The organism is Longimicrobium sp. (assembly GCA_036389135.1).
In the GTDB taxonomy this organism is placed as follows: Bacteria; Gemmatimonadota; Gemmatimonadetes; order Longimicrobiales; family Longimicrobiaceae; genus Longimicrobium.
This window is the reverse complement of record DASVQP010000129.1, coordinates 1-115,343: the sequence shown is the minus strand read 5'-3', so window position 1 is coordinate 115,343 and position 115,343 is coordinate 1. Positions and strand designations below refer to the sequence as shown.

The window sequence follows — 115,343 nt, the reverse complement described above, 5'->3', positions numbered from 1 at the left end:
CTCACTCTTGACGGCGAAGTGCGCCACGCCGCTCCTGGCCGCGTGCGTGGCGGCGCCGCCCAGCTCCTCCATCGTCACGTCCTCGTGCGTCACCGTCTTCACCACGTTGGGCCCGGTTACGAACATGTAGCTCGACCCCTGCACCATGTAGATGAAGTCCGTGATGGCGGGCGAGTACACCGCCCCGCCCGCGCACGGCCCCAGGATCGCCGAGATCTGCGGGACGACGCCGGACGCCAGCGTGTTGCGGAGGAAGATGTCGGCATACCCCCCCAGCGACACGACGCCCTCCTGGATGCGCGCGCCGCCCGAGTCGTTGAGCCCCACCACCGGCGCGCCGTTCTTGAGCGCCAGGTCCATGATCTTGACGATCTTCTCCGCGTGCGCCTCGCTGAGCGACCCGCCGAACACCGTGAAGTCCTGCGAGAAGACGTAGACTAGGCGCCCGTGGATGGTGCCGTAGCCGGTCACCACGCCGTCGCCCAGGTACTTCTCGTTCTCGAGCCCGAAGTCGGTGGCGCGGTGGACGACGAAGCGGTCCAGCTCCACGAACGAGCCCTCGTCCAGGAGCACGTCCAGCCGCTCGCGCGCGGTGAGCTTGCCGCGCTCGTGCTGCGCCTGGATGCGCTTGGCGCCGCCGCCCATCTCCGCCTGCCGGCGGAGCTCTTCCAGCTTTTCAAGCTTTTCCCGCATCGACATCGCGCGCCGCCCGTGGTGTGCGTGTGAAGTATCCCCGCAATTCGGCGGGCAATCTACCACGCCGGTGCCGGGCTCGCACGGGTCTCCGCGGCAGCGCCCAACACAGAAGGCATGGAGGCACAGGGAAGAACTCGTCCCTGTGCCTCCGTGTCTCTGGGTGAGCCCGCTGTTGTCTGCGGCTAGCGACCCGGCCTGAAGGTGATCGGGAGCTCGATGCTGACGCGCACCGGCACGCCGTTCACCTGGGCGGGGTTGAAGCGCATGGCCCGCGCGACGTTGATCGCGGGGGCGATGAACGGCGCGTCACTGCTCCGCACGACCACGATGGACGAGGTGCGGCCGTCGCTCCCGACGATCATCCGGAGCTGGACGAGGCCCTCGACGCCCGCGTCGCGCAGCACGCCTCCGTAGTTCTGCTCCAGCGCCCGCGCAACGGCGGTGTTGTTGGCCAGCCTCGGCTTCACCGTCACCTCGTCGATGTCGTACACGCGGGCGGTGTCGGCCGGAGCCCCCGAGGTAGCAGCAGCCGGGCTGGGCGGCGTGCCCCCGCCGCCGGACGCGCACGCGGGGAGCAGCAGGACGCAGCAGACGACCACCAGGGGCGCGGCACCGGTCTTCATCATTTCACGGGTTGGAAGGCGCAGGCGCGGCGGCGCATTCGGCTTTGCGAGGCGGAACGTCGTAGGACAACGGAAGCTCCACGAGGACCGGTGCGCTCCTCTCCCTGATCTGCCCGGGCGAGAAGCGCATCGCGCGCAGAACCGTGAGCGCCGCCTCGTCGATCGCGGGATTCCCGGTGGGTGCCACGACCATCGCGCGCGAGGTGGTGCCGTTTGGTTTGACGACGAAGCGGAGAGTCACCGACCCGCGGCCGCCCTCCGGGCCCACCGCCTTCCCGAAAGCTTCCTCCGCGACCCGAGTGGCCTGGGGGCCGTTTCTGATCATCGGACGGACCTCTATCGCGGAGATGTCGAAAGTGCCCTCGGTGACCGGCGGGGGAGGCGCGACCGGGGGCGGGGCGGTCTCCTGGGCAGCGGCGCGCCCGGCGGAGAGGAGAAGCGCGGCGAGCAGGGAGTAGCGGAGAGGCTGCATGAGGCTTCGGGGCGGGGGGAAGGTGGATGCTGCGACGCGGAATCTGCGCACTGCCGGCGCAGTGGGCAAGACAGCATGAGGGTGCGGAGCCGAAGCCCCGCACCCTCCGCGAAGAACCGACAGTGACCCGTCAGGCCCGTTACCAGCCACTGGGGGTGCACTGAGCCGACTGCCACGCTGTCCTGCCCGCGCCGCCGCTGTCCAGCACGGTCACGTACACGTCGACATACGAGTACATGTTGCCCGAATACGGACACTGAATCATCGTGTATTCGCCGAACGACGACCCAGTCAACCAGGTGTATTCGTAACCGCCGCCCGTGCCCCCGGAAGCGTAGGCGTAGCAGTCGAGGTAACCCTGGAAGGCGGAATCGTAGCACTGGATCTGAACGTTGGGCGGCCCCGTCGACGGAAACGGCGGCGGCGGGGAGTAGCCGGAGAGCGTGGAGTTCACCAGGCGGTTGTTGGGTGCTCCCGAGCCGGCGCCCATCACCACGTTCACGGCCCCCGAGTTCAGGATCGCGGACGACACCGTGGAAGGTGCGGCGGTGGGGTTGCCCTGCAGGTACAGGGCGGCCACGCCCGCTACGTGCGGCGAAGCCATCGAGGTGCCGTTCAGGGTCGCCGTCGCAGAGCTGCCGGTGTGCCACGCCGACAGGATGCCGGAGCCCGGTGCGTACAGGTCCACGCAATGCCCGAAGTTGGAGAAGGAAGACCGCTCGTCCCCCGATGCCGAAGAGGCGACGGTCAGCGCCCCCGGAGCCCGCGCGGGCGAGTAGTAGCAGGCGTCGCCGGCATCGTTCCCCGCCGCGACGGCGTACGTCACCCCCGCGTTGATGGAGTTGGCGAGCGCGGCGTCGAGCGCGGTGTTGCCGCCCCCGCCCAGCGACATGTTCGCCACCGCCGGCTTCACGTGGTACTGGGTGACCCAGTCCACGCCCGCGATGACGCCGCTCCACGTTCCGGACCCGGCGCAGTCCAGCACGCGCACGGCGATCAGGCTGGCGCTCTTCGCCACGCCGTAGGTGCTGCCCGCGGCAGTGCCGGCCACGTGGGTGCCGTGGCCGTTGCAGTCCGCCGCGGTGCCGCCGAACGCGTCGTAACCGGCGGACGCGCGGCCCCCGAACTGGGTGTGGTCGAAGCGGATCCCGGTGTCCAGCACGTAGATGCGCACGCCGGCACCGGTGGCCGTGTAGTTGTAATTGCCGTCCACCGTCTGGTCGATCCGGTCCAGCCCCCACGGCGCGCCGTACTGCGTGGTGCTCGCCTTCACGATCCCGTCCTCTTCCACGAACCGGACTTGCGGGTTGCGGCGCAGCGCCTCGACGGCGGCGGGCCGCAGGGTGGCCGCGAAACCGCGCAGCGCGTGGGTGTACGTGTGGTGCAGCGTGCCGCCGTGCGCCGCCACCAGCCGTGCGGCAAGCCCGCGCGCGTCCGGCGTCTCGTCCCGGAAAACGACGATGTACCGGTCGCGGACCGCACCCCCGTGCGCGGCAGCCAACAGGGGCGCCGTACGGGAATCCGCCCGCATTCCGTCCGGCTCCGGCCCCAGTGGTGCGTCGGAGCATGCGGACGCTCCGGCGGCGGCGATCAGGGCGGCAAACACTCCGAATGCTCTCGCTCTCACGATGGTCTCTCCTCTGGCGGTTGAGAAGGAACGTCGCGCACGGTGGCGCAAACAGAGCATATTTATACCAGCCACGAAATACAAGTAGCAACAATGTCCACTTTCTTGTCTCTTTCTTTCACTCCGTGTCTCTGCGTGAAACGCTGTTCCGCGCCGCGGGGGTAGCCCTGGGCGTGGCCCCATCTGCGGAGTGGCGGCGGGCACGGGCGCGATGAATCGCGCCCCTACGGATTTCCGCGAAACGGGCGTATGTCTCCCCCTCACCCGCCCTGCGCCCCCGCAGGCGGGGGAGGGGGCCGGGGGGAGGGGGCCTGACGGCACGAAGGGGTGCGGAGCCGAAGCCCCGCACCCCCTCTTGCGTCCAGCAAAGAACCGAAAGCTTACTCGGTGTCTTCCGCGTCCGTCGCCACCGGCTCGACGGCGACGTCGCCGCCGGCGTCGCTGGTGGTCTCCTCGGCGCCCTCGGTGCTCTCCGCGGTCTCGTCGCGGACCGGGAGGACCGGCTGCCCGCCCTCGAACTTCGGAACGCGCGTGGTCTCCAGGACGATGCGGCGGTTCGGCGCGTCTACCTCGGTGACGCGCATCTCCAGCTCGTCGCCCTCGGTGAAGACGTCGGCCGGGTTCTGCAGCCCGGTGACGCCCAGCTGCGACACGGGCACGAAGCCCTCGATGTCGTCGCCCAGGTCCACCGCCACGCCCTTGTCCTGCAGGCGCGACACGGTGCCGTTGATCTCCTGGCCGGCGTAGAAGCGCTGCGCCAGCTCGTCCCACGGATCCTCGATGGTCTGCTTGAGGCCAAGCGAGATGCGCTTGTTCTCGGCGTCCACACCCAGGATCACCACGTCCACGTCGTCGCCCTTCTTGACGACTTCGGACGGGTGCTGGATCCGCTTGGTCCAGCTCATGTCGGAGATGTGCACCAGGCCGTCGATGCCGGGCTCGATCTCCACGAAGGCGCCGAACGAGGTGAGGTTGCGGACCTTGCCGCTGAGGCGCGTGCCCACCGGGTACTTCACCGGCAGCGCGTGCCACGGATCTTCCTCGATCTGCTTCATGCCCAGGGAGATCTTCTCGCCCTCGACGTCCACCTTCAGGATCACGGCCTCGATCTCGTCACCCAGCGACACGATCTTCGACGGGTGGCGGACGTTGCGCGTCCAGCTCATCTCGCTGATGTGCACCAGGCCCTCGACGCCCTTCTCCAGCTCCACGAAGGCGCCGTAGTTGGTGATCGAGACCACGCGGCCGCGCACGCGGGCGCCGACCGGGTACTTCTTGTCGACGTCCTTCCAGGGGTACGCCTGGAGCTGCTTGAGGCCGAGCGAAAGGCGCTCGCGCTCCCAGTCGATGTCGAGCACCTTGACTTCGAGCTCGGCGCCGATCGACACCACCTCGGTCGGATGGCCGACGCGGCCCCACGACATGTCGGTGATGTGCAGCAGGCCGTCCATGCCGCCCAGGTCGATGAAGGCACCGAAATCGGTGATGTTCTTCACCACGCCCATGCGCACCTGGCCCACCTCGAGCTCCTTCTTGAGCCGGTCGCGCTTGATCTCGCGGTCGGCCTCGAGGAGCACGCGGCGCGACACCACGATGTTGCGGCGGCGCTTGTTCAGCTTGATGATCCGGAAGTCGTACGTCTCGCCGATCAGGTCCTCGATGTTCGGCACGCGGCGGAGCGCGATCTGCGAGCCCGGCAGGAACGCGTCCACGCCCATCAGGTCGACGGTGACGCCGCCCTTGATCTTGCGCGTGAGCATGCCGGCGACCGCCTCGTTGTTCTCGTAGGCGACGCGGATCTGCTCCCACACGCGGAGGAAATCGGCCTTCTTCTTGGAAAGCACGACGACGCCGTCTTCGTCTTCCAGGTTCTCCAGGAAGACTTCGACCTCGTCGCCGATCTGGAGCGAGTCGGGGTCCTTGAACTCGTCGCGGCCCACCGCGCCCTCGCTCTTGAAGCCGAGGTCCAGGATGACGGCCTTGTCGGTCACGCGAAGGACGCGCGCCTTGACGATCTCACCCTCTTCGATGTTGGTGAGGGTGTCGCCGTACATCTCCAGCATCGCCTCGTACTCCTCGTCGGAGTACTCCTCTTCGTCGTAGAGGTCGGCGCGGATGTTGAGCGAGCGGGCACGGTCCGCGACCTGCTGGACCGTAAGGGTGCTGAAGCCTTTCACGAAGTTGCCGACGGCGGTGGCGAGGCCGCCGCTGTTCTCGTCTTCGTCCGGCTGGTACTGCTCGGGCTGGATCTGCTCGGCCATGTGTGGCTGGGTCCCTTCCGGCCGGCCCCTATAAACGCGCGGGGCGGCGGAGTGTTGGGGGTGATGGAGGATCGGGGCGGAAAATTCCCCGGAAAACAGGAAAAGATACGGTTTTCCGCCCCTTCGGTCAACCCCCGGCCCTCTCCCTGGCCAGCTTCACCACCGCCTCCACCTGCTCCTCGAAGCTGAGCGCGGTGGTGTCGATCCTCACCGCGTCCGCCGCCTCCGCCAGCGGCGCCACCGCGCGGCCGGAATCGATCTCGTCACGGCCCAGCAGGCGTGCCGCTTCCTCGCGGACCGTTTCGTCCGAGAAATCTGTGCTTCCCTGCTCTCGAAGGCGTCGCCGCGCACGCTCCTCTGGGTCGGCCACCAGGTACGCCTTGAGCTCGGCGTTGGGGAAGACGACGGTGCCGATGTCGCGCCCGTCCGCCACCAGCCCGCCTCGCGCCCCCGCCTCGCGCAGCGCGTCCATCAGCCACTCGCGCACAGCGGGGACCGCGGCCATGCGCGACACGTGCGCGTTGACCTCGGGGGTGCGGATCGCCTCGGACACGTTCCAGCCGCCGACGGTCAGGGTGTAGCTGCGCCCCTCCGGCGCGCCGTGCACGTCCAGCGCGTCGAGCTGCTCCGGCGTGAGCGCCGTCCACTCGTCAGCGGGGATGTTGGCGCGCAGGGCGGCCCAGGTGAGGGCGCGGTAGAAGGCGCCCGAATCCAGGTGCCGATAGCCCAGCCGCTCGGCGACGGCACGCGCGGTGGAGCTCTTGCCAGAGCCCGCGGGGCCGTCCAGCGCGATGATGATCCCGTCCGGGCGGTTGAGCTTCGGCTGCGTCACTGGGTTCCTCCCGCGAGCTCTTGCAGGCGCTCGAAGAAGCCGGGGAAGCTGACCGCGGCGCACTCCCGGTCGTCGATGTCCACCTCGTTCCCGGGCAGCACGCCGAGCACGCCGAACGCCATCGCGATCCTGTGGTCGCCGTACGTCTTGATCCTTCCGACGAGCGGCTTGTCGGAACCGCGCACCACCAGCCCGTCGTCCAGCTCCTCCGCTTCGGCGCCGAGCGCGCGCAGGTTGCCGGCAATGGCGGCGATGCGGTCCGTCTCCTTCACCCGCAGCTCGCCGGCGCCCGTGATGCGCGTCTCCCCCTCCGCGCGCGCGGCGAGGACGGCCAGGATGGGGATCTCGTCCACCGCCGCCGGCACCTCGTCGCCGCCGACGGAGGTGCCGCGTAGCGTGGACGGGCGCACCACGAGGTCCGCGACGAGCTCGCCGCCCTCCGTGCGCTCGTTGGTGCGCTCGATCTGCGCGCCCATGCGCTCGGCGATGGTGAGAAAGCCGGTGCGCGTGGGGTTCACGCCCACGCCCCGGATCACCAGCTCCCCCTCGTCCGCCATCAGCGCCAGCGCGGCCAGGAAGGCCGCGGAGGATGGGTCGCCCGGCACGCGCAGATCGAGCGCACCGAGCGGCCTCCGGTGCGCGGGCACGGCGACACGCCATCCGCCCTCCACCGGCGATGCCTGCACGTGCACGCCGAGCGCCGCGAGCATGCGCTCCGTGTGGTCGCGCGAAAGGTGGGGCTCGGTAACGCTTACGGGGACGCCCGCGGTGAGGCCGGCCAGCAGGATCGCGCTCTTGACCTGCGCGCTCGCGGTGGGCGATGCGTAGTCCATCGAGCGCAACGGCCCGCCCACGATCTCGATGGGTAGCCGGTCGGGCGCGCCGGCCTCGTTGAAGTGCGCACCCATCCGCTGCAGCGGCGCCGTCACGCGCCGCATCGGCCGTCCGCGCAGCGACTCGTCGCCCGTCAGCGTCGCCGCAAAGGGGCGTGAGGCGAGGATGCCCATCATCAGCCGCGCCGTCGTCCCACTGTTGCCGCAGTCCAGCTCCACCGTCGGCCGCCGCCACTCGCCCACGCCGTGCCCCGTCACGCGGATCTCCGAGCCGTCCTCGGGGATGTCGGGGATGGCGCAGCCCAGCGCGCGCAGCACGGACGCCGTGCTGCGGCAGTCCTCGCCCGGCAGAAGGCCGGAGAGGCGGCTCTCGCCGTGCGCCAGCGCCGCGAACATCAGCGCGCGGTGGGTGATGGACTTGTCGCCGGGGACGTGCGTGTCTCCGTGAATCTGCAGCTTCATAAAGGCGTTCCGGGTGGCCGTTGGAGCTGCAAGGTACCCGGCCGTGCGCGGGTGCCGCAACGGCGTCAGGCGAGCCGCACGGTGCCGGAGCGGACGGTGCGCAGCACGCCTGCGTCCGAGCGGACGAGTAGGGCGCCGGCGGGGCTGATCCCCAGCGCGATGCCGGTGACGGGTGTGGCGCCGGTGACGACCACTGCCCTGCCCTCCAGCGCGTCGCGGGCGCGCAGGGCTCCCAGCAGCGCGCCGCCGAGCTGCGCGGGTGGGTTGCCGGCCAGGCGCAGGATGGCGCGCACGACCGAGCCCGCCACCTCCGCGCGCGGCGGCGCCCAGCCGGCGCTGATGCGGAGCGAGGTGGCTGAATGCCGCAACTCCGGCGGGAAGTCGTCGCCGGAATGGCCGCAGTTGATGCCGATCCCCGCGACCACCGCGCCGGGACGGTCCGCCTCCCACGCGCCCTCACACAGGATGCCGGCGAGCTTGCGGCCGGCCAGGTGGACGTCGTTGGGCCACTTCACCTGCGCGCTCGCCGGACGCACGAACTCGTCGATCGCCTCGGCCGCGGCGAGGCCCACCAGGATGGGGAGGAGCCCCGGCGCGGGGAGAGCGGCGGGGCGCAGCACGACCGTCATCCAGATCCCCAGCCCCGGCGGCGACGCCCACTCCTTCCCGCCCCGCCCGCGACCCGCGAGTTGCTCTTCCGCGACGACCACCGTACCCGCCGGGGCGCCGCCGTCTGCCAGCGCGCGCGCCTCATCGTTGGTGGAGCCAACCGTCTGGAAGAGGTGCACGGCCGGGACGCCCCAGCGGGCGGCCAGCTCCGCCGCGGTGGCGCCCTCCCACCGCTCCGCGCGCTCGTTCACCCGTCCAGCGCGCGAAGCTGGAGCGAAAGATCCAGCGCGGGCGCGGAGTGCGTAAGCGCGCCGACCGAGATGAAGTCCACGCCCGTCTCCGCCGCGGCGCGGATGGTGTCCAGCGTGATCCCGCCGGACGCCTCCGTCTCCGGGCGCGGGTCGGCCGCGCGAACGAGCTCCACGGCCTGGCGCATGAGTTCGGGCGGCATGTTGTCGAACATGATGCGGTCCGCGCCGGTCGCGAGCGCCTCGCGCACCTCGTCCAGGTTCGTCGTCTCCACCTCGACGGCGAGGCCGCGGTCGTTGCGGGCGCGCACCGCATTTACCGCCGCCGTGATCCCGCCCGCCGCCGCGATGTGGTTGTCCTTGATCATCACCATGTCGTGCAGCCCGTGGCGATGGTTGGCGCCGCCGCCCGCGAGCACGGCGGCCTTCTCCAGCGCGCGCATCCCCGGCGTCGTCTTGCGCGTGTCGATCACCCGCGCACCCGTGCCCGCCACCGTCTCCACGTATCGCCGCGTGACCGTGGCTACACCCGAGAGGCGCTGCATGAAGTTGAGCGCCGTCCGCTCCGCCGTCAGGATGGAGCGCGCGGAGCCGGTGACGCGCATCGCCAGATCGCCCGGCTGCAGCGCGGTGCCGTCGAACGCGGCGACCTCCACCTCCAGCGACGGGTCGACGCGGCGGAAGACCTCGGCCGCCACCTCGGAGCCCGCGACCACGCCGGGCGCCTTGGCGACGATGCGGGCCTCGGCGCGGCGCCCCTCCGGCACCGTCCACAGCGTGGTGAAGTCGCCCGGCCCGACGTCTTCGTCGAGGGCGGCCTGGATCAGCGAGAGCGCTTCGGCGGAGAGTGGCATCGTGATGCTGTGTGGGTATTTACGCGCTGGCGGCGTGCGCCACCGGCTCGGCGTGCGCCCCGCGCCCCAGGATGCGCTCGTAATACCGCTCGTACTCGGGGATGATCACGTCCACGCCGAAGCGCTCCACGGCGCAGCGGCGCGCCTCCGCGCTCATCTTCCTCCACCGCTTCCCATCCGCCAGGATCGACGCGCCCGCCTCCGCCATCTCCTCCACCGCGCCGACCGGGGCGACGAAGCCGGTGACTCCGTCCTCGATCAGGTCCGGCAGGCCGCCGGCGTTGGAGGCAATGACGGGAACGCCGCTCGCCATCGCCTCCAGCGCCACCAGCCCGAACGACTCGCTGCTGGATGGGAGGAGGAGGAGGTCGGCGCAGGCCAGGAGCTCCGCCACGGAATCCTGCTTCCCCAGAAAGAGCACGCGGTCGGTGACGCCCTGCCGCGCCGCCTCGTCGGCGGCTTCGGGCCGGTCGGGGCCGTCGCCGATCAGCACCAGGCGCGAAGGGACCTCCTTCGCCATGCGCGAAAAGATCCGGACCACGTCGCGCACGCGCTTGACCGGCCGAAAGTTGGAGACGTGCACCACCATCTTCTCGCCATCGCGCAGGAACGACTGCTTGTGGCAGGGGAGCTTGCCGCGGTCGTACAGCTTGGGATCCACGAAGTTGGGCACGACCTCGATCCGCTCCTCCGGCACCGCGAACGCGTCCACCGTCTCGCGCTTCAGGTAGTCGGAGACGGCGGTGATCCCGTCGGAGCGCAGGATGGAGAAGCGGGTGATCTCGCCGAACGAGCGTTCCTGACCCACCAGCGTGATGTCGGTGCCGTGCAGTGTGGTGACGATGCGGAGCGGGTGGTTGGGCCCCAGCATCTCCTTGGCGATCCACGCGGAGGTGGCGTGGGGGATGGCGTAGTGCACGTGCAGCAGGTCGAGGCCGTGGCTAAGCGTGACCTCGTGCATCATCGCCGCCAGCGACAGCGAGTAGTTGTTGTGCTCGAAGAGCGGGTAGCGGCTCATCTCCACTTCGTGGAAGAAGACCCGCTCCATGAAGTGCGGGAGCCGAAAGGGTTGCGCGTACGAGATGAAGTGGATCTCGTGCCCGCGCCGCGCCAGCTCAATCCCCAGCTCCGTGGCGATGGCCCCGGACCCGCCATAGGTCGGATAGCAGGTGATGCCGATTTTCATAAAAGCAGTGCCAAGTGCCAAGTGCTAAGTGCCAAGTGCACGGCGCACACTGATGATGGTTCCGGATCCGTGGTAGGGGCGCGATTCATCGCGCCCACCCTTTCCCTGCCTCGACCGCCGCCGCCCGCACCGAATCCGCAGGGGCGCGATTCATCGCGCCCGTGCCCGGACCGCCGCCCCTCGCGCGCACCGATCCCGTAGGGGCCGACCTGCGTGTCTGCCCACCCCCGCCCTCCACAAGAACGCCGTAGGGGCGGCCCCGCGTGGCCGCCCGTGCCCTCCCCCGCACCGCCGCCCGCGCTCTACGTCGAACCCGTCCGCTCGCGCCACGCGGCGACAATGGCGTCAGCCAATTCCTCACGCGGCCGCGTCGCATCCAGCCACAGCGCCCCCGGCGGCAACTGCGTGCGGTACCAGGTGAGCTGGCGGCGCGTGTAGTCGCGCGTGTTCTTGCGGGCCAGCTCCAGCGCATCCTCCAGCGACCGCTCACCCCGCAGGTACGGCATCAGCTCCGCGTATCCGTGCGCGTTCAGCCCCGGCGCCGCCTCGCCGTAGCGGGCGACCAGCGAGCGCACCTCCTCCACCAGTCCCGCCTCCGCCATCTCCGTCATGCGCCGGTTGATCCCCTGGTAGAGCAAATCGCGCGGCACCTCCAGCACGACGGGGAGCACCTCCATCGGGGGCGCCTCCGGGGGCGAGTTGCGCTGCCACCAGGTGAGCGAGCGGCCGGTGAGCAGCGCCACCTCCAGCGCCCGCATCAGCCGCTGCCGGCCGCCGCTGCGGCTCAGCCTCCCCGCCGCCTCGGGATCGTGCGGCCACAGCCAGCGGAGGAGCTGCGCGTCCTCCATCCGCTCCATCATCCGGGTTACCCGCGCGCGGGCCACCGGGTCCAGCACCGGCTCGCCGAAGATGGGGTGCGTGAGTGCGCGCAAAAAGAACCCGGTGCCCCCCACCAGCATCGGCACGCGGCCGCGCGCGCGGATCTCGGCTACCTTCTCACGCGCGTACCGTGCCCAGCGCCCCGCCCCGAACCGCTCTGAGGGCTCCACCAGGTCGATCCCCCAGTGCGGGATCTCGCCGCGCTCCTCCGGCGTCGGCTTGGCGGTGCCGATGTCCATCCCCCGGAAGACAGAGCGCGAGTCCATCGAGACGATCTCGCCATCCAGCCGCCGCGCGACCTCGATGGAGAGCGCCGTCTTACCCGAGCCGGTGGGCCCGGTGATGGCCAGCGCCTCCGTCACCCGCTCCTCCCGAACCTCCGGTGCAGCTCCGTCAGCGAGAGCTGGACCACCGTGGGGCGCCCGTGGATGTCGTGGTACGGAAGCTCGGTGGCGAAGAGGCGGTCGAAGAGCTCGCTCATCTCCCGCTGCGACAGCTTCTGGCCGGCCTTGATGGCGCCCTTGCACGCCATCGACAGCGCGATGCGCTGGTGCTGCGTGCGGGCGGAGTCCACCAGCGGCGACCCCTCGGTCAGCTCCGCCACCATCTCGCGCAGGCAGCGCTCCGCGTCGAAGTACGGGTGCGGCGTGGGGACGGAGTGGACGATCACCGAGCGCCCGCCGAACGGCTCCACCTGGAAGCCGGCGCCCTCCAGCAGCCCGGTGATCTGCTCCACGAGCGCGTACTCCGCCGGGGAGAGGCGCAGAGTGAGCGGAAAGAGGAGGCGCTGGCTGGAGAGCTGCCGCGTCCCGAAGCCGCCCACGATCTCCTCGTACAGCACCCGCTCGTGCGCCGAATGCTGGTCCACCAGCACGAGCCCCGTGCGCGTCTCCGCGATGATGTAGGTGTTGTGCACCTGCCACATCACCGGCGCGGAGCCCAGCATCTCTCCCAGCGTCTCCGGCTGCGCGGGCGAGGAGGACGGCTGCGCGGAGCCCGTGACGAAGAGCGTCATCTGCGGCTCCGCCACAGGCTCCGGCGCCGGCTCGCGCACCGACACTACGCCCGCCTGCGCCGCCGGCTCGTACACCGTCTGCGGATCGGGGGCCGCACGCACCCCGATGCTGGGCGTGCTGTCCAGCCCGGCGAGCGCGGCGCGGATCCCTTCCTCCATGATGCGCTCCACGGCCGGACGGTCGCGGAAGCGGACCTCGGCCTTGGCGGGGTGCACGTTGACGTCCACCTCCCCGTCCGGCACCTCGAAGAAGAGGAAGAGCGAGGGATAGACGCCGTGCGGGATCGTCGTGCGGTACGCCCGGTCCGCCGCGCGGATCAGCGCGCGATCGCCGAAGGAGCGGCCGTTGACGAAGAGGTAGGTGCGGCGGTTGGCGGGGCGCGCGTCGTCCGGCCGCTGGATCAGCCCGGTGAGCGTGAGCCCCCCGCCGCGATGCGCCACCGAGATCATCTCGTCCGCCGAATCCGCGCCCCAGATCGCCGCGGCGCGCTCCGCCACGCTGGACGCGATGGGGAGGTTGAGCGGGTCGCGCCCGCCCATGTCGAGCGTGTACGCCACCGCGGGCGTGGCCAGCGCGAGCGTCGTCACCACCTCGCCGACGGCGCGGTTCTCGGCGGCGCTGGAGCGGAGGAACTTGGAGCGGGCGGGGACGTTGAAGAACAGGCTCCGCACCGACACCGTGGTCCCCGTGCGGCGCGCGCACTCCTCCACGGCCGCGAGCTGCCCGGCCGTGACCACCACGCGCGTCCCGTCGCCATCGCGCTCCGCCGTCTCCAGCACCACCCGCGACACCGACGCGATCGACGGAAGCGCCTCCCCCCGGAAGCCGAGGGTGCGGATGGCGGCCAGGTCCGCCTCCGTCCTCACCTTGCTGGTGGCGTGGCGGTCGACGGCGAGGAGGGCGTCCTCGCGTCCCATCCCCCACCCGTCGTCCGCCACGCGGATCTCCGTCTTCCCCCCGTTGCGGATCACCACGTCGATGCGCGACGCGCCGGCATCCAGCGCGTTCTCCATCAACTCCTTGACGACGGACGCGGGCCGCTCCACCACCTCCCCGGCGGCGATCTGGTTCGCGAGCTTCTCGGGAAGGATGTGGATCCGGCGCGGCATTCGGGCTTCCTTCGGGGTGAATTCGGGTGGGGAAAGTACGGGCGGGGGTGGCGGGGGACAAGGTGGGTGGGGGCTCAGGCCCGGGCGAGTGAACTCGCGGCAACAACAGCACAAAGTCCGCCTTCGCGGACTCGGGGGTGGGATTCGCGCGGATGGCTGGACGTCGGCGCCGACAGGAGGCCGGCACCAGGAGCGAATGAATTGAATTACCACGCGAAATCCGGCTTCGCGGATTGATTGCGGCCCACGAGACCGCTTCAGCGGTCTTCCCGTGGTTCCAGCCGGGGGCTTCAGCCCCCGGCGCCTCACCCGATGCCGTGGTCCCAGCCCCCCACCCCAAACAACGCCCGCGCATTCGCCGTCGTCCGCGCCGCGAACTCCTCCGGGTCCTCGCCGCGCAGGCCGGCGGCGGCGCGGGCGGTGTGGGCGACGAAGGCGGGCTCGTTCGTCTTGCCGCGATGGGGGACGGGGGCCAGGTAGGGCGCGTCCGTCTCCACCAGGATGCGGTCGGCGGGAACGCGGCGCAGCAGGTCGGCGGCGGCGAAGTTCCTGAACGTCACCATCCCGCTGAACGACGCGTACCAGCCGAGCGCCAGCGCATCCTCCAGCAGCTCCGCGCCGCTGGAAAAGGAGTGCAGCACCCCGCGCGTCCCGGCCCCGCCCTCGCGCAGCAACGCGCGCAGGTCCTCGTCCGCCTCGCGCGCGTGGACGATCACGGGGAGCCCCGTCTCGCGCCCCAGCTCCAGGTGGCGCAGAAAGGAGGCGCGCTGCACTTCGCGCGGGGCGAATTCGTAGTGATAGTCCAGCCCCGCCTCGCCGATGGCGACCACGCGCGGGTGGTCCAGCAGTGCGCGCACGGCGGCGAACGCCTCGTCGCTCGCGGTGGAGGCGGCGTGCGGATGGATGCCGGCCGTGGCGTACACCCCGGGGAAGCGCTCCGCCAGCTCCACCACCACGCGCGCATCCGCCACGCCCGTGGCGATGGCGACGACGGTGTCCACCCCCGCCGCCCGCGCGCGCTCCACGATCGCGTCCACGTCGGGAAGGAGGCGCTCGTCGGCCAGGTGGGCATGCGTGTCGATCAACATCCTCGTCCGCCGTGAAAGGAAAGCGGGCCGCCGCGGATGATCCGCGGCGGCCCGCCAGGGTGCTTCGTCCAACCCCGCGTCAGACCCGCGCCGCCGCTTCCCGGCTTCGCGATGGAGCCGCCTGCTCGCGCTTGGGAGCGCGGTGCGGCCACTTGGCCTCGATGGCGTTCAGCAGCGGCGACGCCACGAAGATCGAGGAGAAGGTACCGATGAAGATACCCAGCAGCAGCACCAGCGCGAAGTCGCGGATTACCGGGCCGCCGAAGATCAGCAGCGCCAGCAGCGTCCCCATCGTGCTTCCGCCGGTGAGCACCGTGCGCGGCAGCGTCTCGTTGATCGACCGGTTGAGGATCTCCGTGAAGCTCGCCCCGTGGCGTGGCTTGGTGAGGTTCTCACGGATGCGGTCGAACACCACGATCGTGTCGTTCAGCGAGTAGCCGACGATGGTGAGCAGCGCCGCCACCGTGCCGAGGTTCACCTCGGTGCGCAGCATGGCGATGATGCCCAGCGTGATGATCAGGTCGTGCCCCGTGGCGCCGATGGCCGCCAGGCCGAAGCGCCACTCGAAGCGGAACCAGAGGTACGCCAGCGTCGCCACCATCGAGAGGACGATCGCCAGCAGCGCGCTCCACTGCAGCTCGTCGCCCACCTTGGGGCCCACGGCCTCCACGCGCGTCACCTTGACGGCGTTGCCAAAGGCCGGGTTGAGCGCCGCAAGCACGCGCTTCTGCGACGTCTCCTGCGCCGTCTCGCGAAAGGTGGGCATGCGGATCACGTACTCGTTGCCGGTGCCGAAGCGGGTAATCTCCCACTCGGTGTGCCCGGCCGCGCGCGACGCGCCGCGGATCTGCTCCACCGTCACGGGGCGCTGGAACTGCACCTGCACCAGCGTGCCGCCCGTGAAGTCCACGCCGTAGTTCTGCCACGTGCCGTAGCGGCCCACGTTCAATCCCATCGCCACGAAGCCGGCCAGGAAGAGGATCGCCGTCAGGATGTAGGCGCGCCGCCGCCACTGCATGAACGGGTAGTTCGCGTTCTGGAAAACTCGCATGTCAGTATCCTCCGGGCCGGGTCAGATGGAGAGGGACTGCGCGGCCGGCCGGCGCTGCAGATACGCGAGGAAGAACGTCCGCGTCACGAAGATCGCGGTGAACATGGAGGCGATGATGCCCAGCGCCAGCGTAACCGCGAAGCCGCGGACCGGGCCGGTGCCCACGTAGTACAGGATCGCCGCGGTGATCAGCGTCGTCAGGTTGGAGTCCACGATGGCCGACAGCGCGTGGCGGAAGCCCTCGCTCACCGCGGCCTTGACGTTGCGTCCCGCGTCCAGCTCTTCGCGGATGCGCTCGTACACCAGCACGTTGGCGTCCACCGCCATGCCGATCGACAGGATCAGGCCGGCGATCCCGGGGAAGGTCAGCACGGCGTCCAGCGCGGCGAGCGAGCCCAGCACGAAGAGCACGTACACCGCCAGCGCGGCCACGGCCAGCATCCCCGAGAACTTGTAGAAGAGGATCATCAGCCCGACCACGATCAGCACGCCCACGAGCCCGGCCGTCTTGCCGTTCTGGATCGAGTCGGCGCCCAGGGACGGCCCGATGCTGCGCTCCTCCACCACCTTGAGCGGCGCGGGAAGGGCGCCGGCCCGCAGCACCAGCGCGAGCGCCGAGGCGTCCTCCAGCTTGGAGGTGCCCATCTCGATCTGCCCGCGCGAGCCGATCTGGCCGCGGATGGCGGGCGCCGTGTAGACGCGGTTGTCCAGCACGATCGCCATCTGCTCGTTGATGTGCTCGCCGGTCGCCTTCTCGAAGCGGCGGCCCGCGGCTCGGCTCAGCTCGAACGCCACCACCGGCCGGCCGAACTGGTCGCTCTGCGCCTGCGCGTCTTCCAGGTGCTCGCCCGTCATGATGGGCCGGTTCTCCACGAACCAGAGGGTGCGCAGCTCCGGGCTCTCCTCCGTCTCCGGGATGCTCCACAGGAGCTCGCTGCCGCGCGGAAGGAGGCGCTGCACCTCGGGGTGCGCCAGCCAGCGCGCGACCTCGGCCTCGTCCGTCTTGCGGATCTGCAGCGAGCCGTACGGCCCGGGAGCCAGCTTGGAGCTCAGCAGCGCCGCGTTGGCGCCGGTGGCCGCCGTGCTCGTGGGCGTCGTGGTGTTCGCCGCCACGGCCGTGCTGTCGCCGGCGCTGTCACGCCCCGCGCTGTCACGTCCCGCGCTGTCGCGGCCCGCGCTGTCGGCCTTCGGAGCCGTCTGCAGGATGCCGCCTACCGGGTTCGCCGGGGATGCGGAGGCCGCTCCCTTGCCCGCCGCCGGAAAGGCGCGCGCGATCGCCTGGTCGATGCGGGGCAGCCCGGGCTGCAGCTCCGTCAGCGGACGCACGATCTGGAACTCCAGGAAGGCCGTCTTCTGCAGCACTTCCTTGGCGCTGTTCCCTTCCTTGAGGCCGGCCAGCTCCACGATGATCCGGTCCTTCCCCGACTTCTGCACCAGCGGCTCGGCCACGCCCATCTCGTCCACGCGCATGCGCACTACGGTCAGGGCGCGCTCGATGGCGTCGTCGCGCTGCGCCTGGGTCAGCTTCTGCCCCGTCTGGTCGAGCTCCAGGGCGTAGTGGCTCCCACCCTGGAGGTCCAGCCCCAGCGTGACCATCTGCCGGGCGGGCTTGCCGTCGGCTCCGTCCCGCATGTAGTTGCGGTAAAGGGCGAACGAGCTCGCCAGGATGGCGAAGAGGATGAGCGCCACGCGGGCTCTTAGCGTCTGAAACATCGGAGAGTACGGACTCCCGGAGGGGGTTGGAGGAAACGTCGATGATCGTGGAAGCGATTGTCGCGCGAGAAGTTGCAAAACTAACCCCCGCCGCGCTCCCGCGTCAACCTGCGACGGCGGACCGCGGCGGTGGGCCGGATGCACCCAACGCGTTGCCAGGGGCACGATTACCCCTTTCGGGGCATCGGTACACGCACCGCCGCGTAAGGGTCCCGCCGGGACGGTCTACCCGCGGCGGCCCGTGTTGATGACGTTGATCTTGCGCACGCGCACCGGCGGGCACCCGTGCGACACCGCGTTGGACTGCGACGGCTGCCCCTTGCCGTCGTTGAAGGAGCCGCCCACGAAGTAGCTGCTCCGCCCCCCGATTCCGTCCACCGCGTTCCAGAACTCGGGGGTCCTCATCTGGTACGCCACGTCCTTGAGCATCCCGCCGACCTTGCCGTTTCTGATCTCGTGGAAGGTCTGCCCGCCGAACTGCGCGTTGTAGCGCTGCTGGTCGATGGAGTACGAGCCGCGCCCCTCGATCAGGATGCCGTCCTGCACGTCGCCCACCAGCTCGTCCAGCGTGACGTCGCGCTCCGGGTTGGGCATCAGGTTGACGTTGGGCATGCGCTGGAACTGCACGTCGCTCCAGCTCTGCGCGTACGAGTTGCCGTGGCTGCGCACCGGCTTCCCCTGCTGGCGGTACCAGTCCGCCAGCAGCGGCGCCTGCTCGCGCGTCGTCTGCAGGTCGTTGAGGATGCCGTTCTTGACGATCAGGTACTCGTCCGGCCGCACGCCCTCGTCGTCGTACCCCACCGTGGCCAGCGACCCGGGGGCGCTGCGCTCCGCCTGGATGTTGAAGTTGGCCGGCCCGTAGCGGAACTTCCCCAGGAAGTCCTGGATGGGACTGATGAACGACGTTCCCGCGAAGTTGGCCTCGTACCCCATGATGCGGTCCAGCTCGGTGGGGTGCGCGATCGACTCGTGGATCGTCAGGAAGAGGTGCGAGGGAAGGAGCACCAGGTCGAAGCGCCCCGGCTCCACCGGCTTCGCGGTGAGCTTCTTCACCGCGTCCTCCGCCCAGCGCGGCGCGTTCTCCGCCAGCCGCGATGCGCGCACGTGCTCGTATCCCAGCCCCATCGGCTGCACGTCGGTGGACATGCGCGTCTGGAAGTCGCTCCCGTCCGCCGACACCGCCGTGACGTTCATCTGCGGATACGACCGGTAGATCGTCTGCGTGATGTACGAGCCGTCGGTGTTGGCGTACGTCTTCTCCTCGCGCAGGAAGAACATCGACGAGGTGACGAAGCGGGCACCCTGCACCCGGAGCGCGGCCTCGTTGGCGCCCAGCAGCACCGCCACCTTTTCCTCGATGGGGATGTCGAACGGGTCGGTCTGGATCGGCGAGCGCCACGTCGCGTCGCGGTGCACCTCCGCGGGGGCGAGCTCCACGGGGCGGCGCAGGGTGGCCGCGCTGGCCCGCGCCTGCGACGCCGCCGACCGCGCCACACGCTCCACCTCCTCCAGCGTCAGGTCGCGCGACGCGGCGAACCCCCACGCCCCGTTGACCAGCGCCCGCACGCCGAACCCGAACGTCTCCCCGTCGTCGAACCCGGTGATGCGCCGCTCGCGCGTGGCGATGGACTGGCTGCGGTTGCGCGTGATGCGCACGTCCGCGTAGCTGGCGCCGGCCCCGCGCGCCGCATCCAGCGCCCGGCCGGTGAGCGCCTTGTAGTCCGGGTCGTCGTGCAGCTGCCCCGCGGCGCGGAGCTGCGACGGCGCGAGCGCCAGCGCGGCGCCCCCTGCGCTACGGAGGATGAACTCTCTGCGTTTCATGCGCGGAGCGTGGGTGCGGGGATCGTCTCTGGGATGCCCCGGATGATATCCCCGTCGTCGCCGGGGAGCAACGGGGGTGGGTAGAACGTGTGGGAGGTGGATGGTTGCAAGCGGAATGACTGAAACGCGTTGTGGCGCGGTGGGTAGAAACAGGGTTAGGGCTCCGCCGACACCCTCACCCCCCCGGCCCCCCTCTCCCAAACTGCTGGGAGAGGGGGGAGATCGCCGCCATCTGCGCGGTGTCTCCGTATTGGGAAACGCATCGATCCGGTAGGGGCGCGATTCATCGCGCCCGCCCTCGCCCCCACCTCGACCCCCGCCATTCGCACCGTCCCTGGTAGGGGCAGACCTGCGTGTCTGCCCGCCGCCTGCCCCACCTCGCCCCCCGCCGCCGCCACGAATCCCGTAGGGGCCGCCCCATGTGGCTGCCCGTGCCCGCCCCCGCGACGCACCCCGCCATCCCACCCATGCACGCATACGCCCCTCTCCCAGCAGTGTGGGAGAGGGGCAGCGAGGAACGAGCGGGGAGAGGGCGCCTACTCCTCCCGCCCCTGCTTCGGCGCGCCGATGGCGACGGTGAGCACCGTGCCCGCCGCCGCGATGCCGAAGCCGCCCCACACGATCTGCATGGCGTCGGCGTGGGGCATGTGGGTGTGGAAGGCGAAGACGACCAGGGCGCCCCCCGCGAGCTGCCAGAGGAGGCACACCGCCAGCACCACCAGCCAGCGCCGCAGGTCGCCGCGGCGCGCTTCGGACTCGGCGGACTGGCGCTCCTCGATCATCTTCTGGTACAGGTCGTCGCGAATCGGCATGGGTCGGCGCGGTGAGGGTTGGCGCGGGAAGATAACGCCATGGCGGCGGCGGGCGGGTTATGGATCGATGAGCATCACCCGCGGCTTGCAGGAAGCCGTGCATTCGCGCATAGTTGAAGCCTGCACGTGGCGCACCCTCCACCGCCGCCCTCCCTCGCGGCACCCTCCGGACGACGACCGATGGCCATACGCGAAGGACGCTGGGACTGCACCTCGTGCGGCGCCGTGGGCAACCCCGGCCGCCAGGTGAACTGTCCCGGCTGCGCGCTTCCCCGCCCCGACGGCACCCGCTTCTACCTTCCCGAAGACGCGCCCGAAGTCACCGACGCCGCCCAGCTCGCCCTGGCCCAGGCAGGCGCGGACTGGGTGTGCGAGCACTGCGGCGCCAGCGCGCACGCCACCGAGGCGGACTGCCCCGGCTGCGGGGCGCCGCGTGGCAGCAGCGACGCGCAGGACGTCCACGACTACGACATGGACGAGATCCCGCGCGACGGCAAGGAGCGGCGCACCGCCCCGCTGGCCGCCGCTGCGATCCCTCCGAAGCGCCGCTCGCCGTGGATGGGACGCGGCGTGCTGGCGGCCATCGCGGCGATGGTGTGGTGGATCTTCAGCCCGCAGGAAGTCACGGCCGTCGTGGACGCCAAGACGTGGGACCGCACTCTGGAAGTGCAGGCGTACCGCACCGTGCGCGAATCGGACTGGTCCGTGCCCTCGGGCGGGCGCCCGGTGCGCAGCTACCGCGCGATCCGCGATTACCGCCAGGTGCTGGACCACTACGAGACCAAGGAGCGGCAGGTCTCCGAACGAGTGCAGACCGGCACGCGCACCTACACCTGCGGCTCGCGCGACCTGGGGAACGGCCACTTCGAGGACCGCACCTGCACCGAGCCCGAGTACGAGACGCGCTACCGCACCGAGAAGTACCAGGACCCCGTGTACCGCAAGGAGCCGGTCTACGCCACCAAGCACGACTACGACATCGAGCGCTGGGTGCGCGACACCGTCCTCGCCGCCCGCGGCGAAGCAGACGAGCCCAGCGAGCCCGCCAATCCCGCGTGGCCCGTCACCCGCCTGCGCGAGCGCCAGCGCGAGGGCGCCCGCACCGAAAAGTACATCCTTCGCTTCCGCGAAGAAGACGGCGACACCTACGAAACTCCCGTCACCCTCGACCGCTTCCAGCAGCTCCGCGTGGGCGCTCCGGTGCGCATCAAGGTGAGCCGCGCCGGCGCGGTGGAGCTGCTGGGGATGGATAGTACGCGGGCGCGGTAGGCCCTCACCCCCGGCTCGTTACACTCGCCTGCCCCCTCTCCCGATAACGGGAGAGGGGGCTGAAGACGCCCACGCCCGCAAATCCAGGTAGGGGCGCGATTTATCGCGCCCACCGCCTGCCCCCGCCTCGACCCCCGCGCAACGCACACAACCCCCTAGGGGCAGCCTCACGTGGCTGCCCGTGCCGCCACGAGCCGCCCGCACGGATGCACGCAAACGCCCCTCCCCCAGGTAGTTATTGGGGGAGGGGCCGCGAGGTGACGAGCGGGGGTGGGGGCCCGCGATGCCGGCCCCTCACGCCCTCAGCGCCTCCACCGCGTGCGGCAACGCCAGCCGCGCCCACTCCTCGTAGGCGGCGCCAGAGGGGTGAAGGCCGTCGTCCACCAGCATGCGCGCGCCGGCGGCGCGGGAGGCGGGGGTCACGTCCACCCAGCGGGCGCCTGCGTGGGCGGCTTCGTCGCGCGCGATGGCGTTGAAGGCGTCGATCTCGCGGGCGATGGCGGCGCGGTCGCGGCCGGCGGCAAAGGGGGTGACGCCCCAGTCCGGGATCGAGAGCACCAGGACGCGGCGCGCCTCGTTTCCCGCGAAGCCGATCGCGCGCGCCAGCAGGAAGCGGAAGTGCTCGCGGTACTCCTCCACGGAGCGGCTGCGGTACTGGTTGTTGACGCCAACCAGCAGCGTGACCAGCGAGTACGCGCCCGCCGGGGCCGCCGCGTCGATGGCGGCGTCCAGCTCGTCCGTCGTCCAGCCGGTGCGGGCGATGATCTCGGGCGGGTCCAAGCGGATGCCCTGCTCCGCCAGCATCGCCGCCAGGCGCACCGGCCAGCGCTCGGCCTCCGCGACGCCCTCGCCGATGGTGTACGAGTCGCCCAGCGCCAGGAACCTCAGGGTGCCCTCATCTTGATCACCTTGGCCGCGGGAAGCGAAGTCCGGCCCAGCCAGCTCGTCCACCCCAGGCGCGGCTCGGCGCCGCGCTTGAGAGTGGAGCTGGGGACTTCGCCCGCGTCCAGCACGAGGCGGGCCGTGAAGTCCAGATCCGCGCCCGCGTAGAAGCGCGTCAACTCGCGCAGGGGGCGGTGCGCGTGGCCGTCCGGCAGGAAGGCGCGGTACTGCGCCAGCGTCAGCGGGCCTACGTGGAGCTGGAAGGCGGCGGACTGGTCCCAGAAGCGCGTGCCGAGCATCGCGTCGCTTCCCAGGCGATTGTTGCGGCCGCCGGGGCCGATGCGCGTGTGCTGATCGGGTTCCACGGGGAGCCAGCGCCCCTCGAACTGCCGCCCGCGGATGCGCACGCCGAAGTGGCTGGAGAGCATCCCCTCCAGCCCCGCCATGGAGCGTGGGTGCTGCGCCAGGAGCCCGGCGTGCGCTAGGACCCCCGCATCCGGCACCCCCTCCGGCTCCATGCGGCGGCGCAGGCTGGGCGCGCCGAGCCCGGCCAGCGGAAAGAGCGCGCGGGCCACCTCCGTCCCCTCGGGCGGGCTGAGGGAGAGGGCGATGCGGTTCTTTTTGCGGACGCCGTACGCCAGGCGCAGCAGGCGGTCGTTGAAGAGGTCCAGGAAGTCGCGGAGCGCGGGGTTGCTGCGCGAAGAGCGCTCCAGCACCAGCTCCGTGAACGGGTGCGGAAGCGGACCCATCACCCCCGCCAAACCCATGAAGTGCACGGACATGCGCGGCGGGGCACCCTCCACCGGGTTCCCGTCCTCGTCCGTGGCCTCGGTGATGGAGGCGATGTCGGTGGTGGGGAATGCGAGCCCCACGTGCGACGAGAAGCGCACCGCCCGCCGCGCGCCGGGACGCTGCCGGTCGCGGAGCCCTTCCAGCAGGCGGACGGCCTGCCAGAACTCCCAGCCGCCCGCCTCTCCGCGATCGAAGAGGAGGTCGGCTACAGGACGCTCTGCTCGCCCGTCAGCGGCGGCCATGTCTTCCACTCCTCGCCCGCCTCGGGTCCGCGCGCGATGGTCTGGGTGAACGAGTTGATGGGCGCGTACAGCCCCAGGAAGTGGCGCAGCACGGAGGCCAGCAGAAAGGCGCGCGTGCCGGCGAAGCAGGTCTCGTCGAAGGTGAGGGTGATCTCGGTGCCACGGCACATCCCCCGCCACTCGCCGTGCCCGGCGCGGCGCACCACGCGGCGGCAGTCGATGGCCGTGACGCCCGAGGCCTGCTGCTCCGAGCCGGGGCTGCCGTAGGCGCCGTTGTACAGCCGCAGCGTCTCCTGCAGCGAGCGCAGCCCCGCGGGCCCCTCCAGCGACAGGTGATTGAGCGAGAGCTGCGATACGAGGCGCCACAGCGTGGCGCCGGCCATGGGCGGGTCGCGCTGCGGCGTGGGGGTGTGCAGCACGGTGACGGCGTGCAGCGGCGCCGACTCCTCGATCTGCAGGAAGTGCCCCGGCGGAAGCTGCACCGCCAGGTGGCGGTTGGTGCACAGCGTGTGCGCCCACACCGTGCGCTCGGCCGGGAGGGCGGGGTTGAAGTCCAGGTCCACGAAGGAGAGCAGCACCTCCGTTCCCCCCACGCTGCGGATGGGGCTGGGGACGCGCCGCGAGTGCCAGTACGCGCGCGCCGGGCTGCCGTGCGAAAAGGAGTAGAGCGGCTGGTACTTCCCCGCCTCGTGCTTGGGATCGCTGGAGGACGACACTTTGAGGATGGTGTGCACCTCCGTGGTCGCCATGCGGCGCACGTCCGGCACCAGGCGGTACTCCGAGCGCCGCTCGTCCAGGCGGATCGGCTCGGTGAGGCGGTCGAAGAGGTTGATGATGGGGGTGCACCCGAGCTGGAACGACTCCGCGGTTACGCGCAGCCAATCCGGTGCCTGGCGGCGCAGCGGCACGATCAGCTCCCACTCCGCGCCCGGCGGCACCGCCCCGGCCAGGTTCGCGAACTCGGCGAAGAGAAACTTGCGCGGGTTGGCGAAGTACTCCTGCAGCAGGCGGTAGCCGGGGTGCGCGTGCTCGGGGGCGTACAGCATCGCCTCGTCGCGCCGGAAGCCGACGGGGCGCAGCGAATCGGCGGGGAGCGGGATCAGCGGTCCCTCCTCGCCCTCGCGCACGTACACGCCGCCCGCGTGGGCAAAGAGGAGCTCGTACAGCGCCGCGGCGCCGCGCAGCTCGTCGCCAAGGTAGAAGCGCAGGGTGTCCGGCCGCGCCGGGGGATCGCCCCAGCCGCGCATGCGGATGCGCAGGATGGTCTGGGTGCCGCGCGGCGCCGCCACCCGGTCGGCGGATTCGATGCCGGCGTACTTCACCTCGAGCGGCCAGAGCGTGACCGGGTAGCAGGTGCGGAAGCGGCAGAGGAGGCCGTCCGGCGTGTGCGCCACCAGCGGCGTCCCGCGGCGGATGCGGTGCCCCGTGGTCAGCTTCCCCTGCCCCTCCGCCACCCTGAAGCGCGCCACCGTGGTGGACGGAATGGGTGCCGTGTAGTGCGGGTAGAGCACCCCCAGCAGCGCCGCCGCCGCATCGGGGAACTCGTCGTCCAGCTGCTGCTGGATGCGCGCGGTGAGGTACGCGAACGACTCGATCAGCCGCTCCACGTGCGGGTCGGGCGACTCGTCGCCGCCCAGCTCCAGGCGCCGCGCCACGCGGGGGTGGGTGCGCGCGAACTCCGCCCCCGCCTCGCGCAGGTCGGTGAGCTCGGCCTGGTAGTAGCTGAGGAGGTCGCTCTCGCCGCGCCCCCTCACCGCGCGCCTCCACCGTACGATCCGGTCATCTCCAGCTCCACGAAGCTCACCTCCTCCACCACGTCGCCCACCACCATCTGGGCGTGGATGCTCACGCGCAGCCCGCGCTCGCTCCCGGCGTCGTCCACGGTGGCGCGGGCGTTCCGCAGGCGCGGCTCGTACGCGGCCACCGCGCGCTCCACCTCGGTGGCGAGCTCGCCGCGGGCTACGGCGTCGCGGGTGTACAGGTGGCTGAAGTCGGCGAGGCCGTACTCCAGCACGGTGCGGGGGCGGGCCGCGGCCACCTCCGCGGGGACGGGGCACCGCGTGTTCAGCAGGCGCTGCAGCTCGCGCCGCACGGACAGGTGAAGCCCCTCGCGGTCCAGCACGCGCACGGGCTCCTCCCCCTCGGCCGCTTCTTCCTGTGGCAGGAAGAAGCGGTCGAAGAGGAGGGCACGCGCGCCGCGGGTGTGACCCGGCTCGCGCAAGCTACAGGACCTTGTTCGCGCCCACGTCCCAGCTTCCGGAGACGGTGCCGGCGGCGCCGCTCTCTTCCTTTTGGGCCGTGTAGTCCCACTTGATGGAGGCGTAGTTGAGCGACACGCTCTCCACCGGCTTGTCGCCCCCGCCGCCGCCCACCGACACGGAGGAGATGACGACCCCCTCCATGGTGTAGATGATGAGCGGGATCACCGCGCCCGCGTCGTTGCGGCCGATGGTGATGGTGACGGTCTTGAGGTTGGTGGCCTCGCAGCACTTCTGGTTGAGGAGCGGGCTGGCCTTGTCCAGGTACTTCGTCACGTGGAAGTCCTGGTGGATGGGCCGCCCGGAGGTGCGCTCCGTGTTGCTCACGTCACCGGTCACCTGCTGCGACACGCCGTGGCTGTACGACATCAGCTCGATCTGCTCCGCGAAGCCGTTGAGCTGGCTGGTGCCGGGTACGCCTGCGATCTTCATCATGATTACGTCGGGCATGGGTCCTCGTGTTGGTTGGGTTTGGGGGGAGGACGGAAGTGCTGAGTCCTAAGTGCCAAGTGCCAAGTGCCAAGTGCCTAGTGCCTAGTGCCTAGTGCCTAGTGCCTAGTGCCTAGTGCCTAGTGCCTAGTGCCTAGTTAGGGGTGCCCCCGGTGTCATCCAGAGGGAGCCCCGCCCAGACCAGCGCCCGAGATCGGTGCCGAGCCCCTGCGGCGACCAAAGGATCTAGCCGGCGAGGCAAGAGGGCCGCATCGCCCCGCCGTCCCCTCGGAACGCGCAGTAGATCCTTTGCTCCGCGCCACACTGCGGAGCCGGGGAAGGGCCGGAGGGGCGCGTCGCGCAGGATCACAGAAAACGGGTGCAACCCGCTCGCTGCCCCTCTGCGCCTCCCCTGCACTGCCGTTACTGAGCACCTGGCACCAGGCGCTTGGCACTTCCGTTACGCCGCCGGCTGCGGAAGCTCCGCCACCAGCCGGATCGACGCCGTAAGCTCTTCCAGCTGGAAGTGCGGGCGCAGGAAGACGGTGGCGTTGTAGCAGCCCGGCTTGCCGCCGATCTCCGTGACGTCCACGCGGGCTTCGCGCAGGGGGAACCGCGCCTTGGCCGACTGCGGAGCGTCGTCGTTCAGCAGCACGTACTGCGCGATCCAGCCGTTCAGGTACTTCTCGATCTCGCCGCGCGTCTGGAAGCTCCCCACCTTGTCGCGCATCATCACCTTGAGGTAGTGCGCGAAGCGGGAGGCGGCCAGCACGTACGGAAGCGAGGCCGAGAGGCGCGCGTTGGCCGTGGCGCTGTCGGTGAGGTACTCCACCGGCTGCTGCGTGGTGGCGCCGCCGAAGAAGGCCGCGTACGACTCGCCCTTGCAGTGCACCAGCGAGATGAAGCCCAGGTCGCTCAGCTCCTTCTCGCGCCGGTCCGTGATCGACACCTCGGTGGGGCAGATCATCGCCGAGTCGCCCGAGAGCGTGTCGAAGGTGTGCACCGGGAGGCCGGCCACCCGGCCCCCGCCTTCCACACCGCGGATCGCCGCCGTCCACTTGTACTTGGCGAAGGCGTCGGTGATGCGCGCCGCCAGCGCCCACGCCGCGTTCCCCCACAGGAAGCTGTTCGGCTCCTCCACGCGGGGACGCTGCTTGTCCTTCTTCTTCTCCTTGTCGCTGCGGTACTCGGCTTCCTGCGCGTGGATGTCGTTGGTGTACACGTTCTCGGTGTACTCGAAGCCCTCCACCGGGTTGTTGACCGGGTGGTACGGCCGGCGCAGCAGGAAGCGCGGCAGCACCAGCGCCACGTAGCGCGAGTCCTCGCTCTTACGGAACTCGCGCCACTCCGCCATCTCGGTGGTGTCGAGCGCCTTGCGCAGGTCGCGCGGAATGCCCAGCTCCGTAAAGGAGTCCAGGTCGAAGAGCGCCGGCGACGCGGCGGCCAGGAACGGCGCGTGTGCCGCGCCCGCCACCGACGCGATGCGGCCGAGCATCGCCACGTCCGGCGCCTTGCGGCCGAAGTCGTACGCACCCACCAGCACCGAGTACGGGTGCCCGCCAAAGGTGCCGTACTCCGCCTCGTACAGCTTCTTGAAGAGCTGGCTCTGGTCGACGTCCACCGCCTTCTCCAGGTCCTTGGCCAGCTCGTCCTTGGTGACGTTGAGGACGCGCAGCTTCAGCATCGTCCCCGTCTCGCTGTTCTGCACCAGGTACGCGAGGCCGCGCCAGGTGGACTCCAGCTCCTGGAACTTGGGGTTGTGGAGGATCGCGTCCAGCTTGCGCGAGATCTCCTCGTCGATCTGGCGGATGCGCTCCTGGATGAGGGCGGCGGTGTGCTTGTCGCCGTCCGCCTTGATCTTTTCGCTCTGCACCTCGCCGGTGAACTTGGAGAGCAGCCGCTCGGCCGACTCGGTGTTCTGCTTGTCGCGCACCAGCTTGCCTTCGCTGATGATCTGGTCGAGGATCGATGTGGTGCCGGCAGCGGCGGTCGCGCCGCCCGCCGTCTTGGTCTCGGGCATGGGATGTCTCGTGGGGAAAAGGGTGGGTGGAGCGGGCTCAGGCCGCGGGCGGCTCGGGCGCGGGGGCGGGGGCGCGCTTGGCGAGCTCTTCGCTCAGCGCCTTCACGTCGTCCGCGCTCGCCAGCAGCTTCTGGAGCCGCTCGTCCAGCGCGTCGTTGCCGTCCAGCTTCGCCAGCAGGTCGTTCAGGTCGGTGCGCAGCTGGAAGAGCTCCTTGAGCCCGTCCACCTTGGTCACCAGGCTCGCCGGGCTGAAGTCGTCGATCCCGGTGAGCGGCGGGATGTTGGCCACCACGCTCCCCTCGGCGTCCTTCAGCTCCAGCCCCGGAGCGACCTGCTTCATCACCGAGTCCAGGTTGCCGCTGTCGATCTCCACGAACTTGCGGTCCTTGAGCTTGGTGGCTTGCGGGTTCCCCGAAAGGTCGGCCAGGATCCCCACGACGAGCGGAAGCTCCTTCTTCTCCGATGCGCCGCCCGTCTCCACGTCGTAGGTGATCTGCACGCGCGGGGGGCGGTTGCGGTCCAGCCAGTGCTGGGTGCTCTCTTTTCCTGCCATGGTGGTGCTCCTGGGGTGTGGCGTTGGGCACACCCCGCTCGGGGTGGGCGGTGTGGCCGGGCGGGTGCGCCCGGCGGTGGGACTATCCCTACTTCCCCTGCGGCTCGTGCATGCCGAGCAGCAGGCGCAGCGTCTTCAGGTCGTAGCCGTCGCGCGCGAACTCCAGCAGCAGGTCGCCCAGCGACATCCCGCCCCACGCCACGGCGCGGTTCACCAGGAACGGGGTGGGCGAGTGGGGCTCGGTGCGAATCAGGTAGTCGGCGGCTTCGCGGAGCTGCCGGTACGCCTCGTCGCGGCTGGCGATGCTGCGGCGCACGCGGGGCGTGCCGTCGCTGATCTCGATGTCCATCGTGGGCTCCGGGGTCTGCGGCTCGGGGCGGGGCGCGCCCTCGTCTTCTTCGGTGGCCGGCTTGTCGGCCAGCACCTGCTGCGTCCAGTCGCGCATGGCGGCCGTGGTGTCGGCCAGCCGCGCCAGCGTGGGGGCGTCGCGCCCCTGGCGTGCCTCCAGCGTGGCGCGCAGGCGGGCGCACGCCTCGGCCACGCGGTCCAGCTCCAGCACCAGCGCCTCGTAAAAGGGACGCGGGGTGAGGGTGACGCTGGCCGAGACGCGCGAGCGGGTGGGCCTGGACGCCTCCTGCGGATCGGGCGCGTTCGTCCCCTTCCCCTCCGGGCGCGGGGCCTCCTCGCGGCGCAGCGAATCCCGCCAGTCGTTCCACGAGTACGGCTGCGCATCGGAAGCCTGCGGGGCGCTGATGTGCACCGAGGCCAGCGTCCACGAGACGCGCTCGTTGATCCAGTGGAAGACCCCGTCGCGCACCTCCGGGTCGTCCTCTTCCAGCGCGGGGTGGAGGTGCTCCCACAGGTCCTCGCACAGGGCGTGGAGGACGCGCAGCCCCTCCGCCGCGCCGGCCGCGCCGTGCAGGTGGATCCAGGCTTCCATCAGCCAGGCCGCCACCATCAGGTCCTTGGAGCGCGTCTCCAGGATCTGGCGGGCCAGCTGCTCGGCCAGCCGCCAGTCGGCCCGCTTCAGCTCCGTCTGCCAGGCGCCGCGGGGCGTGGTGGCGTCGTCCGCGCGCCGCGCCTCGCGCAGCTGGGCGAAGAGGGGCTCGTTGCGGATGGGGACGCCCCCCGGCGTCTCGCCCGGTATGGGCGTGGCCAGGCGGACGACGTCCGTCACGAATGTCCCCTGCGTGTCGCGGCTCACGGGTAGAGCACCGTTTCGGGGGCGCCGCGGCCCAGCGCGGGCGCGGCGGTGGGGAAGTCGGGTAGCACCATCTCGGCGCCGCCGGCGGGGCTGCGCAGGCGGACGCGCACGAAGACGCGCGCCGCCGGGCCGCGCACCGAGTCGCCCGCCAGCGTGGGGACGTTGAGGGCGACGGTGTGGCGCACGCGGGAGGGGGGCACCCCCAGCTCGCCCGGCGTGGCGGCGAACTGGCGCAGCATGCGGAGCATCCCCCACTCCCCCGCCCAGGTGACGGAGAGGAGCTGGTCGCGGACGCGCGCGTTCGCGGGGAGCCCCGCGGGCGACGGGCGCACCGGCGACCCCTCGGCCCAGCGCAGGCCCAGCCGCACCGCGTCGCCCGGGCTCCACTCGGCGGCGACGCCCGCGGAGTCGCGCAGCGAGAGGCGGGTGTCGCCGATCTCCATCGTCCAGTCCGCCACCTGGTCGCCGCCGGCCTCGCGTGCACGGTGGGCGCGCAGCTCCGCCACCACGCGGAAGGCGGCGCTCCCGGTGGTGTCCGAGCCCAGCATCGGCTCCAGGAAGTGGCGCACCTCGTCCAGCTGGGCAAAGAACTCCGCCTGCGCGGTGCCGGGCCCGGCCACCCCGCCCGCGCCGCGCAGGATCCCCTGCCGCACGGTGGGCATCCGCTCGTAGAGGCGGAAGAAGGCGCGCACCTGCTCGGGGTCCGCGTCGTTGGCGGGATCGCCGGCGGCGGAGGCGGCGAAGGGGAAGCGGCCGGCGAGGGTGGTGTTGAAGGCGCGCCGCAGCTCCTCGTAGCCGCCGGTGGTGGCGCCCGCCGTGATCTGCCGGCAGCGGGCGAAGAGGGACGCGCGCAGCGCCTCGCGCCGCTGCGCGAAGAAGTCGCCGGTGCCGCGACGCGTCCCCATGGTGGCGATGCAGTTCCCCAGCTCCACCGCGTCCATCCCGGTGCGGATGAAGCTTTCCAGCGCCGCCAGCGTGTTCCCCGGCTTCTTGGTGTCGTAGCCGTCCAGCGTCTCCACGATCCCCCGCCAGCGCGCCACCGTGGCGGGAAGGGGGCGCCCCGCCAGGTAGTTCTTCATCCCCGGTGTCTCCAGGCCGGCCAGGATGGGGGCGGCGTACGTCACGGCCAGGGCGCGAATGCGGGCGCGCTCGGCGGCCAGGTACTCCTCCAGCGCGTCCATGTCCTCCACGCCGAAGGCCGCGGGGGCCACGGGCCTGGCGCCGCGCCAGGTGGAGAAGTCGGGGTCGCGCGGGGTGTAGGCGCCGCTCGAGTTCAGCAGCCCGTCCACCTCGTTCAGCAGCTCCACGGCGTCGCGCAGCCCCAGCTCGCTCACCTCGTGGTGCACGGCCTGCAGCCCCGCCTCGTCCAGCGCGGTGGCGAGCCGGTCCAGCCGCGTGGCCGCGGGACGGTGCGCGGCCACGCGCATGGCGACGGCGCGCTCGCGCCCGGCCGCGCCGAAGGAGGCGGGCGCGGGGGCGCTGGTGCGCGCGCGGCGCACGGCGGAGGAGACGGAGCCCTCCAGCTGCACCCTGGCCAGTCCGTGCACCAGCCGCCGCGAGCCGCCGGGGAGCGCCGCCACGTCCTTGCCCACGAACTCCGCGTACTCCTGGTGCATGGCCAGCGCGTCGTCCAGCCCGCGCACGTCCCATGCGGGAACCATCCCCCTGGCGGGCGCCTCCTCCGCCATCGGCACGCGCGCGCCGCCCTGCGCGAAGCGGCGCCCCTGCAGCGCGCCCAGCGCCTGCCGCAGCGCCATCGCGGAGCGGGAAAGCCCCGTCTCCGCCGCGGCGCCCGGGGCCGCGCCGTCGGTTGCCAGGGTGGCGCCGTACGTGTGCATCAGCGACTCGGCGCCGTTCAGCTTTTCCGTGCGGACGCTCTCGAAGCGCGGCGGGAAGAGCTCGCGGAACTCGGCGCCGCGCACCGCGGCCGAGTCGGGGAGCGACTCCAGCAGCTTGAGGATGCGCGGCGGCAGCTTCGCGGAGGGGTCCAGCCAGTACGCGTCCTCCTCGGGAACGTAGCTGCGCACCTCCGCCATCTCCTGGCTGAGCTCGCGCAGGACGTCCAGGTCGGGGGCCGCGCCGTCCAGCCCGGCGTCCTCCACCCGCCGCGCCAGCAGGCGCACGCGCCCCAGCAGCTCGTCGTACACGCCGCGCACCACCTCGTCGGCCACCCTCAGCCCGATATGGGTGTGGTTCCCGATGTCCAGCGGCTCCGCGCGCGCCCTGCCCAGCGCGCGCCTGAAGAAGCGGTTGCCCTCCGCGTGGTTGGCGAAGCGGGCCGGCTCGCCGAAGACGTACGACACCAGCTCGCGCAGGTCGTCCACGTTGTTGTCGTGGGTCCGCGCGAGGCGGCGATAGCGCCGCATGTTGAGCCCCAGGTCGCGCAGCTCGACGATGTACGCCGTGAGCCCCGCCGTGCCGCCGTCCACCGCCTTCCTCACGGCGCTCTCCTGCCCCGGCGTGTACGCGGCGAAGCGGTCCTCGCGGGGAAGGAGGTAGTTGGCGCGCGACCGGAGCGAGTCCGCCATCACCGGAAGGATCACCTCGCCGATCGTTCCGCCCAGCGTGTTGCTCACCCGGCGCCGCACGGGGGAGACCCACGAGGTCGGCATGAAGACGGACCAGAAGCGGCCCGGCCGCACCCCCGCCATGTGGTCCAGCAGCTCGGAGACGGCCACGTCGCGGCGGCCGGCGCCCCCCTCGGCGAGCGGACCCAGGTCCTGGTGCACGCGCTTCAGTTCGCCGGTCAGCCGCACCCCCTCGCGCTTCACGTGGAGGTACCCCCACGCCAGCCCCGGCAGACCGATGAGCAGCATCGCCACGATCAGCGCCTGCGACACCACCACCGCGCGGTCGCGCGCCATGCGCGTGCCGAAGATGGGGCGCACCAGCCCGCGCTCCGCGAACACCTTCTTCTCCAGCAGGTGGCGCAGGAAGATGGGCCGGGGGCCGTCCGGGAGCGGGTGCTCCTCCGGCTCCGCCGTGGCGTCTGGGCGGGCGGGGGCGGGCGGGTCCGCCATCCCGGTGAAGTAGACGCCGCGCAGGGAGAACGTCTCGTGGTAGACGCTCTCCTTGAACAGCTCGTTGAGGTAGACCTTGAGGTGCGGAAGGGTGGCGCGCAGCTCCTCGGGGAAGCGGAAGATGTCGTCCGGGTCCCTGCTCTCGGCCAGCACCTCGGCCTGTACGCGGTAGAGCTGCGTCCCCAGCTCGTCGTACGCCTCGTCCAGCCACGACGGCGCGAACGCCGCGTCCGCCGAGTGGGGCGACGACCACCCGAAGATCTGGTCGCGCACCCGCGCCGGGAGGGCGTCCGCCAGGGCGTTCCACCCGGGGATGTCGTCGCAGCGGGTGACCAGCACGTACACGGGAAACTTGAGCCCCAGCACCCGCTGCGCCTCGCGCAGCCGCGCGAAGGCGGCCTCGCCGCGGGCGGCCACCCGCTGGCGCGCGCCCTGGCCCATCAGCATGGAGGCGGGGATGGCGAGCACCACCCCATCCAGAGGCCGGGCGCCGCGGTGCAGGCGCAGGAGGCGGAGAAGCGTCCGCCACCCCGCGTCGTCGGCGGGCCGGCCGTTGCGGCCGGCGAAGTAGCTTCCCGCCACGTCCAGCGCCACGCCCTGATTGAAAAAGGTCCAGCGGCACCCCGCCTTGGTGGAGAGCGGGTCCTCGGGCGCGGGCGGAAAGGGGCGCTCCAGCCCGGCGGCGGCGAGGGCGGTGGTCTTGCCGGAGTCCGGCTCGCCCAGCCAGAGGATCCACGGGATGCGGTAGCGGAAGTCACGGTCCGGGACGTAGCTGCGCAGCGTCTGGAGGGCCGCGCGAAAGGAGCGGGCCAGCTCCGCGGGGGCGGCGGCCGGGCCCTCGCCGGGAGCGGCCGCGTCCGTCTGGGCGGCGTGCTCGGCGGCCCCGGCGCGGCGCTGCGCCAGGTACAGGTAGCCCACCACCCCCAGCGTCACCAGGAAGGCGCCACCCAGCAGCCAGCCGCTCACTGCGTAGAGCCACGCCGCGAAGCCCGCCATCGTCACCTCCCCCCGGCGTCGGCGCGGTGGTTGAGCTTCTCCACCGCCGCGCGGCTCGTTTCCACGCCGCCCGCCGCGGTGCGCCAGAAACCGTGCGAGATCGCCAGGTACAGCATCACCGCCGCCGCCAGCGCCGTCAGCCAGCGCCGCGTGGGCGGAAGTCGGTCGGGCGCGGCGTCGCGGGCCGTGTGGCGGTACGCGTTGGCGAAGACGGGGCGGTCGCTGCGCAGGGCGGAGCGCGCGTCGGGGTACACGAAGGCGAAGAGTCGCCTGCGGTAGCTCTCGATGCGCTCCCCCGCGTCCACCCGGTCGCGGAAGCGGCCCTGGAAGCGGAGGGAGAGCACCATCAGGTACACGGCGCCCAGCGGCCGGCGCAGCGGGTCCGTGCGGGCGAGGAGCTCGTCGATCATGGTGAACAGCCGCTCGCCGCCCACGTAGGTGCCGAACAGGGCGGCCTCCAGCAGGTGGTCGGCCCAGGCCTGGCGCCCGTCCCAGTTGATGCCCAGGAAGACCTCGTCGGCCAGGGTGGCCATGGCGTACTGCGCGTCGCGGTACGATTCCGCGCCCCAGTCGCCGCCGCGGCGCCCGGCCTCCGCTTCCTGGCGGCGCAGCTTGCCCAGCAGCAGGTCGCGCACGCGGGTGGCGCGCAGGGCGGCGTCCTGCGCCGGGCCCGCCGCGCCCGGGCCGGGGTTCGCCTCCACCTCGTGCTTGCGGCGCAGCACGTCTGCGTAGAACTGGCGGAACGCGATCACCAGGAACGGATCGTCGCGCTCGCCGTCCTCCGGCTGGAAGGGATCGGGGTGCTCGTCCTCCGGCAGACCGGTGAGGGTGCCTGGGCCGGGGATGTAGACGCGGTCGCGCCGTGCGGTTTCCATGGGCGGGCTCAGACCGTGTAGAGGTTGGCGGCGGCGGGGCGGCGGTCTCCCGCCGGATCGCCCGGGTGCGTGATCACCAGCGGTCTGCCCGGGATCACGTCGGCGCCGTCGGCCTTCACCCTGAAGAGCACCTCGCGCCTCCCGGGCGCCATCTTGAGCCGCGCCGTGTCGGTCACCCGAACCCGCTCCGCGCCGGGCACGCGCCTCACCCGGAGCTCCGCCAGCCGCTCTTCGGAGCCGATGGTCGCTTCCTTCATCCACGCCGCCGCGGCTTCCTCGGTCGAGCCCTCCGCGGCCAGCAGGCCGATGACCAGCCCGCCCGGGCGCAGCCACTCCTCCTCGAGGACGGGGAGGCGGAACCCTCCGCCATGGATCTGGAAGCGGTGCGTCTGCCGCGTCTCGGCCATCGTCTTCAGGAGCCCGGAGGCGAACTCCTCCACCCGGGCGAAGGAGGCGCCGAGGTTCTCGTGGTCGTACGCCCCGAAGTCGGGGGGAACGACGGGCGCTCCGGCACCCGCCATCCATCCCGCGAAGGTGCAGAGCGCGTGGTACAGCGTGAACGGGTGGGCGCGCGCGCTCTTGATCACCGCCTCGAAGGGGGGGAGGGCGCCGGCCATCACCCGGATCGAGCGGTGTACCGCGTCGGAGGCGACGCCCCGCTGCGCGAGGTCGTTGGCCCGGTTGCGCGTCTTCTGCGCGAGCTCGCCGCACAGCTCGTACGGGGCGCTGCCGGCGGAGCAGCGGAGGAGCGGAGGGACGTACGACTCCAGCACCATGAACGCTTCTTCCACCACCCGCACCTCCGCCACCGGCAGCGCGACGTAGTCGTTCCCCGGCCGCGGGCCGGCCGCCAGCCGCAGCACGGGGCGCGCGCGGCGCACGCTGATCTCCTCGCCCGTGTACTCGTCGATGGCGCGGTCGCCCTCGGTGGGCGCGGTGCGGTGGTTGCTTCCGTGCCAGCGCTCGCCGGGGCCGCGCCGCGCGGGTACCGTCAGCCACACGCGCACGGGGCCGGCGCGCGCCGTCTTCTCGTGCGGGCTCAGGTCCACCTCCAGCCTCTGGTCCGCGTAGTGGTGCACGGCCAAGCCGTCCGGCATCACGGCCTCCAGCGTGTGTACGCGCAGCACCTTGCCGGGGAGCTGCGCCTTGTCCCACTTCAGCCGCACGATTCCCCAGTGGTAGGGGGTGTCCAGCCCCAGGTGGTAATGCAGGAGCTCCTCCTGGCGCTGCGCTCCCTGCTGGAAGTGCTGCGGGGAGAGGAGCATCCCGTCCTCCCACAGCACCGCCTCGGGGATGTCGTGCAGCGAATTCGTCGGATTGGGCAAAGCGGGGCTCCAGAAAAGAAAACTGCGGCCTCACACAGAGACACAGAGTGGAACGGCAAGAGGGGAAGACGGGAAATTCGATATCTTCCTCTCCGTCCTTGTTGTTTTTCTCTGTGGCTCTGTGTGAAATGCCGTTAGCGGCGCATGGGTGCCGCGACGGTGACTTCTTCGGCGCCCAGGACGACGTGGGCGGTGCGCAGCGGATCGATGCGGAGGCGGTGGTCGCCGGGGGCCAGGTAGTCCGCGAAGACGAAGGCCGCGCGCGCGCCCCTGCGCCGAAAGGGGAAGCGGTGCACCGGGACGCGCTGCCCCGGCACCAGCTCCCACGAGACGCTGCGGAAGCCGCGGGGGTGGTCGCGCGCGATCTGCGGCTTGCGCGTGAACCACTGGCGCGCGGTCAGCTCCGCCGCCTGCGCGGCCAGGGCCTTGTCGTAGATCACCACCAGGTCCACCGGGATCGGCGTATCCGCGTTGGCCATCGAGTCGGCCCGGATGGACACGGTGCGCGTCTTCAGCGAGCTCCGGCATCCTGCGCCCGCGAGCAGGGTCGCGGCGAGCGCGGCGGCGGCCAGGATGCGGGCGGCCCTCAACGCGCCTCCACGGCGAGCGCCTGCGGACCGCCGGGGGGGTCCGCGCATCCCGCGCTCGCTCCCGCGCCCATCCCGGCCAGGAAGAGGAGGATCCCCACCACCGCGGCCCCGGCGAAGATGCCGGCCGCCTCGCCGCGGGTCAGCACCAGGCGGATCTCCCGAGCGCGCGCCGCCATCTCAGGGCACCAGCGTGGTGAACTGGCCCGGCACCGCGATCTGGATCACCCCGCCCCAGTTGCACATCAGCTTCGACGTGTTGTTGAGCGCGGGCATGTTGCCGATCATCACCGTGGGCGCTCCGACGATCCACGGAGCCGCGGTCGCGGGGATGCAGGGCATGGGGGTCAGCACTCCCAGCGCGGCCGCCGTTGCCGCCGCCACCATCGGGTTCGCGGGGGAGTTGCACATGGCAAAGGGCGCGACGTTCAGGATGGGTACGTGGTCCATGATGGTGGCCGCGGGCGGGCCCCCGGCGAGCGTCCGGTTTGTGGGCAGCACCACCAGAGACGAGGGCGCCGCCCCGAAGCTGCACTGCATCATCGCCCCCATGCACACGAGCTGGCCCATCGTTCCTTGTCCCGGTTCAACGGCGTAGGAGAACGCGCTTCCACAGCGGCGGCTTCTTCTTGCGGTCCACCACCTTCCCGTCCTCGTCGTACTCCACCGGCTCGCCCGCCGGCTTCCCCGCCGCGAACCACTCGCGCCGCTGAATGCCTCCGCGGTCGTGGTAGGCGAGGACCTCCCCCTCCAGCTCGCCCGCCACGTAAGCGGCGCGCACGCGGACGGCGCCGCTCGGGTAGTAGTCGATCGTCTCTCCCTCCTGCACCCCGCCCACGAACTCCGCGCGACGGATCAGCCGCCCCTGGTCGTCGTAGAATTCCGCGGCGCCTTCCAGCACGTCGGCCACGTAGGGAAGGCGGCTCTCCAGCGTGCCGTCCGGGCGGCGGGTGAAGGCGTCGCCCTCCTTGAGCCCGTCCCGGTAGGAGGTCGTCCAGCGCGGGAACCCCGCATCGTACGCCACCGCCTCGCCGTGCATCGCGCCAGCCGAGAAGGGGATGCGCTGGGCGACCTCGCCCTCCTTGTCAAAGAGCACCATCTCGCCATGCAGCTTTCCCGCGGCGTAGGTGGCGCGGAGGACCGGGGTGCCGTCGGCGGCGTAGGTGGAGCTCTCCCCTTCCAGCACTTCGCCGCGCAGGTGCACCACCTCGCGCACGGCGCCGTCGTCGTGGCGCAGCACGACCTCGCGCAGGGGCTCGCTCAATTCAGCTTGAGGAGGCTTCCCTTCACCGCCGTGATCCCGCTGCTCTCCACCGAGGTGGAGGCGTTGGACTTGGCGGTGAGGGCGGCGTCGGCGGCCAGGTCCACGTTGAGGCCCTTGAGCGTCAGCCCCGTGCTCGCCTTGATGGTGGCGTCCAGCCCCTCGGCGGCCAGCGACATCGCCGCCTTCAGCTTCAGCCCCTGCTGCGACTCGATGGTGACGGACCCCGTTGCCTTGATGACCAGGTTCCCCGTTACGTTCAGCGTGTAGTCGCCCGTGCACGACTGGGTGAACTTGGCGCTGTTGTCGTGCGTCTCGTCGCCGGTGACGGTCACGGCGCGCTTGCCGCCCACGGTGTGCGTCTCGTCGCCCTTGGTCACGTCGACCGTGCGCTTCCCCTTGCTCACCGTCAGCGCCTCGTCGCCCTCGGAGACGGTGACGGTGCGCTTCCCCTTGGCGACGGTGAGCGCCTGGTCGCCCTCGGAGACGGTGAGGGTGCGGGCGTTCTTGACGGTGTGCGTCTCGTCGTGCTGCACGTCGATGGTTCGGTCGTTCACCACTTCGACCTTCATGTCCTTTCCCGCGTGGACAAAGATCTCTTCCGAGTCCTTGAGGTCCTGGAAGCGGAGCTCGTTGTACGCGGTCCCGGCCTTGGAAGACTTGCTCTTGACGGTGCTCTTCGTTCCGTCGTCCGGCAGCGTGTAGGGGACGGTCTGCTCGGCGTTGTACACGGAGCCGGTGATCAGCGGGCGGTCCGGGTCGCCATCGAGGAACGACACCACCACCTCCTGCCCGATGCGGGGGATGAAGACGCTCCCCCACCCCTGCCCCGCCCACCCCTGCGCCACGCGCACCCAGCACGACGAGTTCTCGTCGCTCTTCCCTTTGCGGTCCCAGTGGAACTGCACCTTTACGCGGCCGTACTTGTCGGTCCAGATCTCCTCGCCGCTCTTCCCAACCACCAGCGCCGTCTGCGTGCCGGGGATGGAGGGCTTCCGTGAGGCGAGCGGGGCGCGAAAGGGGACGGCCTTGGGGAACGCCTCGAACTGGTTGCCGTACTCCTTTTGCGTGGCGTGCATGGAAAGGGACAGGACGACGTACTCGGCGTTCAGCTCCGCGCGCCCGTGCCCGGCCAGGGTGAAGGCGAATCCCGCCGTCATCGCGCGGCAGCTGCTCTCGCCGTTGAGGCGCTTGGCGGTGGCCTCGAAGCTCTCCAGCCGCAGCTTCGCCACGCGCTCCCCCGCATCCGTGGCCGCGAAGCCGCCGGGGTAGTCGAAGAGCTCCATCGTCCCCGCGGCGCCCTCCACCGTCACGGCCAGGTTGGTGGAGGGGGTGAGGAAGGAGAAGTCGTCCAGCGTGTACTTCCCCGTGGTCACCTGCCGCTCCCACGTGCAGTGCGTCACCACGTCCTCCAGCTCGGCGGAGGTGGCGGTCTGCGAGTAGCGGGCGGTGGCCAGGCCCGGGGTGGCGGCATGGGCGTCCGCGTCGTCGGCCAGCACCAGGGTGTGCACCCCGTCCGCGTGCTCAAAGAAGTAGAAGATCCCCTCCTCCTCCATCAGCCGCGTCACGAACTGGAACGCCGTCTCCCGGTACTGCACGCAGTACTCGCGCGCCGTGTAGGTGGCGGTGAGGGCGCTGCGGCGGTCGGTCACGGCCAGCTCGTCCAGCAGCGCCTCGATGATCTGCGGCGCCGTCTGGTTCTGGTAGATCCGGCAGTCCGCCGCCAGCGTCGCCAGCCACAGCTTGGGGACCAGCTCCGCGTGGTAGACGGTGCCGCGCGATCCCGTGCCCGCCTGCCTGAAGCGCGCGACGATGCCGTGGATGATGCGCGTTCCCCCGTCCGCCAGCGCGATGGTGACCGTCGCCCCCTCGCCCACCACGCTGTCGAAGGAGAGATCCGCATCCTCCGACACCATCTCCAGCGTGTAGCGAAAGAGGGCGGAGATCCGCTCCTCGCCGTGGATGGCGAGCGGCACCAGCTTGTCCGCCCCCAGCGGCGTGCTGACCTTGAGCTGCAGCCCGTTCTGGGTGAGCGGCATCGTCTTACGCCGGCACGAGGGCGGTGAGGGGGCGGAATACGAAGCGCCCCGCGTCGTCCAGCGACAGGTGCACGGCTTCGACGGCGGCGCCCTCGGCCATCCGCTCCAGCACCACCACGCTCAGCTCGGGGAGCACGGACTGCGTGAGGATGTGGTCCACGTTGCGCGCCCCGCTGTCCACCTCGGTGCAGCGCCCCGCGATCGCGGCCACCACCTCTTCGTCGTAGGTCAGCTCCGCGCGGTGCGCCTCCCAGAAACGGCGCTGCACCTCGGCCAGCTTCAGCTCCGCCACCTCGCGGATCTCCGCGTCGCCCAGCGGAAAGAAGGGCACGACGGTGAGGCGGCCCAGAAAGGCGGGGCGGAAGCGGCGCAGCAGGTTCGGGCGCAGCAGCTCGGCGAGCTCGTCTGCGTCCGGCCGCTCCTCGCGGGCGCACGCCTCGGCCACGGCCTCGGAGCCCACGTTGGAGGTGAGGAAGATGATGGTGTTGCGGAAGTCGACCGGCGTCCCTTCGCCGTCCTCCAGCGTCCCCTTGTCGAAGACCTGATAGAAGAGCTCCATCACGTCCGGATGCGCCTTCTCAACCTCGTCCAGCAGCACGACGGAGTAGGGGCGGCGGCGCACGGCCTCGGTGAGCACGCCGCCGGTGCCGTAGCCCACGTAGCCCGGCGGCGACCCCTTGAGCCCGCTGACGGAGTGCGCCTCCTGGTACTCGCTCATGTTGACGACCACCAGGTTGCGCTCGCCGTACAGCGAGTCCGCCACCGCCAGCGCCGTCTCCGTCTTCCCCACCCCGCTGGGGCCCACGAGCAGAAAGGTGCCGACCGGCTTCCCCGGATCGTCCAGCGACGCGCGGTAGGTGCGGATGCGGCGGGTGATGGCCTCCAGCGCCCGCGGCTGTCCCACCACCCGATCCGCCAGCGTGCCGCGCAGGTTGAGGATGGCGCGGATCTCGTCCTTGACGATCTTCCCCACCGGGATCCCCGTCCACCCGCTGATCACCGACGCCGCCACCCGCCCGGTGACGCAGGCGGGGACGAGCGGCTCGGTGCCCTGCATCGCCTCCAGATCCGCCTCCAGCGCGCGCAGCTCCAGCCGCGCGCGGGTCCGCTCGGCGGCGGGGACGTCGTCGCCCCCCTCGGCGCGGGCGCGCAGCTCCACGGCCTCGCGCACCTTGTCGCCCTCGGCGCGCCAGCGCTCGTCCAGCTCGCGGCGCTCGTCGTCGGCCCGCTCCAGCGCCTCTTCCAGCTCCGCCTCGCGCTCCGCGTGGTCGGCGCCGCCGGCGGTTTCCCTGCGCAGCACGCCCAGCTCCAGCTGCAGGCGGCTGATGCGGCGCTCGGCGGCTTCCAGGGCGGGCGGCGTGCCGTTCTGGCCGATGGCGACCCGCGCGCACGCCGTGTCCAGCACGGAGATCGCCTTGTCCGGCAGCCGCCGCCCCGGCATGTAGCGGTGCGACAGGTTGACGGCGTCGCGAATGGCCTCGTCCATGATGCGCACGCCGTGGTGCCGCTCCAGCCCCGGCGCGATCCCGCGCAGCATCTCCGCCGCGGTGTCCAGGTCCGGCTCGTCCACTTTGACCACCTGGAAGCGCCGTGCGAGCGCCGGATCCTTTTCGACGTAGCGCTTGTACTCGCCCCAGGTGGTGGCCGCGATCGTCCTCAGCTCGCCGCGCGCCAGGGCGGGCTTCAGGAGGTTGGCGGCGTCGCCCTGCCCCTCCGCCCCGCCCGCGCCGATGAGGGTGTGCGCCTCGTCGATGAAGAGGACGATGGGCTGCGGCGACGCCTTGACCTCGTCCAGCACCGTCTTGACGCGGTGCTCGAACTCGCCCTTGACCCCGGCGCCTGCCTGCAGGAGCCCCAGGTCCAGAGAGCGCACGGCGGCGTTGCGCAGCGCGGGCGGCACGGCGCCTTCAGCGATGCGCAGCGCGAACCCCTCCACCACGGCCGTCTTTCCCACCCCGGCTTCGCCGGTGAGGATCGGATTGTTCTGCCGCCGCCGCAGGAGGACGTCGATCACCTGTCGGATCTCCGCGTCGCGCCCGCGGATGGGGTCGATGCGCCCCGCGCGAGCGTCCGCCGTCAGGTCCACGGTGAAGCGGTCGAGGGCGGGGGTCGCCGGGTCCGGACCGGTGCGCGTGGTGCCCGGTGCGGGCGCGGCTCCGTTGGACTCCGGCCCGCCGCGCAGAACTCCCTCGATGCCCGCCGCCAGCCCCTCGCGCGGGATCGTCGCGAGCGAGGGGACCGATTCGAGTGCGACACCGCGGAGACCATCGTCATCGAGTAGGGCGCAGAGGAGCGCCCCGGAGCGCGTAAGCGGCTCGCCGAGGGTGAGCGAGGCGGTGAGCCAGGCGCGCTCCAGCAGGTGCGGCACCTGGGGCGCGAGCGCCGGGGTGCGCGCGTTTCCGCGCCGCAGCCGCTCCACCGCCGAGTTCAGCTCCGCCAGCACCGTCGCCGGGTCCACGCCGTGCTCCCCCAGCGCCCGGTGCACGTCCGAATCGGGGAGGCCCAGGATGGCGGCGAAGAGGTGCTCCACCTCGACGTTGAAGTTCGTCTGCTGAACGCACAGCTCCGCCGCGCGCTCCAGGGCGGAGCGGCAGAGGGGGTTCAGCTTGTCTACGAGAGACTTCAACTCGGACATCGGGGAGACCGGCCTTCGAGCAGCGAGGGGAGGGGTCCGGCGGGGAGGCGTCGGGCGGGGATTCGGCGCGGGGGAGTGCGCCGGGAAACCAAGATGCTACGGGAATTCGCTTCAGTCAACAACCGGCACATAATGTTACGCTCAGGACGCCACCCCTCAGGCCGAGCGGCGTGGAAACGTCAGTTTGCCGAAGTGGACAATGTGAACAGACGGCGGGAAGTGTGCACCGGCGCCGCCAGGGGATGAATCCCCCTGCTGGAACAAGGGGAAGACCGCTGAAGCGGTCCCGGGGGCCGCGGGGTTGCGGTGCACGCCCGTGACATGGGCGCGATGAAACGCGCCGCTACCTGATTGATGGGGGCCATTCGGTTCTCGCCCCCTCAGTACCGCATCCAGTCCACCTCCGCGTGCCCGGTGGCGGCGGGGAGCGGGGTGAGCCAGCGCGGCCACCAGGCGTTCACTATCAGGCGCATCGGGTGCGTGGGGAGGGCGCGGGTCCAGCGCTGGACCTCGGCGCCGTCGACAGGAAGGCGACGCGGTTGGGGTGGAAGTCGATGCGGTACTCGTGGAACCCCGCGGCGGGATCGAACGGGAGCGGGAACTCGGCGCGGTTCGTGATCTCGCCCGCCACCCAGGTCGCCAGGATGACGCGCGCGGGGGGGCCGTTCACGATTTCGATGTCGATCTCGTCGTTGCCTCCCGCGACGTCCTGGTAGAGGAAGAGCGCGGTGACGGTGCCAGGGACGGGCGCGCTGCGCATGCGCACCGCGTAGCTCCCGTGCAGGTGTCTCGTGCGCGTGCGAAGCTCCGCGCCACGATGCCCCTCCGATGAGACGGAGAGGCGCAGGCGGCCTCCACCGACTGTGACGTTGCTCGGGACAACGTGGCCGCGGCCGAGGGCGTGCCTGCCGCGCCTCCACTGCGCCGTGTCCAGGGCGGCGAAGTCGTCGTGGCGGCGGAAGACGGTAAAGGCCGCGTGGCGGTCCGCCGTGGCGAGGCGAACGGCGCCGGGCCGCTCGGGGGGCGAGCTCCAGACGGCCGCGACGACTCGGTGTGGACCGGTGGCTGCGTCGGCGGGCACACGCCAGACGCGCGCTACGGGGGCGGACTCCTCACCCGCCGCCAGCGCGACCGCGCGGCTGACGACGTCGTGCCAGCGGCCGACGGGGTCCTGGACGCTGTAGCCGATCCAGAAGGTGCCGGCGCGGGGGCCGTCGTTGCGCACGTGAACGCGGGCCGTGGCCTCGTCGCCGGTGAAGTGGGCGCCTGCGGGCGGATCGAAGGCGGTGATGCGGGCGGTGGATTGCGCGGCGGCGGCGCGGTCGTGGGCCACGGGGAGCGCGAGTGCGAGGAGGAGCGCGGCGAGCCCGCACGTCCTCATGGCGGCGGCACTCCGGGGTCGAGGCGCGCGTCGAGTGCGGGAAGGGCGGCGGCGAGCGAGGGGCCGTACAGGTACCAGGGCCCGCCCGCCGCGATCAGCGCGTCTAGCCGAGGGCCGGGCGCGGCGGAGTGCCACGCGAGGCCGGCGGAGCGCGCGACCTCCGCGTCCGCGCGCGCTTCGGGGGTGCCGGACGGGCCCAGGTAGACGATGCCGCGCACGCCACGCTGGTGCAGGTACGCGCCGAACTCGTTGGGCGCCGGACGCGGGCCGGCGGCGACGTTGGCGCCCAGCACCCGCGCCGCTCCGCCGCGCATCGGCTCGGCGTAGAGTGAGGGCGGGAGCGGGGGGAGGCCCGTGCGCCACGCCTGCACGAACGCCTCCGTCGCCGGCGAAACCGAGCGGAAGGCGTGCACCATCAGCGGGCGCTCCCTGGCGCGTGCGTGGCGCACCGCCGCCAACGCCTGCGCGGGATCGTACGGCAGGGCGCGGATGGGGGCGCTCTCCACGCGCATCGAGTACCGGCGCGCCAACTCCTGCTCCTTGCGGATCCAGACGGTGTCCTCGGGGTTGGCGGGGTCCAGCAGCGAGAGCACCTGCCGCACGGAGCCGGAGAGGACGTATCCCACCCACTCCTCGTCGGTGGGGTACGGCGCCACGTGCACCGAGTCGCCGAAGTGGTAGATGCCGCCCCGCTCGAACGCCGGGACGTCGGCGATGCGACGCGCGCCGTTCTCGGCCTCCGCCACGCGCAGCGGCACGTCGGAGTCGCGCAGGATGCGGCGGACCACGTTGACGCGGTCCTTCCCCAGGTAGCAGTGGACGTAGTAGCGCCCCCCATCGCTCTTTGCGAGCGCGCGCAGGCGCTGGACGGAGCTTTCGTTCTCGCTGATCCAGGGGAGCATGGGGGTGTGGATGAGCGGGATTCCCACGGCGCGCGCGGCGGCGTTCTCCTGCGCGATCAGCCGCGGCTCGAAGGGGACCACAGCGGGGTGCAGCAGCGAAATCACGCCGGTGAAGCCGCGCCGCTTAAGCTCCGCCAGCCGCTCCCGGTCCGGGTACGGGCCGAAGACGAAGCGCTCCCCTTCCCCGCCCGCCACCTCCTCGGCGCTGTTCACCAGGCGCGGGTTCATCCACAGGACGAGCGCCAGCCCCGCGAGCGCGGTGGTGGCCAGCGGCACCCCCCAGCGGCCGCGGCTCCCCGGCGCATCGGTGCGCCGCGCCAGCCGCCAGGCCAGGTACCCGGTCCCGGCCAGCAGCAGCACGATCACCGCGCGCACCAGCAGGTCCTCGGTCCGCTCCGCACCGCCGCGGGCGCGGAGCGCGGTCGTCATCCAGCGGACGGGTCCCAGCAGCGTCAGCGTCCCGGCGAAGAAGCCGATCGTCCCCCACAGATAGACGAAGCGGAGGAGCTTCAGCATCAGAAGCGCAGCTCCAGACCCAGGCCCCCGGTTAGCCGGTCGCGATCCAGCGTGCGCGTCAGCTCCTCGTATTCGTAGCCGGCAGACCAGCGCACCCCCAGCCCGCGCCCTACCGGCGTCTTGCCGTACGCCGCCACCCGCCGGGAACTCACGCGGTCCAGCTCGAACTCCTGCGTGCTCTCGTTGGGAGCGGTGCCGGCGCCCACCGTGAGCGTGGCGTACGAGTCCGCGCTGCTGAAGTAGCGGCGCGCCAGCAGCGTGCCGGAGTACGAGGTCCCGTCGTCGCGCGGGGTGACGTAGGGGCGCGCCGAGAAGTAATAGTTGCCCGCGTAGCGCCCCACCGAGCCCGTCAGGATCGTAACCGACTGCTCCGCGAACTCCAGCCGCCGCGCGCCAGCCGAGAGCTCGATGCCGCCCCCGGCGTTGGCGTACAGCTCCGCGCCCAACCGCAGCTCGGGAAAGATGTTCGAGGGCGACCAGCCGGCGTTCAGGTAGCCGTAGAAGCGCGGGGAGATGCGAGGGTAGGCGTCCACCTCGAACTGTTCACCCCGCTCCCCGAAGCGCTCGGCGACGGTGGCGCGGGCCACGAGCGTCACCGCGCGCGTCTTGCGCGACAGCTCGGCGGTGGCGGTGTGCCACGGCTCCGGCTCCGAGCCGCCGCCGAAGTAGGTGATTCCGTACTCCAGCGACGCACGGTTCACCGGGGCGCCCTCCTCCGCGGGCCGCGGAATGGCACATCCGGGGCCCGGCTCACACCCCGCCTCCTGCGCGCTCGCGGTTGCCGGCAGGAGCAGCGCCAGCGCCGCGAGGCTTGTGGTCCATCCCCTCATCGTGTCAGCTCCCCGTGCGCGTTTGCGTCTGCGCGTCGAACCCGCGCCTCTCCATGGCGCCCCAATCGCGCCGGCCCCGCAGGTACTTCACCATCCCCCTCAGCCGCCACACCACCGTGAGCTGGCGGTAGCCCACGTTCTCCAGCAGCGCCCACACCACGAGCAGAAAGCGGTCCATGAAGCGGTCGTAGCGGTGGAAGCTCACCTCCTCCAGCACCAGCGTGGCCACGGTGAGGAGCGCGCCTAGCCCGTACGCCACCAGGAAGAAGAGGGTGGCAAAGGGTACGTTGATCGCGCCGGTCAGCAGCCCCGCCGCCACCCCGATGATTCCGATCGCCTCCACCACCGGCGCCAGCAGCTCCACGAAGAAGAAGTACGGGTAGACGATCATCCCCATCCGTCCGTAGCGCGGGTTGAAGAGGACGCGCCGGTGCCGCCAGAGCACGTCGGACAGGCCGCGGTGCCAGCGGTCGCGCTGGCGGCCCAGCACCCGCAGCGTCTCGGGCGCCTCCGTCCACGCTACCGGGTCCGGGATGAACGCCACCTTGCTGGGCCCGCCCTGTTCGTACCCCAGGCGCCGCAGCCGCAGCACCAGCTCCATGTCTTCGCCCACCGTGTCGTGCACGTAGCCGCCGGAGGAGACCACCGCGTCGCGCCGGAAGAGGCCAAAGGCGCCGGAGATGATAAGGTTGCCGCCCATCCGGTTCCATCCCAGCCGCCCAAAGAGGAAAGCGCGCAGGTACTCCACCACCTGGAACCCCGGCACCGCCCTGCGCGGCGCTCGCGTGCGCACCACGCGCCCCGCGCGCACCGTCGAGTTGTTGACGATGCGGATGGTGCCCCCCGCCGCCACCACGTCCGTCTCCGTCAGGAAGGGGCGCACCATGCGCTGCAGCGAGTCGGGCTCGATCAGCGTGTCCGCGTCGATGGCGCACACCAGCGTGCCGGTGGAGATGTTGACGCCGGCGTTGAGGGCGTCGGCCTTGCCCCCGTTCTCCTTGTCCACCACCACCAGGTTGGGCCGGCTGCGCGACCGGTACAGACCCTTCACGGCCTTGCAGGGGATCACCCGCTCGTACACCGGGTGGATGGGGACGAGGTCGAAGTGCTCCCGCAGCACCTCCATCGTCGCGTCGCTGGAGCCGTCGTTGACCACCACCACTTCCAGCGAGGGGTAGCTCAGCGAAAGGAGCGAACGCAGGCTCTCCGCGATGGTGGCCTCCTCGTTGTACGCGGGGGCCAGCATGCTGATGGTGGGTGTGAGCGAGGAGCCCAGCACGCGCCAGAGGCTCTCCCCGCGCGAGAGGAGGACGTGCTCGCGCATCTCCAGCGCGGCGCTCGCCAGCAGGACGAGGTAGGTGGCGTTGACGGCCAGGAAGTACACCAGCACCGCCCACTCCAGCCGGACGAGCACGATCTCCGCCACGCCCGCGATGTCGGCGTTCACGCGGCCCCGGGGGCGGTGTCGGGAAGGTCCAGCACCTGGCGCGCCATGTCGGCCGCGAAGGGGTCTGTGTCCGCGCGGTAGCGGCCGAGGAGGAGCATGCCAGGGCTCCCCAGCCCGCGCAACGCCAGCCCCGCCGCGCGCCGCACGGGGAAGGCGGGGTCGCGCAGCAGCTTCGCCACGGCGGGGGCGGCGGGCCAGTGGCCGATTCGCCCCAGCGCAGCCGCCGCCGTCGCGCGTACCCGGGCGTCGGGATCGGCCAGGAGCCCGGCCAGCACGACGGCGCATTCCGGCGCCTGCACCGCGCCCACCACCGCGGCGGCCTGCGCGCGCACCTCGGGGTCGGGGTCGCCGCAGAGGCGCAGCGCGGGCTCCGCGAACTCGGGCTGCGCCAGCGCGGCCGCCACCTCCAGCGCGGGGGCCGCGGCGCAACCCGAGGAGCGCGCCAGGTGCTCCGCCAGCGGCTCCGCGGCGGCCAGCCCCACGCGCAGGATGGAGTCCTGCACGGCGAAGCGGCAGAGGGTGGCGGGGTCGGCCAGCATCTCCAGGAGCGCGCGGACGGCGGCGGGCGAGGGGTGGTCCCCCGCCCACTCGGCCGCCTGCGCGCGGACCGCCGGGTGCGAGTCGTGGAAGTGGGGGAGCACCGCCTCCGCCTCGTCGCCGCCAAACGCGGTAAGGAGGCGCAGGCCGCGCAGCCGCCGCCACCAGAACCGGCTGCGGCTCAGCCGGCGCGCGTGGTCCAGCAGCCCCAGCTCCCGCGCCAGCACGCCCACGCGCTCGCGCACGGAGCCGCCCAGGTTGCGGGTGAGCTCCACCAGCAGCTGGCTCTGGATGTTGGGGGGCAGGGCGCGCAGCCGGCGCACCGCCTGCGGCTCCAGCGCGGGCGCGGTGGCCACGCCCGCCATCACGGCCCGCCCCTCGGCCAGGCGCGCGGCGCGCCAGCGGCGGCGCAGCAGGAGCCACACCCCGTGCGCGGCGATGAACGCCAGCGCGGCCACGAAGAGCGCCGCCAGCACCCGCAGCGCCACGCGCAGCAGCTGCAGGTCGTCCATGCTATTCCGTCCCCAGCGCGCGCTGCACGCGCCGCATCAGCACCTGGATGCTGAACGGCTTGGCGACGTGGTCGGCGGCGCCCAGCTCCAGCGCCTTCACCACCTCCAGCTCGCCGGCGCGCACGGTGAGCATGATGATGTGCGTGCGCGCGGCCACGCCGTCCGCGGCCAGCGCGCGCAGCACGGTGAAGCCGTCGCGGCCGGGGAGGTCCACGTCCAGCAGGACGACGCGGGCGCGGAGGGCCGGGTTGCGGCCGCCCAGCAGCTCCAGCGCCTCGTCGCCGTCGGTGATGCGGCGCGTGGTGTGGCCGCGCGTCTCCAGCGCCTGGCGCAGCAGCTCGGCCAGGGCGGGGTCGTCGTCCACCACCGCCACGTCCACCACCTCGGCACGGGGCGCGTCGGCGCTCCACCCGGCGGGGAGCACCCGTCCCCCGCCCTGCTCCTGCGCGTGGAGGAGCGCATCGTCGGCGGCCGCGCGCAGGTCGGCCGGGGTGCGCCCGTCCGCCGGGTACTCCGCCACTCCGCCCGAGAGGGAGACGCGGATCGCCCCCCCGGGCGCGGGAACCTCCTCGTCCGCCACGCGCCGCACCACCCCCTCCAGCAGCTGCACGGCGGCGTCGCGGTCGGCGCCGTAGAGGGCGGCGGTGAGCTCCTCGGGGCCCGACTGCACCACCACGTCGCCCGGCTGGGCCGCATCGCGCAGCAGCGCCGCCACCCGGCGCACCACCGGCTCCCAGAGCGCGGTGCCGATCCGCGCGCGCAGCACCTCCGCGCTGTCCACCCGCAGCACGGCGAAGGCGGCGGGGGCGCGGGTGCGCCCCGCGATGGCCAGCACGCGCTCGCACTCCTCCGCCAGCCGCCGCCCCGTGCCGCTCCCCACGGAGCCGTCGGCCAGCGTGCGCTCCAGCCGCACTCGCTCCAGCCGGCTCTCCACGCGCGCCACGATCTCGGGGCCGGCGAAGGGCTTGCTGGCGTAGTCGTCCGCGCGCGCGTCGAAGATGCGCTTGACCGAGGCGTAGTCGGTGCGGGCGGTGAGAAAGAGGACGGGGAGGGCGCGCCACCGCGGGTCCGCGCGCACCACGCGGCACAGCTCAACGCCGCTCACGTGCGGCATGTCCTCGTCCACCATCAGCAGGTCGGGGCGCGCGCGCTCCAGCGTCTCCCAGAAGCGGAGCGGATCGGCCAGCGTGGTGACGGTGAGCCCGCGCGCCTCCAGCAGCGTGCGCAGCGAGGCGAGGATCTGCGGGTCGTCGTCCACCGCCAGCACGCGGCTCCCCGCCACGTCGGTCAGGCGCAGGGCGGCGGCCACCGCGTCCACCACCGCGCGGGGAGGCACGGGGCGGGAGAGGAAGGCGCGCGCCCCGCGCCGCGCGGCGCCGATGCGCTCCGCGAACCCGTCGCGCGCGGCGATCACCACCACGGGCCGGTCCGCGCCGTCCGCCGCCAGCTCGTCCAGCAGCCGGAGCCCCGCCTCGCCGGCCATCCCGAGCGAGAGGTCCGCCACCACCGCGTCCGGGGAGCGCTCGGCCAGCGCGCGGCGCACCCCGGTGGCGTCGGCCAGCCGCCACGCCGCGATCTGCCGCCCCTCCGCCTCCATGGCGACGCGCTCGCCCAGCTCCGCGTCGTCGGTCACCACCAGCAGCGTGGCGCGCCCCGCATCCGGAGCGGGCGCGGCGGGGGTGGCGGGGGGACGCTCCAGCTCGCGGCGCAGGGTGAGGACGAGCTCGCTCAGCCGCAACGCGTCCGCGGGCTCCAGCGGGCGCGCCCCCTCCATCATCAGCTCCACCGCCCTGGCCGCGCGCGACGCCTCCGCGAAGCCGAACGTCCCCACCCCGCCGGCCAGCTTGTGCGCCTCCCGCTCCGCCTCCCGGCGCGCCTCGGGGGTCAGCTCCCCCTCCAGCACCGCCACGACCGCCGCCTCCACCACCTCCACGCGCGCCAGCGTCGTCCCTCGGAAGCGCTCCCAGATGGCGGCCAGGGCGGAGCCCAGCTCCTCGCGCGTGGCGGCGGGGGCGGGTACGGGCTCGCGCGCGGGCATGTCCAGCAGCGAGGTGACCTCGCGCGCCACCTCCCGCGCGTCCAGCGGGTGGTAGAGCAGCCGGTGCACCCCCAGCTCGTCCACCAGCTGGTGCGCCACTCCCCCGCCCGCCTCGCGTCCCAGCGCGTACAGCACGGGGGGGAGGGGGGCGCCGCGCAGCCGGGCGTGGCGCAGCACCTCCATTGCGGGGGGCCCGGCGAGCGAATGGTCCAGCAGGAGGAGCGCCCACCGGCCGCGCTCCAACTCGTCCAGCACCTCGCGACCCGAATCCACGCGGCGCAGGCGCGCGGCGGGAAAGGCGCGGACGAGCGCCGCCACCACGGCCTCGGGAAAGCCGCCGATCAGCAAATCGGGCACGCCGCCCTCGCCACCCTTCAGGACGGCCACCCCAGCACCCGCGACACCTGCTCCGCCAGCCGCGCCGGATCGAAGGGCTTGGCGAGCACGCCGGCCGCCCCCATCTCCGCCAGCCGCCGCTGCTCCGCGGCCTGCGCCTTGGCCGTCAGAAAGACGACGGGCACGGCGGAGGTCACCGGGTTGGCCAGCAGCCGCGCGAGGGTGGCCGGGCCATCCATCCCCGGCATCATCACGTCCAGCAGGATGGCGTCCGGGGGATCGGCGGCGGCCATGGAGAGGGCACTTTCGCCCGAGGCCGCGGCGCGCACCTCCCACCCGGCCATCATCTCCAGCGTCATCTGCGCCACCTCACGGATGTCGTCCTCGTCATCCACGATCAGGATGCGTTTCGGCACTCGCGGAGCCCCCGGTGATGAGTTTGCCCAGCAGGGCTAGCGCACGCGACTCCACCTCCTCCAGCGGAGCGCGGCTCTTGGTAAGGAACTCGGTGCGGCCCAGCCGCAGCCGCTCGCGGTCGGCGTCGCCCAGGTCGCGCGCGGTGTAGACGAGCACGGGCACGTCGCTGAGCCGCCGGTCGCGCTGCAGCCGCTCCACCACCGCGAAGCCGTCCGCGTCCGGCAACCCCAGGTCCAGGATCAGGAGGCCGAAATCCACCTCCGCGGCCAGGCGCAGCGCCTCCGCGCCGGAGCGGGCGTGGATGCTGGTGATGCCGCTCCGCCGCAGCATCTCGCACAGGATGGAGGCGACCCCGTCGTCGTCCTCCACCACCAGGACGCCGAAGTGCTCCCGCGCGCCGGCGTTGTCCGCCGCGCCCGCCTGCGCTTCGCGGCTGCCGGCGATCCACCCCGCGATCGTGGCAATGTCCAGGCCTGTTTTTGACCCGTTCAGCGCGCCCATGATCACCACCGGGATCTCCCGCGCGCGCTCGTTGCGGCGCAGCGCCTCCACCGTCGCCTCGCCCTCCGCCGCCGGCTCGGTCGCGACCACCAGGATGGCCGCGGGGCGGAGCTCCTCCACCGCGCGCAACGCTTCGTCCGCGGAGCACGCGGTGGCGACGCGGTACCCCTCCCTCTCCAGCAGGCGGCTCGCCTCGCCGCCGGGCTCGGCCTCGCACACCAGCACCAGCGGCCTCATGTCCGGGCGGGGTGGCGGGGGCGCGGAAGCAAGCGAGCCCGCCATCGGCAGGGTGAAGGTGAAGGTGCTGCCGCGCCCCCACTCGCTCTCCGCCCACAGCCGCCCGCCGTGCTGCTCCACGATGCTCCGAGCGATGGGGAGCCCCAGCCCCGTGCCCCCCTTGTCGCGCGCATCGGACGAGTCCACCTGCTCGAAGCGCTCGAAGATCGCCTCCAGGCGGCCGGCGGGGATGCCGCGCCCTTCGTCGCTCACCCGCACCACTGCCTGCCCCTCGCGCGCCTGCACGCTGAGCCGCACGGTGGACTCGCGCGGCGAGTACTTGATGGCGTTCGACACCAGGTTGGTGACCACCTGCACCAGTCGGTCGGGGTCGGCGAAGACGGGCGCGGGCTCCGCCTCAACCACCAGCCGCACCCCCGCCTCGGAGGCCATCGCCCCCATCACCTCGGCCGCGTCGCGGACCAGCGTCCCGGCGTCCAGCGCGCGCCGCTCCATGGTGGCGGTGCCCGACTCGATCTTCTCGATGTCCAGCAGGTCGTTGATGAGCCGCACCAGCCGGTCGGTGTTCTGCGCGGCGATGGAGAGCATCCGCTGCCCGCGCTCCTCCAGCGCCCCCAGCTTGCCGCTGGCCAGCAGCCCCAGCGAGCCGCGGATGGCGGTGAGCGGCGTGCGCAGCTCGTGGCTTACGATGGAGAGGAACTCGTCCTTGAGCCGCTCCACCTCGCGCTGGCGGGTGATGTCGCGCGCCAGCGCCTGCGCCCCCGCCACCCGGTCGCCGTCCATCAGCAGGGTGTGGTTCTGCCCGATCCAGATCTCGCGCCCCTCGCGGGTGATGATGGGGAACTGGAAGTAGGTGGCGGGCACCCTCTCGCGCACCTGCGTGGCGTAGAACGCGCGCACCCCGGCGCGCCGGTCCCTGCGCACCAGCTGCATGGGGCGCATGCGGAGCAGCTCGTCGGCCGAGTAGCCGGTGGTGCGCACCAGCACGGGGTTCACGTAGGTGAACAGGCCGCGCCGGTCCACGGTGTAGATCAGGTCGCTGGCGGTCTCCACCAGGCCGCGGTAGCGCTCCTCGCGCTCGCGCAGCGCCTCGCGCGCCCGCATCCGCTCGATCTCGCCGCCGATCCACTGCGCGAACACCCGCAGCAGGTCCTCGTCCTCCGGCCTGAACGGGCCCGGGCGCGGCCGCGGGTCCAGGAAGCAGAGCGCGCCGTACATCTCGCCCCCCACGTACACGGGGCCGCCGATGTACGCCTCCATCCCGAAGCGCCCGTAGCAGGGTCGCTCCCTCCACTCGGAGGCGCTCGCGTTCGCCACCGACGCGGTGCTCCGGGACCCGAGTGGGATCGAGCAGTATGTCTCCGCCAGGGGAAAGACGTCGCCGCTGGCGATGGCGAACTCGGGCGGATCCGCGGCCACCACCTCGTACTGCTCGCCGCGCACGCGTGCGAGCACGGCGCCGGCCAGGCCGAAGTGCTCGCGCCCCAGCCGCAGCACCCTCTGCACGCGCTCGCGCTCTTCAAGCGTGCCGCTTGAGGTGACCTCGTACAGCGAGCGCAGCCCTCGCGCGCTTCGCGCCAGCGCCGCCTCGGCCAACGTGCGCGCCGCCAGGTCGCCATGGATGCGGCGGCGCGCCAGCCACACGGTCACGAAGGCCAGCAAGCTCCCCATCACGATGGTCCACGTGGCGGCGCGGGCGCTGCGCCTCGCCATCTCCTGCCCGGCGGCGAGCTCGCGCTCCTCCTCCGCGGCCAGCGCGTCCGCCGCGCGCCGTGCCTCCTCCATCAGCTCGCGCCCCGTCCCGCGGCGCACCACCGCCGCCGCCCCCGCCATGTCTCCCCGGCGGGCGAGCGCGACGGTGCTGTCCATGATGGCCAGCTTGCGGGTGACCGTCTGCCTGAACGCCGCCAGCGGGCGGCGCGGACCCGGGTCCAGGACGAGCGAGTCCAGGGTGGCCAGGTGGAGATGCACGGCGCGGGTGGACGGGACGTACGGGCGCAGGAACACCTCCTGCCCGGTGAGCAGGTAGCCGCGCTGGCTCGTCTCCGCCTGGCTGAGGGCGAAGAGCGCCGCCTCGCGCGTGCGGAGGATCTCCCCCGTCCGCTGCAGCTCGCGCTGGTCGTGGCGGAAGCGCGCCAGGCTCCACAGCGACATCACCCCCACCACCAGCAGCGCGAGGAGGGCACCGGCGAAGCCGAGGTCCAGCTTGGTGCGGGTCGTCAGGCTCATGGTGCGTCATCGTGCGCATAACACGGGCCCGTGCGGCCGGTCGCGGCTCCTGGCGGAAACGGCGGGCTCGCGCGGAGGGAACTGCAACCGCAGGCTCACACAGAGACACAGAGGTAGACGGAAAGGGCTCCGCGTTTTCCTCTGTGTCTCGTGTTTGTCCTTTGCTCTAAATGCGAAGTAGATTTATCACAACTGTTCAGTTGGTGTGATCTATGTCGCTAAGTGCCGCTGAAGAGCGCACCTTCGAAGCCGCTCCCAGCAGCCGCACGGAGCGCCCCACCTCCGTCGCGCGCCACCACACCACCCTGGGACGCTTGGGATCGGCGCGGCGCTCGGCCAGCCCTTTGCCGGCCCGCCAGCGCAGGTCCGTCTCGTTACGCGCGGCATCACTCCCACCCCGTCATCGTCTTCCACTCTAACAGACGCACCGCCCTGCCCGCTCCAGTGGCACGCCAGTAGACCACCCCCGCCCGGTCCGGGTCGTTTCGGCGCTCCGCGAAGCCCCACAGGATGAGCCAGTGAAGGTCCGTACCGTCGCCGCGATGTGCGGTTTACGCTCGCGACGTTGCGTGAAGTTGTGCAGGTCCACGCGTGCGCCTAGTTCGCGCCCGCTCACCCAGCCGCGCCCGCCGAACCGTTCCGGCACGGCCGGGTCGTCGTAGGCTTCGCGCAGCAGCCGGAGCGCGCCGCGCTGGCGGCTGGGAGCGTACACCGCCCCACCGGTGTCATCCGTGCGCGGCCAGGGAGCGGGCTTGTGCTCCTTTGGCGAGCCTCGCCCGTCACGGCTAGGCCGCGCTCAGTTATCCGATACACCCACACCGGCCGCTTTTGCCCGGGGGCGCGCACATTGGCTAGTGTGCCATATTGAGTGCAGAGGCGACATGACCCGGCAGCCGGGTGAACACGCGAACGCCCACCTTCCGCGCGAGGAAAAGTGGGCGTCGTACTGCCGCCACAGGTATCCGGGCCCGATGGCCCCGCCCCGTAGCGTGTGTACCTTAGTTTGTGGCCTGAGCGTACCACTCGCCCGCGACCCACCTTCCATCTTTTCGCGTGAGACGAATAACACTCGCCTGCCAAGCAGACGGATGAAGCTTGTCAGTGGACATGTACCGGATGGAAGCGAGTACCTGCGCTACGTCGTTGCATATCCAAGGTTCGCTAATTGTGACGATAGCGGAGAACTCTCGCTGCGCACACTGCCCTGACCCAGCGGAAGGGCCGCAAGGAACCCAGCGAATCGGCCTTCTCGCCACGAGGTTCGCACTATCTAACATGATGCGCACTCGCTGAGGCGAAAACACCGAATCGCTAACGTCACCCACCCACTTCAGAGCCACAGAGTCGGGCCAGTTTCGGGGTGCGATGCCCCGGTCAGTGCGCAGCACGCGCGGATCGAAGGCAATTGGTCCCTGGACGACCGCATCACGGTTCGTCCGGAGCATGTCGTACACGCTCACGAGTGTGGCTGAAACCACAGCCGCCGAGTTGTCGCGTTGCGCCAGGCAGTTGGAGGCTCCTACGAGCCCGACTGCCTGAATTAGCACCGCGAAGCTGATGTACAATGGGATTCTCATGTCCCCACCGGGTACCCGCACTCTGCCATCGTTGCGTCCCACCGATCGTGGTGCGTGCCCGATCGGTCCCAATACCCCTGGTAGTAGCTCCAGTACGCATGGGCCGCTTCGTGGACGAGCACCTTCACGAGCTGATCCCAGTCTCGAACGATCGTCGGATTGCCCTCAGCGTCATTCTTCCAGAGCCCCTCGTATACGTAAATTACGCCATCGGCGTGGTACCCCAAGTCTTTCCGTCCCGGTCCTTGCAGGTGCGCGGGCTGCTCTGTAAAGACCTTCATGTAAGGCAACCGTTCCCGGAGCACAGCCTGCATGGACTCACACCGCACCTTCCCGATTGCTTCGTTGATCGTCTCTTGCTGCTTGACCAGTGCATCTTTCTCGCCACATTGCGGACAGCTACCCTCGGTTTCTTCGTCAGTCCCGATGTACGGCGCTCCCGAGTCTGATCCGCCGTCGCCGCCCGTGTCGCCCCCTCCACCCCATCCGTCCCCTCCAGTCCCTCCAGTGCCTCCGCTGGGCCGCGGAGGCGGCGGCGGTTCGCAGTTGCTGCACGGGTCCGTCGGGGGCGGCGTCACGACGAGCGGGTCCAGCGTACACACCCCATCCCCTACGCAGCCCTGGACGTTCACCATCTCCTCGCGCGCTTTGAACTGCGCCACACTACCATCCGCTTCGACGCCGAGCCAGCGGTCTACCTGTCGCAGCGCCGGTTCCGTGTACGGCACCGTGCAGTCCACGGATACGAGGAGGGTACCGTCCGTAGCCTTACGCCGGTACATGTACTGCACGGTCCGGCCACGCGCGTCGAGGTCGCCACGTGAGAAGTAGAAGGCGACCTGCCGCGTCTGCCACCCGTTCGGCGCACTCAGCGCGCGGTTGCCGACGGTGCAGAGGAACGACACCTGACCCAAATGCCGCCCATTCAGTTGTGCAGTGGTCACGCCGCGTCCCGGCACCGGTGGGCTGCTGGTCGGCACGTCCTGACAGGCTGTTCCGAACAGCGTCAGAGCGACGATGGAGACGCGCCGCAAGCTGAGAGCATGGCGCAGGGGGTTGTTAACGACTTGCATCAAGTGACTCCTTCCATGAAGGTGTAGATGTAGGCTCTTGGACGCGTTCGGCACAACGCAGGAAGTCCCAAATGGGCGTGACCTCCGCTACGCACGAACGATACCGTTTGCGCCATTCATGGCAGATTCTCAGCAAGATTGGCACTACAAGTGTTTAGAGCCTATCCACCCTTGTGGACGGCGCGCTGGGACATTGATGCACGTTGGTGCATCAGCGCCAAACCAGTGCGCAACATGCCCCCGATCTTCGCATTGGGCACTCATGCGTCCCCTGTGCGGTCGGTTAGTCGCCAGAATGGGCGGTACGCCAGCGTCTTGTGCACATGCTCCCCGCCCAAATTATCGGCCGTCAAGGTAGGCGACGGTGCGGACCAGCCGGAGCACGCGTACCGCTTCACGTGACTTCGACATAGTCCACAGCACGGCTTCGCCGGCGCCTCTCTCCCCTAAAATTGGGTGACGTGCTCCAGCGGGAGCGCGCCCGTTCAACTCGCCGCGCTCCAATTGTCTCTCATCAGTGAAGCGGGCCAGGGAGGACACATTCAGAATGCCCCGCCCATGGAGCCGGACACGCAGGGAGCCGCAAGCGGAAGCAAACCGCCTGCGGCTCCTAACATAGGAACCGCAGGCGGCGATGGGCCCGGTAGGATTCGAACCTACGACCAAAGGATTATGAGTCCCCTGCTCTAACCGCTGAGCTACGGGCCCGCAAGGCCGAGAATATACAACGGGAGCAGCGTGGATTTCAACGCTGCTCCCGTTGGCGCTTCACCTGGCGGGGATTCCTCTTAGCGCACCGGCGCGGGAATCCGCAACGTATCCAGCACGGCGACCACCCGCTTCGCCCGCTGGTACGGGTTGTCCACCGCGTGCCAGGGGACGAGCACGTGCGGCGTCACTCCTTCCACCTCGTTCGTGCCGTCTGCGCGGTAGCGCACGCAGTCGGGCATGCGCACGACTGCCCCGGAACGCGCCAGCACCGTGCGGATGCCGCCGTTCGTGTAGCCGCATCCGGTGCCGTCGGTCGGGTGGCCCACGATCGTCGCCGCGCCGTTGTCCGCCAGCATGGCGGTGAAGTACTCCGCGGAAGACGAGGTGCCCCGGTCCACGAGAACCGCGAGAGGACCCGCGTAGACGCCCTCGCGATATGCGTAAAGGCTGGGCGAGAAGAGGTACCGGTGCGCGGGCGATGCCGGGCCGAGCTCCCCCGGCGCGGCGTACGGGAGCGCGCCGGAGGCGAACACCCCGGCGGTGGCGGTGAGCGAGCAGCCGACGCTCCGCCCCTCCCAGAGCGGCGCGAGGTCGCAGCGGCGGCCCGCCTCCTCCTCCGCGCGCCGGAATGCCGCGACGGCGGCGTCGATCCGCCCGCGCAACGCCGCATCCGCACCGCGCCTTGCGCCCATCAGCACTTCGACGCGCCGCGCGAACTCCCGCGTCCAGTGCGGGTGCCGTACGAAGCCCTGCGCAGGCGTCGCCAGGCGCACGGGGGTGAGGGTGCGGGCGGCCGGCTGCACCCAGTTCGTCCCACCGCCGTTGCCGGTGATGTCCACCAGCAGCAGCTCCGTGCGCTCGCGGCCCAGCAGCTCAAGTTGGCGGACGAGTGCCGCGGTCAGGAGGTTGCCGGCGGCCGCTTCCACCCGTACCTCGCACGCCTCGTCACAAGGGGAAGATGCGGTGAGGCCGAGCTCCCGCGCCACCTCGTCGCAGAGCTGCGGGAATGCGTACTGGCTGAAGAGCCCGATCCGCAGCACGCCGATCCTGCACCCGGAAGGCGTCTCCAACACGCCGGCGGGGAAGAACACCGAATCCGCGCTCTGTATGGCGGTGAAGCGCGCGGCGCGGTGAAAGGGGAGCCCGGCGCGAGGCGACCCGCCGAAGCCCAACCGGGTGCACAGCGGCGCCTCGCCGCGGCCCGCCGCTCCGTTCGCCGCGGACGGCCAGGAGACGTAAAGATGTCCGTCGCCGAACGCGCGCAGAAAGGCCTCCATGACCGCTCGCGCTTCGGGGACGGTGCGGGCGCTCGCCAGCTGCCGCTCCGTCTGCGAGGTGAGCGCCGGCAGGTCGAGGCCGCGCGCCCCCACCGCCCACTGCAGGTTCGCGTAGTGGGCCGTCATCTCGGCACGCAGCTGCGTGAGATCAGCCAGCCACGCCGCGGAGTCGGGCTGTTGTGCGTGCGACGCGCGCGGGGCGCAAACAGCCGCGAGCGCCGCGCACATGATCGCCACGCGCAACTGGCCCACGAACCAGGTGGTCATCGTGCCGCGCTCCCATAGTTGCAGTGATGCGCCGCCGCGACGGCGCCGAGCAGGTCCCATCATCGGCCCAGGCTCGTGCTGAAAAATCAGCACATCAGCATTATTCAGCAAGAACGCTCCACAGTCAAGGGGATCACCCCGGCTGAGCGCTCCGGCTGATCCGGGCCAGAGGATTATAAGTTCCCTGTTCTAACCGCTGAGCTACGCGCATGGCGGCGCGCCGCCGGAGCCTCGTCGAGGCCGGGGCAGATGTAGCACTGCTCGTTAGTCAGAAGCGACGCCACCTGTGCGGTCACTCGTGCATTCAGGGGATGGCAACTTCTGTGTACATCCCCGGAGACGCCGAGTGAATTGCAGTCACAACCACCTCGGCTGCAGCCCTGATCCGCGGCCAACTCGTCGTCCCGAGCACGACGACCGCGATGGACCGCGACGCGAGGTTCTGCTGGTATTTCAGGTTTTTGTCAGTGGTCACAAGAAGCCCGAAGCCGTGTGCCTCGGCCGCCGCCAGAAGTTCGCCGTTCTTGAGGGTCGACCATCCGCACTCATACGCGGTCGACACCTCGTGCTCCACGAGCAGTTGCCGCAGCGGCACCGGCGTCCCCTGATCAAACAGAACGCGCACTTACGCCGCGAGCGCGCTTTGAGCGACGTGCTCCAGTGCGCTCCGCACCTGATCCAGGGTCACGCCGGGAAAGAGTTGCACGAACTCATCGACGGCAACGCCGTCTTCTAGATTCTCGAACAGCGCCGCCACGGGCACGCGCGTGCCTCGAAACACCCAGGCTCCGCTTACCCGCTCGGGATCGCTCTCAACCGCGGCACAGGCAGACCAGTTCATCATCGCGGGAATCCTGCTCTGTAGCTTGTGAGGTCAGGCGAGATCACCGGATCACGAAGAATCCTGGACCACCTCCTTCCACCCTGCCCGCTTCCTAACGCCAGGCTGCGGACGCGCACAATCGTGGAACGCGAGAATATACAACAGGTGCCGCGCGAAGTTCAACGCGGCTACCGTACTTGTTTCGTGCCGAACAGCCCCCACGCCGGCGTCGCGCCAAAGCCCTGATGGAGGTGCAGCGGGGCCTCACCTGGTGCGCAACTCTGCGAGTTACGTTATGCCGGAACGCTGCCCCCGGCAGTCCGAAGTGCGCGCCGCGAAAGAGTGCAGGCACTCGCCCGACGCTCTCCTCACGACAAACATTGACAGACAACGAATCCGCCTTACAATCTGCTGACGCCTTACTTGTGACCGGCAGCGGACAAGACCTTCGACGCGGCTTCGCTCCGGCTCATGACGCTCCGCGCACGTGACTCGATCCCAAAGGGGGTTCTTTGAGTTCGCCGGATTCGAATCTGAAGGAGATTGCGCGCGGGTTCATTGACGCACTCGACGACGGACGTTGGGGAGATGCCGCGGCACTGGTGGCACCATCCACGGTGGATGCATTCAGGGAAGGATGGCTGGCGTGGCTTCGCTATGAGGACTCGCGGCCGACCGCCTTGCCCGGCCCTCCCATGGAAACGTTCTTCGCGAGCCCGCTCAGCCTGCTCAACCTTCGATCCGCGAGCGAGGCGGAGCGGCTGAACCCCGCCGATCTGCTCGCGCGCTACATCGAGCGAATGCAGCCGGGAAACTTCCCGATCGCGGCTGGACCGGAATCTGGCCCCTTGTTGCGAGTGGTCAGGACGCTAGTCGGAGTCACGCGGACCGGAGAGGGAAAGGCGGTGGCGGAGTATCGGGTCACGTGGGTTGCCGTGGGCCATTCTGAACCCTGGCCGGGCGGCGTACATCGGATGCACCTCGCGATGACTCCGGACGGATGGCGTGTGACGGACGCTGACGTGGGCGGACACGGAACCGGGCACCTCGATCCCCGGATGCGCGTTGATTCTTCTGGCGAGCCGCTCGATCAGGGCTGAACGTTTTGGCGGGAGGGAGCACCGGAGACGACTGCTCTGAGCCACTGGCGGTCTGGATGTAAGGCCGCTTGGATATACAACGGGAGCCGCGCGAATCTCAACGCGGCTCCCGTTCCTTACTTCGTGCCGAACAGCCGGTCGCCGGCGTCGCCGAGGCCGGGGAGGATGTAGCCCTGCTCGTTCAGCTCCCGGTCCAGGGCGGCGGTGAAGATCTGGACGTCGGGGTGGTCGTTGAGCATGCGCTGCACGCCTTCGGGGGCGGCGACCAGGCAGACGAACTGGATGCGCGCCACGCCCTGCTTCTTGAGCGACGTCACCGCCGCCGACGCGGAGCCGCCCGTGGCCAGCATAGGATCCAGGACGATGAAGTGGCGCTCGTTGGGGGTGCTGGGGATCTTGAAGTAGTAGTCGACCGGCTCCAGCGTCTCGTGGTCGCGGTACAGGCCGATGTGGCCCACGCGCACCGAGGGCATCAGCCGCGCCACGCCATCCACCATCCCCAGCCCGGCACGCAGGATGGGGACGAGCGTCAGCTTCTTGCCGAAGATCATCTCCTCGGTGGTGCGCTCCAGCGGGGTCTCGATCTCCACGTCGTGGACGGGGAGGTCGCGGGTGACCTCGTACGCCATCAGGGTGGCGATCTCGTCGACGAGCTCCTTGAACTTCTTCTTGGAAGTTTCCTTGTCGCGCAGCACCGCCAGCTTGTGGCGGATCAGCGGGTGCCGGATGACGGTCAGGTTGGGAAATTGGCTCACGGGCTCCTCCGGGGGGTTGGCCGGTCTGCGTGAAGCTACGCCCCGGCGCGCCGCCGTCAACCGGCATGGAACCTGCCCGCCCCGGCGCCGCCCTTTTCCGCGCCATTCGCGCGGACGCGCACCCCTCCGGAGCCCCACCCGATGAGCGAGATCCAGTCCGCCGACGCGCCATACGCCGAGCTGCAGCGCCACCTCCGCGAGTCGGCGATGCTGGCCTCCGCCGCGGCGGTGCTGGGGTGGGACCAGGAGACGTACATGCCCGTCAAGGCCGCCGCCCTGCGCGGCGAGCAGATGGCGGCCCTCTCCGCCATCGTGCACGAGCGCCGCACCGCCGCGCGCGTGGGCGAGCTGATCGCCCAGTGCGAGGAGGACCCGTCGCTGCGCGGCGACAAGGAAGCGCAGGCCAACCTCCGCGCCCTGCGCCGCGAGTACGACCGCGCCACGCGCATCCCCACGTCGCTGGTGCGCTCCTTTGCGCAGACCACGTCGCGCGCCATGCACGAATGGCGCGGCGCGCGCGAGGCGGGGAACTTCGGCGCGTTCGCCCCGTGGCTGCAGGAGGTCGTGAACCTGAACCGCGAGCGGGCCGATGCGCTGGGCGTGCCCCCCGGCGGCGAGGTGTACGACGCGCTGCTGGAGGATTTCGAACCCGGCATGACCGCCGCCGAGATCCGCAGCACCTTTGACGCGCTGCGCGCAGGGCTGGCACCGCTCATCCGCGAGGTGGCGTCGTCGGGGCGGCGGCCGGACGACTCCTGGCAGCGCACCGCCGTGCCCATCGAGCGGCAGGTGGCGTTCAACCGTGGGGTGATGGAGGGGATGGGCTTCGACTTCGAGGCGGGGCGGCTGGACGTCTCCACCCACCCGTTCTGCGAGGGGATCGGGCCGCACGACGTGCGCATCACCACCCGCTACCGCGAGGATGCCTGGGCCGATGCCCTCAGCGCCACGATGCACGAGACGGGGCACGCGCTGTACGAGCAGAACCTTCCCAAGGCGGAGCGCTTCGGGCAGCCGCTGGCGGAGGCGGCCAGCATGGGGATACACGAGAGCCAATCGCGGATGTGGGAGAACCTGGTGGGGCGCTCGCGACCGTTCTGGGAGTGGGCGCTCCCGCGCATGCAGGCCGCGCTCGGCGAGCCCGCCCTGCACGCGCTGGACGTGGACACGGTGTACCGCGGGATGAACGTCGTACAGCCGCACCTGATCCGCATCGAGAGCGACGAGGCGACGTACAACCTGCACATCATGATGCGCTTCGACCTGGAGCTCGCGCTGCTGACCGGTGACCTCGCGGTCAAGGACCTCCCCGCCGCCTGGAACGACCGCATGCGCGACGACCTGGGGCTCACCGTGCCCGGCGACGCGCAGGGGGCGCTTCAGGACATCCACTGGTCGATGGGGGCGATCGGGTACTTCCCCACCTACACGCTGGGGAACCTGTACGCCGCGCAGTTCTGGACCACGATCCGCGATGCACTCCCCGACCTGGACGACCAGCTCCGCCGAGGCGAGTTCGCGCCGCTGACGGCGTGGCTGCGCGAGAACATCCACGCCCACGGCCGCCGCTACACCGCCCCCGAGCTGTGCCAGCGGATCACGGGCCGGCCGCTGAGCCACGCGCCGCTTCTGGGGTATCTGGAAGGGAAGCTGCGGCCGATCTATGGGATCTGAGGGTCGGCGGTTGAAACCGCTGCAACAACCGCGGGAAGCCTGCCTGCGCAGGCTTGGGGTGGGCGGGATCGGTTCGGGAGGCGGGCACGGGTTCGGCGGCTGGATCGCCGGGGGATGAATCCCCCGGCTGGAACTACGGGAAGGCGGCTGAAGCCGGCTCGAGAAACACGACGTTAGCCCCCGAGTCCGCGCAGGCGGACTTTGTGTGTTTCCAGCGGCGAATTCATTCGCTCCTGGGACCGGCGCTCCTGGACGCGCCGACATCCCGCGGACCGAACCGATCTCGCGCCCGAGTCCGCGCAGGCGGACTTTGTGCTGTTGTTGCCGCGAGTTCACTCGCCACCGAGCCCCAGAGCCCCAGAGCCCCAGAGCCCCAGAGCCCCAGAGGGTCCAGAGGGTCCAGAGGGTCCAGAGGGTCCAGAGGCCATAGAGGCGCCAGCAAAGGCGCTCCACCCTCTGCGGGTGGAGCGCCTTGGCCATTCACGTCGTACCGTTTCTCCCGGACCGCCCCGGTAATGGGAGCGCCCCCGGCGTGATCGTCACGCGTTGCAGACGCAGCAGCCCCGGAAGCATGAGCCGGTGGCGTTTTGCCCGTAGTAGTGCCTGCACAGGTCGCCGCATTCCGCGGTGGTGGTACAGCTGATGTATGGCTCGTTGTCCGAGCACTGCTGCTGACCCGTGCTCGCCACGGCCGAGCGGGCACCGAGGCCCAACCCACCCGCTACCACCAGGGCGAACACGAACCGAACCGCGCGATCCAGGAGCTTTGGCATGATCTACCTCCTCACATGAATGGATACGTTGCGCGCGCCGCGGAGCGCGGCGCGCGCATGGGTGAGCCCGCGGGGCTCAGAGTGCGCAGATGCAGCAGCCCCGGTTGCAAAACCCGATGGCGTCAGGCCCGAAGTAGGCCTGGCACGGAGCGTCGCACTGGCTGGCGGCGGTGCAGCTCTGGTACGGCGCCTGGTGCGAGCAATCCGGCGGGATGGCGCCCGCGGATGCCGTGCGGGCGCCGATCCCCAGGCCGCCCGCGACGGCCAGGGCGAGCGTCAGGCGCAGGGCGCGGTCCAGGAACTTGGGCATTTGATGACCTCCGCACTTGAACGGGATACGTGCCGCGGGCCGCCGGAGCGCGGCCCGCGCTTCGCCCAGCGTGGGCTGGGCCAGGGTGTGGCGGCTTTCGCGAGCGCCTTCCATCCACCTCAGATGGCGCAGATGCAGCACCCCTGGTTGCAGCCGGCCCCGGACCACTCGCCATAGTAGGCGCGGCACGCGTCATCGCACTGGGAACCCCTCGAACAGCTAAGACCGAGGTAGCCGCTGTCGGGGTCGGTCGGGCACGATGAGGAGGCGGCGGATGCGGCGACTGCGGAACGTGCGCCGATCCCCAGCCCACCCGCGACGACCAGGGCGAGCGTCAGGCGTACGGCGCGATCCAGGAGCTTCGGCATCATCACCTCTCTCATTCCGTGGGAACACATGGGCGCGCCGCGGGAGCGCGGCGCGGGGCTGAGCGCGCGGGCTCAGCCTGGGGTGCGGGCGGGCGCGGATGTGCGGGCGGTCGCCGGGGCACCGGGGAGCGGGCGCGCGACGGCGGCGAGCACCGAGTCCGCGGCGGGGCCCACGTCCAGCCGGCCGACGCGCGAGTGCATCACGCGGCCGCGCTCGTCGATCACCAGCGTCTGCGGGACGTTGTTGAAGCGGAAGAGGCTCGCCGTGCGCGGGTCGAGCAGGATCGCCGAAGGGTAGCCCAGGCCGTGCTGCTGCGCGTAGCGGCGCGTCGCCTCCAGGCTGTCCAGCGACACCGCCACCACACGGGCCGCGGGGTTGCCCTGGAGCTGGCCCGCGATGCTCTTCCAGGCGGGGATGCTCGCCAGGCAGAACGGGCACTGCGTGTTGTAGACGAAGAGAACCTGTCGCGTACCGGGAGCCACCTCGCCCAGCACGACGGGGGCGCCGTCCAGCGTGGGCGTGCTCTGCACGGGGACGTACGCGCCGGGCTGCAGGCTGCGCGAGCGCTCCATGACGAGGTCGCGCTCCTTGCGTGCGCCATCCAGCTGGCGCGACAGGACGATCACCAGCCCGGTGGCGAAGAGCAGGGCGATCAGGGGGAAGAACGACGCGATTCGCTTCGCGGACATGGCATGCTCCCGAGTGTGGAGGCTACGTTGTGCCGCATAGTACGCGAGCACTAAAGAGGGCGCAATATGTCAGTGGTCAGCCGGAGGCGCCGAGCGCACGCGGTTTCGGTTGCCGCGGGCGGGGGCGCGCCTTACCTTGTCGCGCTCCGAAGCCACCCTCACACGGAGCCCGCGCCCTGAACGCGACCGTAGCCGCCACCGACCTCCCCTTGCCGCTGCGCGTGCGGGGCAAGGTGCGGGACGTGTACGACCTCGGAGACGCGCTGTTGATGGTCGCCACCGACCGGGTGAGCGCCTTCGACGTGGTGATGCCCGACGCCGTGCCGCGCAAGGGCGAGGTGCTCACCCTGCTCTCGGCGTGGTGGTTCGCGCGCACGGCCGACCTGGTGCCCAACCACCTGCTGTCGGTGGATCCGGATGCGATCGCGGAGCGCTACCCCGCCCTGGCGCCGCTGCGCGAGGTGTGGGCGCGGCGGTCGATGCTGGTGAGGAGGCTGGAGCCGTTCCCGGTGGAGTGCGTGGTGCGCGGATACCTGAGCGGCTCCGCGTGGAAGGAGTACCGCGAAAGCGGCACCCTGGCCGGCGAGCCGCTCCCCGCGGGGCTGCGCGAGAGCGACCCGCTCCCCGAGCCGCTCTTCTCCCCCGCCACCAAGGCGGAATCGGGACACGACGAGAACATCGCCTTCGCCCGCATGCGGGAGATCGTGGGCGCGGAAGCGGCCGGCCGCCTCCGCGCCCATTCCCTTGCGCTCTACGGCCGCGGGCGCGAGACGGCGGCGCGGGCGGGGATCATCGTGGCGGACACCAAGTTCGAGTTCGGCACGGACGCGGACGGGACGCTGCGGGTGATGGACGAGGTGCTGACGCCCGACTCGTCGCGCTTCTGGCCGGCCGACCTGTACCAGCCGGGGCGCGGACAGCCCTCGCTGGACAAGCAGCCGCTGCGCGATTGGCTCGAATCGCTGGTGGCGGAGGGGCGCTGGGCCAAAGCGCCGCCGGGCCCGCCTCTGCCACCTGACGTGGTGGCGGAGACCTCCGCGCGCTACCAGGACGCCTTCCGCCGGCTGACGGGTATGACACTGGACGACTTCCCCCTGCACTCCCCGGAGTCCGCGTGAACGTCGCCGTCCCGCGCCGCCGGCTCCGCCGCGGCATCGTCATCCTCCCCAGCGCCTTCACCCTGGGGAACCTGTTCCTGGGGGTGTGGGCGATCGTGGAGGCGTCGCGCGGCCAGTTCTGGAACGCGGGGTGGATGATCGTGGTGGCCGGGATCATGGACATGTTCGACGGCCGCATCGCCCGCTTCACCGCCACCGGGTCGCCCTTTGGCGAGGAGCTGGACTCGCTGGTGGACGCCGTGTCGTTCGGCGTGGCGCCGGCGCTGCTCATCTACTTCACCTTCTTCCGCCAGAGCGCGGGGGAGTGGAGCTGGATCGTCTGCTTCCTCTACATCGTGGCGGCCATCCTGCGCCTGGCGCGCTTCAACATCGAGCAGGCGGGGACGGAAAAGTCGTCGTTCCACGGGCTCCCCTCCCCCATCTCGGGCGCTACGCTGGCGACGTTCTACGCCTTCACCACCACCGACGTGTGGCAGCGCTTCTTCCATCGCGTCCCCATGCCGAGGGCGGCGGGGTTCCTGGCGCTGATCGTGGGGGTGCTGATGGTGAGCAACGTGCTCTACCCGGTGGTGCCGCGCTTCTCCTTCCGCACCTGGAGCGGGCGGCTGGCCTTCTTTCTGGCGTTCGCGGCCATCGTGGCGGCCTTCACGGTGCCGCAGTACTTCTTCTTCCCCATGGGCCTCCTGTACATCACCTGGGGCCTGGTGAGGACGGTGCTGGCGGGATTCGAAGAGAAGCTGCCGGACCGCGACCCCATGATCCTTGAAGAGCCCGCGGAGGAAGAGGCGCGCGAGCTGGACTATGAAGAGATGCGGCCCAAGCGCGAGCAGCCGCACGCTGACGAGGAGGCGACGTGACGGAGTACCGGATCGAAGTGCGCGTGACCCCCCGCCGCGGCATCCTGGACCCGCAGGGGAACGCGGTGGCGGGAGCGCTGGGCACCCTCGGCTTCCGCGGCGTGCGCGACGTGCACGTGGGGCGGCTGATCGTCTTCCACATGGACGCGGAGAGCGAGGACGAGGCGCGGGAGCGCGGCGAGGCGATGTGCCGCCAGCTCCTGGCCAACCCGGTGACGGAGGACTTCAGCGTGCAGGTGGCGGCGGCCCCCGGGAGCGCCCGGTGAAGATCGGCGTGGTGACCTTTCCCGGCTCCAACTGCGACTACGACTGCTTCAAGGCCGTGCAGGAGCAGATGGAGGCCGAGGCCGTCTACCTCTGGCACCGCGAGCACGACCTGCAGGGGGTGGACGCCGTCTTTCTTCCCGGCGGCTTCAGCTACGGCGACTACCTGCGCGCCGGCGCCATCGCCGCGCAGAGCCCCATCATGCGCGAGGTGGCCGCCTTCGCGCGCGAGGGCGGCCCGGTCGCGGGGATCTGCAACGGCTTTCAGATCCTGTGCGAGGCGGAGCTCCTTCCCGGCGCGCTGATGAGGAACCGCTCGCTCAAGTTCCGCTCGCACCAGGTGCACCTGCGCGTGGAGCGCGACGACCTGCCCTTCACCAGCGAGTACACGGCGGGCCAGGTGCTGCGCGTGCCCATCGCGCACGGCGAGGGGTGCTACTTCGCGGACGAGGCGACGCTGGACCGCGTGGAGGGCGAGGGGCTGGTCGCGTTCCGCTACTCCGCACCCGATGGCACGATCAACGCGGAGGCTAACCCCAACGGTGCCGCGCGCAACATCGCGGGGATCGTGAACCAGAGGGGGAACGTGCTCGGGATGATGCCACACCCCGAGCGCGCCGTGGACGCCCTGCTGGGCTCCACGGACGGCCTGGGGCTCTTCCGCTCCCTGGCCGCGCACCTGGCCCGCGCCTGAGGGCGCACCACGGGGAGGGAGCGATGGCGAGAACGGCGGCTCTAATTTTTGCGGTGGCGCTGCTGGCGGCCGCTTCGCCCGCGGCGGCGCAGACGATCTCCCCGGGGATGACCGCCGCGCAGGTGCGCTCGCTGCTGGGCGATCCCGTCACGGTGCGCAGCGCGGGCGACTGGAGCTACCTCTACTACCTGAACGGGTGCGCGGTCCGCTGCGGCTCGGATGACGTGGTCTTCATCCAGAACGACCGCGTGGTGGCCGCCGTCTTCCGCACGGGCCGCCGCCGCTTCGCCGGCCCGGTCGCCGGCGTCGCGCTGGACGGCACCGCCGGGCGGGGTGACTCCGACGCCGGGATGGTGCGCCTCGACGAGACCCCCGAGCGCCCCACGCAGATGCGCGTCCGCGACGGCGCGCGCGAGGAGCCGGGGCGCACGGTCATCGGCCGTCCCGGCGCGGCGCGCGTGGGCGGCGTGCGGCTGGAAGGCGGCGGCTCGGGCGGCACCACCATCATCCGCCGCGACGACACGGACCCGCGGGACGATGCGCGCCGCGGAGGCCCTCCGGCTCGCGTCGGCAGCCAGGATGCGCGGGGCCGCGTGAACGACACGCGCCCGGACGATCGCAACCAGCTCACCGGCACGGGCGTGGACAGCCCGGACGACGACGTGGCGGCGGTGGACTCCGCCCGCGGCGCCCCCGCCACCGCCGTGGACGACGCCCGCCGCGCCCGCGAGGGCCGGGTGGAGGCCAACACCGTCCGCCGCGGCAACACCGCCGCCACCGCCGACTCCACGCTGAACCGCGCCCGCCGCGAGCGCGAGCGGAACGTGACCCCGAGGACGGTGACAAGGCCCTGAACCGCAGTGCGTTAGTGCGTGAGTGCGTTAGTGCGTGAGTGCGTTGTGACACGGCGTGTCACCCCCCCTTTGTCATCCTGAGGGAGCCCGCGTGTTCGAGGCCCGTCGCGCACTGCGGGACTCCTGCGGCGACCGAAGGATCTAGCCGGCGAGGCAAGAGGCCGGCGCGACACGGCGGGCCTCTCGGCACGTGTAGTAGATCCTTCGCTCCGCGCCGGAGGCGGAGCCGAGGAAAGGACGGAGAAGCGCGTCACTCAGGATGACATAAGGGAGTTGACGGGATGGGGGAGATGGCGGCCCGTCGCCCCGCACTAGCACCAACGCACCCCTTGGCCGCGCCGACCTCCGCGGCCACGCTCATAAATCCGAATTCGAACCGATGCCCCCCACGTCCCGCCCCGGAGACCCCGCCATCACCGCCGAGCTGGTGGCGGAGCACAAGCTTTCGCCCGAGGAGTACGAGCTGATCCTGGGCATCCTCGAGCGCGAGCCCACGTACACGGAGCTGGGGGTGTTCAGCGCCATGTGGAGCGAGCACTGCGGCTACAAGAACAGCCGCCCGCTCCTCAAGAAGCTCCCCACCCAGGCGCCGTGGGTGCTGCAGGGCCCCGGCGAGAACGCCGGCGTCATCGACGTGGGCGACGGGCTGGCGGTCGCGTTCAAAATCGAATCGCACAACCACCCATCCGCCGTGGAGCCGTACCAGGGCGCCGCGACGGGCGTCGGCGGCATCCTGCGCGACGTCTTCACCATGGGCGCGCGCCCCATCGCCATGCTCAACTCCCTCCGCTTCGGCGAGCTGGACGGCGCCGGGGGCGACCGCGTGCGCTACCTGATGTCCGGTGTGGTGAAGGGAATCGGCGACTACGGCAACTGCGTCGGCATCCCCACCGTGGCGGGTGAGGTGTACTTCGACGGCGCGTACGAGGGGAATCCGCTCGTCAACGCCATGTGCGTCGGGCTGATGAAGGCGGACGAGCTGATCCGCGGCGTGGCCGAGGGCGTGGGGAACCCCATCATGGCCGTGGGCGCGCGCACCGGGCGAGACGGCATCCACGGCGCCACCTTCGCATCGGCCGAGCTGAGCGAGGAGGCGGAGGCCAAGCGCCCCATGGTGCAGGTGGGCGACCCCTTCACCGAAAAGCTCCTCCTGGAGGCGTCGCTGGAGCTGATCCGCTCCGGGCACATCGTCGGCATCCAGGACATGGGCGCGGCGGGGCTCGTCTCCTCCTCCACCGAGATGGCGGCGCGCGGCGGCACCGGGGTGGAGATCGAGATCACCCGCGTCCCCGTGCGCGAGCAGGGGATGACGCCGTACGAGATCCTCCTCTCCGAGACGCAGGAGCGGATGCTGGTGGTGGCCAGGGACGGGCGCGAGGAGGAGGTGCGCGCCATCCTCGGCAAGTGGGAGCTGGACGCGGAGACGATCGGCCACGTCACGGACACCGGCCGCTACGTCGTCCTGGAGAACGGCGTGACGGTCGTCGACCTTCCCGGGGAGCCGCTGGTCAACGCCTGCCCGACCTACACCCGCGAGGGCGTCGAGTCGCCCGAAGTAGTTGCGCTGCGCAACTGGCCCACCGCCGATCTCCAGCCGCGCGCGGAGGAGGCGGACCCGGCGTGGACGCTGCGGCAGCTCCTGGACTCGCCCACGGTCGCGTCGAAGCGCTGGGTGTACGAGCAGTACGACAGCACGGTGAGGACGAACACCGTCGTGGGGCCGGGGTCGGACGCGGCGGTGCTGCGGCTGCGCGGCACCAACAAGGCGATCGCGGCGACGGTGGACTGCAACGCGCGCTACGTGTACCTCAACCCGTACCGCGGCGGTCAGATCGCCGTGGCCGAGGCGGCGCGAAACCTGGTTTGCTCCGGTGCCCTGCCCCGCGCCGTGACGGACAACCTCAACTTCGGCAACCCGCTGAAGCCGGACGTCTACTTCCAGCTCTCGGAGTCGCTGCGCGGCATCGGCGAGGCGTGCACGGTGCTGGCGACGCCCGTAACCGGCGGCAACGTGTCGCTGTACAACGAAAATCCGCGCGGCGCCATCTTCCCCACTCCGACCATTGGAATGGTGGGCGTGGTGGAGGACCTGGCGCACGTCACCACCGTCGCCTTCAAGGGCGAGGGCGACGTCATCGGATTGCTGGGGACGAACCGCGACGAATTGGGCGGGAGCGAGTATCTGAAGGTTGTCCACGGCCGCCTCGCCGGCGACGCGCCCGCGCTCGACCTGGAGCAGGAGGCTGCGCTGCAGCGTGCGCTCCTCGCCGCCATCCGCGCCGGGCTGGTCCGTTCCGCGCACGACACGGCGGAGGGCGGGTTGGCCGTCACGCTGGCGGAGTGCGCGTTCGCGGCGTCGCCGGCGTGCGGTGTGGATGTGGAGCTGGAGGACGACATCCGCCAGGCGGCGCTCCTGTTCGGCGAGACGCAGAGCCGCGTCGTCGTCTCCTGCCGTCCGGACGATTGGGAGCGGCTGGCGGCGGTGATGGCGGAGCACGGTGTCCCGGCGGCACGCATCGGCACGGTGGGTGCGCCGGACGGGCCGTTCCGCATCGCCACGCGCGGCGGTGTGCTGGATGCGCGGGTGTCGGAGCTGGTAGCGGTGTATGAGTCCGCCATCCCGCGCCGCATGGACGGCAGCGTCGGAGACGTGATGACGTCGCTGCGGTCCGAGGTGCAGAACGGGCAGGAGTAGGCGGACGCCAGCGCGGCATTGGGCACGGGCGCGATGAATCGCGCGCCTACGGGTGCGGACAGAAGGGGGCGATCATGCAGGCGGTTCAGATCATGACGGGGATCGGGGCGGTGCTGGAGCTGCTGGGGGAGGCGTTCGAGGGGCCGCGGGATCCGCGCTCGACGTGGTTCGTGAGCAACGCGCCGGACTCGGGGATCTTTGGGACGCTGGCGGGGCTGTCGCCGCAGGAGGCGTCGCGGGCGCCGGGGCCGGGGCGGAGGAGCGCGGCGGCGCACACATCGCACCTGGCGTTCAGCCTGCGCGTGAGCGCGGCGAAGCTGCGCGGCGAGGAGCCGGCGGTGAATTGGGCCGAGAGCTGGGCCGTCTCCAGCGTAGACGAGCGCGGGTGGGCGGGGCTCCGCGCATCGCTGCGCGCCGACTACGACGACGCCCGCGCACAGCTCGCCTCGCGCACCGAGTGGGACGCGGAAGCGCTGGCCGGCGCCATGGCGATCGTGGCGCACTGCGCGTACCACCTGGGCGCGCTGCGGCAGATCGTGCACCCGCCCGCACACGATCCGCACCGCTGAGCGCACACCGGCGGCGCAGCGGTGTACGCAGGGGCCACGGCGCGAAAGAACGCCGCAACGGACACCGAAAGGAAGCAACGGCATGTGTGGAATCGCAGCGGTCTCTGGCACGCCCGAGGCCGCGAAGCTCGTTTACCTGGGGATGTACTCGCTCCAGCACCGCGGCCAGGAAGCCGCCGGCATAGCGACGTACGACCGCACCACCGGCGCCAGCCACCGACACCGCGCGCCGGGCCTGGTCTCGGAAGGCTTCAGCGAAAAGGTGCTCGCCGGCCTTCCCGGCGACGTGGCGCTGGGGCACATCCGGTACTCCACGGCCGGGGGCGCGGGGCTCAAGAACTCGCAGCCGATCCGCGTGCGCTACCGCGAGGGGCAGCTCGCGCTGGTGCACAACGGAAACCTCACCAACGCCAGCGAGCTCCGCTCCCGGCTGGTGAACGACGGCGCCCTCTTCCAGAGCGACATCGACAGCGAGGTGATCGTCCACCTGATCGCCCGCTCCCCGCGCGAAGGCGTGGAGGCGCAGATCGACGACGCGCTTTCGCAGCTCACGGGGGCGTTCTCGCTGCTGATCATGGTGAATGACACGCTCTACGCCGCGCGCGACCCGCTGGGGTACCGTCCCCTCGTCATCGGCCACCTGCCGGCCGGCGGAATCGTGCTGGCGTCGGAGAGCTGCGCGCTGGACATCATGGGCGCGCGCTTCGTGCGCGACGTGGAGCCCGGCGAGGTCCTGCGCATCCGCGGCAGCGAGATGACGAGCCTGCGCCCGCTGCGTCCCGAGGGGGAGCCGCAGCCGTGCGTCTTCGAGCTGGTGTACTTCGCCCGGCCAGACACCCACCTGTGGGGCTTCTCGGTGGATCGCGCACGCCGCGAGTGCGGCCGCACCCTGGCCGACGAGCACCCCGCCGATGCGGACATCGTGATCTCGGTGCCCGATTCGGCCAACTCCGCCGCGCTTGGCTTCGCGGAGCGGAGCGGCATTCCCTTCGAGCTGGGGCTGATCCGCAACCACTACGTGGGGCGCACCTTCATCGAGCCCTCGCAGGCGGGGCGCGACTTCAAGGTGCGCATGAAGTACAACGCGGTGCGCGAGATCCTGAACGGAAAGCGGGTGGTGGTGGTGGACGACTCGCTCGTGCGCGGCACCACCAGCCGGGGCCTGGTGAACATGCTCCGCGAAGCGGGCGCGCGGGAGGTCCACTTCCGCCTCGCGTCGCCCCCCGTGCGCCACCCCTGCTTCTACGGCATCGACATGCCCACGAAGGAGGAGCTGATCGCCGCCAACAAGAGCACCGACGAGATCCGCGCTTTTCTGGGCGTCGATTCGCTCGGGTACCTCTCGTCCGGCGGGATGCTGGACGCGGTGAGCGACGCCGGCACCTTTTGCACCGCATGCTTCAGCGGCGACTACCGCGCCCCGCTGGTCGATCAGGAGCGCGGGTTCGCGATGAGCTCGCATTGTTGAACGGCGAGTGCCTAGTGCCAAGTGCTCAGTGCCTAGTAACTTCGTAACTGAGCACTAGGCACTGGGCACTTGGCACTTTCCACCCGGTACTTTCATCACACCGAGGTTCTATGAAATACCGCACTTATCCCGGCACCGACATCACCGTCAGCGAGGTGGGGTTCGGGCTGTGGACCCTCGCAGCCGGGTGGTGGGGCGAGTTCACGGACGACGAGGCCGTCGCGATGCTGCACCGCGCGTACGACCTGGGGATCACCCTCTTCGACTCCGCGGACACGTACGGCAACGGGCGCGCGGACGAGCTGCTGCGCCGCGCCTTCAGCGACCGGCGCGACCGGGTGGTCATCACCACCAAGGTGGGCTACGACTTCTACAGCCACCCCGACGCGCGCCGCGGCCAGCAGGAGATCCCCCACAGCGCCGATCCGGAGTACCTGCGCTTCGCCGTCGAGGAGTCGCTGAAGCGCCTGGGGACGGACGTGATCGACATCGTCTCCTACCACAACGCGCACGAGGAGCACGTCCCCGACGACGCGATCTGGGAGACGCTGGAGGCGTTGCGGCAGGAGGGGAAGATCCGCGCGTGGGGCGGCGCGCTGGGCCCGTCCAACGGCTACCTCTTCGAGGGGCTGGACCTGGTCCGCGAGCGCCACGCGCAGAACCTCCAGCTCATCAACAACATCCTCGAGCCGTTCCCGGGGCAGATCCTCACCGAGGCCGCAGAGCAGAGCGGCCGCACGGGGATCCAGGTGCGCGTGACGCACTCCAGCGGGATGCTGGAGGGGAAGTACACGGCCGACACCGAGTTCGCCAAGAACGACCACCGCCGCCACCGCCCGCGCAGCTGGCTGATCAACGGCCTGCAGAAGCTGGAGTCGCTCCGATTCTTGCACGAGGGTCGCGGGATGACGCTCGGGCAGGCATCGCTCAAGTGGCTCCTCGCCTCGCCGGCCGTGATGACGACGCTCCCCAACATCTACAACGTGGAGCAGCTGGAGGAGTTCGCCGCGGCCGCCGACCTCCCCGACCTCACCGCCGACGACCTGTCGCGCATCGCTGAGCTGCAGCGCACCAACTTCGGCGTGCACGAGGACCACATGCGCTACAAGGGCACCATGCAGCGCGAGGGCGAGCCGCTCGGCCCCGTGTACCGCTACGAGGGCGACGGGTACCCGGTTGTCGGCGCGGAGATGGCGGCGGCGGACTGAGGGGGCGGGCCCCCACCCCCGCTCGTCACCTCGCGGCCCCACCCCCAATAACAAACTGGGGGAGGGGCGTTTAGCATACGTCGGTGCGGAGGGCGTGGGGCGTCGCGGGGGAGGGCGCGGGCAGCCACGTGGGGCGGCCCCTACGAGGTTGGCGTGCGCGCGAGAGGCGGCGGAGCGAACCGTGCGCGGGTGCGATGAGTTGCGCCCCTTGCGTGACAAGAGGGGCGCTGCGCAATGCCGAGCAGGTGGCCTTCCGTTGTCATCTTCTCGGCGTGATTCGCCCCAGACTAACGTCGGAATGGGGCTCCTCAGTCTGAGGTCGTTTCCTGTGTACCAATGGATTCAATCATAGGGATGCTCACGAGCCGGAAGCACAGCCACCAGAAGTAGTGACATGCGTCCGACAGGAAGTCCCTGTAGTCCATCAAACCGTGCGCGACCTCGTTCCGCAGGTTGGGACCAAATTTCTCAACGAGCAAGCTCCGGAGGGCGAACACCATATCGGGACCGAGCAGATCCACCAGTTCAGCCTGGCCGAGCAGCGTGTTCAAGTTCCGCTCCATCTGGATTCCCTCGTCGTTGAGGGCGGTCACCATTACCCCGTTTTGTCGCAACAACTCGCGGATGGAGTGCTCCACCTGGTGCACTAGAATGTGGATCGCCTTCGGCATATCCCCTGAGAACCCCGCGTAAAACGCCTCTGCGTAGAGCAACTCGCGTCCTGCGGGAATCAGCGGGTTGTTCGCGACGATCCAGAAGAAGTCATCTACGCGTAGCGGGTGCTCGTCGATGATCACGCGGCACGAGGGGATAATGGCCCCGCGGACCATCGCCTGATGAATCATCGCGGCGTGCTGAACCATGTCCACTCGCAAGGCCGCCTCCCGCTCACCAGGATCGGCGGAGTCAACTGAACCCTGGCGCGCTACCACTCGCCCCTCACGGTTGTGCTGCACCGCGGGAAAGAACTTCCTGAAGAAGTACTTTTCAGCCGCCTCCTCGGCCCGCCGCTTCAGGTCTGCATACGCTGGAATAGATGAATAAAATGCGAACGCAAGGAGCGCAGCGGGTAAATCCTTGCCCGAGACCGCCTTCTCTGCGTCCGCCACAAGGTCGCCCAACGGCATCTCATAAGAGTAGGGGAGCAACGCGCCTGGGATATCACGCTGATATTCCATCATGAGACGTATTACCTCAGCCGTCCGCTCCTGCATCCCCCCGGCGCGCCGGAGGGCTACTACCGCGCGCTGCAAGTGGGAGGCGGCCGTGATCCTCCCAATGTGTGGACGGTCCGCAATTTCGGCTGCGCGTTGCACGTAGGTCTCCGCCACCCTGCGCAACGCCTCTTGGCGCCCTTCCGCATCTTGGGCACCCGCCGCGAGATCTTCCGCGAGGAGCCAGTAACGCTCGGCCCGGTGCCAATCCGCCAGTTCCTCTGACCGCTCCGCAGTCTCCACTGCTATGCGGTGGAGCCGCACCGGATCGTCCAAGCGGAAGCGGAGCGCAAGGGTGGACAGCCGAAGTGACAGCATCCCTGTGTCCGTCACACCAAGCTCGTCGATCATCCGGCGGACGAGGGCGGCAACGTCTCGGAACGGCTCGGTCTTTGGGCCCAGCCTAGCTGCAAGCTCCACCGCGCGCTCTAGAGCGCGCATAGGCGGGAAGGAGCGCGATGTGTTGCGGCCGAGATCACCCGCGAGTTCCAAATACGCCCCCACCGCGAGGCGAGCCATTGGAAACCCACGCCCATACACCCACACGAAGTCCGCCAACCGCGCCCGCAACCAGGGGTGTCCAACATCGGGAGCGAAGACACGCAACGCTTCTACTTGTTCGCGCGTGACAGTCTCAGGCGAGACGCCGGTGGCGATCCAGGGTCGGAATGGGTGCGGGTGCTGATCGGCGCTTAGCTGAAAAGACGAGATGTCTGCCAGGAGCCTAAGAGCCGCTTCTTTGCGCGGCTCACCGCGCGCACGCGCGGCATCCGCGGCCGCGTACAACGATTTCGCGATCTCGTAAAACTCTAGGTCGCTTGCCGAAGCAACGGCCGCGTCCCACCCGGAATCGCGGAGGTCTTCGGGTCCGAGTTCAATGGGATGTACGGAGGACATAGGGGCGTGAGGGGTGGGCTCGGCTCCCGAAACCAGTACAGATTGGCTGTACCACCAGATTCAGTTGAGGAAGATCGCTTCCGCACCGTGTGCGGATAGAGCTGACCCTGCATGCAAATCGGCAATTGGGTCACCTCACGGGCGGTGGAACATACATACGGTCCCGCAGTCCACAATAGACCGCGCATGTTGGAGCGCAGCTCGAGCGCGTAGTGGGCTCCCGCGGAGCGCGCTGCACAGGGTTGGGTGCGCTCGAAGTCGATGGCATCTGACGCCGCGGACCCACGCCCCCTCTCTCGATAACAGAGGCGCAGCCTCTCCTGTTATCGGGAGAGGGGGCAGCGAGGAACGAGCGGGGGTGAGGGCCCGCCTTGACACCACGCCGCCCCCGGAGCAAGATGCGGCACACCCATCCGCCCCCGCATCCCTCCCGAGCCCGTGACCCGCTCCGCGCATGCCCTCGTACTGCTCCTGGCGCTGATGGGCGCCACTCCGTCATCCGCGCAGCGCCCGCGCGCCCGCGAAGCTGGGGTGGTGATCGGCATCCTCCCCACCGGGCCCGCCAACGCGATCACCGACGTCGAGGGGGTGCGCGTGGGGCAGGTGACGGTGAGCGAGGGCGATTCGGTGCGCACCGGCATCACCGCCATCCTGCCGCACGCGGGCAATCTCTTCCGTGAGCGCGTGCCGGCGGCGATCCACGTGGGGAACGGCTTCGGCAAGCTGCTGGGCTTCACGCAGGTGCGGGAGCTGGGCGAACTGGAGACGCCCATCCTGCTCACCTGCACCCTGTGCGTGTGGCGGGCGGCGGACGCGATGGCGGGGTGGCTCCTGGCGCAGCCCGGAATGGAGGACGTGCGCTCCATCAACCCCGTCGCGGGCGAGACCAACGACGGCACCCTCAACGACATCCGCGCGCGTCCCATCCGGCCGGAGCACGTGGTGCGCGCGCTGGAGAGCGCGTCCGCGGGGCCGGTGGAGGAGGGCTCCGTAGGCGCGGGCGCGGGGACGGTGGCGTTCGGGTGGAAGGGCGGCATCGGCACCAGCTCGCGCAGGCTGCCGGCGTCGCTGGGCGGCTACACGGTGGGCGTGCTGGTGCAGAGCAACTTCGGCGGCGTGCTGACCATCAACGGTGCGCCGGTGGGACGCGAGCTGGGGCGCTTCGCCTTCCAGCGCGAGCTGGCCGCCATCCCGCCCGTGCACGAGGACCGCGCGGACGGCAGCATCATGATCGTGCTGGCCACGGATGCGCCGGTGGACGCGCGCAACCTGGACCGCATCGCCCGCCGGGCCCTCAGCGGCCTCGCGCGGACGGGCGCCAGCATGACCAACGGATCCGGCGACTACGTGATCGCCTTCTCCACCGCCGCCACGGTGCGGCGCCGCGCAGGCACCACCCCCGCCGCCACCGCCGAGCTCCCCAACGACGCACTCTCCCCCATCTTCCAGGCCGCCGCCGAGGCCACGGAGGAGGCCATCCTCAACTCGCTCTTCCGCGCCACCACCGTCCGCTCCCGCGGCACCACTGTCGAGGCGCTCCCCCTGGACCGCACTCTCGAAATCCTCCGCCGCTACAACGCCGTGCGCTGAAACGCCGTTCCTCTGTGCCCTCGCTTTTACCCTCCGCGTCTCTGTGTGAAACCGCTGTTCGAGGGACTTGCGCATCACTCGGCAGCTTCCGATCTTGCTCCCGTGCTACTCTCCCGGGTAGCAAGAAACACAATCCGCAGAACGCCCCCCCAGGAGAACGCGATGGAAGCCACCGATGCCGCGGAGCTGATCAGCGAAATACGCGAGGAGATGCGCGAGGAGCGCGCCGAGCACGCCTCGGACGACCGCTTCCGCAACGTGACGGCGCTGGTCATCGCCATCATGGCCGTGCTGCTGGCGATCGCGACGCTGGGCGGAGGCAACGTGGGCGAGGACATGATCCACAACAACATCAAGGCGAGCGACACCTGGAGCTTCTACCAGGCCAAGAACGTGCGCCAGACCTCGTACCGCCTGGCCGTGGACGACCTGGAGACGATGCTGGCGCTGAGCCCGTCCCTCTCCCCAGAGGCGCGCGCGAAGGCAGAGGCCAAGATCGCGGCGTACAAGCAGACGATCGCGCGCTACGACGACGAGCCCGATGCCGCCGCGCCCAACGACCCCATGCGCGGCGAGGGGAAGAAGCAGCTCTCGGTGCAGGCCCGCAGCTACGAAGAGGCTCGCGAGCGCGCCGCGGAGCAGGACGCCAACTTCGACTACTCGGGCGTCCTCCTGCAGATCGCCATCGTGATGGGATCGGTCGCCATCCTGGCCAACTCGCGCAAGGTGCTCTGGTTCGCCGTCGCCATGGCGATGACGGGCACGGTGCTGATGGTGAACGGCTTTTACCTGTTCTTCCACCTCCCGCTCTGAGCCCCGGCCAGACCGACTTCACGCCGCCGCGCCTTGGCACACCGGGCGCGGCGGCGTAGCTTTGTCGTAGCACGTCGATCCGAACCCCAGCACCGGAGCTTCTCCATGCGCCACATCCTGTCCGCGGTCGCACTTCTCGCCTGCGCCACACCCGCGCTGGCGCAGCACAACCACGCTCCCGCGCAGCAGCAGGGCCACGCGCACGCCGCGGGGCACACGCACGGTGAAGGCGGGCAGCTCCCTGACGGGTGGAAGGCGCGCCCGGACCGAGCCAACTCGGACATGACCAAGCTGCACTTCATGCCGATGAGCGGCGGGTTCCACGCCATCACGGGCCCCGCGGCGATCCTCTACCGTCCGGCGGACCAGGCGCGCGGCGTGTACACCGTGCAGGCGCGCTTCAACCAGCGCAAGGCGCCCACGCACCCGGAGGCGTACGGCATCTTCTACGGCGGGCGCAACCTGGAGACCGGGACGGTGGAGTACTTCTACTTCCTGATTCGCGGCGACGGCAAGTACGCCGTGAAGCACCGCGCGGGCAGCGAGGTGCACGACATCCGCGACTGGACGGAGCACGCCGCGATCCGCAAGCAGGACCGCAACGGCCGCGCGAGCAACCTCGTCTCCGTCGCGGTGAACGCGACGGCGGTGACGCTCATCGTGAACGGCGCGCGCGTCGCGCAGTTCCCGCGCACCCAGATGAGCGCCACGGACGGCGTGCACGGCCTGCGCATCAACCACAACCTGGACGTGCTGGTCGACCGCATCTCGCGGCGGTAGGCCCTCACCCCCGGCTCGTTACACTCGCCTGCCCCCTCTCCCGATAACAGGAGAGGGCTCCGCCCTCTGTTATCGAGAGCGGGGGCCAGGAAAATACGCCCCTGCCACGGCATCCGTGGTAGGGGCGTGATTCATCACGCCCGTGCCCGACCTCGCTCCGCTGTCCGTTCCCAGCGCCGCAACCTCGTAGGGCCGCCCCGCGTGGCTGCCCGTGCCCCTCTCCGCGACGAACCCGCCGCCCCGCACCCATGCACGCAAACGCCCCTCCCCCAGGTAGTTATTGGGGGAGGGGCCGCGAGGTGACGAGCGGGGGAGGGGGCCCTCTACGCCGACACCGCCAGCGCCTCCGCCGCCCCGCGCCACCCGGGGATCGCCTCGAACACCCGGAGCGCGAGCGGCACGCGGCCGAACGGTGCGCTCACCTGCACCCCCTGGATGATCGGGAGCGAATCCCGCAGCATCTCCTGCGCGATCAGGGTGCCCTCCTCCACCGCGGCGTCCTTGCCGAGGTCGCTCGCGCGGCGCATGCGCTCCATGACCTCGGGCGGGACGACGACGCCGGGGACCTCGTTGGCGAGAAACTCGGCGTTGCGCGCGGAGACCAGCGGCCAGATCCCGGCGATGATCGGAATGCGGATCCCCTCCTTCTCGATGCGCGCCACGAACGACTCCAGCTGGCGCAGGTCGAAGACGGGCTGCGTGATGGCGTACTCCGCCCCCGCCTCCACCTTCCAGTAGAAGCGCCGCAGCTCGTGCTCCAGGTCCTCCGCGCCGGGGTTGACGCCCACGCCCAGGACGAAGGAGGTGGCGTCGCCCAGGACGTTGCCGCCGGGGTCGAGGCCGCGGTTGAGGCGCGCGGCGAGGTTGGTGAGGCCGATCGCGTCGATGTCGAAGACGGCCGTGGCGTCGGGGTACGGCCCCATCTTGGGCGGGTCGCCCGTGACGAAGAGCATGTTGCGCAGCCCAAGCGCCTGCGCCCCCAGCAGGTCCGAGAGCATCCCCAGCAGATTGCGGTCGCGGCAGGCGTAGTGGACCACCGCCTCCATACCCACCTGCTGCTGGATGAGGAGCGCCGTGGCCAGCGCGCCCATCCGCGACTGCGCGCGCGGGCCGTCCGGCACGTTGACGCCGTCCACGCCCGCCGCCTTCAGGAGGCGCACGCCGTCCAGCATCGGCGCCGGATTCACGCCGCGCGGCGGGACGATCTCCACCGTGGTCAGGAACTCGCCCGCGGCCAGCTTGCGGCCCCATTCCGAGCGCTCGGCCAGCGGCACCGGCTCCACGGCGCGGCTGTCGGGCTCGTGCGCGGCGGCGTGAACGCGCGTGGACTGCGCCGGGGCCAGCATGCGCAGCGCGCCCGCCATGCTGGCAATGTGCTCGGGTGTGGTGCCGCAGCAGCCGCCCACGAAGCGCACGCCTTTGCGGATGAGGCGCGCCGTGTACGTGGCCATGTACTCCGGCGACGCCATGTAGATGGTGCGCCCGTCCACGTCGCGCGGGAGGCCGGCGTTGGGCTGCATGATGAGCGGCCGCTCGGTGGCGGCGAGCATCTCGTCGGTGGCGGCGAGCATGGCGCTGGGGCCCACGCTGCAGTTGAGCCCCACCACCTCCGCCCCCCACCCGGCCAGCCGCTCGGCGAGCGTGGCGGCCTCGGTGCCGAAGGGGGTGCGCCCGTCCTCGCGGATCGTCATGTGCGCCACCACGGGGAGGTCGCAGACTTCCCGCACCGCCAGGATCGCCTGGTGGATCTCCTCCAGGTCCGCGAACGTCTCCAGGACGAAGAGGTCCACTCCGCCCTCGGCGAGCCCCTCCGCCTGCTCGCGAAAGATGGAGCGCGCCTCGTCGGCCGAGGTCGGGCCGAACGGCTCGATGCGCATCCCGAGCGGCCCCATGGCGCCGGCGACGAAGACGCGGTCGCCGGCGGCGCGGCGGGCGAGGCTGCCGGCGCAGGCGTTGATCTCGGCCGTGCGGTCCTCCAGGCCGTAGCGCGCCAGCTTGGCGCGGTTGGCGCCGTAGGTGTTCGTCTCCAGGATCTCGGCGCCCGCCTTGACGTAGGCGCGGTGCACGTCCGCCACCAGGTCGGGCTGGCTGGTGCACAGCTCGTCGTAGCAGCGGTTGATGTACACCCCCTTGGCGTACAGCATCGTCCCCATCGCCCCGTCGAAGAGGTGTGGGCGGCCGTCGGCCAGGAGCTCGCGGAAGTCGGGCATGGGCGTGGTTCGGTCCGTCTTTGAGTTTCAGCGGGGATAGTGCCAAGTCCTAAGTGCCAAGTGCTGAGTAACTGCGGTTACAGCACTTAGGACTCAGCACTTAGCACTTCCGTTTACATCACAATCGGCGTGGTCCCGAATACCGGAACCGCCCAAAGCACCCTGCCCTCACGATCGAAGCCGACCTCCGTGTCGCCGCGGCGGGCGCGGCAGGGGCCGGTGCGCTCCTTGTTGGCGTAGACCCAGCGCGTCGTGGTGCGGCCGTGGAGCCCGCCCAGCGTCTCCTCGACGGTGGGGCGCGGGGTGTTCGCGGGGAAGGCGTCGGCCAGGTGCCCAAGGTCGTTCTCGGTGCAGCGCTGCGGGTTCTTGCCCAGCCGCGCCGCCACGCTCGTGGAGTCGTCGCCCACGCGCACGCTGCCGGCGGCGCGCTCTCGCCCGCGGTCGCGAAAGAGGAGCACGCCCGCAAGTATCAGCACCCCCAGCGCGATGATGGCCGCGCTCACCATCCGGGAGCGCCCCCGGTTCGTCTTCAGCGCGCGATCCACGCTGTAGTTTGCCTTTGCGATTGCGACCTCCTCGCGCGTGGGCGCGGGGCTGTGGGGTGGCGTGCTACGGGTATCGGTGCCAGGTGCAGGCGGAATGCCAGAACTGCAGGGATGAAGGGATGAGGGATGAAGGGATGAACTGCACCCGGTGTCCCTCATCCCCCATCCCCCATCCCGTCATCCCGTTGAGAAGTACTTCGCCGCCGGATGGTGCACGACCAGCGCCGCCGTCGACTGCTCCGGGTCGAGCTGGAAGCCGGCGGTGAGGCCGACGCCGATCGACTCCTTGACCGGCAGGAGCTTGAAGAGGAGCTCGTGCTGCTCCACGTCGGGGCAGGCCGGGTAGCCCCACGAGTAGCGCAGGCCCCGCGGCTCGCCGATCCCCAGCTCCTGGCGGATGCGGCGGTTCACGAGCTCGGCCGCGCCCTCGGCGGTCTGCACGCTGAAGCCGTGCAGGTAGTAGCCCTCGCTGTAGTCCCCACCTTTCGTCTTGCGCTCGATGAAGTCCGCCGCGCGGTCGCCGCTCGTAACTACCTGGAGCGGGAGGACGTCCTGTGGGCCTTCGCCGTTCAGGGGGCGGAAGTAGTCCGCAAGGCACAGCTCCTCGCGGTCCTCCTGGCGCGGAAAGCCGAAGCGGCCCACCTCGCGCGTCCGGTCCTTGGGGTCGAACACGACCACCGCGTCGCCGTCGCGGCCGGCGGGGAAGTAGCCGTAGATGGCGCGCGGGCGGAGCCACCCCTGCGTGCGCGCCTCCAGCGCGTAGCGCACGAGGCGCGGCTCGAAGTCCTCGCGCACCAGGCGCTCCCACTCATCGCCCTTGAGGTTGCGGGCGCCCCACTGCATCCGGTACAGCGTGTTGCGGTCGATGCACTCCACCACGTCGTCCACGGGCAGGTTCTGCAGCACCTTCCACCCCCAGAACGGCGGCGTGGGAACGTCGGCCGCGCCCACGGCGGGGTTCTCGCGCGATGCGGGACGCTTCCCCTTCGCCGCCTCCTTCGCCGCGTTGTAGGCGGCGGAGCGGCGCAGCATCTCCTCGTTGTGCTCGACGATGAACTGCTCGCCGTTCTCGGCCATCAGGCTGTCCATCGTCGACAGCCCCTCGAAGGCGTCCTTGCAGTAGAACATCCCGGCCGGGAAGGGCTTGCCATCCTCCACCAGCGCCGCGCCGCGCACGAACGACGGGTTGATCGCCGCGCCGCCCACCAGCAGCGGATAGCGAAGGCCGCGCTTGTGCAGCTCCTGCGCGCACAGCGGCATCTGCTTCGATGTGCTCACCAGGAGCGCGGAAAGGCCGATGGCGTCCGCGCCCACCTCCTGCGCCTTCTCGATGATGGTGTTGACCGGTACCTGCTTGCCGAGGTCGTACACGGTGTAGCCGTTGTTGGTCAGGATGGTGTTCACCAGGCTCTTGCCGATGTCGTGCACGTCGCCGTACACGGTTGCAAGCACCACCTTTCCCTTCGTCTGCCCCTCCGCCTTCTCCAGGTAGTTCTCCAGCCGCGCCACGGCGCGCTTCATCGCCTCCGCGCTCTGCAGCACGAAGGGAAGGATCAGCTCGCCCGCGCCGAACTTGTCGCCCACCTCCTTCATCGCGGGAAGCAGGACGTCGTTGAGCACCGGCACCGCGCCGAACTTCTCCACCGCACGGTCGATCCACTCCTCGATCCCTTCCTTTTTGCGGTGCAGGATCTTCCAGTGCAGCGCCTCCTCCGGCTCCATCCCCGCCGTGGGATCGACGCTGGACTCCTGCTCGACCGTGCTGTTCTCGTAGAAGGCGATGAACGCCGCCAGCGGGTCGTGCTCCGCGGTGCGCCGGTCGAAGATCAGGTCGTCGGCCAGCCTGCGCTCCGCGTCCGGGATCTCGAAGTACGGCTTGACGTGCGCGGGGTTGATGATGGCCGTATCCAGCCCCGCCTGCACGCAGTGGTGCAGGAAGACGGAGTTGAGCACCCCGCGCGCCGCCGGCGACAGCCCGAACGACACGTTCGACACGCCCAGCGTGGTCAGCACGCCCGGGAGCGCCTCCTTGATCGCCCTGATCCCCTCGATGGTCTCCGCCGCCGATTTGCGGAACTCCTCGTCGCCGGTGGCGAGGGTAAAGGTCAGCGCGTCGAAGATCAGGTCGCTGGGGTGCAGCCCGTACTCGCCCACGGCGATCGCGTGGATCTTGCGCGCGGCCTCCAGCTTCGTCTCGCGCGTCTTGCACATCCCGCCCAGGTCGCGGTCGATGGTCAGCGCGATCACCGCCGCCCCGTGCGCCGCCACCGACGGCAGCACCGCGTCGCACCGCTCGCGCCCGTTCTCCAGGTTGATGGAGTTGACGATGGCGCGCCCCGGCGACTGCTTCAGCGCCGCCTCGATCACCGGCGCCTCCGTGGAGTCGATGCACAGCGGCGCGTCCACGCCCTGCGAGAGGAGCTTGACGACGGTGCGCATCTGGTCGTCCTCGTCGGCGCGCTCCGTCAGCGCCACGCACACGTCCAGCACGTGCGCGCCGCTCTCCGTCTGGTCGCGGGCCACGTCCAGGATGCCGTCGTAGTCGTCGCCCAGCAGGAGGCGCTTGACCTTGCGGCTCCCCTGCGAGTTGACCCGCTCGCCGATCATCGTCGGCGCCGGCTCCTGGATCAGGTCCGTCGCGCGGATGCCGGAGGAGAGGCGCGGCACGAACGCGGCCTCGCTCACCCGCGGCTTCGCGCCGCCCACGCGCGCCACCAGCTCGCGGATGTGCTCGGGCGTCGTGCCGCAGCACCCGCCCACGACGCGCACGCCGTGCTCGTTCACGAACTCGGCGAGCTGCTCGGCGAAGGGGACGGGCTCCAGCGGGTACACGGCCACGCCGCCGTCGTTGTGCGGGATCCCGGCGTTGGGGATGCACGAGACGGGGAGGCGCGCGTTCTCGCCCAGGAAGCGGATCGGCTGGCGCATGTGCTCGGGGCCGGTGGAGCAGTTGAGCCCCACCACGTCCACCCGCAGCGACTCCAGCGTCACCATGGCCGCGCCGATGTCGGTGCCCAGCAGCATCCGGCCGCTGGTGTCCAGCGTCACCTGCACCTGCAGCGCGACGGGCCGGCTCGCCTCGCGGATGGCGGCGCGGCACCCGAAGATGGCGGCCTTCACCTCCAGGATGTCCTGCGAGGTCTCCACCAGCAGCACGTCCACCCCGCCCTCGATCAGCGCCGCGGCCTGCTCCTGGAAGACGGGCGCGAGCTCGTCGAAGGTGATGTTCCCCAGCGTGGGGTCGCTCGCCGACGGCAGGAAGCCGCTGGGGCCGATGGAGCCGGCCACGAAGCGCGGCTTCTCCGGCGTGGAGAAGCGGTCCGCCACGCGCCGGGCGAGCGAGGCGGCGGCGACGTTGATTTCGCGCACGCGCTCCTGCAGGCCGTACTCGCGCAGCGTGATGCGGTTGGAGCGAAAGGTGTCCGTCTCCAGCACGTCCGCGCCCGCTTCCATGAACGAGGCGTGGATCTCCTCGATGACGTTCGGCTTGGAGATGACGAGGTAGTCGTTGCACCCCTCCAGCCTCTCGCCGCCGAAGTCCTCCGGGGTCAGGTTGTAGCGCTGGACCGAGGTCCCCATCGCCCCGTCGAAGACGAGGACGCGCTGGTCGAGTGCTGCGAGATATGGCGGGCGAAGCTGCTGCATGCGTGATTTCCAGAGAAACAAAGGCCCCGCGGCTCTCTTGGAGTGCGGGGCACGGCATACCAGAACGGGCTACCGGAGATCCCGACTCTTTAGCGTTTTTTTAGGTGGTCGCAAGCGGTCGCGGCAAATTCATCCACCGCACGCAGTTGGCGTGCAACGCGCAATCTACACCGATCTGTCGTGAGCGCAAGGCGTTGGCGCGCATGAATCCCGCGGACACCGGGGGATGAATCCCGCGGACACCGGGGGATGAATCCCCCGGCTGGAACTACGGGAAGACCGCTGAAGCGGTCTCGTGCGCGGCCGGGCGTGCGGTCACCCCACATTCTGTCATCCTGAGTTGTCGCCGGGCTCGCGGGCAATCACCAGGTTGCGGATCATGGGCGTCGCGGTGGGATGGTCAGATGTCCTGATCGAGCCGCCGGATGCCGCGGGCGACTCTCCCCAGCGCCGCACCCGATCTGAGCAGATAGCCGACGATCCCGATCCAGACCAGGACGATCAGGGCGAAAACGGGCCAGAACTCCCTCAGGGTTCGCGGCGGGGGCGCCTGCTGCGGGAGGCCGGATCCCTGCCGGGCGTATGGCACCGCGGGTTGACGCTCAGCCCGCGCTTCGTTCGTGCGGGCTGACGCTGCGTCCGGAGTCGCCAGGCCGCGAGCGTCCACCGGCACGAGGAGGGTGAGGACGAGAGCGACGGATGCGATCGCGTGCCGCATCATCGGCCGCCTCCCGCGGGAGAGGAGCGATGCCGCTCTCCGGCACGACGGGGGTGCTCGAGGAGCTCGATGTGCCGCTTCAGCCGCTCGTACTCGTAGCGGTAGAGCAACAGCCCGAAGTAGAAGAGGGTGAAGGCCAGCACGCACGCCAGGATCGTGCGGGTGATCTCCGGATCGGCGGTGGGGCCTTCCGGGTTCATCATCACCGGCTTGGGATGCTGCGTCCGGAACCAGTAGACGCTCATGTGGATCAGCGGAAGATCGACCGCGCCGATCAGCGCCGTGATGGCGGCGAGCCGCTTCCCGGTGTCGGGATTCGCGGTGGCGTCGCGCAGCATGAAGTACCCGATCCAGAGCAGCCAGAGGATCAGGGTGAAAGACAGGCGCGCGTCCCACACCCACCATGCGCCCCACGCGATCTTCGCCCAGAGCGGGCCGGCCACGAGTGTCGCCGTCAGGAAGAGGAATCCCGTCTCCGCCGCGGCCACCGCCATCGCGTCCAGCCGCTCGTCGCGAAGCAGCAGATAGCCCAGCGAGCAGAGAGCGAGCAGACCGTATCCGAACTCGCCCAGCCACGCGGTGGGAATGTGGATGTAGTAGATCCGCTGAATGACCCCCATCTCACGCTCGGTGGGAGCATAGAAGAAGACCATCCAAAGCGCTCCGACGACGCCCGCGCCACCGAGAGCAATGAGGATGGTTCCCCACCGGCGAACGGTCGCGCTCGCGGCGGGATCGAACGATGAGGTCGGGTTCATGGGGATCCCTCCGACGGGTCGGGAGGCGCTATGGCCTGCCCGACCAGCGCCTCGATCTGATTCGGATACACGGGGACGCCGCGGGTGATGACCTCGTGGCCCTCGTCCGTGACGATCACGTCGTCCTCGATGCGCACGCCGACCCCGCGCAGCCGCTCCGGCACGTCGTCGGCGGCGGGGATGTAGAGGCCGGGCTCCACGGTGAGCACCATCCCCGGCTCCAGAGCGACGGGCGAGCCGTCCGGTTTGGCGTAGGCGCCCACGTCGTGCACGTCCAGCCCCAGGAAGTGCGAGGTCTGGTGCATGAAGAAGCGCTGGTGCCCCTTGGCCTCGATCACCTCCTCCGCCGTGCCCGTCATCAGCCCCAGATCGATCATCCCCTGCACCAGCACCCCGAGCGCCGCCTGGTGGATGGCGGAGAACGGCGCGCCGGGCCGGATCGCCGCGATGGCCGCCTCCTCCGCCGCCAGCACGATTTCGTACACCTCGCGCTGCGCGGGCGTGAAGCGGCCGTTGACGGGGAAGGTGCGCGTGATGTCCGAGCAGTAGAGCCCCAGCGCGGCCCCCGCGTCGATCAGCACCAGGTCGCCGTCCTCGGTGCGGCGGGAGTTGTCGTGGTAGTGCAGGACGGTGGCGTTGGTCCCGCTCCCCACGATGCTGGGGAAGGCGGTTTCGGCCGTCGGCCCGGCCGCGCGAAACGTGGACTCGACGATCGCCTCCAGCTCCCATTCGCCGATCCCCGGACGGGCGCCGCGCATGGCTGTGGCGTGCGCGCGCGCCGCGATCTCGGCCGCGGCACGAATCCGCTCCAGCTCGGCGGGCTCCTTGATCATCCGCATCCGGTCCAGCACGACGGCGGGGTCGCGCACCTCGGCGGGGCCCTTGCCGGTGCGCGGGCGGGTGCGCCGGAAGCCGCGGAGCAGGCCCGTCACGCGTCCGTCCATCTCCGCGTCCGAGCCGAGCGCGTAGACGATGCCGTCCGCGGGCTCCACCAGCGCCTTGAGCCGCTCGTCCAGCTCTTTCATCGGGTACGCGGCGGTGGCGGCGAAGTGCTCGCGTGCGCCCTCGGGACCGGCGCGGGGGCCATCCCACGCCTCGCGCTCGGGATTGCGCTCGCGCACGAAGAGCGTCAGCCGGTGCTCGGCGTCGTGCGGCGTCAGCACGGCGACGGCGCCCGGCTCCGCGAAGCCCGTGAGGTAGAAGAGGTCGCTGTCCGGCCGGTAGCGGACGGAGGTGTCGCGCGACTTCACCAGCTCCGGGAGCGCCACCAGGATCGCCACCCCGCCGCCGATCCCCTCCAGGAAGCGCTCCCTCCGGCGGCGGTACGTCTCCGCGTCGAAACCGGCCGTCACAGCGTCTCGCGCAACGCGGCCTGCACCCGCGGCGCCAGATTCGCCCACGTCGCCTCGTCGTCCTTGGTGACGGTGACGAAGTCGGCCACGATGAAGATGGAGGCCACCCCTGGTTCCGCCATCAGCCGCGCCGCGATCGCGTTGTCCTTTGCCTCCCCGGCCGTATCGAAGGTGAGGCCGCTGCGCCCCTCCACCAGGGTGCGGCCCACCGTGAACTTGCCCGCGTTGGGATTGGGCGTCTCCTCGAACTTCACCTTTGCCTTCGCCATCCACTGCTCCACGGGTAAGGGTCAGTTGGAAAGCATAGGCCGCGCCGCCGCGGGACGCAACGAATGAGGCGCCTCGCCGGGGCGGCGGGGGCGTGTTAGCTTGGCGCCCGGCCACACAACCATTCAGGCGGACGGGGGTACGCACGGGGCAAGCTCCGCGCGCCGGCCGTCCTCTTTCGCACACGATGTCGAAGCACTTCCCTGCCCTGATCGCCTGCGCGCTGGCCGCGGCCCCGCTCGCGGCGCAGACCGTTCCACCCGCGGACAGCACCCGGCCCGCGGCGCCAGCGCCGTCACCCGCTCCCCCGCTCGCGGCACCCGCCCGGCCGCCGCTGGTGAACCCGTGCAGCGTGCGCCCTATCGAGCGCCTGGGCCGCAACCCGACGCCTTCCGAGCTTCGCTGCCGCTACAACGCGCGCGGGCCGGGGCGCTTCGGGTTGCTGTCGTACCTGGACGTGCCCGTCTACCAGCCCGCCACCCCGCTCCCAGGCACGCACGTCGTGGGCGTCCCCGGGATGCCGCACCCCGACCCGGGCGAGAGCTACGAGCACTGGGAGTGGCGGATCCTGCGCACCGTCTTCGGCGGCGAGGTGCGCCGCACGTACCGGGAGATGGAGCTGCTGGACCCTATCTTCGCGTCGAAGCTGCGGCGGATGGAGCAGGCGCTGGCCGCGCGCGGCGTGCGCATCCGCCGCCGCGAGACGTGGAGGGCGCCGCAGCGGCAGGCGTGGCTCTTTCAGCAGGGGCGCAGCCGGCCCGGCTTCTTCGCCACCAGCACCCTCACCTCATGGCACTGCCGCGTGGACCGGCTGGGCCGCGCCGCCGCCCGCGCCGCCGACTACGATGTCGCGCCCTCGCAGATGCCCGCCTTCCACCGCGCCGCCGCCGAGATGGGCCTGGAGAGCTACGGCGCAGACTCCAACGACCCCGGCCACGTCTACCTCCCCGACACCGACGCCGCGGCGGGCTTGGAGCTCGCCGTCCTGCGGCTGATCCCGCGCGTCCCCCACGTCACCCTCGCCACCGGCCGCCCCGACGGCGAGCTGCAGCCGCTCGGCGCCCTCGCCCGCTGGCGCCACCTGACGCAGATCTTCATCTCCGAGCCGTTCTCGCCGCTGCCCGTCACCGATCCGGTGCGTACGCTGGTGCCGGCCGTGCGCGCCCTCCCCAGCCGTCCGCCGCGCGGCACGTAACCAGAACTGCAACTGCATGGCTCACACAGAGACACAGAGCCACCGAGAGAACCGCAAAAGGTTTTCTCCGTGGCTTTCAGTTCCTTCTGTGGCCTCTGTGTGATGCTTTTCTCTGTTGTTTCAGCGTCCGGCGCTGTTCCGCCGGGCTACTCGCGAAAACTGGAGGCTGAGGTATACTGTGGGACATCACCCGGCCAGAGTACACCGCTCCGGCCTGTAACCTCCTGTCCCGCTCCGTACTATGGAATGGCTGTTCTCGGGCGAAGCACTGATTGCACTCGCCACGCTGTCACTCCTCGAGATCGTTCTCGGGATCGACAATCTCGTCTTCCTGACGATCCTCTCGGGCAAGCTGCCCCCGGAGCAGCAGCCGCGGGCACGGAAGATCGGGCTCGGGCTCGCGCTCGGAATGCGGGTGGCGCTTCTCCTCGTCATCACTTGGATCATCGGGCTCACCCGGCCTCTCTTCACCGTACTCGGCCAGGAGATCTCGGGCCGCGATCTCATCCTGCTGATCGGCGGACTGTTCCTGCTCGCAAAGAGCACCACCGAGATCCACCACAAGCTGGAAGGCGAGTCGGCGGGAAAGTCCGCCGGCGCGCGTGCCACCTTTGGTGCGGTGATCGCCCAGATCGTGATCATGGACCTCATCTTCTCGCTGGACAGCGTGATCACGGCCGTGGGAATGGCGGACGACATCCGCGTGATGATCATCGCGGTTGTGATCGCGATGGGCGTGATGCTCGCCTTCGCGGAGCCCCTCGGGCGGTTCGTGGAGGCACACCCCACCATCCAGATGCTCGCACTCTCGTTCCTGCTCCTGATCGGCTTCACGCTGATCGCTGAAGCGTTGGAGATGCACGTATCGAAGGGGAGCATCTACTTCGCGATGGGATTCTCTGTCTTCGTGGAGGTTCTGAACCTGAAATTCTCGAAACGGGGAAAGCCGGTAAACCTGAACGACGGCTGAACCCGCACCTCCAGACGGCGATCGCGCGGAGTGGGGATTTGAGTAGAGCGAGCGTCGAGGTGGGGGCGAGGGCGGGCAGACACGCAGGTCTGCGCGTACCGGATTCGCGCGAAGGCGCAGAGGTCGAGGCGGGACGGAGGGTGGGCGCGATAAATCGCGCCCCTACCTGGCACTTGCGCGCAATGCGGTGTTCCGCCCCTTCACAACCCGTTCGCGTACCCCACCATCTTGTACCGCCCCCCGCGCTCGATCACCGTCCCGAACCACCGGTCCTCCCCGCCGTCCGCCAAGCGCACCGTGCACCGCTCCCACAGCCGGTTCTCGCCCTCCACGACAGGTTGATCCTCACAGGCGTGGCCGCGGAAGCCCGCATCCGCGCCGCCGCGACGGCGGAGGAGGCGCACGATGCCTTTTTCGCTGTTCATCCGCATCTGGAACCAGAGCAGCGCGGGATCGGTGCGGAGCGGCGGGCGGGCGAAGCGGCTCGTCGGGAAGTACAGGTAGGCGAACTCCGCACGGTTCAGGAGCAGCGTGCGGAGCTCCGCCGTGTCCTGCTTTTCCACCGCGCGAACGAAGCGGCGCACCAGTTCGTCGCGGGAAGATGCGCCGCTGGTGAGGGAGTCCACCTCCGGCAGACCGGCGCGGAAGCGGCGCATCGCCTCCTCGGGCGGGAAGATGCTGTCGACGACGGCTGGTGCCGATGATTGAGCGGCGGGCGGTGCCGCGGGTGCGTCGGGGGCGCAGGCGGCGAGAGCGAGGATGGCGGTCAGCAGGATGGTGGATCTCATCGTGTCGGTAAAAAGGGCAGCCGGCGCGGCGTAGCGCCGACTGCCGTGGTGGCTCAGTTGCGAGAGTAGGTCGTCCAGTTCGCCCACCACCTAGCGCCGGTCGGGTCGGCGGCGCCGCGGTAGGATGTGCCGGTCACGGCGGTGCCCGCCTTCGTGGCGAGCGTGCCGGCGAAGGTGGCGAGGCCGCCCGTGCGCGCCGGCGAGGCGGTGGAGGGCTGCCAATCGAGGCCGGCGGTGCCGAGCGACACGTCGAACGTGCCGAAGAGTGAGGCGGTGGCGGACGTAGAGGTCGTGATCGCGTTCGCCGCCGAGTCGAGGGCGAAGCGGCCGCTGCCGGACTCGAACAGGGTGCCGTTCTCCGCCGCCAGGACGTTGCGGATCGCCAGGTCGCCCGCGGTGATGCGGTCGTTGGTGGCCGCGTCGCGGATGGCGAGGGCGGCGCCCGGCCAGCGCGCGATGATCCCGTTCACGTAGAAGCCGCCCGCGCCTCGCCGCAGCACCGCGCCGAACCCGCCCGCCGCCGGCACCACGCCCGGACCCGTGCCGATCATGGTGAAGTTGGCGAAGACCGGGATGGTGTGCGGCTGCGAGCTCTGGCCCGCGATGCAGTTGGCCCCGCTGCACCCGTCCACCTCGAACCCCTGCGGGTCGGTGGAGCTGTTCCCCGATCCGGCGCGCGGCGTCAGAATTGTGCTCTGCAGCGCGATCAGGAACTGGTTGCGCCCCACGAACCCTTCCGAGGCGTCGAAGTGGTCGTCGCCCGATTCGTAGGAGACGAGGTACTTGGCGTCCACCGCGCCGCCGAACCACTCGAACGAGTCGTCGAGCCCCGCCATCGTCTGCACGTAGTTGATGCGCGTCCCGCTGCCGACCGCGGCGAGGGTGAGCGAGTTCAGCTCCGCGTCCGGCACGGGGCCGAAGCCCGCGAACTCGATGCGCACGTAGCGCAGCTCGCCGCTGTCGTCGGCGTTGCTGGTGCCGCCGGCGTAGGTGACCGCCACGTTGCTGCCGCCGGTGTTGGAGCCCTCCAGGATCACCGGATCGCCGCGGTTGATGACGCCGTTCCCCACCAGGATCAGCCCGCCCCAGTCGCCCGGCTGGCGCTGCCCCGCCGCGCGGCGCGAGGTGAAGACGATCGGCCGCGCCTCGGTGCCCACCGCCTGGATCCTGGCGCCGCGCAGCACGAAGAGCGCCGAGTTGGCGTTCCCCTCGATGCGCGTGCCGGCATCGATGGTCAGCGTGGCGCCGTTGGCCACGTGCACCCAGTTGTTGAGGATGTACAGCGAGTCCGCGTGGAGCCGGCGGTTGCTGGTGATGTCGGACGAGAGCGTCACCTCGGGACGGTTGCTGGTCGCAACCGTCGTCTCGGGGCCGAAGTCGCTGCGCTCGCTCCCGTTGAGCGCCGCCACCCGGTAGCGGTAGCTGGTCTCGGGAAGGAGCCCCGTGTCGTCGTACGTCACGGTCTGCACGGTCGCGACCCTGGTCCACTCGGTGGAGGTGCCGGTCGCACGCTCCACGTCGTAGCCGGTCGCGTCCGGCACCGCGTTGAAGCTCACGCGCACCGACGACGGGCCGGTGGGCGTGGCCACGAGCCCGGTGGGGGCGAAGAGCTCCTCGTTCGTGGGGCTGCCGTCGCACGCGGCGACGAGCGCCAGGGCGGCCAACCACCTGCGGGATGCTGCGATCATTGCGCTTTTCTGCTCGGGTTTAAGAAGATCCGGCGGCGCCTTCGCAGCGCCGCCGGAATCCTAGCGGGGCGACGTATCCGCCCCGCGCATGCCCTGTCGCGATCGCGTCACGGGGTCATCGCTTCAGCGTCGCCCCCACGCTTAGCGTGCGTCCGAAGCGGTGGTACTCGCGCACCAGGTCGCCCTGGCGCACCTCGTACGGCTCGTCCAGCAGGTTGCGCGCGTCCACCTTGGCTTCCACGCCGCCGGCGACCGGGAAGCGGAGCGAGAGATCGAGCACGTGGCGCGGCAGCTCGTACACGTCCGGGAGCGGAGCCTCGGCCGCGCTCACGATGCGCCGGCCCGCCACGTTGAAGAGGAGGGTGGCGCTGGTGCCGCCGTCCGCGTACGTCACGCCGGTGTTCAGCACGTAGGGCGACTGCCCCACCATCGGGCGCAGGTCGCTCGTCTTGCTGCTCAGCGAGTCGCCGATCTCGATGCGGCTGCGCATCAGCGTCGCGTTTGCGAACACCGTCAGCGGCTCCAGCGTCTCGGAGAGCATGCCGAGGTCGGTGCGCATCTCCGTCTCCAGGCCGTAGTTGGTGGCCTGGCGCGCGTTCACGAAGGTCACGACCGGCGTGCCGGAGGTGGCGAGATAGACGCGCTCGATGGGGTCGTGGAAGCGCTTGGCGAAGAGGCCGAAGCTCAGCAGCTGCCCGCTCCCCGGGTACCACTCCCAGCGCGCGTCGGCGTTGTCGATGAGGGCGCGGCGCAGATCCGGGTTGCCACGTACGCTCTCGCCACCCAGCACCTCGCGGTACAGCACCGGCGCCAGCTCGCGGTACTCGGGGCGGCTCAGGGTGCGCGTGAGGGAGAAGCGCAGGTTCTGCACGTCCGTGAGCGACACGTTCACCGCCGCGCTCGGCAGGACGTCCGTGTAGCTGGGGCGCGAAGTCACCGCCGCGCCGCTGGTGGGCGCCGCGTTCAGCACCACTTCGGACCTCTCCAACCGCGCGCCGCCGATGAAGCGCACGTTCTCCATCAGCGCCAGCTCCACCATCCCGAACCCGCTCGCCAGCCGGTCCTCGGCGTCGTACGAGCCGCCCGCGCCCAGCGGCGTCACGTTGAAGATGCGGCTCCCCGGCGCCGTGTAGCGCCCGTCGAAGATTTCCTCCGGCCGCGCCTGCCGCTGCTCGCGCGTGAGCGTGCCGAGCGCGGAGATGCTGTACGCGTGGTTGTCCGCCTCGCGGTCCGTGGCGCGGTAGAGCCCGCCGACCTTGATGCGATGGCGGCCGATCTCGCGCTGGAAGTTGGCTCCGCCCTCGAGGCTCGTCTCGCGCAGGTCGCTGAAGGTGCGCACCGCCCCCTCGTTGCTCCCGCCGAACCAGGCCGGAGCCAGCTCCACGCCCGTGGCCGGGTCGCGCTCGCGGGCGTACACGATCTCCGACCGGTCCGGCTCCACCCGCTCCACGCCGCTCGAGGTGAACGACCAGTCCACGCGGTTGCGCCCGGCGATCAGGTACTCGCCCGAGAGCTGGTTGCTGCGCACGCTGCGCTCCACGTAGCGGAGGCGCTCGATGTCCAGCGGCAGGTTGGCGTTGATGCGCTCGGTGAACCCGCTCTCGCGCCGCGCCTCGTTGTCCGCGCCGCGGTTGTACGAGTTGTTGAGCGACACGCGCCCCGCCGTCCCCAGCTTCGTGCTCAGGTTTAAGAGGCCGCCCCACAGCACGCTGGTGCGCCCCGTAGTCCCCGCGAACTGCGACTCGATCTGCGGACGCGCATCCTGCCCCGCGATCACGGTGGCGCGGATCTGCTCCTGCGATGCCTCCGTGGCGCGCGTGTAGGTGCCGGACGCCAGGTAGCCCACGTCGCGCCCGAAAATCCCCCGCGTGCCGCCCAGCGAGAAGCCGCTGGAGAGGTTGGGGAGCTCGCTGGCCGGTCGCGCGCTCCACGTGTTGCGGAACGAGCCGGCGATCCGCGTCATGTCGTCGCGGGTGAGGTTGGCGAAGCTGCCGGCGCCGCGCACCATGAACGGCACCTCGCGCGAGCGCCCGCCGAAGGCCAGCCACTCGTTCCCCGCGCTCGGCGCGAAGGGCAGGGTGCGCGCCGTGCCCACCGTGTTGTAGGCGGAGGCAAAGGAAAAGGTGAACGTCGAGCGCGCCGGGAACTCGCGAGTGCGGATGTTCACCTGCGCGCCGCTGAAGTCGCCCGGCTGGTCCGGCGTGAAGGTCTTGGAAGTGGTGATGGACTGGAGGAGCCCCGCCGGGAAGAGGTCGAGCGGCACCACCTTTCGCTCCGGCTCCGGGCTGGGAATGCGGGCGCCGTTCAGCGAAGTGGTCGTATAGCGCTCGCCCAGCCCGCGCACGAAGACGTACTTGCCGTCCTGCACCGTCACCCCGCTCACCCGCTGCACCGCCTGCGCGGCATCCGAGTCCGGGCTCCTGGCGATCTGCTCCGAGGTTACGCTGTTGACCACGCCGACCGCCGTGCGCTGATCGTCCAGCGCCCGCGCGACGCTCCCCCGCTCGCGCGCCGCCGTTACCGTAATCCCGCCGAGCGACACCGCCTGCGCCGTCAGCGAGATGTCGAGCGTCACGGCGCCGCTGGCACCCACCTGCACCCCCGTCACCGTCTTGGTCGCGTGGCCGATGTGTGACGCGGCGACGCTGTACGTACCGCTCGGCAAACCGCGGATCACGAACGTCCCATCCACGCCTGTAACGGCGCTGCGCACGGGCTGCACGATCACGGCGACGCGCGCCCCGGCGACGGGCTGCCCGGTGGCTGCATCCACCACCCGCCCCCCGATTCGCCCCGCCTGCGCGGCGGCTGCGCTGGGGAGGAGGGCCAAAAGAAACACTGCGAGTGCGGTCCTCAGGGATCGGCTCGGCATTCGTCACGTACTCCGTTGAAGAAGGGCCGGCGCGCGCGCCGGCCTCGGCGTATCGTGACGATAGCCGTGCTTCACATCGGAAGGAGATTCGGAGGGTCACCGTCCCGTCACGAACCGGGAACAGGGAGGCCCGGCATCCGAAAACCCGGGGGCTGAAGCCCCCGGCTGGAACCACGGGAAGACGGCTGAAGCCGTCTCGAGTGCCGCCGGCCGCGGTGCATGCCCGTGACACGGGCGCGAGGTTCCGCCCCCTCTCCTGATAACGGCGAGGGCGCAGCCCTCTCCCGTTATCGGGAGAGGGGGCCGCGAGGAACGAGCGGGGGTGAGGGCCTCCCTCACCGCGCCGCAGCCCGCTCCACCTCCCGGTCGTGCATCTCCTCCTCCACCACGTCCGGCGCGGGAAGGAGGAAGCGGATGGTGGTGCCGCGGCCGGGGGTGCTCTCGGCGTCCACGGTGCCGCCGTGGGCTTCGACGAGGTGCTTGACGATGGCCAGCCCCAGCCCGGTGCCGCCTTCCTCGCGCGAGCGGGCGGCGTCGGCGCGGTAGAAGCGCTCAAAGATGCGGGGGAGGTGCGTGGCGGCGATGCCGGCGCCGTTGTCCGCGACGGAGACCTGGATCCACTCGTGCCGGTCGCCGCGCTGGCTGGCGGCCTGGCCGGCGCAGCGCGCGCTCACCTCGATGCGCCCACCCTCGGGAACGTAGCGGATCGCGTTGCCCACCAGGTTCGACAGGATCTGGCGGAGCGCGGCGGGGTCCGCGAAGACGAACTCGTACTCCGGCGGCACGTCGGTCAGGAACAGGACGCGCTTCTCGTCCATCTGCGCGCGGCCAGGGGCGATCGCCTCGTGCGCCGTCTCGGTGATGGAGACGATCTCCGGCTCCACCCGGAAGCCGCCACTCTCGATGCGCGACAGGTCCAGCAGGTCGTCCACGATGCGCTGCAGGCGGTCCGCGTTGGCCTTCACCGTCTCCGCGAACTGGCGGCGCAGCGCGGGAGGGAGGTCCTCGTCCAGCAGCGTCTCGCTGAAGCCGCGGATGGCGGTCAGCGGCGTCTTGAGCTCGTGCGATGCGTTGGCCACGAAGTCGCGGCGCACGTCTTCCAGCCGGCGGAGGGCGGAAACGTCCAGGAACACCATCACCGCGCCGCCGCCGGGGAGCGGTTGCGCGGTGGCCAGCAGGCTGCGCCCGTCCTGCATCAGCTCCGCGGGCCGCACCTGCGCGCCCTCCAGCACCCGCCGCACCACGTCCAGGAAGGCCGGCCGGCGCGCCACCTCCTGCGGGGAGAGGCCGCGCGGGTCGCCCACCAGGTTGAAGATGCGGCGCGCCGCCGGGTTGGTGCGCCGCACGTGCCCCTCGGCGTCCAACGCGATCACCCCCTCGGCCATGGAATCGATCAGCGCCTGCATCTCCGCGCGCTCGCCCTCCAGCTGGCGGAGGCGGCGCTGGAGCTCGCCGGCCAGCATGTCCAGCGCGTCGGCCAGTTCGCCCAGCTCGTCGCGCCGGCCGAGCTTGGCGCGCCGCGCGAGGTCGCCGGCGGCCATGGCGCGCGCCGCCCTCACGATCTGCCGCAGCGGCTGCGTGATGGCGATGGAGAAGCCCAGCGAGAGGAGCCCCGCCAGCACCAGCGCCACCAGACCCACGCCAAAGATCCCGCGCTGCACCCGCGCCACCGCCGCGTACATCTCGCTGAGCGGGTCCGCGATGCGGATGACGTTGCCGTCCGCCGCCTGCAGCGCCATGTAGAGCTGCTCGTCGCCCAGCGAGCTGCTGAGCCGCACCGCGACGCCTATCTGATCGCGCCCCTGCCGTGCGCTGCGGATCTCCGGGCGGTCGGAGTGATTCTCCAGCCGCCGGATTCCCGCCGCATCCACCTCCGAATCGCCCAGCACCCGCCCGTCCGGCGCGACGATGGTGACGCGCCGGCTGCTGAGCGCGCCGAGCCAGTCCGCCACCGCGTCCGGGTGCGCGGCGGGCCGGGTGGCGTACAGCGCGCGCGCCAGGAACAGCTCCCGCCGCAGATCCGCGGAGAGCCGTTCGGTGAGGTGCGTGCGCAGCGTGGAGCCCACCCCCAGCGTGAGCGCCACCACGACCGCCGCGATCAGCGCCAGGTACGAAAGGAAGAGCTTCTGGTCCGCCCTCAGCCGCAGCGTCATTCAGTCATCCAGGCACGGAAAGTCTCACGCAGAGGCGCACGAACGCAAAGAACGCATTATCGACGAGAAGCCCCAATTTCCTGAACGAAGCGCCTCACGGTACCCTGCCCCACGCTGATCTTCGAGAGCGCGTAGTGAAGGAGACGGACTCTGCCGCGCATCGCGATCCAGCCCATGTTCGGTAGCCGGTGGTCTGCCCCAACTGCTCTTTGGCTGAACCGCGGTGCCCTGGCGGAGCCCGTTACTGCAGGCGCCTGAACATTGGAGGTGTGGTGTGATGCGGCAGAGCCCGTCTCCTTCACTCCGCGCCACACGATCGCGCATGCCCGAAGTACGGCGCAGCGCTCCGTTCAGGAAGTGGGGTTCTCTCTGTGCCTCTGTGTCTCCGTGTGAGATCGCAGTTCAGCGGACCGGAGGCTCGGTGCGGAAACGATAGCCGAAGCCGCGCACCGTCTCGATCCAGTCCGCCTCGTCGCCCAGCTTGTTGCGCAGCCGCTGCACGTGCATGTCCACCGTGCGCGTGGCGATGTTGGCGGTCACCTCCCAGACGGCTTCCAGGAGCTGCCGGCGCGTCTGCACTCGGCCGCGGCGCTCCATTAGGGTCAGGAGGAGGCGGTACTCGGTGGGCGTCAGCTCCAGCGGCAGGCCGCTGACCTCGGCGCGCGCGGCACCGGAATCGACCGAGAAGGGGCCCACGCGCACCACCTTGCCCCCCCGCCCCACCGGCGGCGCCTGCTGCACCCGCCGCAGCACCGCGCCCACGCGCAGGATCAGCTCCTGCGGCGAGAAAGGCTTGGCCACGTAATCGTCCGCCCCCTGCCGCAGCCCCTGGATGCGGTCCTGCTCCTCGCGCCGGGCGGTCAGCAGGATGACGGGAATGTCCAGCGTCTCCGGGCGGCGGCGCAGCTCCTCCAGCACCTGGAGGCCGCTCATGCCGGGGAGCATCAGGTCGAGGACGATCAGGTCCGGGCGCTCCACCTCGGCCGCGCGGATCGCCTCCGGGCCCGTGGATGCGGTGCGGACGCGGTACGACTCGCGCGCCAGGTGGTACGCCACGAGCGCCGAGATGTCGGGCTCGTCGTCCACCACCAGGATGTGTGCGTTCAGCGGCTTCACGGCCTCGGCCTTGTCGTGGCTGGGCAGTCCCACGAAGTCGGGGAGCCCGCGGGCAAGATGAGGCTTCCAGGAAGCGGTCGGCAAGGTTCACCTCCATAGGGGAGCACGACACGTGCATCGTCCCGTGGAGTGTAACGGGCGCCGGTAACGCGGGAGTAACGATCCCGAACGAGCGGGGCGACGATGGGCCGTCCCAACGTTCGCGGCCTGCCGGCTGTTCTTTTTGGAGTAGCCCCGTCATCCGACCATCAAGGAACGCCCCTCAAGCCGGGGCGTGTGGAGCCGCATGCCGTATCTCAGAGCGCTGATCTGCGCGATCCTCCTCGCCCCCGCCGCGCTGTCGGCGCAGGTGGGCGTTACGACGGACCTCCTCACCGGGCGCGTCACGGGGCCCGCTGGCACGCCCGTGGCCGGCGCCACCGTGGAGGCGATTTCGGCCGAGGGGAACCTGCGCAGGACGACCACCACGCGTCCGGACGGCCGCTACACGCTGACCTTTCCGGACGGCGGGGGGCGCTACCAGCTTCGGGTGACGGCGCTGGGCTTCGCGGCCGCCACCGCGGTCGCCGCGCGCGAGGCGGACGAGGACGTGCTGGTCACCAACTTCCGGCTGGGCGAGCAGGCGGTGGCGCTGGAGGGGATCACGGCGCGCGCCAGCCGCACCCCGCCGCCCAGCAACACCGCGGCGGGCGGCACCGAGCGCACCCTCTCCGGCGAGACGGTCAACCGCCTGCCGCTGGAGGACAACGACCCTGCCCGCATCGCCACGCTCAGCCCCGGCGTCGTCGCGGTGACGCAGGGCGACTCGTCGGAGGCGCGGGGGTCGTTCTCGGTGGCGGGGCAGCGGGCGGCGCTCAACCAGGTGACGCTGGACGGCGCGTCGTTTACCTCCGCGCTCTCCGGCGGGCAATCGGGAGGCGGATCGCCGCTGGGGATTCCGCAGGAGGGGGTGCGCGGCACGCAGGTGATCACCAACACCTACGACGTGGCGCGCGGGCAGTTCTCCGGCGGTCAGGTGGCGCTCACCACACGCCGCGGATCCAACCAGTTCAACGGCTCCTTACAGTACCAGCTTCGCGATCCCAACCTGCAGGGCAACGCGGGCGTTCCCACGTGGGGCGGCGGCTTCACCCAGAACCGGTTCAGCGGCGGGCTGGGCGGGCCCATCGTGCGCGACAAGCTCTTCTACTACCTCTCGTTCCAGGCGCAGCGCCGCAGCGACGAGCTGTACTCCCTCACCCCCCGCGACGCCGACGCGGTGCGCGCGCTGGGTGTGAGCCCGGAGTCGGTGGAACGCTTCCTGGGCGCCCTGCAGACCCGCTACGGCGTCGACGGGCGCAGCGGCGTCTTCGAGCGCACCGGCGATGCGCTCACCACGCTGGGCCGGGTGGACTGGAACCTGACGCAGCGCCACACGCTCGCCCTGCGCGGCAACCTGAGCGTGTACGAGCAGGACAACGCCCGCATCGGATTCCTGGAGACGCTGGGCAACGGCGGCGAGGTGGGGACGAGCGGCGGCGGCGGGCAGCTCACCCTCACGTCGCGCTTCGGCGCGGGGTGGATCAACGAGCTGCGCGCCTCCGTGAACCGCGACGAGCGCGACCAGGATGCCTACGAGCAGGTTCCCGAGGGGCGCGTCCGTGTGGCGTCCGAGCTGGGCGAAGGCGATCGCGGCGTGGCGACGCTGGTCTTCGGCGGAGACCGCCAGCTCCCCACCCTCACGCGCGAGACGACGACGGAGGTGAGCAACGAGCTCTCCTTCCTCTTCCGCGACCGGCACCGGCTGCGCATCGGCGGGCTCTTCAACCACTCGGCGTTCCGGCAGGAGAGCACGCCGGACCGCTTCGGCACATTCGAGTTCGAGTCGCTGGAGGCGTTCGAGGAGGGGCGGCCCACGAGCTTCACCCGCTCGCTCACCACGCGCGAGACGGAGGGCGGCGGGGTCAACGCGGCCATCTTCGTAGGCGATACCTGGCGTCCGCTGGACCGCGTGCAGCTCACCTTCGGCGCCCGCGGCGAGGCGACTCGCTTCGACGAGACCCCCGCGCGCAACCCCGAGATCGAGCGCCTGTTCGGCCGCCGCACGGACTTCATCCCCAGCGAGCTGCACGTGAGCCCGCGGCTGGGCTTCTCGTGGCGGCTGAACGAGCAGGGCGCCCCGCTGCGGCTGGTGCGCGGCGGCGTGGGCGAGTTCCGTGGCCGCGCGCCCTTCTCCCTCTTCGCATCCGCGCTGGACCAGACGGGGCTCGCGACGGGTGAGACGCTGCTGGAGTGCGTGGGCGCGCGCGTGCCGGTGCCGGACTGGGCGGCGTACCAGCGCGACGCCTCCGCCATCCCCACCTCGTGCGCGGACGGCGGCGCGGGCGAGCCGGTTCGGCGACTGCCCACCGTGACGGTGTTCGATCCGGAGTTCGGGGCGCCGCGCTCCTGGCGCGCCTCGCTCGGCTTCCAGACGCAGATCCGCCCGCGGCTGAACGCCAGCATCGACGTGAGCCAGGCGTGGGGCGTGAACCTGTACGGCGTGCGCGACCTCAACCTGCGCGACGACGCGCCGGCCTTCGTCCTCGCGAGCGAGGGCGGGCGCCCGGTCTACGCGCCGGCCTCCGCCATCACCGCGACGGGGCAGATCCCCTTCTTCGCCTCGCGGCAGAACCCGGAGCTCTCCAACGTCTTCGCGGTCGATTCGGAGCTGGGGTCGCGCAGCACGCAGGCGACGCTGGGCTTCAACGGCCAGCTTCCGCGGCGGATCTCCTTCCAGACTTCGTACACCTTTTCGCGCGTCCGCGACCAGTCGTCGTTCTCGTCCGGCGCGCCGCGCTCCGGCTTCTCGCAGCCGACCACGGCGGGGAACCCCAACGTGCGCGAGTGGTCCACCAGCGACCTGGAGCGGCGGCACTCGCTGGTCACCGTCCTGGGCGTCCCCTTTGGCCAGGCGTGGGAGGTGACGCTGATCGGCCGCGCCACGAGCGGCAACCCGTTCACCCCGCTCGTCGGCGGCGACATCAACGGCGACGGCGCCCGCAACGACCGCGCGTTCGTCTTCGCGCCGGGCGCGTCGGGCGACACGGCGGTGGCCAACGGGATGGCGCGCCTGCTGGACGGCGCGGAGGGCGGCGTGCGCGAGTGCATCGAGGCGCAGCGGGGCTCCATCGCCGGCCGCAACAGCTGCCGCGGGCCGTGGACGGGGACGCTGGACCTGCGCGGCACCTTTCGCCCGCAGCTCCCTACCCTGTCGCGCCGCCTCTCGTTGTCGCTGGACGTCACCAACCTCTTCGCCGGCGCGGACCTGCTCTTCAACGGGAGCGACGATCTGCGTGGGTGGGGGCAGCAGGGCTTCGGGCGCGACGAGGTGCTCCTCTACACGCGCGGCTTCGATCCCGCGCAGAATCGCTTCCTGTACCAGGTCAACGAGCGCTTCGGCGAGACGCGCTCGCGGCGCGGCGGTTTCGGCTCGCCCTTCCAGGTGCAGCTCTCCGCGCGGCTGCTGATCGGGACGCAGCAGGGGCAGGGTGGCGGGCTGGCGGCCATCGGGGGTGGCGGTGGTCCGGGCGGGGGCGGACCGGGCGGGCAACGCGGCGGGTTTGGCGGCATCGTCCGCCAGGGCGGCGGGATCGACGTGGAGGCGCTCCTCTCGCGACTCCTTCCCGACCCCGTGTCGCCGCTCCTCCTCCTGCGCGACACGCTCAACCTGACCCCCGAGCAGGTGACGGGGATCGAGGCGATCCGCGACTCGCTGCGCGCGCGCAACCAGCCGGTGCGCGAGGCCGTCCGCGCCGCCATCCCCACCACCGCGACGGCGCAGAACGCGGGCGAGCTGTTCGGGCGCGTGGGGCCGCTGCTGGAGCCGGGGCGCCAGAACGTGCAGCGCGCCCTCCGCGAGGTGCAGAGCCTGCTGACGCCGGAGCAGTGGCGCCGCGTCCCCGCCGCGCTGCGCAATCCGCTGGGGAACTTCGGCGGCGGCGGCCAGCGCAACCGCGAGGATCGCCCGCGCAACCGCGAAGGCGGCGCCCGCCGCGGCATCACGCCCGCCGGCACCCCGCCCGCGACCCCGGCACCGGCGCAGCAGCCTGCCCCGGCGCCGGGCACACCGCAGCCGGCACCGCCGGCACAGCCGACACCGACACCCCCGCCGACACAGCCGCCACCGACGCCGGGGCGGTAGGCCGGAGTCGCGGACCCCCACCCCCGCTCGTCACCTCGCGGCCCCTCCCCCCAAAACAACCTGGGGGAGGGGCGTTTGGCGTGCATCGGTGCGGAGACGCACGGGCCGGCGCGGGGGCGGGCACGGGCAGCCACGTCGGGCGGCCCCTCCGAGGTTTCGGTGCGGAGGAGCGTGGGTCGAGGTGGGGGAAAGGGTGGGCAGGCACGCAGGTCTGCCGCTACGAGATCGGTGCGGCGCGCAGAGGTCGAGATGAGGTGAGGGAGGGCGCGATGAATCGCGCCCCTACGGGCGTGGTGTGTACAGGCGGGCGGCGAACTGGGTCCGGCACGGGCGCGATAAATCGCGCCCCTACGCGTTCCTGGAACTGGACGACACGCGCGGCCCAACGCGATCTCCCCCCTCCCCCGCAGTTTGGGGGAGGGGGGCCGGGGGGGTGAGGGCGCGGTTTGGGAGAGGGGGGCCGGGGGGGTGAGGGCGGTTGCGCCCCTACTCCGCGGCCGCCCGCGCCGCCGCCCCCGTCAGCGCCAAGGTCTCGAACGGGTCCTCGCGCATGGCGGGGGGGGGCTGCACCTTGGCGGGGAGCGACAGGGTGAAGGTGCTTCCCTCCCCCACCCGCGACTCCACCTCCAGAGAACCCTCCAGCAGCTCCGCCAGCCGGCGCGAGATGGGGAGGCCCAGGCCCGTCCCCTGCTGCGGATCGGGCTGGTGGAGCTGGACGAACTCGTCGAAGATCTTGTCCTGGTCCTCCTCCGGGATGCCGCGGCCGCGGTCCACCACGCTCACCACCACGCCGCCGTCGTCGCGCGGGCGGCACGCGACGGTGATCGCCTTTCCCTCGCCGAACTTGATGGCGTTGGAAAGGAGGTTGAGGAGGATCTGGCGCACGCGGCGCGGGTCCGTCACCACCGTCACCGGCACGGGGCATGGGTCCAGGGCCAGCTCGGAGCCGTGCTCGTCGGCCAGGGGGCGGACGGTGATGAAGAGGTCCTGGATGACGTCCGGGAAGGTGGCGTTCTGGATCTCCAGGTCCACCTTGCCGGCCTCGATCTTGGAAAGGTCCAGGATGTCGTTGACCAGCTCCAGCAGGTGGCGCGCCGCCTTGTTGGCCCGCTCGATCCCGCGCGACTGCTGTTCGTTCAGCTCGCCGTAGATGTTGTCCAATAGGAGCGAGCTGTACCCCAGGATGGCGTTGATGGGGGTGCGCAGCTCGTGGCTCATGGAGGCGTAGAAGCGCGAGCGGGCGCTCATGGCCGCCTCCAGCTCGCGCTGCCGCGTCTGCAGCTGGTCGTTGAGCTGCTTGAGCTGCTCCGAGGTCTGCGCCAGCGATACCGCCTGCTGCCGGAGCGCCTCCTCCGCCCGCTTGCGCTCGCTGATGTCGCGGGCGATCACGGTGAAGACGCGCTCGTCCTCCAGCTGCAGGCACGAGAGCGACGCCTCCACGGGGAAGCTGTCGCCGCCGGGGCGGGTGCCGGTAAGGGCGCGGCTCTGGGGCGTGGGGGCGGGGCCGCCGTCGGTGCCCGCCGCGCGCCCCGCGCCGCAGATGGCGTCCAGCGAGGCCTCGTCGAAGGCGGGCTCGAAGAAGTCGTGCACCGGCCGCCCCGCCGCGTCCTTTGCCGACACGCCGAACATCCGCTCCGCCGCGGCGTTGAAGAGGGTGATGCGCCCGTTGGCGTCGAAGGTGATGATCGCCTCCATGGCGGAGCTCACGATCTCCGCGATGCGCGCCTCGCTGGCCTGCAGCTCGCCGCGGTGGCGCAGCTCCAGCTCGCGGCGCTCGCTCTCGCGCAGGCGGCGCTCCTGCTCCTGCAGCTGCTGCGTCTTCAGGTAGAGGTCGATGAAGACCGCCACCTTGCTGCGCAGGATGTCCGGGTTGAAGGGCTTGAACATGTAGTCCACCGCCCCCACCGAGTACCCTTCGAAGATGAACGCCTCGTCCTTGGAGATCGCCGTCAGGAAGATGATGGGGGTGAGGCGGGAGCGCTCGCGCGACTTGATGAGCTGCGCCGTCTCGAAGCCGTTCATCCCCGGCATCTGCACGTCCAGCAGGATGCAGGCGAAGTCCTGCTGCAGCACCTGGCGCAGCGCCTCCTCGCCGGAGTTGGCGCGTACCACGGTGTGGCCCAGCGGCTCCAGGATCGCTTCCAGGGCGAAGAGGTTCTCCGGGCGGTCGTCCACCGCCAGGATGCTCGCGCGCGGCTCCCCCGTCATCCGCGCACCGGGGCGCAGGGCGGCACGCGGCGCCGGCGGATCGCCGCCAGGTACGGCGCGATCTGCTCCATGGGGAGCACGCAAGCCTCCGGGCACGCCTTGGCCGCGGAGAACGGCATCACCCGCACCTCGGCCGTGGCCGGGTCCTGCACTACCCCCAGCCCTCCCGCGTCCAGAATCCGCCGCAGCCCTCGCGACCCATCCGCGTTGGCCCCGGTCAGCACCACCCCGATTGCGTCCATACCGTACGTATCCGCGGCAGACTCGAACGTGACGTCAATGGAGGGGCGCGAAAAGCGCACCGGCGCCTCCGTGGAAAGGGTGAAGTAGCCGTCGTCCACCAGCATGTGGTAGTCGGGGGGGGCGATGTACACGCACCCCGGGCGTGCTTCCTCCTTGTCGTTCACCTCGTACACCTCCATCTCGGTGCACTCCTGCAGCAGCTCGCAGAGCAGCTCCGAGTCCTTGCTGCGGTGCTGCACCACCGCCACCGGCATCGGAAAGTCGGCCGGCAGGTTGGCCACCAGCATGCGCAGTGCGTACAGCCCTCCCGCGGAGGCACCGACGGCGACGATCCGGTATCCCGCGTCTTCACCCGTCACTACGAAAGCCTCCGGAAGATCTTTTCCTTGGTGTTCAGCGCCTCGTACCGGTCCTCGTACGCCGTGAAGCGCATGCTCTCCTTGCTCCCCAACCCCAGGATCCCGAAGTTCACCAGCGAGCCGTAAAAGAGCTCGTGCACGCGGTTCTGCAGCTCCCGGTCGAAGTAGATCATCACGTTGCGGCACACGATGACGTTGAACTCCGCGAACGACCCGTCGGTCACCAGGTTGTGCTGCGAGAACACCACGTTGCGGGTGAGCGCGGGGTCGAAGCGGGCGCCGTCGTACATCGCCGTGTAGTACTGGCTGAACGACTCGGTGCCCCCGGCGCGCAGGTAGTTCTGCGTGTACTCCTGCATCTTGTCGAGCGGAAAGATCCCCGCCCGCGCCCGCTGCAGCACCACCTCGTTGATGTCCGTGGCGTAGATCCGCGACCGGTCGTACAGCCCCACCTCCTTCAGCAGGATGGCCATCGAGTACACCTCCTCCCCCGTGGAGCACCCCGCATGCCAGATGCGGATGAAGGGGTAGGTGCGCAGGAGCGGGACCACTTCGTTGCGGAACGCCGCGTAGAACGATGGATCGCGGTACATCGCCGTGACGTTGATGGAGAGGTCCAGCAGGAGCTTCTCCATCATCGCCGGGTCGTGCAGCACACGGTCCTGAAGCTGGCTCACGGTGACCAGCCCCTCCGCCTGGATGCGCTTCCACAGCCGCCGCTTGAGCGACGAGTAGGCGTAGCTGCGGAAGTCGAAGCCATACTGGCGGAAGATCGCCTCCATCAGCAGCTCCACCTCCAGCTTCTCCACGTCGCGGCGGTACGCGCTGGGGGTGTCGGGAAGCGCGACGTCGTCCCTGCGTTCGGCCCGGCCGTCGCGCTCCTCCGACCGGCGCGCGGGGACGGCGGCGGGGGATGGATCCCCCGCCGCCTTGCCACCGGTCTCTGCCCGTTCGCGGCTCACCCGTGCCTCAGCGGTACAGCCACACGCGCATCAGCGACAGGAGCTGGTCCGTGTCCACCGGCTTCGTGATGTAGTCCGACGCGCCCGACGCGATCGACTTCTCGCGGTCGCCCTTCATCGCCTTGGCGGTCAGCGAGATGATGGGGAGGTCGCGGAACTCCTCCATCTGCCGGATGGCCGCGGTCGTCTCGTAGCCGTCCATCTCCGGCATCATCACGTCCATCAGGACGATGTCGACGTTGGGGTTGGCCTGCAGCGTCTCGATGGCGGCGCGGCCGTTCTCCGCGAACACCACCTCCATCCCCTGCCCCTCCAGCACGCTGGTGAGGGAGAAGATGTTGCGCACGTCGTCGTCCACCACCAGCACCTTCTTGCCGGCGAAGGCGCTGTCCGACTGGTGGAGCTGCTCCAGCATGCGGCGCTTGCTGTCCGGCAGGTTGCTCTCCACGCGGTGAAGGAAGAGCGCCGTCTCGTCCAGGAGCCGCTCCGGGCTCTTGGCGTCCTTGACGATGATCGTCTCGGCGTAGCGGCGCAGCTGCGTCTCCTCCTGCTGCGACAGCTCCTTCCCCGTGTAGATGATGATGGGGATCTCCTGCATCTCCGGGTCGCCCTTGACCTGCTCCAGCAGCTGGAATCCGTCGTCGCCCCCCAGCCCCAGGTCCAGCACCATGCAGTCGAAGCGGGTGGTGCGAAGCTGCTCGATGGCGTCGGCGGCGGTGGCCACGGCAGTGATCTCCACATCGTCGTCGCCCACCAGCTCGATGATGCTGGCGCGCTGCCGCTCGTCGTCCTCCACCACCAGCAGCCGCTTGACGCCGTCCGACAGGAAGTTGCCGATCTTCTCGAAGGCCCCGTCCAGCGCCTCCTGCGACACCGGCTTCTCCAGGTAGCTGAAGGCGCCCTGCCGCAGCCCGCGCTGCCGTGCCCCCACCCCGCTCACGATGTGCACGGGAATGTGGCGCGTCTCCGGCGCGTGCTTCAGCCGGTCCAGCACCGTCCACCCGTCGATGCCCGGGAGGTCGATGTCCAGCGTGACGGCGTCGGGGCGGTAGTCGCGCACCATCTCCAGCCCCGACTCGCCGTCCAGCGCCACCAGCGCCTTGAAGCCGCGCTCGCGCGCCATGTCCAGCAGGATGCGGGCGAAGGGGGGGTCGTTCTCCACGATCAGCACCGTGCGGTCGCCGGCCTCCACGCTCCCGCGGTCGTCGCGGATCCCCACCTCGGCGGGGTCGCGCGGGCCCTGGCGCCGCTCCTCGCCCACGTGCGGCTGCTGCGGTGCCTCGCCCGCATTCGCCGGAGCCTCGCGCGGCCCGCGGCGCTCGCCGGGGCGCGGCTGGCGCGGGGGTGCCTGGCGCAGCGCGGAGGGATCGCGCGGCAGGTCGCTGCCGTCGCCGCTGCTGCGGCCGCCGCCCGGCTCGCCCGGCCAGGTGCGCGGCAGGAAGAGGGTAAAGGTGCTCCCCTCGCCCTGCGTGCTCTCCACCCGGATCTCGCCGCCCAGCAGGCGCGTGATCTCGCGGCTGATGGAGAGCCCCAGCCCCGTGCCGCCGTACTTGCGGCTGGTGGTGCCGTCTTCCTGCTGGAACGCCTCGAAGATGAGCTGCTGCTTCTCGCGCGCGATCCCGATCCCGGTGTCCGTCACCGCGAAGGCGATCACCATGTCCGCCTCGTCCAGCGTGCGGTTGTTGAAGCGCCGCCCCTTGTCCGCCTGGCGGATGGAGAGGGTGATGCCGCCGCGCTCCGTGAACTTGAAGGCGTTGGAGAGCAGGTTCTTGAGCACCTGCTGCAGCCGCTGCCCATCCGAGAAGATCGACTCGGGGACCTCCTCGTCCACCGCCAGGTTTAGCTGCAGCCCCTTCTGGTCCGCCACCGGCCGGAACGAGCGGTCCACGTAGGCGGTGATGTCCTTCATGTACACGTTGGTGGGGGAGATCTCCATCTTCCCCGCCTCGACCTTGGAGAGGTCGAGCACGTCGTTGATCAGGTTCAGCAGGTCGGTGCCGGCGCCCAGGATCGTCTGGGCGAACTCCACCTGCTTCTCCGTGAGGTTCCCCTCCTTGTTGTCCGCCAGCAGCTTGGCCAGGATCAGCAGCGAGTTGAGCGGCGTGCGCAGCTCGTGGCTCATGTTCGCCAGGAACTCGCTCTTGTACTTGGACGACAGGGCGAGCTGCTCCGCCTTCTCCTCCAGCGCCCGGCGCGCCGCCTCCACCTCGTTGTTCTTCTGCTCCACCTTGCGGTTCTGCTCGGCCAGCAGGCTGGCCTTCTCCTCCAGCTCCTCGTTGACCTGCTGCAGCTCTTCCTGCTGGTCGCGCAGCGCTTCCTCGGATGCCTTCAGGGTGCGGGCCTGCGCCTCCAGCTCGGCGTTGGTGCGGCGCAGCTCCTCCTGCTGGCTCTGCAGCTCCTGCGACTGGCTCTGCAGCTCCTGCGTGAGCTTCTGCGACTGCTCCAGCAGCTCCTCGGTGCGCATGTTCGCGGAGATCATGTTGATCACCACGCCCACGCTCTCGGTGAGCTGGTCCAGGAAGACCTGGTGGATCTGGCTGAAGGGCATGAACGAGGCGAGCTCGATCACCGCCTTCACCTCTCCCTCGAAGAGGACGGGGAGCACCACGATGTTGCGCGGCGGCGCCTCGCCCAGCCCGCTCGATATCGTGATGTAGTCGTCCGGCACCCCAGTCAGCAGGATCGGCTTCTTCTCCAGCGCGCTCTGCCCCACGATCCCTTCGCCGATGTGGAAGCGGTTGCTGACGTTCTTCCGCGCCCGGTAGGCGTAGCTGGCGATCAGCTTCAGGATGGGCGCGCTGGTGTCCTGGTCCATCAGGAAGAATGCGCCGTGGTTGGCCCCCACCAGCGGCGTGAGCTCGCTCATGATGAGGCGCGACACCGCTTCCAGGTCCTTTTGGCCCTGCATCATCCGGCTGAACTTGGCCAGGTTGGTCTTGAGCCAGTCCTGCTCCTGGTTGCGTTCCGTGGTCTCCTTGAGGTTGGAGATCATCTGGTTGATGTTGCGCTTGAGCTCGTCCAGCTCGCCCTTGGCCTCAACCGTAATGGAGCGCGTGAGGTCGCCGGTGGTCACCGCGATGGCCACGTCCGTGATCGCTCGCACCTGCCCGGTGAGCGAGTTGGCCATGGCGTTCACGTTGTCCGTCAGCGCGCGCCACGTTCCCGCCGCGCCGGGCACCTCGGCCTGCCCGCCCAGCTTCCCTTCCGTACCCACCTCGCGCGCCAGCCGCGTCACCTCGTCCGCGAAGAGCGAGAGGCGGTCGACCATCGCGTTGACCACGTCCTTGATCTGCAGGATCTCGCCTGCGGCTTCCACCGTGATCTTGCGCGTCAGGTCGCCGTCGGCGATCGCCGTCGCCACGGCGGACACGTCGCGGAGCTGGACGGTCAGGTTGCCGGCCAGCTGGTTCACGTTGTCGGTGAGGTCGCGCCACACGCCGGCCACGCCCTCCACCTTGGCCTGGCCGCCCAGCTTCCCTTCCGTCCCCACCTCGCGGGCCACGCGCGTCACCTCGGATGCGAATGCTGACAGCTGGTCCACCATCGTGTTGATGGTGTTCTTGAGCTGCAGCATCTCGCCCTTGACGTCCACCGTGATCTTGCGGCTCAGGTCGCCGCGCGCCACGGCCGTCGTCACGTCGGCGATGTTCCGCACCTGGCCGGTCAGGTTGCCGGCCATGAAGTTCACGCTGTCCGTGAGGTCGCGCCACACGCCGGCGACCCCTTCCACGTTGGCCTGCCCTCCCAGGCGGCCCTCCGTGCCCACTTCCTTGGCGACTCGGGTCACCTCGCTTGCGAAGGAGCTCAGCTGGTCCACCATCGTGTTGACGGTGTTCTTGAGCTGCAGCATCTCGCCCTTGACGTCCACCGTGATCTTGCGGCTCAGGTCGCCCTTTGCCACGGCGGTCGTCACGTCGGCGATGTTCCGCACCTGGTTGGTGAGGTTGCTCGCCATGAAGTTCACGCTGTCCGTCAGGTCCTTCCACGTGCCGCCGACTCCCGGCACCTCGGCCTGGCCGCCAAGCACCCCCTCCGTGCCTACTTCGCGGGCCACGCGCGTCACTTCGGATGCGAATGCGCTCAGCTGGTCCACCATCGTGTTGACGGTGTTCTTGAGCTGGAGCATCTCGCCCTTGACGTCCACCGTGATCTTCTGGCTCAGGTCGCCTCGCGCCACCGCGGTGGTCACGTCGGCGATGTTCCGCACCTGGTCGGTGAGGTTGCTCGCCATGAAGTTCACGCTGTCCGTCAGGTCCTTCCACGTTCCGCCGACGTTGGGCACCTGCGCCTGCCCGCCGAGCACCCCCTCCGTGCCCACTTCCCGGGCCACGCGGGTCACCTCGTCCGCGAAGACCGACAGCCGGTCGACCATGGAGTTGATGACCTGCTTGATCTGCAGGATCTCGCCGCGCACCTCCACCGTGATCTTGCGCGTCAGGTCGCCGTCCGCGATGGCGGTGGCGACGTCGCGCAGCTCGCGGAGCTGAACCGTCAGATTGCCGGCCAGCTGGTTCACGTTCTCGGTGAGGTCTCGCCAGACGCCCGCCACGCCCTCCACGCTGGCCTGGCCGCCGAGCACCCCCTCCGTACCCACTTCGCGGGCGACTCGGGTCACTTCGCTTGCGAATGCGGAGAGCTGGTCCACCATCGTGTTGACGGTGTTCTTGAGCTCCAGCATCTCGCCCTTCACGTCCACCGTGATCTTCTGGCTCAGGTCGCCGTTTGCCACCGCGGTGGTCACGAGGGCGATGTTTCGCACCTGGCCGGTCAGGTTGCCGGCCATGAAGTTCACCGCGTCCGTCAGATCCTTCCACGTTCCCGCCACGCCCGGCACGTCCGCCTGGCCGCCGAGCACGCCCTCGGTGCCCACCTCTCGCGCCACCCGCGTCACCTCGTCCGCGAAGACGGAGAGCCGGTCGACCATGGAGTTGATGACCTCCTTGATCTGGAGGATCTCGCCGGCCGCCTCCACCGTGATCTTGCGTGTCAGGTCGCCATCGGCGATGGCCGTCGCCACCGCGGACACGTCGCGGAGCTGCACCGTCAGGTTGCCGGCGAGCTGATTCACGTTCTGCGTGAGGTCGCGCCACACGCCGGCCACACCTTCCACGTTGGCCTGGCCTCCCAGGCGGCCCTCCGTGCCCACTTCCTTGGCGACTCGGGTCACCTCGCTTGCGAAGGAGCTCAGCTGGTCCACCATCGTGTTGATGGTGTTCTTGAGCTGCAGCATCTCGCCCTTCACGTCCACCGTGATCTTTTGTGACAGGTCGCCGTTTGCCACGGCGGTCGTCACGTCGGCGATGTTCCGCACCTGGTTGGTGAGGTTGCTCGCCATGAAGTTCACGCTGTCCGTCAGGTCCTTCCACGTGCCGCCCACTCCCGGCACCTCCGCCTGGCCGCCCAGCACGCCCTCCGTACCCACCTCTCGGGCCACGCGCGTCACTTCCGATGCGAAGGCGCTCAGCTGGTCCACCATCGTGTTGACGGTGTTCTTGAGCTGGAGCATCTCGCCCTTCACGTCCACCGTGATCTTCTGGCTCAGGTCGCCTCGCGCCACCGCGGTGGTCACGTCGGCGATGTTTCGCACCTGGTTGGTCAGGTTGCTCGCCATGAAGTTCACGCTGTCCGTCAGGTCCTTCCACGTCCCGGCCACCCCCGGCACCTCTGCCTGGCCGCCGAGCACGCCTTCCGTGCCCACCTCTCGCGCCACTCGCGTCACCTCGTCCGCAAAGACGGAGAGCCGGTCGACCATCGCGTTGATCACCTCCTTGATCTGGAGGATCTCGCCGGCCGCCTCCACCGTGATCTTGCGCGTCAGGTCGCCGTCGGCGATGGCCGTCGCCACCGCGGACACGTCGCGGAGCTGCACCGTCAGGTTGCCGGCCAGCTGGTTCACGTTCTCGGTGAGGTCGCGCCAGACGCCGGCCACCCCGGCCACCTTGGCCTGGCCGCCGAGCACCCCCTCCGTGCCCACCTCGCGCGCCACCCGCGTCACCTCGTCCGCGAACACCGAGAGCCGGTCGACCATGGAGTTGATGACCTCCTTGATCTGCAGGATCTCGCCGCGCACTTCCACCGTGATCTTGCGCGTCAGGTCGCCATCGGCGATGGCCGTGGCGACGGCGGACACGTCGCGCAGCTGCACCGTCAGGTTGCCGGCCAGCTGGTTCACGTTGTCCGTCAGGTCCTTCCACGTGCCGGCGACTCCGGGCACCTCCGCCTGGCCGCCGAGCACGCCCTCCGTGCCCACC

Annotated in this window: 85 protein-coding genes and 1 tRNA gene (1 of these 86 running past the window's edge); 18 read left to right on the top strand and 68 right to left on the bottom strand. The window is 70.7% G+C overall.

All coding sequences use genetic code 11. The annotated features are described in order from the left end of the window. From VF584_25875 to VF584_25795, 17 genes are all read right to left on the bottom strand, one after another. Positions 1–693, bottom strand: partial view of an acyl-CoA carboxylase subunit beta gene (locus VF584_25875; GenBank protein HEX8213625.1) — the 5' end (the start) only. It extends 852 nt beyond the left edge of the window; the window shows 693 of its 1,545 coding nt (coding positions 1–693); it begins with the start codon at positions 691–693; its stop codon lies off the left edge, out of view. Positions 694–878: 185 nt separating this feature from the next. Then, a complete protein-coding gene (locus tag VF584_25870; GenBank protein ID HEX8213624.1) occupies positions 879–1,322 on the bottom strand; it encodes an energy transducer TonB in 444 nt (147 codons plus the stop codon). A 1-nt stretch (position 1,323) separates the two neighbouring features. Continuing rightward, positions 1,324–1,791: an energy transducer TonB gene (locus VF584_25865; protein HEX8213623.1), complete on the bottom strand. Its 468-nt coding sequence runs from the start codon at positions 1,789–1,791 to the stop codon at positions 1,324–1,326. 139 nt (positions 1,792–1,930) lie between these two features. Beyond that, on the bottom strand, positions 1,931–3,418 hold the full coding sequence (locus VF584_25860) for a S8 family peptidase (GenBank protein HEX8213622.1): 1,488 nt from the start codon (positions 3,416–3,418) through the stop codon (positions 1,931–1,933). A gap of 380 nt (positions 3,419–3,798) precedes the next feature. Beyond that, positions 3,799–5,679, bottom strand: coding sequence for a 30S ribosomal protein S1 (locus VF584_25855; GenBank protein ID HEX8213621.1), 1,881 nt, complete (start codon positions 5,677–5,679; stop codon positions 3,799–3,801). A gap of 127 nt (positions 5,680–5,806) precedes the next feature. Continuing rightward, a complete protein-coding gene (gene cmk, locus VF584_25850) occupies positions 5,807–6,511 on the bottom strand; it encodes a (d)CMP kinase (GenBank protein ID HEX8213620.1) in 705 nt (234 codons plus the stop codon). Beyond that, positions 6,508–7,806: a 3-phosphoshikimate 1-carboxyvinyltransferase gene (gene aroA / locus VF584_25845; protein HEX8213619.1), complete on the bottom strand. Its 1,299-nt coding sequence runs from the start codon at positions 7,804–7,806 to the stop codon at positions 6,508–6,510. The genes cmk and aroA overlap by 4 nt, the downstream gene beginning before the upstream one ends. 65 nt (positions 7,807–7,871) lie before the next feature. Further along, complete coding sequence (locus VF584_25840) at positions 7,872–8,666, bottom strand: biotin--[acetyl-CoA-carboxylase] ligase (protein HEX8213618.1); 795 nt, start codon at positions 8,664–8,666, stop codon at positions 7,872–7,874. Continuing rightward, on the bottom strand, positions 8,663–9,517 hold the full coding sequence (gene nadC, locus VF584_25835) for a carboxylating nicotinate-nucleotide diphosphorylase (protein HEX8213617.1): 855 nt from the start codon (positions 9,515–9,517) through the stop codon (positions 8,663–8,665). Before nadC ends, VF584_25840 begins: the two co-directional genes overlap by 4 nt. Positions 9,518–9,536: 19 nt before the next feature. After that, the gene (gene bshA, locus VF584_25830; GenBank protein HEX8213616.1) at positions 9,537–10,703 is read right to left on the bottom strand and encodes an N-acetyl-alpha-D-glucosaminyl L-malate synthase BshA; all 1,167 of its coding nucleotides are present in this window, start codon (positions 10,701–10,703) and stop codon (positions 9,537–9,539) included. A gap of 302 nt (positions 10,704–11,005) precedes the next feature. Then, positions 11,006–11,944, bottom strand: coding sequence for a tRNA (adenosine(37)-N6)-dimethylallyltransferase MiaA (gene miaA / locus VF584_25825; protein HEX8213615.1), 939 nt, complete (start codon positions 11,942–11,944; stop codon positions 11,006–11,008). After that, positions 11,941–13,707, bottom strand: coding sequence for a DNA mismatch repair endonuclease MutL (mutL, locus tag VF584_25820; protein ID HEX8213614.1), 1,767 nt, complete (start codon positions 13,705–13,707; stop codon positions 11,941–11,943). Before mutL ends, miaA begins: the two co-directional genes overlap by 4 nt. 305 nt (positions 13,708–14,012) lie before the next feature. Next, positions 14,013–14,795 carry a TatD family hydrolase gene (locus VF584_25815; GenBank protein HEX8213613.1) on the bottom strand — a complete coding sequence of 261 codons (783 nt, stop codon included), beginning with the start codon at positions 14,793–14,795 and terminating at the stop codon, positions 14,013–14,015. Between the two features lie 79 nt (positions 14,796–14,874). Next, on the bottom strand, positions 14,875–15,846 hold the full coding sequence (secF, locus tag VF584_25810; protein ID HEX8213612.1) for a protein translocase subunit SecF: 972 nt from the start codon (positions 15,844–15,846) through the stop codon (positions 14,875–14,877). Positions 15,847–15,867: 21 nt separating this feature from the next. Then, positions 15,868–17,535, bottom strand: coding sequence for a protein translocase subunit SecD (secD, locus tag VF584_25805; protein ID HEX8213611.1), 1,668 nt, complete (start codon positions 17,533–17,535; stop codon positions 15,868–15,870). Positions 17,536–17,784: 249 nt separating this feature from the next. Next, complete coding sequence (locus tag VF584_25800) at positions 17,785–19,380, bottom strand: TldD/PmbA family protein (protein HEX8213610.1); 1,596 nt, start codon at positions 19,378–19,380, stop codon at positions 17,785–17,787. Between the two features lie 536 nt (positions 19,381–19,916). Then, positions 19,917–20,192, bottom strand: coding sequence for a hypothetical protein (locus VF584_25795; protein ID HEX8213609.1), 276 nt, complete (start codon positions 20,190–20,192; stop codon positions 19,917–19,919). A 180-nt stretch (positions 20,193–20,372) separates the two neighbouring features. Between VF584_25795 and VF584_25790 the strand changes: the two genes are divergently transcribed. Beyond that, positions 20,373–21,461 carry a hypothetical protein gene (locus VF584_25790; protein ID HEX8213608.1) on the top strand — a complete coding sequence of 363 codons (1,089 nt, stop codon included), beginning with the start codon at positions 20,373–20,375 and terminating at the stop codon, positions 21,459–21,461. Between the two features lie 294 nt (positions 21,462–21,755). Here VF584_25790 and VF584_25785 read toward each other — a convergent pair whose 3' ends face one another. The 30 genes from VF584_25785 to VF584_25640 form a co-directional block, all read right to left on the bottom strand. Continuing rightward, positions 21,756–22,412 carry an SGNH/GDSL hydrolase family protein gene (locus VF584_25785; GenBank protein ID HEX8213607.1) on the bottom strand — a complete coding sequence of 219 codons (657 nt, stop codon included), beginning with the start codon at positions 22,410–22,412 and terminating at the stop codon, positions 21,756–21,758. Next, on the bottom strand, positions 22,346–23,377 hold the full coding sequence (tssG, locus tag VF584_25780) for a type VI secretion system baseplate subunit TssG (GenBank protein HEX8213606.1): 1,032 nt from the start codon (positions 23,375–23,377) through the stop codon (positions 22,346–22,348). Before tssG ends, VF584_25785 begins: the two co-directional genes overlap by 67 nt. Next, on the bottom strand, positions 23,341–25,131 hold the full coding sequence (gene tssF, locus VF584_25775; GenBank protein HEX8213605.1) for a type VI secretion system baseplate subunit TssF: 1,791 nt from the start codon (positions 25,129–25,131) through the stop codon (positions 23,341–23,343). The genes tssG and tssF overlap by 37 nt, the downstream gene beginning before the upstream one ends. Continuing rightward, positions 25,128–25,598: a type VI secretion system baseplate subunit TssE gene (gene tssE / locus VF584_25770; protein ID HEX8213604.1), complete on the bottom strand. Its 471-nt coding sequence runs from the start codon at positions 25,596–25,598 to the stop codon at positions 25,128–25,130. Before tssE ends, tssF begins: the two co-directional genes overlap by 4 nt. A 1-nt stretch (position 25,599) precedes the next feature. Next, positions 25,600–26,085, bottom strand: a complete 486-nt coding sequence (locus tag VF584_25765; protein HEX8213603.1) for a type VI secretion system tube protein Hcp — start codon at positions 26,083–26,085, stop codon at positions 25,600–25,602. 439 nt (positions 26,086–26,524) lie between these two features. Then, on the bottom strand, positions 26,525–28,084 hold the full coding sequence (gene tssC, locus VF584_25760) for a type VI secretion system contractile sheath large subunit (GenBank protein ID HEX8213602.1): 1,560 nt from the start codon (positions 28,082–28,084) through the stop codon (positions 26,525–26,527). Between the two features lie 37 nt (positions 28,085–28,121). Further along, positions 28,122–28,637, bottom strand: coding sequence for a type VI secretion system contractile sheath small subunit (tssB, locus tag VF584_25755; GenBank protein ID HEX8213601.1), 516 nt, complete (start codon positions 28,635–28,637; stop codon positions 28,122–28,124). 88 nt (positions 28,638–28,725) lie between these two features. Continuing rightward, a complete protein-coding gene (gene tssA / locus VF584_25750; protein ID HEX8213600.1) occupies positions 28,726–29,841 on the bottom strand; it encodes a type VI secretion system protein TssA in 1,116 nt (371 codons plus the stop codon). Beyond that, the gene (locus VF584_25745) at positions 29,838–33,857 is read right to left on the bottom strand and encodes a type VI secretion protein IcmF/TssM N-terminal domain-containing protein (GenBank protein HEX8213599.1); all 4,020 of its coding nucleotides are present in this window, start codon (positions 33,855–33,857) and stop codon (positions 29,838–29,840) included. The genes tssA and VF584_25745 overlap by 4 nt, the downstream gene beginning before the upstream one ends. Before the next feature lie 2 nt (positions 33,858–33,859). After that, positions 33,860–34,732, bottom strand: coding sequence for a DotU family type IV/VI secretion system protein (locus tag VF584_25740; protein HEX8213598.1), 873 nt, complete (start codon positions 34,730–34,732; stop codon positions 33,860–33,862). 8 nt (positions 34,733–34,740) lie between these two features. Next, a complete protein-coding gene (gene tssK / locus VF584_25735; protein ID HEX8213597.1) occupies positions 34,741–36,057 on the bottom strand; it encodes a type VI secretion system baseplate subunit TssK in 1,317 nt (438 codons plus the stop codon). 134 nt (positions 36,058–36,191) lie between these two features. Next, entirely contained in the window at positions 36,192–36,647 is a 456-nt protein-coding gene (locus tag VF584_25730; protein HEX8213596.1) for a hypothetical protein, read from the bottom strand. Continuing rightward, positions 36,644–36,823, bottom strand: coding sequence for a hypothetical protein (locus tag VF584_25725; GenBank protein ID HEX8213595.1), 180 nt, complete (start codon positions 36,821–36,823; stop codon positions 36,644–36,646). The genes VF584_25730 and VF584_25725 overlap by 4 nt, the downstream gene beginning before the upstream one ends. A gap of 1 nt (position 36,824) precedes the next feature. Then, positions 36,825–37,214: a DUF4280 domain-containing protein gene (locus tag VF584_25720; protein HEX8213594.1), complete on the bottom strand. Its 390-nt coding sequence runs from the start codon at positions 37,212–37,214 to the stop codon at positions 36,825–36,827. Between the two features lie 16 nt (positions 37,215–37,230). Further along, positions 37,231–37,908 carry a toxin-antitoxin system YwqK family antitoxin gene (locus VF584_25715; protein HEX8213593.1) on the bottom strand — a complete coding sequence of 226 codons (678 nt, stop codon included), beginning with the start codon at positions 37,906–37,908 and terminating at the stop codon, positions 37,231–37,233. Continuing rightward, entirely contained in the window at positions 37,905–39,944 is a 2,040-nt protein-coding gene (tssI, locus tag VF584_25710; GenBank protein HEX8213592.1) for a type VI secretion system tip protein TssI/VgrG, read from the bottom strand. Before tssI ends, VF584_25715 begins: the two co-directional genes overlap by 4 nt. A 4-nt stretch (positions 39,945–39,948) precedes the next feature. Then, positions 39,949–42,570 carry a type VI secretion system ATPase TssH gene (gene tssH, locus VF584_25705; GenBank protein ID HEX8213591.1) on the bottom strand — a complete coding sequence of 874 codons (2,622 nt, stop codon included), beginning with the start codon at positions 42,568–42,570 and terminating at the stop codon, positions 39,949–39,951. Between the two features lie 472 nt (positions 42,571–43,042). Further along, entirely contained in the window at positions 43,043–43,960 is a 918-nt protein-coding gene (locus tag VF584_25700; GenBank protein ID HEX8213590.1) for a glycoside hydrolase family 16 protein, read from the bottom strand. Then, the gene (locus tag VF584_25695) at positions 43,957–45,378 is read right to left on the bottom strand and encodes a hypothetical protein (GenBank protein ID HEX8213589.1); all 1,422 of its coding nucleotides are present in this window, start codon (positions 45,376–45,378) and stop codon (positions 43,957–43,959) included. The genes VF584_25700 and VF584_25695 overlap by 4 nt, the downstream gene beginning before the upstream one ends. Beyond that, positions 45,378–46,208, bottom strand: a complete 831-nt coding sequence (locus VF584_25690) for a YaiO family outer membrane beta-barrel protein (GenBank protein ID HEX8213588.1) — start codon at positions 46,206–46,208, stop codon at positions 45,378–45,380. Before VF584_25690 ends, VF584_25695 begins: the two co-directional genes overlap by 1 nt. A 4-nt stretch (positions 46,209–46,212) precedes the next feature. Beyond that, positions 46,213–47,655: a glycosyltransferase gene (locus VF584_25685; protein HEX8213587.1), complete on the bottom strand. Its 1,443-nt coding sequence runs from the start codon at positions 47,653–47,655 to the stop codon at positions 46,213–46,215. Continuing rightward, on the bottom strand, positions 47,652–48,704 hold the full coding sequence (locus tag VF584_25680) for a HEAT repeat domain-containing protein (GenBank protein HEX8213586.1): 1,053 nt from the start codon (positions 48,702–48,704) through the stop codon (positions 47,652–47,654). Before VF584_25680 ends, VF584_25685 begins: the two co-directional genes overlap by 4 nt. 1 nt (position 48,705) lies before the next feature. Further along, positions 48,706–51,129: a response regulator gene (locus VF584_25675; protein HEX8213585.1), complete on the bottom strand. Its 2,424-nt coding sequence runs from the start codon at positions 51,127–51,129 to the stop codon at positions 48,706–48,708. Beyond that, positions 51,117–51,494, bottom strand: a complete 378-nt coding sequence (locus VF584_25670) for a response regulator (GenBank protein ID HEX8213584.1) — start codon at positions 51,492–51,494, stop codon at positions 51,117–51,119. Before VF584_25670 ends, VF584_25675 begins: the two co-directional genes overlap by 13 nt. Next, positions 51,466–54,462 carry an ATP-binding protein gene (locus VF584_25665; protein HEX8213583.1) on the bottom strand — a complete coding sequence of 999 codons (2,997 nt, stop codon included), beginning with the start codon at positions 54,460–54,462 and terminating at the stop codon, positions 51,466–51,468. Before VF584_25665 ends, VF584_25670 begins: the two co-directional genes overlap by 29 nt. A gap of 1,573 nt (positions 54,463–56,035) precedes the next feature. Then, on the bottom strand, positions 56,036–57,112 hold the full coding sequence (locus VF584_25660) for a hypothetical protein (protein ID HEX8213582.1): 1,077 nt from the start codon (positions 57,110–57,112) through the stop codon (positions 56,036–56,038). Between the two features lie 635 nt (positions 57,113–57,747). Beyond that, a tRNA-Ile gene (locus tag VF584_25655) sits at positions 57,748–57,820 on the bottom strand. An 80-nt stretch (positions 57,821–57,900) separates the two neighbouring features. Then, positions 57,901–59,367 (bottom strand): S41 family peptidase, encoded by a 1,467-nt coding sequence (locus VF584_25650; GenBank protein HEX8213581.1) that lies wholly within the window; start codon positions 59,365–59,367, stop codon positions 57,901–57,903. Positions 59,368–59,671: 304 nt separating this feature from the next. Then, complete coding sequence (locus tag VF584_25645; protein HEX8213580.1) at positions 59,672–59,929, bottom strand: hypothetical protein; 258 nt, start codon at positions 59,927–59,929, stop codon at positions 59,672–59,674. 63 nt (positions 59,930–59,992) lie between these two features. Then, positions 59,993–60,211, bottom strand: coding sequence for a DUF433 domain-containing protein (locus VF584_25640; GenBank protein ID HEX8213579.1), 219 nt, complete (start codon positions 60,209–60,211; stop codon positions 59,993–59,995). 491 nt (positions 60,212–60,702) lie between these two features. Between VF584_25640 and VF584_25635 the strand changes: the two genes are divergently transcribed. Further along, the gene (locus tag VF584_25635; protein ID HEX8213578.1) at positions 60,703–61,290 is read left to right on the top strand and encodes a hypothetical protein; all 588 of its coding nucleotides are present in this window, start codon (positions 60,703–60,705) and stop codon (positions 61,288–61,290) included. A gap of 116 nt (positions 61,291–61,406) precedes the next feature. On the opposite strand, the gene upp is transcribed toward VF584_25635, so the two are convergent. Beyond that, positions 61,407–62,045, bottom strand: a complete 639-nt coding sequence (upp, locus tag VF584_25630) for a uracil phosphoribosyltransferase (GenBank protein HEX8213577.1) — start codon at positions 62,043–62,045, stop codon at positions 61,407–61,409. 141 nt (positions 62,046–62,186) lie between these two features. On the opposite strand from upp, the gene VF584_25625 reads away from it, so the two are divergent. After that, complete coding sequence (locus VF584_25625; GenBank protein HEX8213576.1) at positions 62,187–63,719, top strand: carboxypeptidase M32; 1,533 nt, start codon at positions 62,187–62,189, stop codon at positions 63,717–63,719. 849 nt (positions 63,720–64,568) lie between these two features. Here VF584_25625 and VF584_25620 read toward each other — a convergent pair. From VF584_25620 to VF584_25610, 3 genes are all read right to left on the bottom strand, one after another. Further along, positions 64,569–64,802 carry a hypothetical protein gene (locus VF584_25620; protein HEX8213575.1) on the bottom strand — a complete coding sequence of 78 codons (234 nt, stop codon included), beginning with the start codon at positions 64,800–64,802 and terminating at the stop codon, positions 64,569–64,571. Positions 64,803–64,921: 119 nt separating this feature from the next. Beyond that, complete coding sequence (locus VF584_25615; GenBank protein HEX8213574.1) at positions 64,922–65,173, bottom strand: hypothetical protein; 252 nt, start codon at positions 65,171–65,173, stop codon at positions 64,922–64,924. A 69-nt stretch (positions 65,174–65,242) separates the two neighbouring features. Then, positions 65,243–65,860: a TlpA disulfide reductase family protein gene (locus VF584_25610; protein HEX8213573.1), complete on the bottom strand. Its 618-nt coding sequence runs from the start codon at positions 65,858–65,860 to the stop codon at positions 65,243–65,245. Positions 65,861–66,069: 209 nt separating this feature from the next. On the opposite strand from VF584_25610, the gene VF584_25605 reads away from it, so the two are divergent. The 9 genes from VF584_25605 to VF584_25565 all read left to right on the top strand — a co-directional run bounded on the left by VF584_25605 (position 66,070) and on the right by VF584_25565 (position 75,587). Then, positions 66,070–66,978 (top strand): phosphoribosylaminoimidazolesuccinocarboxamide synthase, encoded by a 909-nt coding sequence (locus VF584_25605; GenBank protein ID HEX8213572.1) that lies wholly within the window; start codon positions 66,070–66,072, stop codon positions 66,976–66,978. Continuing rightward, positions 66,975–67,835: a CDP-diacylglycerol--serine O-phosphatidyltransferase gene (pssA, locus tag VF584_25600; protein ID HEX8213571.1), complete on the top strand. Its 861-nt coding sequence runs from the start codon at positions 66,975–66,977 to the stop codon at positions 67,833–67,835. Before VF584_25605 ends, pssA begins: the two co-directional genes overlap by 4 nt. Further along, positions 67,832–68,101 carry a phosphoribosylformylglycinamidine synthase subunit PurS gene (purS, locus tag VF584_25595; protein ID HEX8213570.1) on the top strand — a complete coding sequence of 90 codons (270 nt, stop codon included), beginning with the start codon at positions 67,832–67,834 and terminating at the stop codon, positions 68,099–68,101. The genes pssA and purS overlap by 4 nt, the downstream gene beginning before the upstream one ends. Further along, positions 68,098–68,793, top strand: a complete 696-nt coding sequence (gene purQ / locus VF584_25590) for a phosphoribosylformylglycinamidine synthase subunit PurQ (protein HEX8213569.1) — start codon at positions 68,098–68,100, stop codon at positions 68,791–68,793. Before purS ends, purQ begins: the two co-directional genes overlap by 4 nt. A gap of 23 nt (positions 68,794–68,816) precedes the next feature. After that, positions 68,817–69,647, top strand: a complete 831-nt coding sequence (bamE, locus tag VF584_25585; GenBank protein HEX8213568.1) for an outer membrane protein assembly factor BamE — start codon at positions 68,817–68,819, stop codon at positions 69,645–69,647. A 379-nt stretch (positions 69,648–70,026) separates the two neighbouring features. Next, entirely contained in the window at positions 70,027–72,342 is a 2,316-nt protein-coding gene (gene purL / locus VF584_25580; protein HEX8213567.1) for a phosphoribosylformylglycinamidine synthase subunit PurL, read from the top strand. Between the two features lie 74 nt (positions 72,343–72,416). Further along, positions 72,417–72,911 (top strand): DinB family protein, encoded by a 495-nt coding sequence (locus VF584_25575; GenBank protein ID HEX8213566.1) that lies wholly within the window; start codon positions 72,417–72,419, stop codon positions 72,909–72,911. An 82-nt stretch (positions 72,912–72,993) separates the two neighbouring features. Then, positions 72,994–74,379, top strand: coding sequence for an amidophosphoribosyltransferase (purF, locus tag VF584_25570; GenBank protein HEX8213565.1), 1,386 nt, complete (start codon positions 72,994–72,996; stop codon positions 74,377–74,379). Between the two features lie 110 nt (positions 74,380–74,489). Then, entirely contained in the window at positions 74,490–75,587 is a 1,098-nt protein-coding gene (locus tag VF584_25565; protein ID HEX8213564.1) for an aldo/keto reductase, read from the top strand. A 308-nt stretch (positions 75,588–75,895) separates the two neighbouring features. Here the strand turns inward: VF584_25565 and VF584_25560 are convergent, their stop codons facing one another. Then, positions 75,896–77,152 carry a DUF4209 domain-containing protein gene (locus VF584_25560; protein ID HEX8213563.1) on the bottom strand — a complete coding sequence of 419 codons (1,257 nt, stop codon included), beginning with the start codon at positions 77,150–77,152 and terminating at the stop codon, positions 75,896–75,898. 984 nt (positions 77,153–78,136) lie between these two features. Here VF584_25560 and VF584_25555 point away from each other — a divergent pair. The 3 genes from VF584_25555 to VF584_25545 all read left to right on the top strand — a co-directional run bounded on the left by VF584_25555 (position 78,137) and on the right by VF584_25545 (position 80,881). After that, entirely contained in the window at positions 78,137–79,288 is a 1,152-nt protein-coding gene (locus tag VF584_25555) for a P1 family peptidase (protein HEX8213562.1), read from the top strand. A gap of 162 nt (positions 79,289–79,450) precedes the next feature. Beyond that, positions 79,451–80,101 (top strand): DUF4337 domain-containing protein, encoded by a 651-nt coding sequence (locus VF584_25550; protein ID HEX8213561.1) that lies wholly within the window; start codon positions 79,451–79,453, stop codon positions 80,099–80,101. A gap of 105 nt (positions 80,102–80,206) precedes the next feature. Next, complete coding sequence (locus VF584_25545; protein HEX8213560.1) at positions 80,207–80,881, top strand: hypothetical protein; 675 nt, start codon at positions 80,207–80,209, stop codon at positions 80,879–80,881. Positions 80,882–81,204: 323 nt separating this feature from the next. On the opposite strand, the gene VF584_25540 is transcribed toward VF584_25545, so the two are convergent. From VF584_25540 to VF584_25510, 7 genes are all read right to left on the bottom strand, one after another. Next, positions 81,205–83,091: a bifunctional homocysteine S-methyltransferase/methylenetetrahydrofolate reductase gene (locus VF584_25540; GenBank protein ID HEX8213559.1), complete on the bottom strand. Its 1,887-nt coding sequence runs from the start codon at positions 83,089–83,091 to the stop codon at positions 81,205–81,207. Between the two features lie 113 nt (positions 83,092–83,204). Continuing rightward, a complete protein-coding gene (locus tag VF584_25535) occupies positions 83,205–83,636 on the bottom strand; it encodes a hypothetical protein (protein ID HEX8213558.1) in 432 nt (143 codons plus the stop codon). A 177-nt stretch (positions 83,637–83,813) separates the two neighbouring features. Then, the gene (metH, locus tag VF584_25530; protein ID HEX8213557.1) at positions 83,814–87,281 is read right to left on the bottom strand and encodes a methionine synthase; all 3,468 of its coding nucleotides are present in this window, start codon (positions 87,279–87,281) and stop codon (positions 83,814–83,816) included. Between the two features lie 400 nt (positions 87,282–87,681). Next, positions 87,682–88,002, bottom strand: a complete 321-nt coding sequence (locus VF584_25525) for a hypothetical protein (GenBank protein HEX8213556.1) — start codon at positions 88,000–88,002, stop codon at positions 87,682–87,684. After that, on the bottom strand, positions 87,999–88,757 hold the full coding sequence (gene ccsA, locus VF584_25520) for a cytochrome c biogenesis protein CcsA (protein HEX8213555.1): 759 nt from the start codon (positions 88,755–88,757) through the stop codon (positions 87,999–88,001). Before ccsA ends, VF584_25525 begins: the two co-directional genes overlap by 4 nt. Beyond that, complete coding sequence (locus VF584_25515) at positions 88,754–90,109, bottom strand: aminopeptidase P N-terminal domain-containing protein (protein ID HEX8213554.1); 1,356 nt, start codon at positions 90,107–90,109, stop codon at positions 88,754–88,756. The genes ccsA and VF584_25515 overlap by 4 nt, the downstream gene beginning before the upstream one ends. Next, a complete protein-coding gene (locus tag VF584_25510) occupies positions 90,106–90,378 on the bottom strand; it encodes a NifU N-terminal domain-containing protein (protein HEX8213553.1) in 273 nt (90 codons plus the stop codon). Before VF584_25510 ends, VF584_25515 begins: the two co-directional genes overlap by 4 nt. Positions 90,379–90,563: 185 nt before the next feature. On the opposite strand from VF584_25510, the gene VF584_25505 reads away from it, so the two are divergent. Both VF584_25505 and VF584_25500 read left to right on the top strand, forming a co-directional pair. Beyond that, on the top strand, positions 90,564–91,571 hold the full coding sequence (locus VF584_25505; protein HEX8213552.1) for a hypothetical protein: 1,008 nt from the start codon (positions 90,564–90,566) through the stop codon (positions 91,569–91,571). Positions 91,572–91,812: 241 nt separating this feature from the next. Beyond that, positions 91,813–92,541 (top strand): TerC family protein, encoded by a 729-nt coding sequence (locus VF584_25500; protein HEX8213551.1) that lies wholly within the window; start codon positions 91,813–91,815, stop codon positions 92,539–92,541. A gap of 200 nt (positions 92,542–92,741) precedes the next feature. Here the strand turns inward: VF584_25500 and VF584_25495 are convergent, their stop codons facing one another. The 5 genes from VF584_25495 to VF584_25475 form a co-directional block, all read right to left on the bottom strand. Then, on the bottom strand, positions 92,742–93,329 hold the full coding sequence (locus VF584_25495) for a hypothetical protein (GenBank protein HEX8213550.1): 588 nt from the start codon (positions 93,327–93,329) through the stop codon (positions 92,742–92,744). Between the two features lie 53 nt (positions 93,330–93,382). Then, positions 93,383–95,017 carry a fibronectin type III domain-containing protein gene (locus VF584_25490; protein HEX8213549.1) on the bottom strand — a complete coding sequence of 545 codons (1,635 nt, stop codon included), beginning with the start codon at positions 95,015–95,017 and terminating at the stop codon, positions 93,383–93,385. 115 nt (positions 95,018–95,132) lie between these two features. After that, entirely contained in the window at positions 95,133–97,889 is a 2,757-nt protein-coding gene (locus VF584_25485) for a TonB-dependent receptor (GenBank protein HEX8213548.1), read from the bottom strand. Positions 97,890–98,224: 335 nt separating this feature from the next. Further along, positions 98,225–100,042 (bottom strand): ATP-binding protein, encoded by a 1,818-nt coding sequence (locus tag VF584_25480; GenBank protein ID HEX8213547.1) that lies wholly within the window; start codon positions 100,040–100,042, stop codon positions 98,225–98,227. Between the two features lie 402 nt (positions 100,043–100,444). Continuing rightward, positions 100,445–101,242, bottom strand: coding sequence for a response regulator transcription factor (locus VF584_25475; protein ID HEX8213546.1), 798 nt, complete (start codon positions 101,240–101,242; stop codon positions 100,445–100,447). Between the two features lie 202 nt (positions 101,243–101,444). Between VF584_25475 and VF584_25470 the strand changes: the two genes are divergently transcribed. After that, positions 101,445–105,320 carry a TonB-dependent receptor gene (locus VF584_25470; GenBank protein ID HEX8213545.1) on the top strand — a complete coding sequence of 1,292 codons (3,876 nt, stop codon included), beginning with the start codon at positions 101,445–101,447 and terminating at the stop codon, positions 105,318–105,320. A gap of 486 nt (positions 105,321–105,806) precedes the next feature. Here the strand turns inward: VF584_25470 and VF584_25465 are convergent, their stop codons facing one another. The 4 genes from VF584_25465 to VF584_25450 are packed head-to-tail and all read right to left on the bottom strand — an operon-like array spanning position 105,807 to position 115,327. Next, positions 105,807–107,528: an ATP-binding protein gene (locus tag VF584_25465; protein HEX8213544.1), complete on the bottom strand. Its 1,722-nt coding sequence runs from the start codon at positions 107,526–107,528 to the stop codon at positions 105,807–105,809. After that, a complete protein-coding gene (locus VF584_25460; protein ID HEX8213543.1) occupies positions 107,525–108,130 on the bottom strand; it encodes a chemotaxis protein CheB in 606 nt (201 codons plus the stop codon). The genes VF584_25465 and VF584_25460 overlap by 4 nt, the downstream gene beginning before the upstream one ends. Next, a complete protein-coding gene (locus VF584_25455; protein HEX8213542.1) occupies positions 108,130–109,092 on the bottom strand; it encodes a protein-glutamate O-methyltransferase CheR in 963 nt (320 codons plus the stop codon). The genes VF584_25460 and VF584_25455 overlap by 1 nt, the downstream gene beginning before the upstream one ends. A gap of 7 nt (positions 109,093–109,099) precedes the next feature. Beyond that, complete coding sequence (locus VF584_25450) at positions 109,100–115,327, bottom strand: HAMP domain-containing protein (protein ID HEX8213541.1); 6,228 nt, start codon at positions 115,325–115,327, stop codon at positions 109,100–109,102. Positions 115,328–115,343 lie beyond the last annotated feature (16 nt).

Coding starts and splice junctions, on each gene's coding strand:
- VF584_25870 (HEX8213624.1), bottom strand. CDS start 1,322: ATGATGAAGACCGGTGCCGCGCCCCTGGTGGTCGTCTGCTGCGTCCTG.
- VF584_25865 (HEX8213623.1), bottom strand. CDS start 1,791: ATGCAGCCTCTCCGCTACTCCCTGCTCGCCGCGCTTCTCCTCTCCGCC.
- VF584_25855 (HEX8213621.1), bottom strand. CDS start 5,679: ATGGCCGAGCAGATCCAGCCCGAGCAGTACCAGCCGGACGAAGACGAG.
- aroA (HEX8213619.1), bottom strand. CDS start 7,806: ATGAAGCTGCAGATTCACGGAGACACGCACGTCCCCGGCGACAAGTCC.
- nadC (HEX8213617.1), bottom strand. CDS start 9,517: ATGCCACTCTCCGCCGAAGCGCTCTCGCTGATCCAGGCCGCCCTCGAC.
- bshA (HEX8213616.1), bottom strand. CDS start 10,703: ATGAAAATCGGCATCACCTGCTATCCGACCTATGGCGGGTCCGGGGCC.
- mutL (HEX8213614.1), bottom strand. CDS start 13,707: ATGCCGCGCCGGATCCACATCCTTCCCGAGAAGCTCGCGAACCAGATC.
- VF584_25815 (HEX8213613.1), bottom strand. CDS start 14,795: ATGTTGATCGACACGCATGCCCACCTGGCCGACGAGCGCCTCCTTCCC.
- secF (HEX8213612.1), bottom strand. CDS start 15,846: ATGCGAGTTTTCCAGAACGCGAACTACCCGTTCATGCAGTGGCGGCGG.
- VF584_25800 (HEX8213610.1), bottom strand. CDS start 19,380: ATGAAACGCAGAGAGTTCATCCTCCGTAGCGCAGGGGGCGCCGCGCTG.
- VF584_25795 (HEX8213609.1), bottom strand. CDS start 20,192: ATGCCGATTCGCGACGACCTGTACCAGAAGATGATCGAGGAGCGCCAG.
- VF584_25790 (HEX8213608.1), top strand. CDS start 20,373: ATGGCCATACGCGAAGGACGCTGGGACTGCACCTCGTGCGGCGCCGTG.
- tssG (HEX8213606.1), bottom strand. CDS start 23,377: ATGGCCGCCGCTGACGGGCGAGCAGAGCGTCCTGTAGCCGACCTCCTC.
- VF584_25765 (HEX8213603.1), bottom strand. CDS start 26,085: ATGCCCGACGTAATCATGATGAAGATCGCAGGCGTACCCGGCACCAGC.
- tssC (HEX8213602.1), bottom strand. CDS start 28,084: ATGCCCGAGACCAAGACGGCGGGCGGCGCGACCGCCGCTGCCGGCACC.
- tssB (HEX8213601.1), bottom strand. CDS start 28,637: ATGGCAGGAAAAGAGAGCACCCAGCACTGGCTGGACCGCAACCGCCCC.
- VF584_25745 (HEX8213599.1), bottom strand. CDS start 33,857: ATGGCGGGCTTCGCGGCGTGGCTCTACGCAGTGAGCGGCTGGCTGCTG.
- VF584_25740 (HEX8213598.1), bottom strand. CDS start 34,732: ATGGAAACCGCACGGCGCGACCGCGTCTACATCCCCGGCCCAGGCACC.
- VF584_25725 (HEX8213595.1), bottom strand. CDS start 36,823: ATGGCGGCGCGCGCTCGGGAGATCCGCCTGGTGCTGACCCGCGGCGAG.
- VF584_25720 (HEX8213594.1), bottom strand. CDS start 37,214: ATGGGCCAGCTCGTGTGCATGGGGGCGATGATGCAGTGCAGCTTCGGG.
- tssI (HEX8213592.1), bottom strand. CDS start 39,944: ATGCCGCTCACCCAGAACGGGCTGCAGCTCAAGGTCAGCACGCCGCTG.
- VF584_25700 (HEX8213590.1), bottom strand. CDS start 43,960: ATGAGGACGTGCGGGCTCGCCGCGCTCCTCCTCGCACTCGCGCTCCCC.
- VF584_25695 (HEX8213589.1), bottom strand. CDS start 45,378: ATGCTGAAGCTCCTCCGCTTCGTCTATCTGTGGGGGACGATCGGCTTC.
- VF584_25690 (HEX8213588.1), bottom strand. CDS start 46,208: ATGAGGGGATGGACCACAAGCCTCGCGGCGCTGGCGCTGCTCCTGCCG.
- VF584_25680 (HEX8213586.1), bottom strand. CDS start 48,704: ATGGACGACCTGCAGCTGCTGCGCGTGGCGCTGCGGGTGCTGGCGGCG.
- VF584_25665 (HEX8213583.1), bottom strand. CDS start 54,462: ATGAGCCTGACGACCCGCACCAAGCTGGACCTCGGCTTCGCCGGTGCC.
- VF584_25660 (HEX8213582.1), bottom strand. CDS start 57,112: ATGCAAGTCGTTAACAACCCCCTGCGCCATGCTCTCAGCTTGCGGCGC.
- VF584_25650 (HEX8213581.1), bottom strand. CDS start 59,367: ATGACCACCTGGTTCGTGGGCCAGTTGCGCGTGGCGATCATGTGCGCG.
- VF584_25640 (HEX8213579.1), bottom strand. CDS start 60,211: ATGATGAACTGGTCTGCCTGTGCCGCGGTTGAGAGCGATCCCGAGCGG.
- VF584_25625 (HEX8213576.1), top strand. CDS start 62,187: ATGAGCGAGATCCAGTCCGCCGACGCGCCATACGCCGAGCTGCAGCGC.
- VF584_25620 (HEX8213575.1), bottom strand. CDS start 64,802: ATGCCCAAGTTCCTGGACCGCGCCCTGCGCCTGACGCTCGCCCTGGCC.
- VF584_25615 (HEX8213574.1), bottom strand. CDS start 65,173: ATGATGCCGAAGCTCCTGGATCGCGCCGTACGCCTGACGCTCGCCCTG.
- VF584_25610 (HEX8213573.1), bottom strand. CDS start 65,860: ATGTCCGCGAAGCGAATCGCGTCGTTCTTCCCCCTGATCGCCCTGCTC.
- bamE (HEX8213568.1), top strand. CDS start 68,817: ATGGCGAGAACGGCGGCTCTAATTTTTGCGGTGGCGCTGCTGGCGGCC.
- purL (HEX8213567.1), top strand. CDS start 70,027: ATGCCCCCCACGTCCCGCCCCGGAGACCCCGCCATCACCGCCGAGCTG.
- VF584_25575 (HEX8213566.1), top strand. CDS start 72,417: ATGCAGGCGGTTCAGATCATGACGGGGATCGGGGCGGTGCTGGAGCTG.
- purF (HEX8213565.1), top strand. CDS start 72,994: ATGTGTGGAATCGCAGCGGTCTCTGGCACGCCCGAGGCCGCGAAGCTC.
- VF584_25565 (HEX8213564.1), top strand. CDS start 74,490: ATGAAATACCGCACTTATCCCGGCACCGACATCACCGTCAGCGAGGTG.
- VF584_25560 (HEX8213563.1), bottom strand. CDS start 77,152: ATGATCGACGAGCTTGGTGTGACGGACACAGGGATGCTGTCACTTCGG.
- VF584_25550 (HEX8213561.1), top strand. CDS start 79,451: ATGGAAGCCACCGATGCCGCGGAGCTGATCAGCGAAATACGCGAGGAG.
- VF584_25545 (HEX8213560.1), top strand. CDS start 80,207: ATGCGCCACATCCTGTCCGCGGTCGCACTTCTCGCCTGCGCCACACCC.
- VF584_25540 (HEX8213559.1), bottom strand. CDS start 83,091: ATGCCCGACTTCCGCGAGCTCCTGGCCGACGGCCGCCCACACCTCTTC.
- metH (HEX8213557.1), bottom strand. CDS start 87,281: ATGCAGCAGCTTCGCCCGCCATATCTCGCAGCACTCGACCAGCGCGTC.
- VF584_25525 (HEX8213556.1), bottom strand. CDS start 88,002: ATGATGCGGCACGCGATCGCATCCGTCGCTCTCGTCCTCACCCTCCTC.
- ccsA (HEX8213555.1), bottom strand. CDS start 88,757: ATGAACCCGACCTCATCGTTCGATCCCGCCGCGAGCGCGACCGTTCGC.
- VF584_25510 (HEX8213553.1), bottom strand. CDS start 90,378: ATGGCGAAGGCAAAGGTGAAGTTCGAGGAGACGCCCAATCCCAACGCG.
- VF584_25505 (HEX8213552.1), top strand. CDS start 90,564: ATGTCGAAGCACTTCCCTGCCCTGATCGCCTGCGCGCTGGCCGCGGCC.
- VF584_25500 (HEX8213551.1), top strand. CDS start 91,813: ATGGAATGGCTGTTCTCGGGCGAAGCACTGATTGCACTCGCCACGCTG.
- VF584_25495 (HEX8213550.1), bottom strand. CDS start 93,329: ATGAGATCCACCATCCTGCTGACCGCCATCCTCGCTCTCGCCGCCTGC.
- VF584_25490 (HEX8213549.1), bottom strand. CDS start 95,017: ATGATCGCAGCATCCCGCAGGTGGTTGGCCGCCCTGGCGCTCGTCGCC.
- VF584_25485 (HEX8213548.1), bottom strand. CDS start 97,889: ATGCCGAGCCGATCCCTGAGGACCGCACTCGCAGTGTTTCTTTTGGCC.
- VF584_25480 (HEX8213547.1), bottom strand. CDS start 100,042: ATGACGCTGCGGCTGAGGGCGGACCAGAAGCTCTTCCTTTCGTACCTG.
- VF584_25470 (HEX8213545.1), top strand. CDS start 101,445: ATGCCGTATCTCAGAGCGCTGATCTGCGCGATCCTCCTCGCCCCCGCC.
- VF584_25465 (HEX8213544.1), bottom strand. CDS start 107,528: ATGACGGGGGAGCCGCGCGCGAGCATCCTGGCGGTGGACGACCGCCCG.